85 protein-coding genes (2 of these 85 cut by a window edge) are annotated in these 115343 nt (G+C 72.9%); 49 read left to right on the top strand and 36 right to left on the bottom strand.

Annotated elements, in window-relative coordinates; genetic code table 11:
* Positions 1 to 764, top strand: partial view of an acyl-CoA synthetase gene (locus CLV43_RS26120; RefSeq protein ID WP_106190001.1) — the 3' portion only. The gene continues 745 nt to the left of window position 1, outside the view; only the last 764 of its 1509 coding nucleotides appear in the window; its start codon lies off the left edge, out of view; it ends in the stop codon at positions 762 to 764.
* 190 nt (positions 765 to 954) lie between these two features.
* Here the strand turns inward: CLV43_RS26120 and CLV43_RS26125 are convergent, their stop codons facing one another.
* The 7 genes from CLV43_RS26125 to CLV43_RS26160 all read right to left on the bottom strand — a co-directional run bounded on the left by CLV43_RS26125 (position 955) and on the right by CLV43_RS26160 (position 16548).
* Positions 955 to 1527 carry a hypothetical protein gene (locus tag CLV43_RS26125; protein ID WP_211304559.1) on the bottom strand — a complete coding sequence of 191 codons (573 nt, stop codon included), beginning with the start codon at positions 1525 to 1527 and terminating at the stop codon, positions 955 to 957.
* 838 nt (positions 1528 to 2365) lie between these two features.
* On the bottom strand, positions 2366 to 4108 hold the full coding sequence (locus CLV43_RS26135; protein ID WP_106190003.1) for a hypothetical protein: 1743 nt from the start codon (positions 4106 to 4108) through the stop codon (positions 2366 to 2368).
* Positions 4105 to 7590 carry a DUF5682 family protein gene (locus tag CLV43_RS26140; protein WP_106190004.1) on the bottom strand — a complete coding sequence of 1162 codons (3486 nt, stop codon included), beginning with the start codon at positions 7588 to 7590 and terminating at the stop codon, positions 4105 to 4107. Before CLV43_RS26140 ends, CLV43_RS26135 begins: the two co-directional genes overlap by 4 nt.
* A 287-nt stretch (positions 7591 to 7877) precedes the next feature.
* Positions 7878 to 9035, bottom strand: a complete 1158-nt coding sequence (locus tag CLV43_RS26145; RefSeq protein WP_106190006.1) for an ATP-binding protein — start codon at positions 9033 to 9035, stop codon at positions 7878 to 7880.
* Positions 9032 to 13879 carry a hypothetical protein gene (locus tag CLV43_RS26150; protein WP_106190008.1) on the bottom strand — a complete coding sequence of 1616 codons (4848 nt, stop codon included), beginning with the start codon at positions 13877 to 13879 and terminating at the stop codon, positions 9032 to 9034. The genes CLV43_RS26145 and CLV43_RS26150 overlap by 4 nt, the downstream gene beginning before the upstream one ends.
* Complete coding sequence (locus CLV43_RS26155; RefSeq protein ID WP_106190009.1) at positions 13876 to 14742, bottom strand: DUF4132 domain-containing protein; 867 nt, start codon at positions 14740 to 14742, stop codon at positions 13876 to 13878. Before CLV43_RS26155 ends, CLV43_RS26150 begins: the two co-directional genes overlap by 4 nt.
* 207 nt (positions 14743 to 14949) lie before the next feature.
* Positions 14950 to 16548 (bottom strand): peroxidase family protein, encoded by a 1599-nt coding sequence (locus CLV43_RS26160; RefSeq protein WP_245886996.1) that lies wholly within the window; start codon positions 16546 to 16548, stop codon positions 14950 to 14952.
* Positions 16549 to 16795: 247 nt separating this feature from the next.
* Between CLV43_RS26160 and CLV43_RS26165 the strand changes: the two genes are divergently transcribed.
* Positions 16796 to 17350 (top strand): TIGR03086 family metal-binding protein, encoded by a 555-nt coding sequence (locus CLV43_RS26165; protein ID WP_106190013.1) that lies wholly within the window; start codon positions 16796 to 16798, stop codon positions 17348 to 17350.
* Between the two features lie 82 nt (positions 17351 to 17432).
* On the opposite strand, the gene CLV43_RS26170 is transcribed toward CLV43_RS26165, so the two are convergent.
* The 3 genes from CLV43_RS26170 to CLV43_RS26180 all read right to left on the bottom strand — a co-directional run bounded on the left by CLV43_RS26170 (position 17433) and on the right by CLV43_RS26180 (position 21222).
* Entirely contained in the window at positions 17433 to 19025 is a 1593-nt protein-coding gene (locus CLV43_RS26170) for a beta-1,3-glucanase family protein (protein ID WP_106190015.1), read from the bottom strand.
* 239 nt (positions 19026 to 19264) lie between these two features.
* Positions 19265 to 20356, bottom strand: a complete 1092-nt coding sequence (locus CLV43_RS26175) for a DNA glycosylase AlkZ-like family protein (protein ID WP_106190016.1) — start codon at positions 20354 to 20356, stop codon at positions 19265 to 19267.
* Positions 20353 to 21222 (bottom strand): helix-turn-helix transcriptional regulator, encoded by an 870-nt coding sequence (locus CLV43_RS26180; RefSeq protein WP_106190018.1) that lies wholly within the window; start codon positions 21220 to 21222, stop codon positions 20353 to 20355. The genes CLV43_RS26175 and CLV43_RS26180 overlap by 4 nt, the downstream gene beginning before the upstream one ends.
* A gap of 100 nt (positions 21223 to 21322) precedes the next feature.
* Here CLV43_RS26180 and CLV43_RS48580 point away from each other — a divergent pair, with 100 nt between their 5' ends.
* Entirely contained in the window at positions 21323 to 22321 is a 999-nt protein-coding gene (locus CLV43_RS48580) for an aldo/keto reductase (protein ID WP_211304560.1), read from the top strand.
* Positions 22318 to 23268 carry an SDR family NAD(P)-dependent oxidoreductase gene (locus tag CLV43_RS48585; protein WP_245887000.1) on the top strand — a complete coding sequence of 317 codons (951 nt, stop codon included), beginning with the start codon at positions 22318 to 22320 and terminating at the stop codon, positions 23266 to 23268. The genes CLV43_RS48580 and CLV43_RS48585 overlap by 4 nt, the downstream gene beginning before the upstream one ends.
* On the opposite strand, the gene CLV43_RS26190 is transcribed toward CLV43_RS48585, so the two are convergent.
* Complete coding sequence (locus CLV43_RS26190; protein WP_106190020.1) at positions 23243 to 24661, bottom strand: FAD-dependent monooxygenase; 1419 nt, start codon at positions 24659 to 24661, stop codon at positions 23243 to 23245. The genes CLV43_RS48585 and CLV43_RS26190 overlap by 26 nt on opposite strands.
* Positions 24662 to 24707: 46 nt before the next feature.
* Here CLV43_RS26190 and CLV43_RS26195 point away from each other — a divergent pair, with 46 nt between their 5' ends.
* A complete protein-coding gene (locus tag CLV43_RS26195; RefSeq protein ID WP_106190021.1) occupies positions 24708 to 25322 on the top strand; it encodes a TetR/AcrR family transcriptional regulator in 615 nt (204 codons plus the stop codon).
* 98 nt (positions 25323 to 25420) lie between these two features.
* Positions 25421 to 26482 (top strand): RNA ligase (ATP), encoded by a 1062-nt coding sequence (locus CLV43_RS26200; protein WP_106190023.1) that lies wholly within the window; start codon positions 25421 to 25423, stop codon positions 26480 to 26482.
* A 55-nt stretch (positions 26483 to 26537) separates the two neighbouring features.
* Here the strand turns inward: CLV43_RS26200 and CLV43_RS26205 are convergent, their stop codons facing one another.
* Together CLV43_RS26205 and CLV43_RS26210 are read right to left on the bottom strand one after the other, a co-directional pair.
* Entirely contained in the window at positions 26538 to 27776 is a 1239-nt protein-coding gene (locus CLV43_RS26205; protein ID WP_245887003.1) for an FAD-dependent oxidoreductase, read from the bottom strand.
* Positions 27773 to 28213, bottom strand: a complete 441-nt coding sequence (locus CLV43_RS26210; protein ID WP_245887006.1) for a nitroreductase family deazaflavin-dependent oxidoreductase — start codon at positions 28211 to 28213, stop codon at positions 27773 to 27775. The genes CLV43_RS26205 and CLV43_RS26210 overlap by 4 nt, the downstream gene beginning before the upstream one ends.
* Before the next feature lie 76 nt (positions 28214 to 28289).
* On the opposite strand from CLV43_RS26210, the gene CLV43_RS26215 reads away from it, so the two are divergent.
* Together CLV43_RS26215 and CLV43_RS26220 are read left to right on the top strand one after the other, a co-directional pair.
* The gene (locus CLV43_RS26215) at positions 28290 to 28748 is read left to right on the top strand and encodes a MarR family winged helix-turn-helix transcriptional regulator (protein ID WP_245887009.1); all 459 of its coding nucleotides are present in this window, start codon (positions 28290 to 28292) and stop codon (positions 28746 to 28748) included.
* Between the two features lie 206 nt (positions 28749 to 28954).
* A complete protein-coding gene (locus tag CLV43_RS26220) occupies positions 28955 to 29965 on the top strand; it encodes a YdcF family protein (RefSeq protein ID WP_106190024.1) in 1011 nt (336 codons plus the stop codon).
* Positions 29966 to 29974: 9 nt separating this feature from the next.
* Here CLV43_RS26220 and CLV43_RS26225 read toward each other — a convergent pair whose 3' ends face one another.
* Positions 29975 to 30883 carry a LysR family transcriptional regulator gene (locus tag CLV43_RS26225; RefSeq protein ID WP_106190580.1) on the bottom strand — a complete coding sequence of 303 codons (909 nt, stop codon included), beginning with the start codon at positions 30881 to 30883 and terminating at the stop codon, positions 29975 to 29977.
* A gap of 113 nt (positions 30884 to 30996) precedes the next feature.
* Here CLV43_RS26225 and CLV43_RS26230 point away from each other — a divergent pair, with 113 nt between their 5' ends.
* From CLV43_RS26230 to CLV43_RS26260, 7 genes are all read left to right on the top strand, one after another.
* Positions 30997 to 32028, top strand: a complete 1032-nt coding sequence (locus CLV43_RS26230; protein ID WP_106190026.1) for an EamA family transporter — start codon at positions 30997 to 30999, stop codon at positions 32026 to 32028.
* Between the two features lie 419 nt (positions 32029 to 32447).
* A complete protein-coding gene (locus CLV43_RS26235) occupies positions 32448 to 35780 on the top strand; it encodes a serine hydrolase (protein WP_106190027.1) in 3333 nt (1110 codons plus the stop codon).
* A gap of 3 nt (positions 35781 to 35783) precedes the next feature.
* Positions 35784 to 36959 carry a M20/M25/M40 family metallo-hydrolase gene (locus tag CLV43_RS26240; RefSeq protein WP_106190029.1) on the top strand — a complete coding sequence of 392 codons (1176 nt, stop codon included), beginning with the start codon at positions 35784 to 35786 and terminating at the stop codon, positions 36957 to 36959.
* A complete protein-coding gene (locus CLV43_RS26245; RefSeq protein ID WP_211304562.1) occupies positions 36956 to 37852 on the top strand; it encodes a GNAT family N-acetyltransferase in 897 nt (298 codons plus the stop codon). Before CLV43_RS26240 ends, CLV43_RS26245 begins: the two co-directional genes overlap by 4 nt.
* Positions 37849 to 38955 (top strand): o-succinylbenzoate synthase, encoded by a 1107-nt coding sequence (gene menC / locus CLV43_RS26250; protein WP_106190031.1) that lies wholly within the window; start codon positions 37849 to 37851, stop codon positions 38953 to 38955. Before CLV43_RS26245 ends, menC begins: the two co-directional genes overlap by 4 nt.
* A gap of 82 nt (positions 38956 to 39037) precedes the next feature.
* Positions 39038 to 40648 (top strand): PucR family transcriptional regulator, encoded by a 1611-nt coding sequence (locus CLV43_RS26255; RefSeq protein WP_106190033.1) that lies wholly within the window; start codon positions 39038 to 39040, stop codon positions 40646 to 40648.
* Between the two features lie 95 nt (positions 40649 to 40743).
* Positions 40744 to 41706 carry a Gfo/Idh/MocA family protein gene (locus CLV43_RS26260; protein ID WP_106190034.1) on the top strand — a complete coding sequence of 321 codons (963 nt, stop codon included), beginning with the start codon at positions 40744 to 40746 and terminating at the stop codon, positions 41704 to 41706.
* Here the strand turns inward: CLV43_RS26260 and CLV43_RS26265 are convergent.
* Complete coding sequence (locus CLV43_RS26265; RefSeq protein WP_245887011.1) at positions 41699 to 42550, bottom strand: cytochrome c biogenesis CcdA family protein; 852 nt, start codon at positions 42548 to 42550, stop codon at positions 41699 to 41701. The two genes, CLV43_RS26260 and CLV43_RS26265, sit on opposite strands and share 8 nt — an antisense overlap.
* A gap of 2 nt (positions 42551 to 42552) precedes the next feature.
* Entirely contained in the window at positions 42553 to 43071 is a 519-nt protein-coding gene (locus tag CLV43_RS26270; RefSeq protein ID WP_106190585.1) for a redoxin family protein, read from the bottom strand.
* A 400-nt stretch (positions 43072 to 43471) separates the two neighbouring features.
* Between CLV43_RS26270 and CLV43_RS26275 the strand changes: the two genes are divergently transcribed.
* The 5 genes from CLV43_RS26275 (at position 43472) to CLV43_RS26295 (ending at position 49080) form a co-directional block, all read left to right on the top strand.
* Positions 43472 to 44764, top strand: a complete 1293-nt coding sequence (locus CLV43_RS26275) for an extracellular solute-binding protein (RefSeq protein ID WP_106190036.1) — start codon at positions 43472 to 43474, stop codon at positions 44762 to 44764.
* A 92-nt stretch (positions 44765 to 44856) separates the two neighbouring features.
* Positions 44857 to 45768, top strand: coding sequence for a carbohydrate ABC transporter permease (locus CLV43_RS26280; RefSeq protein ID WP_245887052.1), 912 nt, complete (start codon positions 44857 to 44859; stop codon positions 45766 to 45768).
* Positions 45765 to 46649: a carbohydrate ABC transporter permease gene (locus CLV43_RS26285; RefSeq protein WP_106190039.1), complete on the top strand. Its 885-nt coding sequence runs from the start codon at positions 45765 to 45767 to the stop codon at positions 46647 to 46649. The genes CLV43_RS26280 and CLV43_RS26285 overlap by 4 nt, the downstream gene beginning before the upstream one ends.
* Positions 46650 to 46651: 2 nt before the next feature.
* On the top strand, positions 46652 to 48061 hold the full coding sequence (locus tag CLV43_RS26290) for a GH1 family beta-glucosidase (protein WP_245887013.1): 1410 nt from the start codon (positions 46652 to 46654) through the stop codon (positions 48059 to 48061).
* On the top strand, positions 48058 to 49080 hold the full coding sequence (locus CLV43_RS26295) for a LacI family DNA-binding transcriptional regulator (protein WP_106190041.1): 1023 nt from the start codon (positions 48058 to 48060) through the stop codon (positions 49078 to 49080). The genes CLV43_RS26290 and CLV43_RS26295 overlap by 4 nt, the downstream gene beginning before the upstream one ends.
* A 48-nt stretch (positions 49081 to 49128) precedes the next feature.
* On the opposite strand, the gene CLV43_RS26300 is transcribed toward CLV43_RS26295, so the two are convergent.
* Positions 49129 to 50094, bottom strand: a complete 966-nt coding sequence (locus CLV43_RS26300; RefSeq protein ID WP_146174901.1) for a hypothetical protein — start codon at positions 50092 to 50094, stop codon at positions 49129 to 49131.
* 123 nt (positions 50095 to 50217) lie between these two features.
* Positions 50218 to 51546 (bottom strand): glycoside hydrolase family 6 protein, encoded by a 1329-nt coding sequence (locus CLV43_RS26305; protein ID WP_245887014.1) that lies wholly within the window; start codon positions 51544 to 51546, stop codon positions 50218 to 50220.
* A 550-nt stretch (positions 51547 to 52096) separates the two neighbouring features.
* Between CLV43_RS26305 and CLV43_RS26310 the strand changes: the two genes are divergently transcribed.
* The 8 genes from CLV43_RS26310 (at position 52097) to CLV43_RS26345 (ending at position 66674) form a co-directional block, all read left to right on the top strand.
* Entirely contained in the window at positions 52097 to 54970 is a 2874-nt protein-coding gene (locus CLV43_RS26310) for a glycoside hydrolase family 48 protein (RefSeq protein ID WP_245887053.1), read from the top strand.
* Between the two features lie 194 nt (positions 54971 to 55164).
* Complete coding sequence (locus CLV43_RS26315; protein ID WP_106190046.1) at positions 55165 to 55578, top strand: hypothetical protein; 414 nt, start codon at positions 55165 to 55167, stop codon at positions 55576 to 55578.
* 105 nt (positions 55579 to 55683) lie between these two features.
* Positions 55684 to 58359 carry a cellulose binding domain-containing protein gene (locus tag CLV43_RS26320; protein WP_106190048.1) on the top strand — a complete coding sequence of 892 codons (2676 nt, stop codon included), beginning with the start codon at positions 55684 to 55686 and terminating at the stop codon, positions 58357 to 58359.
* 354 nt (positions 58360 to 58713) lie between these two features.
* Entirely contained in the window at positions 58714 to 61386 is a 2673-nt protein-coding gene (locus tag CLV43_RS26325) for a glycoside hydrolase family 9 protein (RefSeq protein WP_245887015.1), read from the top strand.
* Between the two features lie 79 nt (positions 61387 to 61465).
* Positions 61466 to 63103 (top strand): cellulase family glycosylhydrolase, encoded by a 1638-nt coding sequence (locus tag CLV43_RS26330; protein ID WP_106190051.1) that lies wholly within the window; start codon positions 61466 to 61468, stop codon positions 63101 to 63103.
* A gap of 25 nt (positions 63104 to 63128) precedes the next feature.
* Positions 63129 to 64418 carry a lytic polysaccharide monooxygenase gene (locus CLV43_RS26335; protein WP_106190053.1) on the top strand — a complete coding sequence of 430 codons (1290 nt, stop codon included), beginning with the start codon at positions 63129 to 63131 and terminating at the stop codon, positions 64416 to 64418.
* Positions 64403 to 64912 carry a hypothetical protein gene (locus tag CLV43_RS26340; RefSeq protein ID WP_106190055.1) on the top strand — a complete coding sequence of 170 codons (510 nt, stop codon included), beginning with the start codon at positions 64403 to 64405 and terminating at the stop codon, positions 64910 to 64912. Before CLV43_RS26335 ends, CLV43_RS26340 begins: the two co-directional genes overlap by 16 nt.
* Positions 64913 to 65039: 127 nt before the next feature.
* Positions 65040 to 66674 carry a glucuronyl esterase domain-containing protein gene (locus CLV43_RS26345; RefSeq protein ID WP_245887016.1) on the top strand — a complete coding sequence of 545 codons (1635 nt, stop codon included), beginning with the start codon at positions 65040 to 65042 and terminating at the stop codon, positions 66672 to 66674.
* A gap of 74 nt (positions 66675 to 66748) precedes the next feature.
* Here CLV43_RS26345 and CLV43_RS26350 read toward each other — a convergent pair whose 3' ends face one another.
* The gene (locus tag CLV43_RS26350; protein WP_106190056.1) at positions 66749 to 68026 is read right to left on the bottom strand and encodes an ROK family transcriptional regulator; all 1278 of its coding nucleotides are present in this window, start codon (positions 68024 to 68026) and stop codon (positions 66749 to 66751) included.
* Positions 68027 to 68232: 206 nt separating this feature from the next.
* On the opposite strand from CLV43_RS26350, the gene CLV43_RS26355 reads away from it, so the two are divergent.
* The 4 genes from CLV43_RS26355 to CLV43_RS26370 all read left to right on the top strand — a co-directional run bounded on the left by CLV43_RS26355 (position 68233) and on the right by CLV43_RS26370 (position 73735).
* A complete protein-coding gene (locus CLV43_RS26355) occupies positions 68233 to 69909 on the top strand; it encodes an ABC transporter substrate-binding protein (RefSeq protein WP_106190058.1) in 1677 nt (558 codons plus the stop codon).
* A gap of 154 nt (positions 69910 to 70063) precedes the next feature.
* The gene (locus CLV43_RS26360) at positions 70064 to 71053 is read left to right on the top strand and encodes an ABC transporter permease (RefSeq protein WP_106190060.1); all 990 of its coding nucleotides are present in this window, start codon (positions 70064 to 70066) and stop codon (positions 71051 to 71053) included.
* 16 nt (positions 71054 to 71069) lie between these two features.
* Entirely contained in the window at positions 71070 to 72869 is a 1800-nt protein-coding gene (locus CLV43_RS26365; protein ID WP_245887017.1) for a dipeptide/oligopeptide/nickel ABC transporter permease/ATP-binding protein, read from the top strand.
* Positions 72866 to 73735, top strand: a complete 870-nt coding sequence (locus CLV43_RS26370) for an ABC transporter ATP-binding protein (RefSeq protein ID WP_106190061.1) — start codon at positions 72866 to 72868, stop codon at positions 73733 to 73735. The genes CLV43_RS26365 and CLV43_RS26370 overlap by 4 nt, the downstream gene beginning before the upstream one ends.
* A 58-nt stretch (positions 73736 to 73793) precedes the next feature.
* Here CLV43_RS26370 and CLV43_RS26375 read toward each other — a convergent pair whose 3' ends face one another.
* From CLV43_RS26375 to CLV43_RS26385, 3 genes are all read right to left on the bottom strand, one after another.
* Positions 73794 to 74870 carry a DUF2855 family protein gene (locus CLV43_RS26375; RefSeq protein WP_106190063.1) on the bottom strand — a complete coding sequence of 359 codons (1077 nt, stop codon included), beginning with the start codon at positions 74868 to 74870 and terminating at the stop codon, positions 73794 to 73796.
* A gap of 32 nt (positions 74871 to 74902) precedes the next feature.
* On the bottom strand, positions 74903 to 75517 hold the full coding sequence (locus CLV43_RS26380; RefSeq protein ID WP_106190594.1) for a TetR/AcrR family transcriptional regulator: 615 nt from the start codon (positions 75515 to 75517) through the stop codon (positions 74903 to 74905).
* Between the two features lie 165 nt (positions 75518 to 75682).
* On the bottom strand, positions 75683 to 77824 hold the full coding sequence (locus CLV43_RS26385) for an alpha-galactosidase (RefSeq protein ID WP_245887018.1): 2142 nt from the start codon (positions 77822 to 77824) through the stop codon (positions 75683 to 75685).
* 106 nt (positions 77825 to 77930) lie between these two features.
* Here CLV43_RS26385 and CLV43_RS26390 point away from each other — a divergent pair, with 106 nt between their 5' ends.
* The 4 genes from CLV43_RS26390 to CLV43_RS26405 all read left to right on the top strand — a co-directional run bounded on the left by CLV43_RS26390 (position 77931) and on the right by CLV43_RS26405 (position 83330).
* Positions 77931 to 80381, top strand: a complete 2451-nt coding sequence (locus tag CLV43_RS26390; RefSeq protein WP_106190064.1) for a glycoside hydrolase family 2 protein — start codon at positions 77931 to 77933, stop codon at positions 80379 to 80381.
* Complete coding sequence (locus tag CLV43_RS26395) at positions 80382 to 81263, top strand: LacI family DNA-binding transcriptional regulator (RefSeq protein ID WP_106190066.1); 882 nt, start codon at positions 80382 to 80384, stop codon at positions 81261 to 81263. It begins immediately after the preceding gene.
* Positions 81260 to 82249 carry an L-glyceraldehyde 3-phosphate reductase gene (mgrA, locus tag CLV43_RS26400; protein ID WP_146174902.1) on the top strand — a complete coding sequence of 330 codons (990 nt, stop codon included), beginning with the start codon at positions 81260 to 81262 and terminating at the stop codon, positions 82247 to 82249. The genes CLV43_RS26395 and mgrA overlap by 4 nt, the downstream gene beginning before the upstream one ends.
* Positions 82250 to 82349: 100 nt before the next feature.
* Positions 82350 to 83330: an ROK family protein gene (locus tag CLV43_RS26405; RefSeq protein WP_106190067.1), complete on the top strand. Its 981-nt coding sequence runs from the start codon at positions 82350 to 82352 to the stop codon at positions 83328 to 83330.
* Here the strand turns inward: CLV43_RS26405 and CLV43_RS26410 are convergent.
* Positions 83257 to 84237 carry an acetylxylan esterase gene (locus CLV43_RS26410; RefSeq protein ID WP_170156019.1) on the bottom strand — a complete coding sequence of 327 codons (981 nt, stop codon included), beginning with the start codon at positions 84235 to 84237 and terminating at the stop codon, positions 83257 to 83259. The genes CLV43_RS26405 and CLV43_RS26410 overlap by 74 nt on opposite strands.
* Positions 84238 to 84328: 91 nt before the next feature.
* Here CLV43_RS26410 and CLV43_RS26415 point away from each other — a divergent pair, with 91 nt between their 5' ends.
* On the top strand, positions 84329 to 85375 hold the full coding sequence (locus CLV43_RS26415) for a LacI family DNA-binding transcriptional regulator (RefSeq protein ID WP_245887019.1): 1047 nt from the start codon (positions 84329 to 84331) through the stop codon (positions 85373 to 85375).
* 120 nt (positions 85376 to 85495) lie between these two features.
* Positions 85496 to 86602: a ricin-type beta-trefoil lectin domain protein gene (locus CLV43_RS26420; RefSeq protein WP_106190071.1), complete on the top strand. Its 1107-nt coding sequence runs from the start codon at positions 85496 to 85498 to the stop codon at positions 86600 to 86602.
* A gap of 223 nt (positions 86603 to 86825) precedes the next feature.
* On the opposite strand, the gene CLV43_RS26425 is transcribed toward CLV43_RS26420, so the two are convergent.
* The 5 genes from CLV43_RS26425 to CLV43_RS26445 all read right to left on the bottom strand — a co-directional run bounded on the left by CLV43_RS26425 (position 86826) and on the right by CLV43_RS26445 (position 92264).
* Positions 86826 to 87335 carry a response regulator transcription factor gene (locus CLV43_RS26425; protein ID WP_245887020.1) on the bottom strand — a complete coding sequence of 170 codons (510 nt, stop codon included), beginning with the start codon at positions 87333 to 87335 and terminating at the stop codon, positions 86826 to 86828.
* A gap of 45 nt (positions 87336 to 87380) precedes the next feature.
* Entirely contained in the window at positions 87381 to 88031 is a 651-nt protein-coding gene (locus tag CLV43_RS26430; RefSeq protein ID WP_106190074.1) for a class F sortase, read from the bottom strand.
* A complete protein-coding gene (locus CLV43_RS26435; RefSeq protein WP_106190075.1) occupies positions 88028 to 88861 on the bottom strand; it encodes a DUF4397 domain-containing protein in 834 nt (277 codons plus the stop codon). The genes CLV43_RS26430 and CLV43_RS26435 overlap by 4 nt, the downstream gene beginning before the upstream one ends.
* Positions 88862 to 88888: 27 nt before the next feature.
* Positions 88889 to 91825 carry a glycosyltransferase gene (locus tag CLV43_RS26440; RefSeq protein WP_106190077.1) on the bottom strand — a complete coding sequence of 979 codons (2937 nt, stop codon included), beginning with the start codon at positions 91823 to 91825 and terminating at the stop codon, positions 88889 to 88891.
* Positions 91826 to 92090: 265 nt separating this feature from the next.
* Positions 92091 to 92264 carry a CsbD family protein gene (locus CLV43_RS26445; RefSeq protein ID WP_106190079.1) on the bottom strand — a complete coding sequence of 58 codons (174 nt, stop codon included), beginning with the start codon at positions 92262 to 92264 and terminating at the stop codon, positions 92091 to 92093.
* 115 nt (positions 92265 to 92379) lie between these two features.
* Here CLV43_RS26445 and CLV43_RS26450 point away from each other — a divergent pair, with 115 nt between their 5' ends.
* Entirely contained in the window at positions 92380 to 93834 is a 1455-nt protein-coding gene (locus tag CLV43_RS26450) for an FAD-dependent oxidoreductase (protein WP_245887021.1), read from the top strand.
* A 199-nt stretch (positions 93835 to 94033) separates the two neighbouring features.
* Complete coding sequence (locus tag CLV43_RS26455; protein ID WP_146174904.1) at positions 94034 to 94756, top strand: hypothetical protein; 723 nt, start codon at positions 94034 to 94036, stop codon at positions 94754 to 94756.
* Positions 94757 to 94780: 24 nt separating this feature from the next.
* Here CLV43_RS26455 and CLV43_RS26460 read toward each other — a convergent pair whose 3' ends face one another.
* Positions 94781 to 95908 (bottom strand): S1 family peptidase, encoded by a 1128-nt coding sequence (locus CLV43_RS26460; RefSeq protein ID WP_106190084.1) that lies wholly within the window; start codon positions 95906 to 95908, stop codon positions 94781 to 94783.
* Between the two features lie 524 nt (positions 95909 to 96432).
* Here CLV43_RS26460 and CLV43_RS26465 point away from each other — a divergent pair.
* The 3 genes from CLV43_RS26465 to CLV43_RS26475 are packed head-to-tail and all read left to right on the top strand — an operon-like array spanning position 96433 to position 98723.
* Positions 96433 to 96885: an SRPBCC family protein gene (locus CLV43_RS26465; protein WP_106190085.1), complete on the top strand. Its 453-nt coding sequence runs from the start codon at positions 96433 to 96435 to the stop codon at positions 96883 to 96885.
* Between the two features lie 36 nt (positions 96886 to 96921).
* A complete protein-coding gene (locus tag CLV43_RS26470) occupies positions 96922 to 97761 on the top strand; it encodes an MEDS domain-containing protein (RefSeq protein WP_106190087.1) in 840 nt (279 codons plus the stop codon).
* On the top strand, positions 97758 to 98723 hold the full coding sequence (locus tag CLV43_RS26475; RefSeq protein WP_106190089.1) for a sensor histidine kinase: 966 nt from the start codon (positions 97758 to 97760) through the stop codon (positions 98721 to 98723). The genes CLV43_RS26470 and CLV43_RS26475 overlap by 4 nt, the downstream gene beginning before the upstream one ends.
* A gap of 1 nt (position 98724) precedes the next feature.
* Here the strand turns inward: CLV43_RS26475 and CLV43_RS26480 are convergent, their stop codons facing one another.
* Positions 98725 to 99465 carry an SDR family NAD(P)-dependent oxidoreductase gene (locus CLV43_RS26480; protein WP_106190090.1) on the bottom strand — a complete coding sequence of 247 codons (741 nt, stop codon included), beginning with the start codon at positions 99463 to 99465 and terminating at the stop codon, positions 98725 to 98727.
* A gap of 93 nt (positions 99466 to 99558) precedes the next feature.
* Here CLV43_RS26480 and CLV43_RS26485 point away from each other — a divergent pair, with 93 nt between their 5' ends.
* Positions 99559 to 100161 (top strand): TetR/AcrR family transcriptional regulator, encoded by a 603-nt coding sequence (locus tag CLV43_RS26485; protein WP_106190092.1) that lies wholly within the window; start codon positions 99559 to 99561, stop codon positions 100159 to 100161.
* 19 nt (positions 100162 to 100180) lie between these two features.
* On the opposite strand, the gene CLV43_RS26490 is transcribed toward CLV43_RS26485, so the two are convergent.
* A complete protein-coding gene (locus CLV43_RS26490) occupies positions 100181 to 100687 on the bottom strand; it encodes a pyridoxamine 5'-phosphate oxidase family protein (protein ID WP_106190094.1) in 507 nt (168 codons plus the stop codon).
* Between the two features lie 201 nt (positions 100688 to 100888).
* On the opposite strand from CLV43_RS26490, the gene CLV43_RS26495 reads away from it, so the two are divergent.
* The 5 genes from CLV43_RS26495 (at position 100889) to CLV43_RS26515 (ending at position 110803) form a co-directional block, all read left to right on the top strand.
* Positions 100889 to 102232 carry a serine hydrolase domain-containing protein gene (locus CLV43_RS26495; protein ID WP_106190095.1) on the top strand — a complete coding sequence of 448 codons (1344 nt, stop codon included), beginning with the start codon at positions 100889 to 100891 and terminating at the stop codon, positions 102230 to 102232.
* A gap of 297 nt (positions 102233 to 102529) precedes the next feature.
* A complete protein-coding gene (locus CLV43_RS26500; RefSeq protein WP_211304564.1) occupies positions 102530 to 103585 on the top strand; it encodes a dipeptidase in 1056 nt (351 codons plus the stop codon).
* Between the two features lie 48 nt (positions 103586 to 103633).
* Positions 103634 to 104218: a hypothetical protein gene (locus CLV43_RS26505; RefSeq protein WP_106190097.1), complete on the top strand. Its 585-nt coding sequence runs from the start codon at positions 103634 to 103636 to the stop codon at positions 104216 to 104218.
* A 44-nt stretch (positions 104219 to 104262) separates the two neighbouring features.
* Positions 104263 to 104910 carry a TetR/AcrR family transcriptional regulator gene (locus CLV43_RS26510; RefSeq protein ID WP_106190098.1) on the top strand — a complete coding sequence of 216 codons (648 nt, stop codon included), beginning with the start codon at positions 104263 to 104265 and terminating at the stop codon, positions 104908 to 104910.
* Positions 104911 to 105322: 412 nt separating this feature from the next.
* Positions 105323 to 110803, top strand: a complete 5481-nt coding sequence (locus CLV43_RS26515) for an ATP-binding protein (RefSeq protein WP_106190100.1) — start codon at positions 105323 to 105325, stop codon at positions 110801 to 110803.
* A 54-nt stretch (positions 110804 to 110857) separates the two neighbouring features.
* On the opposite strand, the gene CLV43_RS26520 is transcribed toward CLV43_RS26515, so the two are convergent.
* From CLV43_RS26520 to CLV43_RS26540, 5 genes are all read right to left on the bottom strand, one after another.
* Positions 110858 to 112177: a DUF6297 family protein gene (locus CLV43_RS26520; protein WP_106190102.1), complete on the bottom strand. Its 1320-nt coding sequence runs from the start codon at positions 112175 to 112177 to the stop codon at positions 110858 to 110860.
* The gene (locus CLV43_RS26525; protein ID WP_211304565.1) at positions 112174 to 112806 is read right to left on the bottom strand and encodes an ABC transporter ATP-binding protein; all 633 of its coding nucleotides are present in this window, start codon (positions 112804 to 112806) and stop codon (positions 112174 to 112176) included. The genes CLV43_RS26520 and CLV43_RS26525 overlap by 4 nt, the downstream gene beginning before the upstream one ends.
* Before the next feature lie 237 nt (positions 112807 to 113043).
* Positions 113044 to 113751, bottom strand: coding sequence for a dihydrofolate reductase family protein (locus CLV43_RS26530; protein WP_106190103.1), 708 nt, complete (start codon positions 113749 to 113751; stop codon positions 113044 to 113046).
* 74 nt (positions 113752 to 113825) lie between these two features.
* Positions 113826 to 115043, bottom strand: a complete 1218-nt coding sequence (locus CLV43_RS26535) for an RNA polymerase sigma factor (protein ID WP_106190105.1) — start codon at positions 115041 to 115043, stop codon at positions 113826 to 113828.
* Positions 115040 to 115343: the 3' portion of a YciI family protein gene (locus CLV43_RS26540; RefSeq protein WP_170156020.1), read on the bottom strand. It continues 68 nt past the right edge of the window; only the last 304 of its 372 coding nucleotides appear in the window; its start codon lies off the right edge, out of view; its stop codon occupies positions 115040 to 115042. The genes CLV43_RS26535 and CLV43_RS26540 overlap by 4 nt, the downstream gene beginning before the upstream one ends.

Below are 115343 nucleotides of genomic sequence, written 5' to 3' on the forward strand. Positions count from 1 at the left end.
TGCTGGCCCACGAACGACTGTCCACAACGGACCTGACGTCGCTGCGCTGCTTCTGGTACGGCGCCGCCCCCATGTCCCCGGCCAGGCTCGAACAGGCCCTCACCGCCATCGGCCCCGTCATGGCCCAGCTCTTCGGCCAGTCCGAAGCCCCCATGATGGTCTCCATGCTCGCCCCGGCCGACCACTTCCTCCCCGACGGCACCATCGCCCACACCCGCCTCGCCTCGGCGGGCCGCCCCGGCCCCCTCGTCACCGTCGCGATCATGGACGACGAGGGCACCCTGCTCCCCACCGGCTCCCGCGGCGAGATCGTCGTCCGCGGCTCCCTGGTCATGCGCGGCTACTACAAGAACGCGGCGGCCACCGAGGAAGCCTCCAGGTTCGGCTGGCACCACACCGGCGACATCGGCTACCTCGACGACGACGGCTACCTCTACGTGGTCGACCGCGCCAAGGACATGATCATCACCGGCGGCTTCAACGTCTACTCCGCCGAGGTGGAACAGGCCCTCATGGCCCACCCCTCCGTACGCGACTGCGGCGTGGTCGGCCTCCCCGACGAGAAGTGGGGCGAACGCGTAGTAGCGGTGGTCCAACCCCACCCCGACACCACCGCCGACCCCGAAGAGCTCGCGGCCTTCGTCAAACAACGCATCGGCAGCGTCAAGACCCCCAAGCAAATCCACATCTGGCCCGACCTCCCCCGCTCGACCGTGGGGAAGGTCCTCAAAACCGCCATCAAATCGACACTCCGGTCCGGCTGATCCCCCTCACCGGACCCCACCACCGCGTCGCCGACCGGTCCACCCCCACCCGGACCGGTCGGCGACCGGGCCCCACGCGAACACCGGCGGTTTCGTGCGGGCACGACACGGGCTGCTGCCGCGCTGCCGGACGACCTCGATCTGCTCGACCCCACCACCCGCGGGGCTCGGGGCCGCTGACTCCGGCCTCTCAGGTGCCCGAGGTGAAGAACCGGCGCAGGTGCTCGGCGATGACCGCGGGGTTGCCGCCTTGGGTCTGAGGGCCGCCGTGGTTGACGCCGGGGACGTCGACGCGAGTCGCCCGCGGCAGCACGTCCTCCAAGGCGTCCAGGGTTCCGGTGAACAGCTCCGGGGCGCCCACGCCGCACAGCAGCAGGACCTCGGCGGTCACGTTCCGGTAGTCGGCGATGGTGCCCTCACTGGCTTCCACCACGGCCAACTCCTGTTCCCACGCCACGATCAAGTCGCTTAGCGGGACGTCGTCACCCTTGGCCAGGTGGGCATCGGCCCACAGCAACGCCCGGTTGACGGCCGGCCGCGTCATGATCCTCCCCATCAGGCGGTACGGCGCTGAAACGGCTCGTGCCCGCGGGTCCGAGCCCTGCGCGTCCCTGGCGAGGCTTGCCATGGCTCCGCCGACGTCCCCGTCGGCGAGCAGGCGTCGCCCCCGGCTGATCACCGCTGTGAACTCCTCCAGGCCCGGTTGGCCGACGAACAGGACCGGCTCGAACACGGCGACCTTGCTGATCGCGGGTGTCGACATGGCGCCGTGCAGCGCGAACAACCCGCCGTCGGCGACCCCGAAGACGTACCGCGCGCCGGTGGCCGTGACGATCGCGTCGAGCCGCGGCCACGTCGGTCGGGGAGGTGAACGGTGAACTGGTCGGCCAACGCGGCGCCCAGTTCCATGTAGTGCTGCGAGGACAGGGCGCTGCCATCGTTTCGACCTGCTCGCGGCTGAGCGCGGTGACGCTGCCGTCGGGGAGTCCGAGGATGCGGTCGACGGCCAGGGCGTGAAGCCTGAACCTCGTGGCGAGAACGTCGATCGCGTGCTCTCGGGCCGACTCGTCGGCGGCGTCGACCAGCTGCAACAGGGTCACCTTGATGCGCGCGGCCAGAGCGTGGACCATGTCGGCGACGCCCTCGGGGTCGAACGTGTCGAACGCCCCCTGCGCCACACCCTCGGAGATCAACCGCGTGAGCACCGGCCGAAGCAGGCCCTCTTCGAGTGTGACGATTCGTTCGTACAGGTGGGCGTTCTCAGGCCTCAACAGCGATACCGCGGCGGCCAGCCGCTCGGGCGTTCCTGTCGCCATCTTGACGTCGAAACCGGCTTGCAGCAGTGCGTTCAACCGATCCAGCGCGTCACCCCGGCATCGGGTCGCGGCGGCTTCCACGGCGGCGAACTGGTCGCGCGCACTGCGGTCGGCCAGAGCGGCTATCAGCGCGTCCTTCGACGGGAACCAATCGTCGGGGCGTCAACGGGATGGCGTCCACGGTCAAGACCGGGATGTCCTGACGTGACCTGCCGGAACGGCACGTGCCGTGGAGGACGGCCTGTGCCGGTTCCGGCGGTGGTCGTGCGACGACACCCCACCGCGTCAGGAGTGCTGAGCCCCCACAGCCTCCAACCACCCCCGCCTCGACACCCCCCTCCTGAACTCCCGCACGTGCACCCCCGCCCTCAACCACGCCACCGGGAACGCATCCCCCGCATCCCTGACCACCCTCCCGAACACATCCCTCTCCCGATCCCTCGACGTCCCCGCCAAATCCGCCAGTAGACCCGCCGTCGTCACCAACCCCATCCGCCCCAGAGCCGTCACGTCCCGAGAAGCCGACGACACCGCCGCCACAGCCCTCCCGCCCAACGCCACCCGGTGCACCACGTTCTCCAGCGGCCTCAACGGCTCCGGTACCCCATCGTCCCCTTCGGACCGAGGCGGCAACTCCCGAAGTCCGTCACTCACGTGCGACCGCTGAACCTGGTCCAACGCCAGGTCCACGTGGTGACGCAGCTCGGACGGCAACGCCAACTCGGCGCTGGACACCGCCAGGGCCGACACGACCCCCGGCCGGTCCGGTACCAACCGCCCGACCACCCGAAGACCAAGCCCGGCGGCTCCGGCCAACACCCTCAGGTTCTCCCGAACCCGCTGGTCCCCGACAAGATCCACGTGCGCCTCACCCAGGGACAGCCGCAACGCCGCACCGGCCGCCCCGACCACCGTTCCCTCCAGGAACAGCAGATCCTCCCCGGCAGGCCGATGCCCCACGGGCCGCGTGTCCGCGTGGAACGCCCGCGCCACCTGCTCGGCCAACGGCTGCTCCCACAAGCCCGCCAACGGCGCCGCGTCCCACCCCGCGCCGGAGGCGGCGACCGCCCGCACGGCCTTCCCCGCCCCGAGCCGCCGATCCGGTGATCCGGTCCCGCCCGACAACAACATGCCCGCCCGCCCCAGCTCCCGCTGGGTCAGCCCGGACTCGCCGATGGCCACCGCACCTCCCGCGGCCGCCGTCACCCGCTCGGCTCCACCGGGCATGATCGCCGGCACCGTCCACAACAGACCGGTCTCGTCCACGAGGTGCGTCACCACCCCGCTGTACCCGGACGACGCCACCACGACCTCGGTGCACAACCCGTACAACCGCAACGCCCCGACGGGGGAGTACTCCCGCCGAGCCGTCCCGCGCAGCTCGGCCGAGACCGTGCCGCCACGCAGGTCGTGGCACAGCAGCATCAGGTCGACCAGCTCACCCGTCAGAACCTCGCGGTCGAACGAGGAGTCCCCGGCCCGCGCCGCCGCCAACGCCGCGGCGATCCTCAGCCCACCAGCGGAAGCGCGGTGCAACCCCGCCACCCTGGCCACGTGCACCGCCCGCAGCAGTTCGGCCCGCACCACCGCCCCGCTACCGGCGGCCCCGGACCGGAGCACCGTCGCACACGCCTCCCACAACGCCCCCGCCGCTGCCCGCTCGTCCTCGCGCGCCTCGGCGACCTCGACCGGCTCCTCCGCGACCGCCTCCACGACCTCGGAAGCGGCCGCGGCGGGGGCGACCACGTCGGCGACCTCGGCCGCCGCGACAGCCACCCCGCGGTGCAGGCACCTGGGCGCCAGCAGGCAACTGCACACCAGGTCCTCGGCGGCGGCGAGCACCCCGCCGCTCAACGTCCACGTCAGCGACGTGTCGGCGTCGAGCTCCGCCCGAGCCGTGTCGCCGTCGACGACGACGTCCCACGTCCCCGCCCGGTCCAACGACGCGTCGACCCGCTTGCGCAGCCGCGGCGGGAGGTCGTCGAGCACGTCGGCCAGGACCGCGGGCGCCACCGGTGGCGGGGTCATCCGCGCACCTTCTCCCCGACCCAGCGCGCGAGCGCTTGCGGGCTGAGCGCGGCCACCGGCATCCCGGCCGCCACCAGCGCTCCCGCCACCGACGTGGAGTACCGCGCGACCCCGCTGTCGTCGAGGCTCGCGCACCCCAGCACCGTCACGCCGGACGTCACGAGCTCCCGGACCTGCCCGACGAGGGCGCCCACCGGGCCGCCCTCCTCGAAGTCGCTCACCAACACCACCATCGTCCTCTCCGGCACGGTCACCATCGAGCGGGCGTGCCGCAGCGCGCCCGCGATGTGCGTGCCGCCTCCGACCCGCACCTCCAGCAGCAGCGACAGCGGGTCCGCCACCCGGTCGGTCAAGTCGACGACCTCGGTGGAGAACGCCAGGAAGTGCGTCGACAGCGACGGCACCCCGGCGAACACCGCGGCGGTGAGCGCGGACCACACCGTGGACGCCTCCATCGAGCCCGACACGTCCACCACGAGCACCAGCCGCCAGTCCATGGACTTGCGGCCGCGGGTGCGGAACACCGGCCGCTCCGGCACCACCAGCACCCGGCCGTTCGCGTCCCGGCGCGCGGTCGCGAGGTTCGCCCGCAACGTGCGGGGCAGGTCGAGCTTCCCGCCGGGCCGACGGGTGGGCACCGGCAGCTGCATCCCGGTCAGCGCGGGCCGGACCCGCGTGGCCAGCTGCGCCGTCAGCTCGCGCACCAGCCGGGCGACCAGCGGTCGCAGCCGGGCCAGCGACGACTCCGACAGACCGCCCGCCAACGACAGGACGTTGCGCAGCAGCTCCACCGACGGCCGCACCGAGCCGGGGTCGATCTCGAGCGCGGCCTCCAGGCGCCCGCCCTCGGCGGCGGCCGCCAGGACCTCTTCGCGGACGTGGTCGCCGAACAGCTCCCGCAGCTCGTCCGACCACTCGCGCACGTCGGGGAACGGGGAGGACCGGTCGGCGCCGAGGTCGCCGCGCTCGGCGCCCTCGCCGCGGTCGCGCCCGTACAGCTCGTCCAGCGCGGCGGCGTACCGACCGGCCCCCGCGGGGCGTTCACCCCGTGCTCCGAGCACCAGCCGCCAGCGGATCGCGGCGGGAAGCTCGTTCCCCACCACGGGTTTCGCGTCCGCGGTGGACTCGGGTTCGGCGGTCGGAGCAGGTGCCTCGTAGGCGGGGCGGTCCAGGCCGTGGGCGCGCAGCGCTTCCGCGGCCGCGTGCTCCGCGTCCAGCCAGACCGCGAGCAGCTCGGGGTCGGGCAGGTGGGCGCCGTCGACCCGGTCGCCCGTGCGCTGCTCGACCACCGCGAGCACCCGTGCCCGCGCCGCCGGGCCGACGGAGGTGAACGCGCCGCGCAGCGCGGGAAGGCGGTCGAGGAAAGCCCGGTCGGCCAGCTCCTCCACCCGGTCCAGCAGCGGCGACAGCGCCTCCGGCGTCTCCAGCAGCGGGGCCGCGGCGGCCAGCACGCCGGTGAGGCCGCGGCGCAGCACGTCCCGTCGTTCGGGGGTGGTGGCGCTGTCGAGCCAGGACGCGACCCGTTCGCCCAGCGCGGCGGGCGGGGTGAGGCCGAGCAGGACCTGGGCGGCACCCGCCGCACCGGCGATCAACGGCGCGGCGGTGTCGCCCAGCCGCCGCAGGGTCGCGGTCAGCCGCAGCCCGGTGCCGTGCTTGTCGTGGCGCTGCCCCAGTTCCACCAGCGCGTGCGCGTCGGCCGGGTCCTCCGACCCGGCCAGGCCGTCGAGCTGGGCCACGGCCGCGGTGTCCAGGTCCGGTGCCAGCCGCGGGTGCGCGTCCAGGACGTCACCGGGGGTGCCGGGCAGGTGTCCGGCCTTCAGCCGGTCGAGCAGGTCGAGGCAGGCCAGCAGCTCCGGCAGCGTCGCGGCCGAGGGCAGGACGGTCGCGGCGTCCGACAGCACGTCGCCCACGAGGTCCGGCAGGCCGCACGCGGCGGCGTCGGTCAGGTCGGCCAGCACGTCGCCGGGGGTCTGACCGCCCTTCAGCTCGCGGTCGGCGCGGCGGGCGCGCAGGCGGCCCGAGGCGGCCAGCGGCAGGGTCGAGCCCCACAGCCCGGCGACCGGCAGGGTGGCCGCGGTCGACGGGGTCCACGTCGCGGTCCAGCGGGTGGTGAGCGCGTCCCCACCGCCGACGCCGGTCGTGGCGGTCGGCTCGGCGTAGGTGACGCCCAGGACGGACAGCCTGCGCAGCGCGACCTCGCGGCGCGCGTCCAGCGCGGAGCGCAACGGGTCCAGCCGCAGCACCGCCGGTTCACGGGTGCCGGGACCGGGCAGGCGGAGCTCCGCCAGCTGCGCCTCCACCGCGGGCGCCAGCCCGGAGCGGGGTGTGCCGGGTGCCAGCAGCCCGGTGCGGTGGCCGACCAGCACATCACCCGCGGCACGGGCCACGACCCGGCCCCGTCCCAGCGGTTCGGCGTGGGTCAGCACGGTCTGCACCGCCTCGACGACCTCGCTGCGGCCGGGCGCGGGCAGCCCGCGCAGCCGGGCCAGGTCGACCGCCAGCCGCAACGCCTCCCGCGCCTCACCGGGACCGGCCGGATGCCCCAGTTCCCGCACCCGCACGCAGATCCGCACGATCACCGACGCGGCGGCGGCCTCCACGGCGACCGGGTCGCCCGCCGCCTCCAGCACCGCCTGCTGCCACTCCGGGTCGCGGATGCCCGCCGGGTAGCCGGACCGCTCGTCCAGCAGCGAGAACCCGTACGGCACCAACGAGGTCACCGCCTCCGGCCCGCTCGGCTCCGCCTCCACCGCGTCCCCTTCGGGGCCGCGCAGCAGGGCGGCGGCGTGGAACGAGCCGACCACCGCCGCGCAGCGCCGACCACCCACGAGCGACACCGCCCGCCGCATCCACGCCTCACGCCGCAGGTCGAACCCGTCGACCCCGGTGCCGTCCGCCCCCGCGGCGTCGCTGCGCATCGCCCAGCCCACCATCAACGCCGCCCGCCGCACCGCCTCGGCGCTCTGACCGGGTGCCGCCGCCTCCACCAGCCGATCCCACAGGTCGTCCCCGTCCCGCCCCGTGGTGGCCCGGCGCAACGCGTCGGTCAACGGCGACGGCCCCCGCTCCGACCCCGTGTGCCCTTCGCCGCGCAGTGCCAGCGGCAGGTCGCACGGCCGCACCTCCACCCCGTTGCGGTGCGCCCACCGGACCGCCGCCAGCTCGGGCGAGAAGTCCGCGAACGGGTAGAACGCCAGACTCCCGCCGTCGCGCGCCGCCCCGGACAACGCCACCGGCGCCGTCAGCCCCGGATCGGCCAGGTGCGGCAACCACCGACCGAGCTCCTCGGGCAGCTCGACCAGCAACACCTCGGGCTCGGCGGCCGCCAGCAGGTCGGGCATCGCCGCGGCCAGCGCGGGGGAGTGGTGCCGCACCCCGATCAGGTGCGGCACGTCGTGCGCCGCCAAGCGCTCCAGCACGGCGGACTGGTCGGTGTGCAAGGGGTCTTCCTGCGCGGCGTCGGTGGGTGAGGTGGTCGTCATGCGCCCACCTCGCTCGTGCTCGGGGTTCCGCATCGCCGGCGAACAAGGTTCGTGGAAACCACGAGTGTCGTGTGGACACCCGGCGTTCGCGGCGGTGTCCGGTCGTGGTGGCCAGGAACCGCGGACGCGTTGGTGGGCAAGGAAGTCGCGCGTCCACCTCGCCGGTGGGCGGGTGGTGCGGGGGTGGTGGTTCGGGGGATCACGTGGGGGCCTCGGGCTCGGTGGTGCGTGGACGGCGGGTGGGGTGCGGGGGTGCCGTGGTCGTCGGGCCGCGGCACCCCCGCGCCTCAGTCGTCCAGGACGTCGCGGAGCTCCCACATGCGGCGCCAGGTGCGGGAGCCGGATTCGGCTCGGCGGCGGACGGCGCCGTCCCAGTAGCCGAGCAGCCTGGCCGCGTCGCCGGGGTCGTCCTTGCGGACGACGCCGAGCAGGTGGCCGGGCAGCAGGGAGAGCGGGTCGCGGTCGCCGGGGAAGTAGGTGCCCGCCAACCCGAGCGACGTGGCGACCGACACCGCCTCGGCGGTGCTCATGACCGTGGACGGGCGTTCGACGGCCCAGCCCTCCTCGGACACGCCGTTGCGCAGGTCGCGGAACGCGGTGACCAGCGCCTCCAGCACGACGTCGTCGACGGCGAACGGCGCCTTCACCCGGTCGAGCGCCGCACTGGCCTGCCTGCGGACCAGGGCGATCTCCGAGGCGAGGTCGCCGATCGGGCCGACGGACTCGAAGTTGAACCGGCGCTTGAGGGCCGCCGACATCTCCGACACACCCCGGTCGCGCAGGTTCGCCGTGGCGATCACGGTGAAACCGGGCGCGGCGTGCACGGTGGCGCCGTCGGTGCCCGACAGCTCGGGCACGGCGATCCGCCGGTCCGACAGGATCGACACCAGCGCGTCCTGCACCTCCGGCAGGCAGCGGGTGACCTCCTCGACCCGCACCACACCGCCGGTGCGCATCGCGGTGAACACCGGCGAGGGCACCAGCGCCCGCGGGCTCGGCCCCTCGGCGAGCAGCAGCGCGTAGTTCCAGCCGTAGCGCAGCTGGTCCTCCGTCGTGCCCGCGGTGCCCTGCACCACCAGCTGGCTGCTGCCCGACACGGCGGCGGCCAGCAGCTCCGACAGCATCGACTTCGCGGTACCCGGCTCGCCGACGAGCAGCAGGCCGCGCTCCCCGGCCAGGGTGATCACCGACCGCTCCACCAGCGCCCGCTCGCCGACGAACTTCGGACTGATCACCAGCCGGGACGGCACGCCGTCGGCCGCCACGCCCTTGGGCAGCGCCAGCGCGTCACCGCCGCTGCCGGTCACGTACGTGACGACGGCGCGCGGGGTGAGCCGCCAGCCCGGCGGCCGGGGGCCGTCGTCGTAGGCCGCCAGGAACGCCAGTTCCTCGCGGTGGGCGTCCTCGGCGGGGTCGACCTGCCTCGGGGCGGTGCTCGCGGTCACCTGCGTCCTCCGGTCTTGAGCTCTTCGTAGGCGGGGGTGTCGCCGTCCACCACGCGCTGCCAGGCGCGGGCGAACAGGGAGGCGACCGGCTCGTGGGGCGCGATGACACCCCACGCGCGGTCGGTGAAGCCGAACATCGGGGCCTTCCACGACTCCAGCGGCAGGTGCGGCGAGCCGAGGGCCAGCCATCCGCCGGGCAGGAAGAGCGACCGCCCCGCCCTGGCGCGCTTGGCCGTCAGCACCAGGTCCGTCGCGGCCAGCGCGGCCCGCGCCTTCTTGAGCCGCGCGGGCTTCCACCCGGTCCACCGCGCCACGTTCGCGTCGGTCGGGTCGGGCAGCGCCAGCAGCTGCAGGTACAGCGCGGCGGCGTCCTCGTCGAGCCCGAGCTTCCCCGCGGCCTCCGCCACCAGGTGCGGGACCGACACCGTCGGGTCCTGGTAGTAGGTCGCCGGGTCGACGCCCTCGGGCGCGGTCACGGCGCACGCGGCGGCCAGCCCCTCGTCGGCCAGGACGTCCAGGTTGCGCAGCAGGCGCTGGGTGTAGGTGCTCTCGGTGACCGCTACCAGCAGGTCGCGGTCCTGCGGGGTGAGCAGGCCGGGCGCCACGAACAGCTTGCAGTGGTAGTCGTTGACGCCGACCACGGTCAGCCACGGGCGGTGCCGCACGACCGAGCCCGGTGCGGGCGGCTCGATGCCGAGCAGCTTGCTGGTGTCCTCCAGCGAGACCCACGAGCCGACCTCGACGACGAAACCGGGGTGCGCGACCCGTTGCCGGGCCAGCGCCAGCGCCTCCGGCAGCCGCGCCCGCAGCGGTGAGCCCACGGTGAGCCGCTGCGCCAGCCACGGCAGCACCTGGGCCACGACGTCCACGGTGTGGCTGGTGAACCCGTTGCCGTTCTTGGACTTCAGCGAGCCCTCCTCCAGCCGGGCGTCGCAGTCGACGGTGAGCCACGACGTGCTGTCCGGGTTGACGACACCGGTCACGTACTCGCCGGTGTGCGACAGCGTCAGCCTCTTCGCCGCGTCCACCAGCACGTCGTCCGGCACCGGCGAGCGGTGCCCGTGCTCGGCGGTCCACACGGCGGCGACGGCCTCGACGTCCGGACCGGTGGTCCACAGCTCGACCGGGTCGGCGGGCACGGCCGCGGCGAGCAGGCGGCGGCGGTAGCCGTCGTCCAGCCGCTTGAGCCGCTCCTTGCCCGCCTTGGCGCTGCCCGCGGACAGGCCGAGCAGGTGCCGTTCGGCGGTGCTGAGGTAGTTCGCGTCCCAGCGGTCGACGCCGGGCATGCCCGCCAGCAGCACCGTCGCCTCGCCGCTGCCCAGGCCGGTGCGCTCGACCAGCGCGGGCACCGCCTCCGGGCGCCACGGCGCGGGACCGCGCTCGGCGAGCACGTCGAGGAACCGGGTGATCCGCTCGCGCCCGAACGGCAGGCTCACGTCCTCCGACGTCTCCAGCACCCAGCCGCGCGGGGTGTCGAAGCTGCCGGGGGTGCGGGTGAACTGGACCCCGTCGTAGCGGTGGCCGCTGTTGTGCCGCCAGTTCTCCTCGAACACGGCGATGAACCCGCCGGCGACCGGGACGACGCGGTCCTTCGGGTCGGCCGCGCCCTTGGGGAGCACGAACCCGACCGTGCGCCAGTGCCCGTCGCCCTCGGCCATGCCGCTGTCGGCCAGGTGGCGCAGCAGCATCACCAGCGCCTCGCGGTGCTCGTCGGAGGTCAGCGGTGACGCGGCCCGGTGCGCGAGCGCGCCGAGAGCGGGCAGGAACTCGAACCAGTCCGAGCAGGTCGTCTCCGGCAGCGCCCGGCCCTCGGCCTTGGGCAGTGCCGCGGTCTGGGCCAACGCGGTGACGAGCTCGGGCAGGGTGGTCGGGGTGGAGCCGTGGTCGCTGCTGGACCGGTAGCCGCCGAACCAGCCGAGCGCGGTGTTGAGCTGCCCCTCGGTCACCGCGGGCCCGGAGGGCACGAGCGAGGCGAGGTCGACGGCCCGAGCCGCCGCGGCGATCGGGGCGTAGCCGCGGAAGGTCCGCAGCTGCTTGGCCGCGCGGCGGACCACGTCGAGCACACCGGCGAGCAGGCCGGGGTGGGTCAGGCCGGGCAGGGCGTTCGCGACGGTGCGGGCGAGGTCGTCGCGGTCGCCGCGGACCAACGAGGTGAGCCGGTCGCGCAGGGACGGCTTCGACTCCTTGCCGTCCTCCTCCAGCTCCGCCAGCGCCGCGGCGAGCATCTTCTCCACGGCGGAGGTGCTCACCGCGCGCAGGGCGGCCGACCCGGCCTCGTCGCGCGGCCTGAGCAGGTGCCACCAGTCCAGCGGCACCACGAGCGGCGTGCCGGCGGCGTAGGACGAGTGGGCCTCCCTGGTGGACACGCTGCCCATGAGCGTGCCCTCCTGGTCGAGCAGCGCCAGCGTCTGGTACTCGCTGGCCAGGACGAGCTCGCCGCCGCCGGGCAGCCGGAGCACGCCCACGGGCTGGCGACGGCCGCGGCGCAGCCGCACGCGACGGCCGTCGACGCCCTCGCCGAGCCAGGACCCGTCGGCCTCGGTGCGCACTCGCCAGCCGTGCAGGCCGTCGGCGACACCGAGCGGACTGCTCCGGGTGGACTGGTCCGCGGGACGCAGGTCGCAGTCGGTCAGCGCCAGGGTGGTGCCGTCCGCGGCGAAGTCCTCGAGGAACCTCGGCAGGCTGGCGCGGCCGATCTCGCCGGTGGCCGGGTCGACCTCGAACCAGCGCCACTTCTGGTCGTGGTGCACGACCGTCCACACGGTCGTGCCGTCGCCGACCGCCTTGAGGCGCCCCGGCACCTGGGTGTCGCCGCGGTGCACGGCCCGACGGCCCGCGAACCGGGCCCCGTCGGGCAGCGCGATGGACGGGGTCGGCGTGTCGTTGCCGTAGGACGGGCTGGAGGTGGAGCGCGCGAAGATCTGGTCGGGCGCGTCGCTCCAGTAGCCCAGCTCGGCGTCGTCGCTGTGCCAGCGGACCAGCAGCACCCCGTCGTACCAGTGCGCGGTCGGGCGGAACGCCCAGCGGTGGCGGGCGTCGGCGGGGATCCGGGAGACGTGCTCGGCGAGGATCCCGTCCGGGCCGACGACGACGAACGTCTCGCCGCGGCGCAGCACGAGCGCGGGCCAGCCCTCGCCGCAGATCACCACGCCCTCGTCCTTGGGCGCGCCGACCGCGGCCAGCCTGGTCAGCGCCTCCTCCAGCGCGGGCCAGCCGAGCTCGTCGACCAGGCCGGTGCGCAGCGTCCTGCGCAACGCGGTGGCGACGTCGGTCGAGGCCAGCGACTCGGCGGCCTCGGGCACGTCCGCGAACGCCTCGGGCACCCGCAGCACGGCCAGCGCGGTGATGTGCCGGTCGAGGTCCGGCAGGCCGGTGGCCGCGACCCTGCCCGCGCGGGTGGTGAGCCAGCCGCGCACCGCGGCGCGCAGACCGGGCACGGCCATCGCGCCGGACAGCACGTCGATGCTCGCCAGGTCGTTGCGGGCGGTGGACCGGGCGTGCACGACGAAGCCCTCGCCCAGGGCGAAGGAGAACTGCCCGGACGCGCCGAGCGCTGCCAGGTCGCGGCGGCCGGGGTTCTCGTCGGACAGCCACCCGGACACGTCGAGCTGCATGTCGTTCCGCTCGACCGGGGCCAGCGGCACGCCGCGGGTGGCGAACAGGTCCAGCAGGTCCAGCTCGCCCTGGCGCCAGCCGCGCAGCACGCGGACCGGGACGCCGTCGGCGACCAGCCGGTCCGCCATCGCGTCGACCAGCTCCAGCAGCGCCTGCGAACGACCGGTCGTGCGCCAGCCGCTGGAGCGCACGGTGATGACCGAGGACAGCCACTCGGCGGGGGAGACGGCCACCTCGCCTGCGGGCTCGACGAGCGCCCTCGTGGCGCCGCAGCCCGTCAGGATGTCCAGCCACGTGTCGAGCGCGGCCGCCGCCGCGGGCACGAACGCCAGCAGCTGGCCGCGCACCTCGGCGTCCGCGGTCGCCACGGCCACCAGCGAGTCGCGGTAGGACTTCCAGAAGCCGATGCCCGCGCGGCTGATCGCGGAGCTGTCCAGCACCGCGCGCAGCAGGCGCTCGTCCTCGGCGCGCAGGTCGCGCTTCGCGGCCTTCGCCAGCCGCCGCAGGTCCTCCGGCATCCCGGTGTAGGGCGGCAGGCCGCCGCGGGTCCGCTCGACGCACAGGGTGAGGAACAGCTCGTAGGCGCCGTCGGGCTCGTGCTTGCGGGCCAGGCCCTTCGCGTGCGCCGACAGGGCCTTGGCCGTCAGCGCCCCGGCGAAGGCGAACTCCAAGAACACCTCGCGGGTGCGCTCGGGGTCGACGGCGAGGTCGTGCACCTCCTCCGCCTCGCGCGCCTTGCCGAACATGCTGGCGGCGTAGGTGGGGTTGCCGTGCTCCAGGAAGATCCGGCCCGCCTGCTCGTAGAACGTGGGCAGGAAGTGCGGCGCGGACCGGCCGAGCATGGCGCCCAGCGAGGTGAAGCCGTCCTTGGCGGCACCCGCGCGCGACCGGGCGGTGCGGGCCAGCCGCTCGACGTCCTTGACCAGGTTGAGCGCGTGGTGGGCGTTGGCCGGGTCGTTCACCAGGGCCCAGGCGGGGAAGCCGAGCGCGCTGCGCCGCCCGGTGCCGACCCCGGTCGTCCGCCCTGGGGCCTCGAACCCGAGGAACTCGCAGGTCAGGTCCTCGGCGCGGCCGAGGACGGCGGGCACCAGCCGGACCACGACGCGGTCGTCGAGGCCGGGGTGGGTGTAGTGGCGGGCGGTGATCGTGTCGCGGTCCTCGCCCACGGCGTCCGTGCCGGGCAGGACCGCCCCGACGGCGATCATGGCCTCGGTCGTGCTCTTGCTCATGGGGCTACCACCGCTTCCTCGACGACGCGACCGGCGTGGACCGCCGCGGCCATGCGCATTCCCTCGGACCACGCGACCGGTCCGACGTCGGACAGCGCCAGCGGGGTTCCGTTCTCCAGCACCCAGCGCAGGTCGCCGGTCCAGGTCTCGCCCTCGGGGTAGTCCGAGCCGATCCAGTAGCGGGCCTCCACGACCCGGCCGTCCTCGAACGCCGAGTACACCGCGTCACCGCCGCGCACCGGGTAGCCGAGCGTGCGGCACCGGCCGAGCGCGTGGTTCAGCTGCTCGAACTTGCCCCCGGAGTAGTCGGGGACGGTGGTGCGCCCGGCCGGGAACTCCTCGGGGCGCGCGAAGGTCTGCCGGAACAGCTGCTGCGCCTTCTGCTCGACGCCCAGCTCCGCGCCGAACTCGCGCAGCTCCTCCAGGTCCTCCAGCAGCACCGGGTGCGGGATCGACACGACCTCCGGCCGCAGCCGCCGGGTGTCGCCGTCGAGGGTGACCACGCCGAGGCCCTTCTCCGGGTCGGCGTCGCGCAGGAACCCGGTCTCCGGACCGCTCCCGTCCTGCGCCGTCACGACCAGGTCGCGCAGCACGGCGGCCCAGGCGGCGTCCGCCCACACCTCGGCGAGCAGCGCGGTGGGCACGGGCAGCGAGCGCACCATCCACCCGTCGACCGCGGCCAGGCACTCCGCCTCGTGGCGCGCGAGCCACTCGGAGAGCTGGCGCAGCTGCACCACCTGGGGATCGTCCTTGATGGACGCGGGCGTCGAGGAGAGCAGCTTTCCCTTGCCGTTGCGGCACTGGACGCGACCGTTCTCCCCGAGCCGCACCTGGTACCCGGACGAGGCGTCGAGCCAGCCCACGGTTCCTCCTGCGATTAGGTCTTCACGATGTCGGGCGAGACGTTAGCGACGGGCACCGACAAAAACGGATCGGTCGACGTCATCGCAACCTCGGCGTGATCGTGGCGGAGGTCCGAAGCGGACGGTCGGGGCGGCGGGGAACGGGTGCCGGTACGCGGCGCGGCCCCGACCCGGAGGGGGTCGGGGCCGCGCGGTCGTGCCCGGCTGTCAGTCGCCCAGCGGGTTGAGGAGGTCGGCCTTGCCCTCGAAGGCGAACAGCAGCAGGTCGGTCATCCGGAACGTCTCCGGGTCCGGCCCGAGCGAGGGCCGCCACGCCGGCGAGCGGACGATGGACGTGCGGCTGCCCTCGACGGCCCGGTGGAACACCTCGGCGGTGATCCGGCCGCCGACCGGGCCCAGCAGGCCGCCGTTGAGCTCGGCCTCCCGCAGGACGTAGAACCACAGCGGCGTCGCGGCGACCACCGAGTCCCGCTGCTCGTCGGTCAACGAGCCCAGGTCGGCCCCGCCCGAGCCGAGCAGGACCTGCTCCTCGGTCAGCGGCTCGACGCAGAACAGCTCCGCCATCTGCTGCCCGCTGGCCAGCCGGACCATGCTCGCCCTCGTCAGGTTGCGGAAGGCCAGGTTCCGCTCGATCTCGTCGAACGTCGTGCCCCGCCCGCCGAAGGTGCCCGCGGGCAGCTGGGTCAGCGGGTCGACCAGCAGCGAGTCGATCCGCTTGGTGACGTTGCCGCCACCGGCCGCGACGGGCGGCGCGAGGTCCGGCCGGTCCGCCTCGGCGAAGTCGTAGAGCCTGCGGAAGTCCGCGACCCAGTTCGTCGGGAGCGTGTCGACCGTCCCCGAGTCCGGGTCGTCCAGGACGGGGACCGCGGACCCCGGCTGGAAGTTGCCGCTGACGCCGGTGAAGGTGAACAGCGCCAGCAGCGGGGCGATGCGACCGGGACCGGTGCTGTTGAACACCCGGTTCCACTGGTACTCGTCGCGGATCATGCTGTGCCCGAGGCGGTAGGCGGCCACCGAGAACTCGATCGGCATCGTCGGCCGGTTCGCGTGGTCGCGGGCCTCGAAGAACCGGCGGCCGTTGGTGAACACGTCCTCCACGATCGCCGGGTCCACCACCCTGGGCAGGAAGTCCGTCCGCAGCATCCACTGGTAGTGCCTGGTGACGTGCTGGCGGGCGGCGGCGAACAGCCGCCGCCCGGAGAGCCCCTTGAGCGCGAGCTCCTCGACCACCCGGTTGTGGAACCGGATGAACGCCAGGTGCGTCTGCGCGACGGCGAGGTTCTCGTCGTTGCGCGGGTCCGGGATCAGTGGCAGCCGCCGGTCCGCGGCCGTGCCCCCGGTGCCGCCCCGGCGCGGCAGGTCGAACCCGTCCAGCTCGACGTTGACCCGCTCGTCCGGGAACGTCGTCGCCGAGGTCTTGCCCACCTTCAGCGAGACCCCGTCCTCGGCGTAGAACACCCGGTCCTGCGGGTCGTCCGGACCCCGTCCGTAGACGGAGTCCAGGTCGAGCGCCGGGGACCGGCCCTGCAGCAGCTCACCGAGATTCACGTCGTCGCCGAGCTGCGCCTCGGTCCGGTCCATGGTCAGGTCGTGGTCGACGAACTGGCCGAGGTAGGTGAACCCGGCCGGGACGGCCGAGTCGGCTTGCGGCACCTTGGCGGTGAGAGCGGTGGCCAGGGCGGTCCTGACCTCCTGGTCGGTCCTGGTGCCCTTCGGGCCGAGGCGGGAGAAGCGGAACCGCCGCAGCTCCTCCACCGTCAAGGGCTGTCGGGTGGTCGGTTCCCCGTCGGCGTCCAGCTCGAGCACGCCCTCACCGACCACGAAGAAGCTATCACGCGCGTGTTTTCCCACGTAGACCCCCCGGTCCTGGGTCCGGCGACTGCGCCGGTCGCGGCGGCGCACCCCCTGTGCGCCGCCCGCACTGGTCCAGAGGGGGCGGGACGGCCGTGGATACGCCGGAGCCGGGGTCTTCGGGAGGTCGGGCGGCGGATCCCGCGCGGGTGGGTCATCATGTCGCACGACCGGCACCACGGGCAGCGGGAGGACGGACGACATGGTCAGCGCGGCAGAGGAGCACCGGCGGATCGCGGGCGCGTTCACCGAGCGGGTCCGCGGCGTCGCGCCGGGTGACTGGGAGAACAAGGCGCCGTGCGAGGGGTGGGTCGCGCGCGACGTGGTCCGGCACCTGGTCGAGTGGTTCCCCGCGTTCCTGAAGTCCGGCGCGGGCGTCGACCTGCCGAAGGGGCCGTCGGTCGACGAGGACCCGGTGGCCGCGTGGACGACGCACAGCGACGGCGTGCAGGCGCTGCTGGACGACCCGGCCACGGCGGACAGGCTGCTGAGCAACCCCAACACCGGCGAGCTCCCGCTCGACCGGGCGGTCGCGATGTTCTACACCAGCGACGTCTTCATGCACACGTGGGACCTGGCGCGCGCCACCGGCCAGGACGAGCGGCTCGACCAGGCCAAGTGCGCGGAGCTGCTGGAGGGCATGGTCCCGATGGACGAGGTGCTGCGCGGCAGCGGGCACTACGGGCCCAAGGTCGAGGTGCCCGCCGACGCCGACCCGCAGACGCGGATGCTCGCGTTCATCGGCCGCACCCCCTGAGACGGGCTTCGGGGCGGGGTCCGAAGACCCCGCCCCGAAGGACTTCCCGCGTGCGTCCCGACCGCGGCGTCAGGTCACCGCGCTAGGCGCGGTGCCACTTCTGGTTCGCCGTGCCGCCGCACTCCCACGTCTGGAGCACGGCGTCGTTGTTCGGGTTCCAGTCCGCGATGTCGACGCACTTGTTGGCCTGCGGGTTCACCAGGTCGCCCGCGCCGCTGAGCACCCACTGCTGGGCGGGGTTGCCGCTGCACGTGGCGATCTGGACCGCCGCGCCGTTCGCGGTCGAGCCCCACGCCACGTCCATGCACTTGTTGTTCTCCGTGCGCAGCGTGCCGTCGACGAACTGCCACTTCTGGTTCGTGCCGCCCGTGCAGTTCCACACGATGAGGCGCTGGCCGTCGTTGAAGTTCCAGTTCGGCACGTCGATGCACTTGCCGTGCCAGTCGCTCACGATGCTGTTGCCGGTGGGCGGCGGGTTGCCGCCGCCACCCGCGCCGAACGGCGTGAGCGTGATGCCCGCGGACCGCGGGTCGCCGTCGTGCACCAGGGACTCCTGGGCCTGCACGTCGTCGAACGCGAACCCGTAGGCCTTACCGTCCACCATGTTCTGGTGGATGATCCGCGAGTAGTGGTCGGTCAGCGAACCCTGGTAGAAGTCCGAGGGACCACCACCGGGCTGCGTGTCGATCCGGCCGAGGGTGGAGCGGTGCAGCGCCGCGCACAGGGTGCGGGCGATGGGGCCGACCACCTGGTCGTTCGGAGCGGCCAGGTTGCCGTCGCAGCCCCACACGTTCGCCGTGGAGGGCTTCTGGAACGACGCCACCTGCTGGCCCGACGTGTTGGTGAAGTTCATCGTGCTGCCGGACGTGCGACCGAAGTACTTGATGTTGGGCTGGTCGCCGAACGGGACCACGGTGAGCGTCTTGCTCGCGTAGGCGCCCCACGCCTGGTCGATGTAGGGCTGGAGGTAGTTCGCGTCCATCAGGCCCGCGCCCGCCGCCTTGCCGGGGGCGAGGACCCTCAGGACGGTGCCGTCGGACCGGGTCACCACGGAGTTGCCCCAGCCCGAGGCCTGGCGGACGGCGTTGATCACGTTCTCGCGGCCGTTGTTCACCAGGTTGCCGGTGCGCGTGGTGGCACCGCTCGCACCGGTCACGCTGACCTCGTGCGGGACGGCGAACTGGTCCACCTGGGAGCTGTTGAGCCAGAGCCCCGCGTCGTTGTAGGTGAACTCGCTCCAGTCGAACAGGATGTTCTTGTTCTGGTCACCCGCCCACGGCGCGGGCTGGACGAGACCGTCGGGCGTGAGGAAGAGCTTCAGCTTGTCGCCGAAGGTCATGTAGATCCGGCCCGAGATGAAGCGCGGCACCCGCACGGTGACGCTGCCGCCACCGCCGGGTCCCGCGATGGAGACGTCCGGTGCCGGTGACGGCGGGTTGGTGCCGCCCGACCACGGGGTGAAGCCGCCGCCCTGGTTGACGTACCCGAGCCGTCCGTTGCGGATGTCGGTGCCCAGGACGTACAGGTACACCGCCTCCGCGCGGCCGCTGTTGTTCGTGACGGTGATCGGCAGCAGGTCGGGACCGGTGGCCGCCGCCGGTCTGGTGACGGTGGCGACGGACGTCGCCACCAGGAGCGCGGTGAGCGCGCTCAACCACTTCGTTCTGGTGCGCAAGGAGTGCTCCTCGGTTCCGCAGGCAGGGTCTCGTCGTCCCGTGGAGCGGAGGGACTCCACGGGGGACGCGGAAAGGGCGTGCGCAGCGACCGACGGACGCCGCGGCCCGTCGGTGGGAGCGCTTCCATAGAGTGATGGCGGGTTCTTGCCGTGTCAAGTGGACGTTGTCCCGCGGGTACCCCTAGTGCGAAAGGGAATCCGGGCGCCGTTCGGGCCTTCCGGGAGGGCTGTTCGGGCCGTCAGGCGGGAAGCACGAGGTCGAGTTCCAGCCAGCGGGCCAAGTCCTCGATCTCCGCGCGCACCGCCGCGGTGGTGGCGCGGTCGAACGGCACGTCCTCGTGGACCGCGTCGACCCGCAGCACCCCGCCCTTGCGGTCGGCCGTGGCGTCGAGCTTGCCCACCAGCGCGTCGCCGTGCAGTACCGGCAGCGCGAAGTACCCCCACCGGCGCTTGGCGGCGGGCTTGTACATCTCCAGCTGGTAGTCGAACCCGAACAGCTCCACGGCGCGCTTGCGGTCGTGCACCAGCCGGTCGAACGGCGACAGCAGCGCTGCCCGACCGGAGAACGGTTGGCCCAGCAGGGCCGGGTCGACCCGCCAGGTGCCCCTCACGCCCTCCACCACCGCCTGCTCGCCCGCCTCGGCGACGTCCGCGGGCTCGACGGGGAGCGCGGTGGTCCTCGCGCGGGCGATGCCCAGCGCCCGCAGCCGCCGCTCGTCGCGGACCCGCTTCGCCTCGTCGCGGGGGAGTGCCGGATCGGCGGGGTAGACGCGGTCGGCCAGGTCCCACAGCCGGTCGCCGCCCCTGCGCCCGGCGACCGCGACCTCGCCGCACAGCACCAGGTACTCCAGCATCTGCGTGATGTTGCGGTTGTTGGTCCACCCCGTCGACCGCCACGGCACCGCGCAGGTGTCCGGGAGGTCGCGCGAGGGCAGCGGCCCCGACGAGCGGAGCCGGTCGAGGACGTCGCGGCGGCAGGCGTCGTTGGCCCGCAGCCACTCACGGCCCCGCGTGCCCGGTTCGGCACCCTCCCAGTGCGCCATGTCCGCCCGGTACAGCACCAGGTCCTCCGCGGGCCGGATCATCGCCCGCAGCTCCACCAGCCGCCGGTCCGCGAGCGCTGTGGCCAGGTCGGTCGTGGCGTACGCCGAGCCGAGGCGGCTCCAGGACACGAGGTGGGCGTTCGGCGCGACCGCGGCGATCGGGTCGACCTGGAGCAGGGTCAGCCCGCGCACCACGTCGAGCAGCCCGGTGGGCCGCCGGGCGTCCAGGAGCTGGGCGCGCACTGCGACGCGGCGGGCGTCGAGGCGGGAGAGGTGGTGGACGGTCACGACCCGAGGTTATGGGACGGGTCCTCGCCGCCGACCACCTCCCGCCCCCAGCTCGCCAGCATCGGCAGCAGCCTGGCCGTGGGCGAGTCGGGTTCGGCGGTGTAGACGACGAGCACCTGGTCGGGATCCTGCGGCGAGGCCACGACCTCGATGTCGAAGCACAGGTCGCCGCCGACGGGGTGCCGGATCCGCTTGGCGGCCGAGGTGTACTCCAGGACCCGGTGGTCGTCCCACCAGCGGGACACGTCGGGGTCGGCGGCGCGCAGCTCGTCGATCAGCTCGGTCAGCCTGCCGTCCTGCGGCCTGCGGGCGGCCTCCCGGCGCAGCGTGGCGACGGTGGCCGCGGCGAACACCTCCCAGTTGACGATCCGCTCGCGCGCCACCGGGTCCAGGAACAGGAAGCGGACCAGCGACGCCCCCGGCCGCAGGTCGTGGAGCACCGTCGTGAGCAACGAGTTGGTGGCCAGCACCTCGCCGCGCTGCCCGAGCAGCATGACCGGCAGGTGGTCCATCGCGACCATCAGCCGCAGCAGTCCTGGATCGGCGCGCTGCACCGGGACCACCTTCGTCGCGCGCCGCCGCGCGGTGGGCTCGGCCAGGTCGACCAGGTGGGCGTGCTCGACCTCGGTCAGCCGCAGCGCCCTGGCCAGCCCGTCGAGCACGGCGGTCGACACGTTCGGCTGACGTCCCTGCTCCAGGCGGCTGTAGTAGTCGGGGCTCAGCCCGGCGAGCAGAGCGAGCTCCTCGCGCCGCAGCCCCGGCACCCGCCGCGGTCCGGGGAACGGGGCGATGCCCGCCTGCGCGGGCGTGAGGCTGTCCCGCCGCGAGCGCAGGAAGGCACCCAGCGCGGCTCTGTCCTGTGGCACGCCTCCACCGTACGAGGTGCCCGTCGACGCTGCCTGGTCATGCCGTGCCCAGGTTCATCCCGGCCAGGCGGGACGCGTCGTCCGGGCGCAGGGTGGTCCCATGAAGACACGAACTCTGGGTGCGCAGGGCCTGACCGTCTCGGCCCTCGGCCTGGGCACGATGGGCATGACCATGGCCTACGGGCCCGGTGGCGACCCCGCCGACAGCATCGCCACCATCCGCCGGGCGCACGAGCTGGGCGTCACGTTCATCGACACCGCCGAGCTGTACGGCATGGGCACCGGCAGCAACGAGAAGATCGTCGGCGAGGCCGTGGAGGGCTTCCGCGACGAGGTCGTGCTGGCCACGAAGTTCGGCTTCGACCTGACCCGCCCGGAAGCGGTCGGCATCGCCCTGGACAGCAGGCCCGAGCACATCCGCGAGGTGGCCGAGAACAGCCTGCGCCACCTGCGGACCGACCACATCGACGTGCTCTACCAGCACCGGGTCGACCCGGCCGTGCCGATCGAGGACGTGGCCGGAGCCGTCGGCGAGCTGGTCGAGGCGGGCAAGGTGCGCTACTTCGGGCTCTCGGAGGCGGGGCCGGAGACGATCCGCCGGGCGCACGCGGTGTTCCCGGTGTCGGTGCTGCAGACCGAGTACTCGGTGTTCGAACGCGAGGTCGAGGACGAGGTGCTGCCCGTGGTCCGCGAGCTCGGCATCGGGTTCGTGCCGTACTCGCCGCTGGGTCGCGGCTTCCTCACGTCGGCGGTCAAGCCGGGCGCGGAGTACCCCGAGGACGACATGCGCCGCACCGACGCCCGCTGGCAGGGCGACAACTACACGGCCAACGTCGCCGCGATCGCCCGGCTCACCGAGCTGGCGCGGGAGAAGGGCGCGACCGTGACGCAGCTGGCGCTGGCGTGGCTGCTGGCCCAGGACGAGCACGTCGTGCCCATCCCCGGCACCCGCAGCACGACCAGGCTCGCCGAGAACGCCGCCGCGGCCGACCTCGTGCTGACCGCCGCCGACCTGGCACGGGTGCGCGAGATCCTGCCGCACGGCGCCTACGGCGACCGCTACCCGGCGGTGCTGCGCGACGCGTGGGCCAGCGCGTGACCACGACCGCCTTCGGCGCCACCAGCACGGCCTCCGAGGTCGTCGAGGGCGTCGACCTGGCCGGGCGCGCGGTCGTCGTGACCGGCGCCGCGTCCGGGATCGGCGTCGAGACGGCTCGCGCGCTCGCGCTTACCGGCGCGGACGTGACGCTGGCGGTGCGCGACGTGGCCGCGGGCGGGCGGGTCGCCGCGGACATCACCGCCACCACCGGCAACCGGGGCGTCCGGGCGGCCGCGCTCGACCTGGCGGACATCGCCTCGGTCGAGGCGTTCACCCGTGCCTGGCGGGGACCGCTGCACGTGCTGGTGAACAACGCGGGAGTGATGTTCACCCCGGAGTCGTACACGGCTGCGGGGTGGGAGCTCCAGTTCGCCACCAACCACATGGGCCACTTCGCCCTCGCGCTCGGCCTGCACCCCGCGCTGGCCGCCGACGGGTCGGCGCGGGTCGTCTCGGTCAGCTCCAGCGGGCACGCGAGCTCGCCGGTGGTGTTCGACGACCTGTTCTTCGACCGCCGCCCCTACGACCCCGGTCTGGCCTACGGGCAGTCGAAGACGGCGAACGTCCTGTTCTCCGTGGAGGCGACCCGCCGGTGGGCGGCCGACGGGATCACCTCCAACGCCCTCATGCCCGGCGGGATCTGGACGAACCTCCAGCGCCACTGGGACCCGGCGGTGCTGGCGGCCACCAAGGCCCGCGTGGCCGAGGCGGGGATGGTGCCGAAGACAGCGGAGCAGGGCGCGGCCACCTCGGTGCTGCTGGCCACCTCGCCCGCGCTGGCGGGTGTCGGCGGGCGGTACTTCGAGGACTGCCACGAGGCCGAGGTGGTGGCCGAGGTGGTCGACGGCGTGCACGGGGTCCTGGAGCACGCGCTGGACCCGGTGGCCGCGACCAGGCTCTGGGAGGTGTCGCTGGAGCTGCTCAGAACGTCGTCCCCAGGGCGGTGAGCCCGGCGAGGACGTCGGCCTCGGTGTCCGCCTCGTCGGCGGCCCACCACACGTGCCCGTCGGGGCGCACGACCACCGCGCCCGGTCCGCCCGCCGTCTCGAAGCCGAGCCGCGCGGCGAGGTCGGCGGCCTCCTCCAGGTCGGTCAGCAGCACGGGGCGGCCGCGGTGCAGGTGCTCGGCCGCAGCCGGGAAGCGCTTGCCCACCAACGGGTGCGTGCCGGGGTAGGCGACGTCGAGGCCGGACAGCTTGTCGGCGAGCGCCCGGTTCAGCTGGGGCACCGAGCCGACGAGGTCGTTCACCAGCTTGCGGAGCTCGCGCTGCTCGGGCGTGGCGGCGCCGATCAGGGCGGTCTGCGCGAGCGTGTGCTCGGCGAGCTCGAGCCCGACGGGGTGGCGCTCGTCGTGGTAGCTGTCCAGCAGGCCGGGCGCTGCGCGGCCCTGCACCTGCGCGGCGAGCTTCCAGCCCAGGTTCATGGCGTCCTGCACGCCGACGTTCAGCCCGACGCCGCCCGCGGGGAAGTGCATGTGGGCGGCGTCGCCCGCCAGCAGCACCCGGCCCTTCCGGTAGGTGGCGGCGATCCGGGTGGTGTTGCCGAACCGGCTCAGCCAGCCGGGGTCGCGCATGCCGAAGTCGCTGCCCGCGACCCTGGTCGTCGTGGCGCGCAGGTCCTCGAAGGTGAACCCGTCGTCGCGGCCCTGCCGCACCGAGTCGAGACCGGCGATCCGGAACCGGCCGCCGCCCAGCGGCACCGTGATCAGCGCGCCGTCGGTGTTGTGGGCGCTGATCACCGGCGGCACCGGCGGGTCGTCCAGCACGACCTCGCCGACGTAGCCGAACGTCGTCGCGTCCGAGCCGGGGAAGTCGACGCCCGCCGCCTTGCGCACGGTGCTGCCCGCCCCGTCGGCCCCCACGACGTACCGCGCGGTGAGCGCGTACGGGCCGTCGGGGCCGTCCAGCTCGACGGTCACCGCCGAGTCGTCCTGGGTCAGCCCCGTCACGCCGTGGCCGCGCAGGATCCGCACGCCGAGGTCCAGCGCGCGCCGCTCGAAGAGCTGCTCGGTGCGCAGCTGCGGGATCGACAGCAGGAACGGGTAGGGGGTGTCGAGCTCGCGCAGGTCCAGCCGGTTGTCCAGCATCCCGAAGTGCCAGGTGGGCACCCGGCCGCCCTCGGCGAGGAACTCCTTCTCCACGCCGCGCATCGCCAGCACCTCGACCGTGCGCGGGTGCACGCCCATGGCCTTGGAGTGCGGGCTGCGCTCGACCGCGCGTTCCACGACCAGCGTCGGCACGCCCGCCAGCGCCAGCTCCGCGGCCACCCACAGGCCCACCGGACCGGCGCCCACGACCAGGACCTGCTCCGTCTCATTTGATTGGGTGCTCTCTAGATTCATATTAACGACCGTACTCCGAATTTGGACGGGCCGTACCATCGGGTCCATGGCAACGCGCGGTTACCGGTCGTCGGTGCGGGCCCGGCACGCCGAGGACACGCGGCGCTCGATCGTCGAGGCGGCCGCGGAGCTCTTCGCCGAGCAGGGGTACGCGCGGACCAGCGTGGCCGCGGTCGCCGCCGCGGCGGGCGTCGCGCTGAACACCGTCTACACCAGCGTCGGCGGCAAGTCCGCGCTGATCATGGCGATGAGCGAGGACGGCGGCGAGGACACCACGGCCGTGGAGACCGTGCGGCGGATCGTCGAGTCCGACGACCCGCGGGAGATCCTGCGCATCACCGCCCGCGGCACCGGCGAGGTGCGCCGCGCGCGCTGGACGCAGGTCGGGATCCTGCTCGACAACCGCACCTCCGACCCGGACGTCGCCGCCGCGGCCGACCTCGCCACCGGGATCGTGCGCGACCGGCTCGACCGGGTGGCCGCCAGGCTCGTCGAGATCGGCGGGCTCGCACCCGGCCTGACCGAGCGGCGGGTCGGCGACGTCCTGTGGTTCTACTTCGGCTTCGAGGCCTGGCGCACCGCGCGCGGCTTCGGCTGGGACTGGGACGAGGCCGCCGAGTGGCTCGCCGCGCAGGCCGCCGCGGCGCTGCTCCCGTCCTGATCGGACGGTCCGGGTCCGCGTATTTCGGTCGTTCCGGGGTGGTCGACCGTGGTTCCATCTTCCCGGCATACCGGTGATCGAGTGATGGGGGCGGACCAGTGGAGCGGATCAGCGCGACCACCACCAGCCGGAGGCTGGCCACGGTGGAGACCATCCGCGAGATCGCGGGCATCCCCGGCGCCGACGCGATCGTGCGCGCACGGGTCCGCGGGTGGGACGTCGTCGTGCGCAAGGACGAGTTCCGGGTGGGCGACGCCTGCGTGTACTTCGAGGTCGACTCGATGCTCGACGTCGAGGACCCGAGGTTCGCGTTCCTGGCGCCGCGCGGCGTGCGGACCGATGTGGACGGTCGGCGCGGCCACGTGCTGCGGACGGCGAAGCTGCGCGGCCAGTACTCGCAAGGACTCGCGGTGCTGCTGTCGGCGTTCCCGGAGCTGGCGGGGGCCGAGCCGGGTGAGGACGTGACCGCCGCTCTGGGCGTGGTGAAGTGGGACCCGCCGCTGCCGGCCGAGCTGTCCGGCCAGGTGCGCGGTCCCCGGCCCGGCTGGATCCCGGCCACCGACGAGGAGCGGATCCAGAACGTGGCCGCGGTCCTGGAGTGCCCGGCGCGCTGGGTCGCCACGGAGAAGCTGGACGGCACGAGCGTGACCGTCTACGTGGACCCGGAGTCCGGTGTGGACGGTGTCTGCTCGCGCAACTACGACCTGCTTCCCGCCGACGGCAACACGTTGTGGCGACTGGCGCGCGAGGGGGACCTGCACGGGCTGCTGCGCGGCTCGTTCCCCGGCAGGCGGGCCGCGGTGCAGGGCGAGGCGTACGGGGCCGGGATCCAGGGGAACCCGTTGAAGCTGCGGGACCAGCGCTTCTCCGCGTTCACGCTGAGGGTCGAGGGCGCCGAGGTCCCGCGCGGCGAGTGGCCCGAGTGGGCGCTCGCGCTGTCCGTGCCGGTGCGGGAGGAGTTCTCCTTCCCCGCCACGGTGGACCAGGCGCTGGGCGACGTGGACGGGATGAGGTCGGCCGTCTCTCCGGACCGGCTGGCCGAAGGGCTGGTGTGGCGGGCGGGCGACCGCGCGGAGGTGGAGCTGGCCGACGGCCAGGTGGTGCGGGCGTCGTTCAAGGCCATCTCGAACCGGTTCCTGCTCAAGCACCAGGACTCGTAGGACCACTGGGCACGGGGCTGGTGCCACAGCCCCGTGCCCAGTGCACCCGGACGGCTTACCCCGCGGTGACCTGGTCGGCGGTGAACAGCGGCAGGTCGAGCCGCGGTGGCCTGGGGCCGTAGGCGTTGGCCTTGGCGGCGCGGGCCCGGACACCGGGCAAGGCGGTGATCCAGCGCAGGAAACCCGGTGGTGTCAACGGTTTTCCGCGCTCGCGGCTGCGGGCGATGCGGCGTTCGATCCTGGTCTGCTGGGCCTGCACCACGTCGATCGCGGGCTCGCGTTCGGCCTGGATCGCGGCGAGCACGGCCGGGTCGACGGTGCCGTGGTCGCGCAGCGCGGGCACGAGCCGGTTGGCGGTGGCGACGGCGTCCTGGATGGCCATCAGGATCCCGTTGCCGCCGACAGGGGAGATCACGTGCGCCGCGTCGCCGATGAGCAGCAGCCCCGGCCGGTGCCAGCGGTCGACGCGGGCGATGTCCACCGACAGCAGGGTCGTCTGGGAGAACTCGCGCAGCTCGTGGACGCGGTCGGCCAGCCACGGCACGCGCCGCGCGACGAAGTCGCGGATCGGGGCGACCCCGGCGTCGCGCGCGGCCGGGTAGCCGCCCTTCGGGAGGGTGCAGCCGACCTGCCAGTCGTCCGTCCCGCCGAGCAGGCCCACGTACTGGTCGCGGCCGAAGTACAGGTCCACGTCGGCCTCGGGCGGGTCGGCGGGGTGGCGGGGCAGGCGGAACCAGAGCAGGTCGCTGGAGGCGCCGAGGCTGTGCGCGGGCAGCCCGGAGAGCTTGCGCGTCTTGGAGAACCGGCCGTCGGCGCCCACGACGAGCCGGGCGGACAGCGTCTGCTCGCCCTGCTTGTCCCGGTAGCGCACGCCGGTGACGACACCGTCCTCCTCGACCAGGCCGGTGACCTTCGCGCCGAGCCGGAGCGTGAACGCGGGCAGGCGGGCGGCCTCGGTGGCGAGGAAGTCCAGGAACCTGGCCTGCGGCATCAGCGCGACGTAGTTGAACCTGGTGCGCAGCTTGCCGTAGTCGGCCGTGGTGATGGACGTGGTCGGGGTGTGGAACCGGAAGTACCGCGCGGGGTGGTGGGGCAGCCGCAGCAGCGCGTCGGCCAGGCCGAGGTCGTCGAGCAGCTCCAGCGTGTACGGGTGCAGCGAGTCGCCGCGGAAGTCGCGGTCGAAGTCCTGGTGCGACTCCAGCAGGGTGACCGGGACGCCCGCGCGGGCCAGCAGCAGCGCCAGCACCACGCCGCCGGGGCCGCCGCCGACCACGACCACGTCGGGCTCGCTCACGACCGGTCCTCCAGCCGGAACACCGCGATCGAGCCCAGGTGCGCGGCGATCTCCTCGACCGGCGCGTCCGGGGCGACCGGGAACGCGCGCAGCGCCCACGGCACGGTCACCGCGTTCAGGTAGGTCGACACGACGCTCGCCGCCTCCTCGCCCGCCGCGGGCACGGCGGTGCATGGCCTGCTCTCCCCGCCCGCGAGCACGGTGCACTCCGGGGCCGCGGCCAGGTTGCGCACCCAGTCGCGGCCCGTGTCGGGGGAGACCAGGTAGTGCCGGTCGTGCAGCCGGGTCACGCCGATCGGGGTGTCGCGGGGCTCGCCGCTGCGGCGGCCGCGGGTGCGCACGACCCGCAGCGCGTACCCGGCCTCGGGCACCGGGTCGGCGGGCGAGCCGAGGATCCGGGCCGCCATCTGGGTGTTCATCGTCCGGGGGTCGGTCACGCCGTGCTCCTCGTCGTCGAGTGGTCGCTAGAGAGTCTAGCTAGTTTGTCGAGCGACCGCTCTCTAGACTGCGGGGGTGGACGAGCGTGATCCCGACATCGCGATGGACATCAGCCGGTCGCTCCGGGACCTCCTGCAGGCCGGACGGGGTGTGCAGGCCACCCTCGCCCGGAGGCTGGGCGTCGGCGTCACCGACGTCCAGGCGGTGAGCCACCTCGTCGAGAGCACCGAACCGCTGGGCACGGTGGAGCTGGGCAACCGGCTGGGGATCAGGTCGGCGTCGGCGACCGTGCTGGCCGACCGCCTGGAGGCCGCCGGGCACCTGAGCAGGCACAGCCACCCCGACGACCGCCGCCGCGTCGTCCTGCGGCCCACGGACTCCGCGCGCGCCGAGGTGCGGGCCGCGCTGGCGCCGCTGCTGGTGTCGCTGGCCGACGTCGTCGCCGGCCTCGACGACGAGCAGGCGGTGGTGGTGCGGGACTTCCTGCGCGACGCCACCCGTGCCATCGGGGACTTCACCGACCCGACCGGGTGATCACCGCCGTGCGGTCCGGCCCGCGCGCGACTAGCGTCTGCCCATGATCACCGGCACTCCCGGTCCGGCGGCGCAAACCGGGACCGGTGGCACGTGCCCCGACCGGATGACCGACCATGACGGACGGTGCGGGCGACGTCGTCCGACCATGGGAGGCCGATCGTGAACCGTCCTGATGAGATCGACCCGGTGGGGGGAGTGCACGGATGACCGCGGTGAGCGTCTTCGCCTACGCCGTCGCGCTGGTGTGGTCGCTGTTCTTCCTGGTCAGCTTCCTGCGCGACCGGCGGCTGCTGCGCAACGGCGTGTACCTGGTGCTGGCACTGGTGTTCTTCGCCTTCGGGCTGCTGACCACCCTGGCCTCGCTGTCCACCGCGGCCGCGAACGTCGTGCTCGTCGTGGTGGTCGTGCTGATCCCGCTGCTGATCATCGGGCTGGCGGTCTTCCTGGTGGGCAACGGCGTGACGATGGTCCGCAAGGAGGGCTTCCGGCCGGTCAACCTGCTGTCGATGCTCGCCGGGCTCGGCATCATCGGCTACGTGGTGTTCACCCTGGTCGCCGCCCGCATCGACTGGGCGCCGCTGGGGGTGTTCAGCGGCGCGGTGACCGGGGTCCTGTTCTACCTGTCATTCCTGTTCGCCTGCTTCCTGCTGTACTCGTTCGTCTACGGCAGGATCCGCCCCAAGCGCGACGTCGACTTCGTCGTGGTGCTGGGCGCGGGCCTCAACGGCGCCAAGGTGCCGCCGCTGCTGGCGAGCAGGCTCGACCGCGGCCGCAGGGCGTTCGACGCGGCGGTGGCCAAGGGCAGCAGCCCGGCGCTGGTGACCTCGGGCGGTCAGGGGCCGGGGGAGGAGGTGCCCGAGTCGCACGCGATGGCCGACTACCTGGTGGCGGGCGGCGTCGACCGCGACCGCGTGCTGCTGGAGGACAAGTCGACCACCACGCTGGAGAACCTGAGCCTGAGCGGCGCGATCATGTCCGAGGTGCGCCCCGACTACCGGTGCCTGGTCGTCACCAACAACTTCCACGTGCTGCGCGCGGCTCTGCTGGCCCGCAAGGCGCGGGTCAACGGGCAGGTCATCGGCGCCCCGACGGCCTGGTACTTCTGGCCGAGCGCCACGATCCGCGAGTTCGTCGCGATCCTGGTGGAGCACTGGCTGCTCAACGGGATCGTCTGCCTGCTCATCGTCGTGTCGGCGGTGCTGCCCTCGATCTGAGCCCCGCGCTCAGGAGCCCGCGCGGGCCAGCCGCAGTCCGTGGTGGAGGCCGTCGCGGAACGCGCGCGGGGCCGGGTGCAGCGCGGCCCCGTGGCGGACACCGGTGAACAGCCGCCTGCGCGGCCGCCCCGGCAGGTGGTGCAGGCCCACGGTGCGCGGCCGGTCCGTCCACACCAGATCGGGCAGCAGCGTCGCCGCGTGGCCGGTCTCCACGAGGTGGACCTGGAGCAGCAGGTCCGAGCTCTCGAAGCGCACGTCCGGGGCGAACCCCGCGTCGTGGCACAGGGTCCTGGCCCAGCGGCCGGTCGGGCTGTCGGGCGGGTCCAGCACCCACGGGGTGTCCGCCAGGTCCGCGAGCGACGCGTGGGCGCGGCTGTGCGGGCCGGTGGCGGGCAACGCGATCCGCATCTCGTCGAACGCCAGGTCCTCGGTGTCCACACCGGACATCGGCGGGTGCGGCTGACCGGGGTACTCCTCGCCGAGGACCAGGTCGAAGTCGTGCGACAGCAGGCCCGCGAACGCCCCGCCCGCGTCCTGCTGGGTGATCTCCACCCGCAGGCCGGGATGGCGTTCGGCCAGCAGCGACAGCGCCGCCGGGGCCAGCGCCAGCAGCACGGACTGGAACGAGGCGACCCGCAGCGTGCCGGTGACCTCGGTCAGCGACGCCGCCAGCTCGGCCTCCGCGACCTCCAGGTGGCCGAGGATCGCGTCGGTGTGGGTGACCAGGATCCGGGCCTGCTCGGTGAGCCGCACACCGCGTCCGACGTGCTCCAGCAGCCGCACACCCGTCTCGTTCTCCAGCTGCGCGAGCTGCTGCGAGATCGCCGACGGGCTGTAGGACAGCGCGCGGGCCACCGCGGCCAGCGTGCCGCGGCGTTCGAGCTCGCGCAGCAGGCGCAGGCGGTGGACGTCGAGCATCACGGCCCCTCCGGTCAGTTCCGCTTACCAGTATCGCGCAGAAACGTTCGCTGGACGAACTGATCGGGATGACCGAGCGTGGACGGCGTGACCCACTCCCCGCGCACGACGACATGACCACCCCCGTCCGCACGCCCACGGCCGTCCTGATGGTGCTGGGCTCCAGCGTCTCGCTGCAGTTCGGCACCGTGCTGGCCGCGCACCTGTTCCCCGTCACCGGCGCCCTGGGCGCCACGGTCCTGCGCCTCGCCCTGGCCGCCGCCGTGCTGCTGGCGGTCTCCCGGCCCGGTGTGCGCCGGTGGACCCGTGCGCAGTGGCGCGCGGTGGTGCCGCTCGGGCTGAGCCTGGCGGGCATGAACGGGTTCTTCTACGCCGCCATCGACCGGATCCCGCTCGGCACGACCGTCACGATCGAGTTCCTCGGCCCGCTGGCGCTGGCCGCGGTGCTGTCGCGGCGGCCGCGCGACTTCGGCTGGATCCTGCTGGCCGCGACCGGGGTGGCCGCGCTGGGCTGGTCCGGCGACGGCGGCCCGACGGGCGCGCTCGACCCGTTGGGCGTCGTGTTCGCCCTGTGCGCCGCGGTGTTCTGGGCGCTGTACGTCCTGGCCGGCGCCCGCACCGCCGCGGTCGTGCCGGGTCACGGCGGGCTCGCGGTGGCCATGGCGGTGGCCGCGGTCGTCGTGCTGCCCGGCGGTGTCGTCGGAGCCGGTGAGGTGCTGGCGCAGCCGCACCTGCTGGTGTCCGCGCTGGGGCTGGCGCTGCTGGCGTCGGTGGTGCCGCACTCGCTACAGCTGTCGGCCCTGCGCGTGCTGCCGCGGCCCGTCTTCGGCGTCCTGCTCAGCCTGGAGCCCGCCGTCGCGACCCTGACCGGCCGGCTGCTGCTCGGGCAGGACGCCGGGCCGGTCACCGCCGCCGCGGTGACCGTCGTCGTGCTGGCCAGCGCCGGCTCGACCCTGTCGGCGGCCCGGCAGCAGGAGCGCACCGCCCGCGAGCACGAACAGGCCCAGCGCGACGACGTTGAGCACGCGGTCGACGCCGTCGTACACGTGGAGGTGCTCCAGGTGGTAGGCCAGGTGCAGCACGCTGAACACCAGCCAGGCCACGCCGGCGAGGCGGACCGCGAACGCGTTGGCGGGCCGCGATGACACCGCGGCGCTCAGGGCGGCCAGCCCCAGGTACATGGCGCCGACGTCCTTCACCAGGTGCTGGTTGTAGGGGCCGAGCGGCGGCAGCCAGTGGTGGCCGAAGCCGGGGAACGTCGTGTACCAGGAGACGGGAGCGCAGTAGGCCCAGCCGCCCACGAGAAGACCGGTGACGGCCAGGGCGAGCAGCAGCGTGCGACGTGCGGTCGTGGACATGACCACTGGACGACGTGGCACCGGGGAACGTGACGGGCGGGCCGGGTTGTGCCGTCCGACAGGGCCCACCGGTGCGATTCGTGCGAGTGGACGAACACCCGCGGCCCGCGGCCCGACAGCATCGGAGGCGGACCCGCGGTGACCCCGCGGCGGCGGGGTGCGCCCGGCCGCCGCGGACCCCGTTCCGCACACCCGAGGAGGATCCGGTGACCCGACGCCAGCGCATCGACGACCTGACCGCGTTCGCCGTGCCGGAGCAGCCCGCGCTGTCGCCGGACGGCACGCGGATCGTCTACGTGCTCCGCACCGTCGACGCCGAGGCCGACCGGAACGTCCGGGCGCTGTGGACCGCGGGCACCCGCGACGGCGCGCCGCGGCAGCTCACCCGCGGGCGGTCGGACTCGGCGCCGGCGTGGTCGCCGGACGGCACCCGGATCGCGTTCCTGCGCTCCCAGGACGGTCCCGCGCAGGTGTGGCTGCTCCCGGCCGACGGCGGGGAGCCCGAGCAGGTCACGTCGCTGCCGCTGGGCGCCGGCGCGCCGGTGTGGAGCCCGGACGGGACGCGGATCGCCTTCGGCGCCGCCGTGGACCTGCACGCCGCCGACGGCGAGGACGACCGGGCGCGCACCCGACGGGCCGGTGCGCCGATCGTGGTCGACCGCCTCGACTACCAGGCCGACGGCGCCGGGCTGCTGCGCACGATGCGCCGGCACCTGCACGTCCTCGACCTCGCGACCGGCAAGACCGAGCGGGTCACCGAGGGCGACTGGCACGCGGGCGACCCGGCGTGGTCGCCGGACTCGACCAGGCTCGCCTTCAGCGCGGCCACCGGGCCCGACGCCGACCTGGCGTTCCGGTCGCCGGTCCACGTCCTCGACCTCGCCGACCGCACGGTCGAGCCGGTCGGCCTGCACGAGGGGTTCGGCGGCCCGGTCACCTGGACCGCCGACGGGTCCGCGCTGCTCGTGGTCGGCACCGCGGGCGCGCCGACCGGCCACGCGGGGCTGCTGCGCGTGCCGCTGGACGGCGGTGACGTGGTGGACCTGGCGAAGCCGCTGGACCGCAACGTGATGCCCGGCGGTCCCGGCTACCCCGGCGCGCTGCCGCGGCTGGTCGATGACGGCCGGACCGCGCTGTTCTGCGTCCGCGACCGCGGCTGCACGCACCTGTACTCGGTCCCCGTCGACGGCGGCGACCCCGTCGCGGTGCTGGCCGGCGCGGGTCGGGTGGTGGCCGGTCTGTCCACCGCGGACGGCACGGCGGCGGTCGTGCTCGCCACCCCCGAGTCCTTCGGCGAGATCGTGACCGTGGACCTGGCCACGGGCGAGGAGACCGTGCGGACCGAGCACGGCAAGCTGTCCGAGGTGGACCTGTTCCCGCGCGTCGAGCGGGAGTTCACGATCTCCGACGGCACCGTCGTGCACGGCTGGCTGGTCGGCGGCTCGACGGAGCCCGGCCCGCTGCTGGTGGACGTCCACGGCGGTCCGCACAACGCGTGGAACGGCGCGGCCGACGAGGCCCACCTCTACCACCAGGAGCTGGCCGCGCTCGGCTGGACCGTGCTGCTGCTCAACCCGCGCGGCAGCGACGGCTACGGCGAGCGGTTCCACACCGCCGCGCTCGGCGCCTGGGGCGAGGCCGACGCCAAGGACTTCCTGGAGCCGGTCGACCAGCTCGTCGCCGAGGGCGTCGCCGACCCGCGACGGCTGGCCGTGGCCGGGTACAGCTACGGCGGCTTCATGACCTGCTACCTCACCAGCCGCGACACCCGGTTCGCCGCCGCGGTGGCGGGCGGTGTGGTCAGCGACCTCACCAGCATGGCGGGCACGTCCGACAGCGGGCACTTCCTCGCCGAGCTGGAGCTGCGCGCCCTGTCGTGGGACGACGGCGAGCGCTACGAGGCGCTGTCGCCGATGGCGCGGGTCGACCAGGTGCGCACGCCCACGCTGGTCCTGCAGGGCGCCGCCGACGTGCGCTGCCCGATCGGCCAGGCCCAGCAGTGGCACGCGGCGCTGCGCGAGCAGGGCGTGCCGACCCAGCTGGTGCTCTACCCCGAGGGCAGCCACCTGTTCATCCTCGAGGGCCCGCCGTCGCACCGGATCGACTTCAACCGGCGGATCGCGGACTGGGTGCGGCGGTACGCGGGCGACGTGGTCGGGCCGCGCCGCCCCCGGATCGACACCGCGCACTGGCAGCGCAGGCTGTCCGCGCTGGCCGCGCGCCACGACGTCCCCGGCGCGGCGCTGGGGATCCTGCGGCTGCGGCCGGGCGGCGACGACGAGCTGGTGGAGGTCGCGCACGGCCTGCTGAACACGGTGACCGGGGTCGAGGCGACCACCGACTCGGTGTTCCAGATCGGGTCCATCTCGAAGGTGTGGACGGCGACGGTCGCCCTGCAGCTCGTGGACGAGGGCCTGCTCGACCTGGACGCGCCGATCGCCGACGTGCTGCCCGAGCTGCGGCTCGCCGAGCAGGACGTCACCAAGAGCGTGACCATGCGGCACCTGCTGACCCACACCAGCGGTATCGACGGCGACGTCTTCACCGACACCGGGCGCGGCGACGACTGCCTGGAGAAGTACGTGGCGCTGCTGGCCGACGTGGCGCAGAACCACCCGATCGGCGCCACCTGGTCCTACTGCAACTCCGGTTTCTCGCTGGCCGGCCGGGTGATCGAGAGGATCACCGGCAAGACCTGGGACCAGGCCGTGCGCGACCGGCTGTTCACCCCGCTCGGCCTGAGCCGCACCGTGACGCTGCCCGAGGAGGCCCTGCTGCTCCGCGCCGCGGTCGGCCACGTCGGGGACGGCGACGACCGCACGACGGCACCGCAGTGGGGCCTGCCCCGCTCGCTCGGACCGGCCGGGCTGATCACCTCCTCGGTCGCCGACGTCCTCGGGTTCGCCCGGATGCACCTCACCGGCGGTCTCGCGCCCGACGGCACCAGGGTGCTCGGCGAGGCGAGCACCGCGGCGATGGCCGAGCACCAGGCCGACGTGCCGGAGAAGTTCACCCTCGGCGACTCGTGGGGGCTGGGCTGGATCCGGTTCGACTGGGACGGCCGCAGGCTCATCGGCCACGACGGCTCCACGATCGGCCAGAACGCGTTCCTGCGGGTGCTGCCCGAGGAGGGGCTCGCGGTCGTGCTGCTCACCAACGGCGGCCACACCCGCGACCTGTTCGTGGACCTGTACCGGGAGGTCTTCGCCGAGCTCGCCGGACTCGCCGTGCCGCCCCCGCTGGAGCCGCCCGCCGAGCCGGTGTCCGTGGACGCCGACCGGTACCTGGGCACCTACGAGCGGGCCGGGTCGCGCCTGGAGGTGCTGGACGGGCCGGTGCTGCGCACGACCGTCACCGGGCCGCTGGCCGCCCTCGTCCCGGACGTGACGCAGGAGTACCCGATGGTCGCGGTCGCGGAGGACCTGTTCGTCGTGCGGGACCCCCGGATGCGAACGTGGACCCCGGTCTGGTTCTACGCGCTGCCGACGGGCGAGCGGTACCTGCACTTCGGCGTGCGCGCTACCCCGAAGGTGGGCTGACACATGGATCACGCGCTCGTCTCCCGGATGCGGGAGCTGCTGCCGGAGATGCTCGCCGACATCGAGGAGCTGGTGGTCTGCGAGTCGCCGTCGGCCGACCTCGCCGCGGTCGCCGCCAGCGCCGACGTAGTCTCGCGGGTGGGGGAGAAGCGGCTGGGGGTGGCGCCGGAGCGGATCGTCGTGGCGGGCCGCACCCACCTGCGCTGGGCGTTCGGCGACGGGCCGTCCACCGTGCTGGTGCTCGGGCACCACGACACGGTGTGGCCGCTCGGGTCGCTGGCCACCCACCCGTTCACCGTGGTCGACGGGGTCATGCGCGGGCCGGGCTGCTTCGACATGAAGGCCGGGGTGGTGATGGCGATGCACGCCATCGCCGCGCTGCCCGACCGGTCCGGGGTGACGCTGCTGGTCACCGGGGACGAGGAGATCGGCTCGCCCACCTCGCGGGACCTCATCGAGGAGGAGGCGAGGGGCCGCGCCGCCGCGCTGGTGCTGGAGGCCTCCGCCGACGGCGGCGCGCTCAAGACCGAGCGCAAGGGCGTGTCGCTCTACCAGGTCAAGGTCAAGGGTCGGGCCGCCCACGCGGGCCTGGAGCCGGAACGCGGCGTGAACGCCACCGTGGAGCTCGCGCACCAGGTGCTGGCCGCCAACGGGCTGGCCGACCCCGCGCTGGGCACGACGGTCACGCCCACGGTGATGTCCTCGGGCACCACCGGCAACACCGTGCCGGCCGCGGGGGAGTTCTCCGTGGACGTGCGCGCCGCACTGGTCGACGAGCAGCTGCGGGTCGACGCCGCGCTGCACGCGTTGGCGCCGGTCCTGCCCGAGGCGGAGCTGGAGGTGGTCGGCGTGCCCAACCGGCCGCCCCTGATGGCGTCGGCGTCCTCGGCGCTGTTCGACCACGCCGCCGAGGTCGCCGCCGGGCTCGGGCTGCCGCCGTTGACGAGGGTCGCGGTCGGGGGCGGGTCGGACGGCAACTTCACCGCGGGCGTCGGCACGCCCACGCTCGACGGGCTCGGCGCGGTCGGCGGCGGCGCCCACGCGGCGCACGAGCACGTGCTGGTGGCCGAGCTGCCGGGCCGGGCCGCGCTGGTGTCGGCGTTGGTGGCCCAGCTGCTCGACGGCGGGCGGTCGAACTCGACCAACTCGCCCGCCTCCGATGGTGCGGGCAGACCATGACGGGCGTCCGCGCGGTGGCGACGATGGTCGGTGTGAACGACCAGGAACGCGCCGAGGCCGCCGCGCGCGCCGCGGCCACCGCCGCCGGTGTCGAGGTGCGCGACGTGACCGACCTCGACGACCTCGACGCGGTGTACCGGCTCTACGACGGGATCTGGCGCCCCGACCCGACCAACCCGCCGGTGACGACCAAGCTGCTGCGCGCACTGTCCAAAGTGGGCAACCCGGTGACGGGCGCGTTCGACGGCCCGGTGCTCGTGGGCGCCTGCGTCGGCTTCTTCGGCGCGCCGGGGGACCGCGTGCTGCACAGCCACGTCGCCGGGGTGTCGTCGGCCGCGCTCGGCCGCCACGTCGGGTTCGCGCTCAAGCTGCACCAGCGGGCGTGGGCCATGGCGCGTGGCGTCCGGATGGTGGAGTGGACCTACGACCCGCTGGTCGCGCGGAACGCGCACTTCAACATCACCAAGCTCGGCGCCGTGCCGGTCGAGTACCTGGCGAACTTCTACGGCGGCATGGACGACGGCATCAACGGCGGTGACGACAGCGACCGGCTGCTCGTGCACTGGGACCTGGCGGCGGAGCCGGTCGGGCGGGCCGGTGCCGGTCCGCGACCGGCCGCCGACGCCGAGGCGGAACGGGCGCGCGGAGCGGTGGTCGCCCTCGGGCGCTCCCCGCTCGGGCTCCCCATCCCCGGTACGACCGACGGCACGACGCTGCTGGTGGCCGTGCCGCGCGACGTGGAGGCGCTGCGGTCGACCGATCCCGGTCTGGCGAAGGAGTGGCGCGGAGCCGTGCGCGCCGTGCTCGGCCCCGCGCTGGCGGGCGGGGCGCGGATCACCGGGTTCGACCGCACGGGCTGGTACGTCCTGACGAACGGGAAGGGCAACTCATGAAGCTGACCGGAGTGGAGCTGCGCCGGGTCCGGATGCCGCTGGTGGCGCCGTTCCGCACGTCGTTCGGCACCCAGAACGCGCGCGACATCCTGCTGCTGCGCGTGGTCACCGACGAGGCGGAGGGGTGGGGCGAGTGCGTCGCGATGTCCGACCCGCTCTACTCCTCGGAGTACGTCGACGCCGCCGCGGACGTGCTGACCCGGTTCCTCGTCCCGGCGCTCGCGGCGCACCCCCGGCTCGACGCGAACGCCGTGGCGCCCGTGCTGGAGCCGTTCCGGGGGCACCGGATGGCCAAGGCGGCGCTGGAGATGGCCGTCCTGGACGCCGAGCTGCGGGCCGAGGGGCGGCCGCTGTCACGCGAGCTGGGCGCCACCCGCGACCGGGTGCCCTGCGGGGTGTCGGTCGGGATCATGAACTCGGTCGGCGAGCTGCTCGACGCCGTCGGCGGGTACCTCGACGCCGGGTACGTGCGGATCAAGCTGAAGATCGAGCCGGGCTGGGACGTCGAGCCGGTGCGCGCGGTGCGCGAGCGGTTCGGCGACGACGTGCTGCTCCAGGTCGACGCGAACACGGCGTACTCGGTGTCCGACGCGCGGCACCTCGCCCGGCTCGACCCGTTCGGGCTGCTGCTGATCGAGCAGCCGCTGGAGGAGGAGGACCTGCTCGGGCACGCCCAGCTGGCCAAGCTCATCAGCACCCCGGTGTGCCTGGACGAGTCGATCACCTCCGCCCGCTCGGCCGCCGCCGCCATCGCGATGGGGGCCGCCGCGATCGTGAACATCAAGCCCGGCCGGGTCGGCGGGTACCTGGAGGCGCGGCGGATCCACGACGTGTGCGTGGCCCACGGCGTGCCGGTGTGGTGCGGCGGGATGATCGAGACCGGACTCGGGCGGGCCGCGAACGTGGCGCTGGCGGCGCTGCCCGGCTTCACCCTGCCGGGCGACACGTCGGCCTCGGACCGGTTCTACCGCACCGACATCACGACGCCGTTCGTGCTCGACGACGGCCACCTGCCGGTGCCGACCGGGCCCGGTCTCGGCGTGGAGCCGCTGACCGACGAGCTGGAGGCGGTGACCACCTCCACCGAGTGGCTGCCCCTCTGATCGTCCCCCGGTACGGGCGGGAGGCCGGTTTTCGTCCGCTCCGACGAACCGCTCGGCCACCGGTGGGCCTAGTTTCGGGGCCGTGACCCCGCGACCCCACGCCGGCCTCGGCCGAGTCCTCGACGACCTCGGCACGACGCTGCTGGAGCTCGTCCTCGGCCACCCCGACCGGTCGCGCGCCATCGGCGGCGTCGTGATCCACGACCCGCTGGACGACGCCGTGCCGCCGCCGAACGCGCTCGTGCTCGGCGTGGGGCTCGGGGACCCGGCGGCGATCGCCGACCTGCTGCGCTCGTTGGGCCCGCGGGCCGCCGTGGGGCTGGTGGTGCGCTCGCCCGTGCCCGTGTCCGAGGAGCTGGCCACCGCGGTCGAGCGGTCCGGCGTGGCGCTGCTCGGGCTGACCCGCGGCGCCTCGTGGGCGCAGCTGGCCGCGATGCTGCGGGCCCTGCTCGCCGAGGACGACATCGGCGGCGTGGGCCCGGAGACGTTGGGCGGCATGCCCTCCGGCGACCTGTTCGCGCTGTCCAACGCCGTCGCAGCGCTCCTGGACGCCCCCGTGACGATCGAGGACCGCGGGTCGCGCGTGCTCGCGTTCTCCGGGCGCCAGGACGAGGCGGACAAGTCCAGGGTGGAGACGATCCTGGGCCGCCAGGTTCCCGAGCGGTACTCGCGGGTGCTGGCCGAGCGCGGGGTGTTCACGGTGCTCTACCGCACCGACCAGCCGGTGTACATCGAACCGGTCACCCAGTCGTCGCTGCCGCGCGTCGCGGTGGCCGTGCGCGCGGGCGACGAGGTGCTCGGCTCGATCTGGGCGGCCGTGCGGCAGCCGCTGAGCGCCGAGCGCACGCGGGCGCTGGTCGACGCCGCCAGGCTGGTGGCGCTGCACATGCTCCGCATCCGCGCGGGGGCGGACGTGGAGCGCAGGCTGCGCACGGACCTGCTCAGCACCGCGCTGGAGGGCGGGCCCGGCGCCCGCGACGCCCTGGACCGGCTCGGGCTGGCGGGCCGTCCGGTGGTCGTGCTGGCGATGGCGACCGCCGATCCCGAGCGGCCGACGGCCACCGAGCCCGCGCTGGCCACCGAACGGCAGCGGCTCGGCGACGCGCTCACCATGCACCTGAGCGCGCTGCACCCGCGCTGCGCCACCGCGCTCATCGGCGACGTCACCTACGGCCTGGTGCCTTCGACCCCCGACGGCGAGCAGCGCGCCCTCACCATCGCCTCCGACTTCCTCGACCGCGTCGGCGACCGCACCCGTGCCGTGATCGCGGTCAGCCCCGTCGCGGCCGAGACGGCCGAGCTGCCCGCCGTCCGCGCCACCGCCGACCGGGCCCTGCGCGTCCTGCGCGCGGGCGGCACCCGCCGCACCGCGCGCCTGGCCGACGTCCACGTGGAAGCGCTCGTGCTGGAGCTGCGCGACCTCGCCGCCGCCCAGGGCGACCGGCCGACCGGCGCCATCGCGAAGCTCATCGACTACGACACCCGGCACGGCGCCCGGCTCATCGAGACGCTGCGCGCCTGGCTGGACGCCTTCGGCGACGTGATCGCCGCGTCGGCCGCGGTCCACGTCCACCCCAACACCTTCCGCTACCGGCTACGGCGGCTCGCGGAGATCGGCGAGCTCGACCTCACCGACCCGGAGGCCCGCTTCGCCGCCATGCTCCAGCTCCGCGTCCTGTCCTCCGCGCCCTAGGTCATCGTGGGGGATGAACCCCTGCCCGCGTTCGGCTCCCGGGGCGACACGGGTGCGGCGGTCGGGTCGTCGGACGCGGATGACAGGCTGGTCGCATGGGTGAGCACAAGCGGGTGAGGTTGGGCGTCGTCGGGCTCGGGGCCATGGGCGGCCGGGTGTTCGACATCGCCGTGGGGCATCCGGACTTCGGGGTCGTGCGCGCGGCGGACGTCCGGCGGGACGCGGTCGACCGGGTCGCCGCGGCGCACCCCTCCGTGGTGGTGAGCACCGACCCGGCCGACGTCGTCGACGCGGCGGACGTGGACGCGGTCTACATCGCGACCCCGCCGTCGTTCCACGCGGACCTGGCCGTCGCCGCGCTGTCCGCGGGCAAGGCGGTGTTCTGCGAGAAGCCGCTCGCGGTCAGCCTGTCGGACGGCCGCCGGATGAGCGACGCGGCGGCGTCGAGCGGTCTGGCCACCGCCGTCAACTTCGCGCTGTCGGACCGCGATGTCGTGCTGGAGCTGGAACGCAGGCTCCGCGCGGGCGAGGCGGGCACCGTCCTCGGCGTCGACGTGCGCCTCCAGTTCCCGAAGTGGCCGCGCGCGTTCCAGGCCGACGCGCTCTGGCTCGACGGCCGGGAACAGGGCGGCTTCGTCCGCGAGGTCTTCTCCCACTTCGCCTACCTCACCGACCGCCTCCTCGGCCCGCTGCGCGCCGTGGACGTCAGCGCCGACTTCCCGTCGTCCGGCAGCGAGACCACCGCTCGCGGCCTGCTGCGCGCGGGCGAGGTCCCCGTCCACTTCAGCGGCCTGTCCGGCGTGGCGGGCCCCGAGGTCTACGAGTGGACCCTGTGGGGCACCGAGCAGTCCTACCGGCTACGCCAGTGGACCCACCTGGAGATCTTCACCAACGACACCTGGACCCCTTACGACCCCGGCCTCGCCTCCGGCTCCGACGCCACCCGGCTCACCCTCTTCGCCCAGGCCGTCCGCACCGGCTCCGCCCCGAACCTGGCCGACTTCCCGGTGGCCTACCGGGTTCAGGAGGCCGTGGAGGCGTTCCACGCGGTCAGCTGACGTCGGCGGAGTGCTTCACCCTGCGCCGCCCCAGCACCACGGCCCCCACCACCAGGACCGCCAACGCCCCCGCCAACGGCAGCGGTCCCAGCGAGTCGACCCACGAGGCCAGGAGCTCCTGGACCCGTGCGGCCGCCTCCACCACCGGGTCGGCGGCCGGTCCGGTGCCGAGGAACAGTCGGAGCTCGTACACGCCGTAGTAGCCGACGTACGCCCCGACGACCACCAGCAGCGCCCCGCCCGCCCGGTTCACGTGCGGCAGGAGCCTGCGCGCGCCGGTGAGCACGCTGGTGCCCGCCAGTGCGACGGCGGTGGCGAGCACGCCGACCACGAGCGCCATTCCCGCGGCGTAGGCGAGGTAGGCGAGCACACCGTCCACAACGGACCCGTGGCGGAAGGTGGTGCTGGTGACGGCGAGGAACGGGCCGATGGTGCACGAAAGGGAGGCGGTGGCGTAGGCGAGGCCGTAGCCGAACATGGAGCGCAGCCGGGCGGTGGGGGCGCCGCGGCCGGACTTGGGGAGCAGCAGGGTGGGTTCGCGGCCGGTGAGCATGACGACGCCCAGTGCGAGCAGGCCGAGGCCGATGAGGACGGTGACGGCGGGCAGGTAGCGCTGGACGGAGGTGGCGAGCGGGGCGATGACGAGGCCGAAGGTGCCGAACACGGTGAGGAAGCCGAGCGCCATGGTGGCGGTGGCGGCGAGCGCCCTGGCGACCGCGCGCGGCCTGCCGTGCTGCTCGTCGCCGAGGACCACGAGGGTCAGGTAGGCGGGGAGCATGGCGAAGCCGCAGGGGTTGAGGGCGGCGATGAGGCCCGCCGCCAGTGCGAAGCCGAGGGTCTCCACGGTCAGGCGCCGGTGAGCTTGGCGACCCTGGCGAGGATGTCCTCCTCGGTCGGGCTGCCGATGATCACGTCGGCCTTGCCCGAGGCGTCGATGAACGCGAACGCGGGCTGCGCGCTCACGCCGAACCGCCGCCACACCGACGCGTCGAGGTCGGCGATGTGCTTGAAGCCGTTCATGTCGTACTTGGCCACGAAGTCCTTCATCGCGGGCAGTTGGTCCTGGGCGGCGACCCCGACCCAGGTCACGCCCTTGCTCTGCGCGGCGATCCTCGCCACGGTGGGGGCCTCGCGGTTGCACGACGGGCACCACGGCGCCCAGAACCACAGCACGGCGGGCTTGCCCGCGAGGCTCTCGCCGGAGAAGTCCTGGTCGTCGACGGTCCGCGCGGTGAACCGGAGCTGCTCGGAGGCGGTGGACACGGCCGCGGCGGGCACGGGAGGGGTGGGCTCGGCGGGTTTGCCGCACGCGGCCACCAGGGCGAGCGCGGCGAGCACGAGGCCGAGGGACCGGATGTGCTTCACGTCGACAACCTCCTGCGCGGTGGACGGGGGACCACTGCGCACTACGTGGTCGAGGACCGGCAGGTTCACCTGCAGCCTGACTTGCGGCGAAAGTCGGGTGGCAGATCGTTGCCACGGCCATTTTTGACCTGTAATACCTGGTCAACGTCCTGGGAGCGCTCTCGGAGCGGCTAACCGACCACCTCGGGGTTACGTGTAGCTGACCGTGGTGTACAGGACATAACCGCAGCTCAACGACATGTGACGTCCGGATGACCTTTGTTGGTAACAGGCTGGACACAAGTGCTTGACACCCAATAGTGGTGCCGACCACACTTCGCCACCTGGGAGCGCTCCCAGACTCGCACCGCCTCACTCCCGAGGCTGCCGAGCACCGCCGCCCTCAGCAGAGGAGTTCTTCGTGCCGTACCGCTCTAGCCGATGGGCCATCGCACTGGCCTGTACCGCCGCGCTCGCCGCGTCCGCCGCCTGCGGGTCGAGCGGTTCGTCCGGGGGCACCACCGCAGACGGCAAGATCGAGCTTACCGTCGCCACCTTCAACGAGTTCGGCTACGAGGACCTGCTCCCGGAGTACGAGAAGGCCCACCCGAACGTCAAGGTCGTCGCCCGCAAGACCGGCAAGGCGGACGACCACCACCAGAACCTGTTCACCAAGATCGCCGCGGGCTCGGGTCTGTCCGACATCGAGGCCGTCGAGGAGGGCTACCTCCCGCAGGTCCTGTCGAAGGCGGACAAGTTCAACAACCTCCTGGAGATCGGCCCGGCCGACGTCAAGCCGGACCGCTGGCTGGCGTGGAAGTCCGAGTCGGCCACCAAGAACGGCTCGTTCATCGGCTACGGCACGGACATCGGTCCGCTGGCCATGTGCTACCGCAAGGACCTCTTCGAGGCCGCCGGACTGCCTTCGGATCCTGCCGGTGTGAAGGCGATCTTCGCGACCTGGGACAGCTACTTCGCCGCGGGTGAGCAGTTCAAGGCCAAGACGGGCGACAAGGCGTGGTTCGACAGCGCCGCGCAGGTCTTCAACGCCATGGTCAACCAGGAGAAGGTCGGCTACTACGACGCCAGCGACAAGCTCGTCGTCGACACCAACCCCGACCTCAAGTCCGACTGGGACAAGGTGACCGCCGCGGTCGCCAAGGGCCAGTCCGCCAAGCTCGTCGCGTTCAGCAACGAGTGGAACACCGGCTTCAAGAACGCCGCCTTCGCCACGAAGACCTGCCCGTCCTGGATGCTCGGCGTCGTCGAGAAGCAGGCCGGTCCGGAGAACGCGGGCAAGTGGGCCGTCACCGACGCCTTCCCCGACGGCGGCGGCAACTGGGGCGGCTCGTTCCTGACCGTCCCCAAGCAGAGCAAGCACCCGAAGGAAGCCGCCGAGCTCGCCGCGTGGCTGACCGCCCCCGAGCAGCAGATCAAGGCGTTCACGGCCAAGGGCACGTTCCCGAGCCAGGTGCAGGCCCTCACCTCCCCGGCGCTGCTCGACCAGACCAGCGCGTACTTCGGTGACACCAAGGTCGGCGCGCTGTTCGCCGAGCAGGCCAAGAAGGTCCCGGCCGCCCAGCCCAAGGGCCCGGCCTCGGGCACCATCCAGGACAAGGTGTTCAACTCGGCGCTCCAGGCGGTCGAGCAGGGCACCAGCGTCGACGACGCCTGGAAGCAGGCGGTCGAGGGCGCCCAGAAGGCAGCCAAGTGACGGCTGACCTCACGGAGGTTCCGAGCGGGCGGGGCGTCGAGCCCCGCCCGCCCGTCCGCCGTGAGCCCCCCGAAGAACACCCGAAGCTCCCCCTGCGCGACCGGTTGACCCGGCTCGACGTCAAGTTCACGCCGTACCTGTTCATCGCGCCGTTCTTCGTCCTGTTCGCGGTGATCGGCCTGTTCCCCTTGCTCTACACCGGTTACGTCTCCCTGTTCGACTGGGAGCTCGGTGGCGACGAGCACCCGTTCGTCGGCCTCGGGAACTACACCGCGCTGCTGGCGGACGACCAGTTCTGGAACGCGCTGTTCAACACGGTCAGCATCTTCGTGCTGTCCAGCGTCCCGCAGATGATCACCGCGGTCCTGCTGGCCGCGTTGCTCAACACCGCGCTGCGCGCGCGGACCGCGTGGCGCATGGGCGTCCTGCTGCCGTACGTGGCCAGCCTGGTCGCGCTCGCCATCATCTTCAGCAACCTGTTCGGCAAGCAGTACGGCCTGATCAACACCTTCCTCGAGGGCGTGGGCCTGAGCCCGGTCGACTGGCAGGGCAACTGGTTCGCCAGCCACGTCGCCATCGCCACGATGGTGAACTGGCGCTGGACCGGCTACAACGCGCTGATCGTGCTGGCCGCCATGCAGGCCATCCCGCGCGAGGTGCACGAGGCCGCGCTGGTCGACGGGGCGGGCGCGGTCCGCCGGTTCGTCAGCATCACGCTGCCCCTGCTGCGCCCGACGATCATCTTCGTGGTCATCACGTCGACCATCGGCGGCCTGCAGATCTTCACCGAGCCCAAGCTGTTCGACCCCGCGGGCGGCAGCGGAGGCGGGTTCTCCCACCAGTACCAGACCGTCGTGCTCTACCTGTACCAGGCCGGTTTCCAGGACTTCGACCTCGGCTACGCCTCGGCCATGGCCTGGATCCTCTTCCTGGTCGTCCTCGTCATCGCCGCCGCGAACTTCTTCCTCACCCGGCGGATCGCGTCAACCGGGGAGTCCGAATGACCGCGCTCACGACCGCGCCTCCGGTGCGCAGGCCGGGCCGCAGCAAGCGGCTGAAGGCCTCGACCCTGTTGGAACGCCCCAACTTCGTGGTGTACGGGATCCTGATCGCGTTCATCCTCGGGTCGGCGTTCCCGTTCTACTGGTCGTTCCTGGTGGCCAGCTACGACGCCAACGTCTTCACCGGCGACGTGCCGCTGATCCCCGGCGGGAACTTCCTCGTCAACGCCAACAGGGTCGTCGACTCGATCCCGTTCTGGAAGGCGCTGGGCAACAGCGTCGTCGTGTCCGGCACGGTCACGCTGTCGGTGGTCCTGTTCTCCAGCCTGGCGGGGTTCGCCTTCGCCAAGCTCCGCTTCCGCGGCAGCAAGGGCCTGATGCTGTTCGTCATCGCGACCCTCGCGGTGCCGACCCAGCTCGGCGTCATCCCGCTGTTCATGGCGATGGCCGAGTTCGGCTGGTCCGGGACGCTCGGCGCGGTGATCGCGCCGAACCTGGTCACCGCCTTCGGCGTGTTCTGGATGCGGCAGTACATCGTCGACGCCGTCCCGAACGAGCTCATCGAGGCGGCGCGGATGGACGGGTGCAGCCTGCTGCGCACCTTCTGGCACGTGTGCCTGCCCGCGGTGCGACCCGCCGCGGCGATGCTCGGCGTGTTCACGTTCATGCAGTCCTGGAACGACTTCCTGTGGCCGCTGATCGTGCTCAACCCCGAGGACCCGACCATCCAGGTCGCGCTGGAGAAGCTCCAGTCCGGCTACTACGTCGACTACTCGCTGGTGCTCGCCGGAACCACGATGGCCACGGTCCCGGTGTTGTTGGTCTTCCTCGTACTCGGGCGGCAGATCGTCGCCGGGATCATGCAGGGCGCTGTGAAGGGGTAGTTGTGGACCAGATTTCCTTTCCCGAGGGGTTCCTGTGGGGCGCGGCCACGGCCGCTTTCCAAGTGGAGGGATCGACGACCGCGGACGGTCGCACCGACTCCATCTGGGACGCGTTCTGCCGGTTGCCCGGCGCGATCGTCGGCGGCCACACCGGCGAGCCCGCTGCCGACCACTACCGCCGCGTCGAGCAGGACGTGAAGCTGATGGTGGACCTGGGCCTGCAGGCCTACCGGTTCTCCATCGCCTGGCCGCGGGTCCGCCCGGACGGCGGCGAGGTCAACCAGGCGGGCCTGGACTTCTACGGCAGGCTCGTGGACACGTTGCTGGCCAACGGGATCAAGCCGTGGGTCACGCTGTACCACTGGGACCTCCCGCAGGCGCTGGAGGACAAGGGCGGCTGGGCCGAGCGCGACACCGCCTACCGGTTCGCCGACTACGCGACGACGGTCGTGGAGTCGCTCGGCGACCGGGTCACCTCCTGGACGACGCTGAACGAGCCGTGGTGCTCGTCGTTCCTGGGCTACGCGGCGGGTGTGCACGCGCCCGGACGCCGTGAGCCCAAGGCGGCCTTGGCCGCGGTGCACCACCTGCTGCTCGGCCACGGCCTGGCGACGTCCGCGATCCGGGCCGTCCAGCCGACCGCGGAGGTCGGCATCACGCTGAACCTCTACCCGGTGTTCGCCGCGGACCCGTCCAACCCGTCCGACGTGGACGCCGCGCGCAGGCTGGACGCCATGCAGAACCGGATCTTCCTCGACCCGGTGCTGCGCGGGTCCTACCCGGCCGACGTCGTCGAGGACTTCGAGGAGTACGACTTCCTCGGCAACGTCCGCGAAGGCGACCTGGAGATCATCTCCGCGCCGCTGGACATGCTCGGCGTGAACTACTACACCGAGTACAACGTCAGCAGCGTCGCCGACGGCGAGGGTCCTCCGCCCCGCAACGGCAGGCGGCAGAGCGGCTCGCCGTGGGTGGGGCTGGGCGACCTGTCCTTCCCCGGCCGCGACCTGCCCCGCACCGACATGGACTGGGAGGTCCAGCCGGTCGGGCTGACCAAGGTGCTGCGCAGGCTGCACGACGAGTACCCGCGGCTCCCGCTCTACATCACCGAGAACGGCGCCGCCTACCGCGACGAGTTCGACGGCGACGGAGGGGTGCACGACGCGGAGCGGCTCGGGTTCATCGACGGGCACCTGCGGGCCGCGCACGCCGCGATCAGCGAGGGCGTCGACCTGCGCGGCTACTTCTGCTGGTCGCTGCTGGACAACTTCGAGTGGGCCGAGGGGTACGCGAAGCGGTTCGGCATCGTGCACGTCGACTACGAGACCCAGGTCCGCACCCCGAAGGCCAGCGCCCACTGGTACGCGAAGGTGACCAGGGACAACGCGCTGGCCGCCACGGGTGGCCAGTGACGGATGTAGCGAGGAACCGGCGCCCCGGCCCGCGGCTGGAGGAGGTCGCCCGCGCGGCCGGGGTGTCCCGTTCCACGGTTTCCAGGGTCATCAACGAGGAGCCCTACGTCAGCGCCAAGGCACGGGACGCCGTGCACCAGGCGATCGGGGCCCTCGGGTACAGCCCGAACCAGGCGGCCAGGACCCTCGCGGGCAACAGGGCGAACTGCATCGCGCTGGTCGTGTCGGAGCAGGGCAGCCGCGTGCTGTCCGACCCGTTCTTCGCCGGGGTGCTGCGCGGGGTGCACGCCGAGCTCGCCGGGCGCCGCGTGCAGCTGGTGCTGATGATGACCCAGCAGGACGACGAGCAGGACCTCGTCGGCTACCTGGCCGGAGGGCACGTCGACGGCGTGCTCATGGTCAGCCTGCACGGCCAGGACCCGTTGCCGCTCAAGCTGTCCGAGGCCGGGGTGCCGATCGTCGTCGGCGGCAGGCCGCTGGTCGGCGACGGCATCCGGTACGTGGACTCGGACAACTTCAACGGCGCGCTGGAGGCCGCCCGCTACCTCGTGTCGACGGGGCGGCGGCGGATCGCCAGCATCGCCGGGCCGCGGGACATGGCGGTCGGGATGGACCGGCTCAACGGCTGGCGCCGCGGCATGGCCGAGGCGGGTCTGGCCACGGACCTGGTCGTGCACGCGGACTTCACGCCGGACGACGGCGCGGCCGCGATGGCGGACCTGCTCGCCCGCGAGCCGGACCTGGACGCGGTCTTCGTGGCCGCCGACATAATGGCACTCGGCGCGTTGCGGGTGCTGCACAACAAGGGCCGCCGCATCCCCGACGACGTCGCCGTCGTCGGGTTCGACGACCTGATGATCGCCTCGACCGCACTGCCGCCGCTCACCACGGTCCGGCAGGACGTCGAGCAGCTGGGCCGCACGATGACGTGGTGCCTGCTGGGCCAGCTCGCGGGGGAGGAGGGCCTCCCGCCCTCCCTGCTGCTGCCCACCTCGCTGGTGATCCGCTCCAGCGCCTGAGACCCCGCCCGCCGCGCGTACCCCGATCTCGCGCGGCGGGCGGTTCCACTACCTCGGCGGCACGGACACCGACGGGTTCACGCCGCCGCTGGAGAAGACGCACACCGCCTGCGCGGAGCGCGCGCACTCCCTGGACGCCTCGATCCTCAGGTACTCCAGGTAGTTCGGGTCGGCCAGCGCCTTGGACAGCTGCGCCTGGGCCTCGGACTGGTCGATGGCCACCTTCTTGGCGCTGCGGCCCTTGCGGATCTCCGGGTCGTTGTAGTCGGCGCTGATGATCAGCAGCTCGACCGGCGGGCAGGGCAGCAGCCGGGCGTCCTTCGCGTTCGGGTCGCCTGGGACCTCGCGGTCGAACGACGGGCCGCAGAAGAACTGCTTGCCGGTCTGCCGCTCCAGGTACTCCTGGAAGCGCTTGCCGACGTCGGCCTGCAGCAGGGTGAGCGTGCCGCTGTCGGTGTTGGCGACCTGGACGTTGTTGACGATCGCGTCGCCGAAGTACCGGCGGGCCTCGTCCTTGAACGCGGACTCCAGCGGCGGGTAGAACTTCTCCCGCAGCAGCTTGCGCCAGCCGTCCGGCTCCTCGCCGTCGTCGTCGAGCTGGCAGGCGTAGTGGGCGCACAGGTCCTCGAAGAACTTGCGCAGCGTCCCGCCCTCGTAGCCGGGGATGTCGTTGTCGCGGGTGTTCGTCTTGAACGCGACGCTGATCTCGAAGTCCACCAGCATGCCGTTGGTCTCCGCGTCACCGCCCGCCGGGACGCTGATCACGCCGTTGATGTCGGCCCGCTCGTCGCGGCGCACGATGAAGCTGCGCTGCGCCGTGGTGAGCCGGTAGACGTCGTCGTTGTAGGTCCACTCCACGTCGCCGGGCTTGACGACGCTGTCGAAGGCCTTCCCGTCGAAGCTGCCCGCGGTGTAGTGCAGCCCTATCGCGTCGGGCTCCACCTCCGTCGCCGAGCACGCGGCGGTGCCCAGCACCACCAGCGCCAGCACCGCGACCGCACGTCGTGTCGTCATGGAAATCTCCCCCAGGATCAGCAGGTTTCCAGTCTGACACCCGGTGTGCCCCAGGGGTTCCGGAATGTTCCGGACGCGCGGCGAAGTGGCGCCCCCGCGTCCGGGGGCGCCACTCCTGTTCGGTCAGCCGCAAACCGCGCCGTTGAGCTTCGCGCCGCCGAACGGCGGGGTGCCACCGGAGTAGGAGGCGTTGTAGCCGACCGTCACCGATCCGCCGCTGCCCACGGTCCCGTTCCAGGCCACGTTGGTGGCCTTGATGACGTCACCGGTGTCGGTCCAGTTGCCGTTCCACCCCTGGGTGAGGGTCACGCCGGGAGCGGAGAACTCCAGCGTCCACGAGCTGATCGCCGATCCGCGGTTCTCGATCACGACCTCGCCGGTGTAGCCGCCGTTCCAGGTGCTGGTGACCCGCTGGGTCACCCGGCAGCCCGACGTCGGCGGGACGGTCGTGGTCGTGGTGGTAGTAGTGGTGGTCGTCGTCGGCACCGGACCGGCCGCGATGGCGAGGTCGTAGGCCCGTTGCGGCACGAACTGCCCCGCCGGGCCGATGCAGCCGTCGGACTCGCCGGGCAGCTTGACCCACAGGAACGCGTCGATGCGCGAGTCGCCGGTGGCCGTGGTGCTCGGCGTGCCGATCGCGCGGCCCGCCGGGTCGCACCACTCGTTGCCCAGCGGCCCGTTGCCGTTGCGACTGGTGTCCACCACGGCGTGCAGCCGGGAGTCGCCGACCGCGTCGAGCACGGCCTTGGCGAAGCTCACCTCGTTGTCGCGGGCCCGGTAGTTCGACACGTTCGTCGAGATCCCGTCGGCGCTGTTGGAGATGTCCGCGCCGCGCAACCGGTTCGCCGCCTCGGAGGGCGTGAGCCACGCGGAGTGGCCGATGTCCAGGTACACCTTCGCCTGCGCGGAGCCCGCCTTCAGCTTCTTGCCCGCGTAGGCGATCGACGCCTTGGTCTCGTTCTGCTGGTCGGTGTTCTGGCAGCTGGTCATCTGCGGCAGCACGTCCGGCTCCAGCACGATCGACGCCGGCCTGCCCGCGAGACCCGCGGCGACCTGGTCGACCCACTGCCGGTAGGCGGAGTGCGAGGGGGCACCGCCGCCGCTCGCGCCGCCGCAGTCGCGGTTGGGCACGTTGTAGACCACCAGTATGGGGATCTTGCCCGCGGCGGCCGCCGCCCCGACGAAGGAGTCGACCTCCGCGCGGACGGTGGAGGTGTTGGTGGTGGTGTACCAGCGGGCCTGGGGGACGGCCGCGATGCGGTCGCGGATCACCGCGGCGCGCGAGTCGCCGGGGTTGGCCGCGACCCACTTGGCCGCGCCGGTGGCGGGGTCGACGTAGAAGGCGGAGTCCGCGGCCTGCGCGGTGGTCTGCCCGTACAACACCGCCGCGGCACCCGCCACGAGCGCGCATGAGAGCGCCCCCATGCGCAGGACGTGCTTCCTGTGGGCCATTGGTCTTCTCCCGGTGGATCGGGTTCCGGAGGGGACGTCGTTGTCCCCTCCGGAACCACGGATGGATGCGGCGGCGGGCGGGCCGGGTGGGGCAGAGGGCTGGGAGCGCTCCCAGGTAGGGCAGGACTTTAACCAGGGGGAAACGTGCGCGAAAAGAGTCCCGAAGGCCTGAATCGTCGAAGTAGCGCTGTTGTTCAGACACGCTCGGTGAGTTCTTTCCTTCATCACGTGGAAAATCTCAGTTGGTGGCGGTCCGCGACTCCGCCGGTGACTACGTCGAGCAATCGGTACGTCCCGCGTTAGGCCGTTGGGGGTCGTTGAGACGGGCGTCACGTTGATCCCGAAGTTGATGTTGCGGCTTTCCTGAATTGCGCCGATCGGGTGTCAAGGAAAGAGTCCGGTCGGCCCAGGAAATGGCCGGTCCATTGCGTTTTCCGCCTGTTTGACCCTAACTTGGGAGCGCTCCCAGAAATCTCCCGGAGGTTCCGCAATGACGCGCACTCCGTTTTCCCGATCGCTCGTGAGACGACCATTACCGGTCTTGACCGCCGTGGCGCTCGTCGCCGCGGCGGTGCTCCCAGTCACCACCGGGGTGGCGCAAGCGGCGGTCGCCTGCACGGTCAACTACCAGGTCACCAACGAGTGGAGTAACGGCTTCGGTGCCACCGCGACCATCCAGAACCAGGGTGACGCGGTCAACAACTGGGTACTGACCTGGAACTTCGCCAACGGTCAGACGATCAGCCAGGGCTGGAACGGCACGTTCAGCCAGTCCGGCACCAAGGTGACCGTCACCGCACCGGAGTGGTCGCGCACGCTGCCCGCGGGCGGCTCGGCACAGGTCGGCTTCAACGCCACCAAGAGCTCCACCAACAGCGCCCCGACGGACTTCGCGCTCAACGGCGTCCCCTGCACCGGGCCGAACAAGGCCCCGACGGTCACGCTGACCAGCCCGGCGACGGGCGCCACGTACACGGCGCCGGGGTCCGTCCCGCTCGCGGCCACGGCCGCGGACTCCGACGGCACGATCAGCAAGGTCGAGTTCTACCAGGGCGACAACCTGCTGGCCACGGACACGGCGGCACCGTTCGCGGGGACGTGGAGCGGGGTCCCGGTCGGCGAGTACTCGGTCAGCGCCCGCGCCTACGACAACAAGGGCGCGACGACCAGCTCGACACCGGCGACGATCAAGGTCCTCTCCGGTCCGGCGGTCGTCGCCTCGCCCAGCACGGTGAGCGTCAAGCAGGGGACTACCGGCACGTTCGGCGTCTCGCTCGCGATGCAGCCGTCGGCGTCGGTCACCGTCGCCGTCGCCCGGACCTCGGGCAGCACCGACCTCACGGCCTCGCCCGCGTCGCTGACGTTCACCACGTCGAACTGGGCGACCAAGCAGAACGTGACGGTGACCTCGGCGGACAACGGCGGTGACCTCGGCACCGCGACGTTCACCGCGAGCGCCAGTGGTCAGGCCTCGGCGTCGGTGGTGGTCAAGGAGATCTCGTCGTCCACATCGGACTTCAACCAGGCCTTCCTCGACCAGTACAACAAGATCAAGGACCCGGCGAGCGGCTACTTCCGCAAGTTCGGCGACCTGCTGGTGCCCTACCACTCGGTCGAGACCCTGATGGTGGAGGCGCCCGACCACGGTCACCAGACCACGTCGGAGGCGTTCAGCTACTACCTGTGGCTGGAGGCCAGCTACGGCCGGATCTCCGGTGACTGGGCCCCGTTCAAGGCGGCGTGGGCGTCGATGGAGAAGTTCATCATCCCGGCCACCGCGGACCAGCCGACCAACAGCAAGTACGACCCGTCCAAGCCCGCCACCTACGCCCCCGAGCACCCGGCGATGAACCAGTACCCGTCGGTGCTCGACACCAGCGTGAAGGTGGGCGCGGACCCGATCGCCAACGAGCTGAAGACGGCGTACGGCACGAGCGACATCTACGGCATGCACTGGTTGCTCGACGTCGACAACACCTACGGCTTCGGCCACTGCGGCGACGGCACCAACACCACCCCCGCCTACATCAACACCTACCAGCGCGGGTCGTCGGAGTCGGTGTGGGAGACCATCCCGCAGCCGTCCTGCGACACCTTCAAGCACGGCGGTCCCAACGGCTTCCTCGACCTGTTCACCAAGGACGCCTCCTACGCCAAGCAGTGGAAGTACACCAACGCGCCGGACGCCGACGCGCGTGCCGTGCAGGTGGCGCTGCTGGCGCAGAACTGGGCCACCGCGCAGGGCAAGGCGGGCGACATCGCCTCGGAGGTGAAGAAGGCGTCGAAGATGGGCGACTACCTCCGGTACGCCATGTTCGACAAGTACTTCAAGAAGATCGGCAACTGCGTCGGGGCCTCCGCGTGCGCGGCGGGCACCGGCAAGGACAGCGACCACTACCTGATGTCCTGGTACTACGCGTGGGGCGGTGCCACCGACACGTCCGCGGGCTGGGCGTGGCGGATCGGCGACGGCGCCTCGCACCAGGGCTACCAGAACCCGCTGGCCGCCTACGCGCTGGCCAACGTCTCGGCGCTGAAGCCCGCCTCGTCCACCGGGCAGGCGGACTGGGCCAAGAGCCTCGACCGCCAGCTGGAGATGCTGCAGTTCCTGCAGTCCGCCGACGGCGCCATCGCCGGTGGTGTCACGAACAGCTGGGAGGGCAACTACGGCACGCCGCCCTCCGGCACGCCGACGTTCTACGGCATGTTCTACGAGCCGCACCCGGTCTGGCACGACCCGCCGAGCAACCGGTGGTTCGGCTTCCAGGCGTGGGGGATCGAGCGCACGGCCTCGCTCTACCAGATGACCGGTGACGCGCGGGCCAAGAAGATCCTCGACAAGTGGGTCCCGTGGGCCATCGCCAACACCACCGTCGGCACGAACGGCAGCTTCCAGATCCCCTCGGACATCGAGTGGTCGGGCGCGCCGGACACGTGGAACCCGAGCAGTCCCGGTTCGAACTCGAACCTGCACGCCAGGGTGCTGAACTTCAGCACCGACGTGGGTGTGGCGGCGTCGTACGCCAAGACGCTGCTCAACTACGCGGCCAAGTCCGGCAACGCGCAGGCCAAGACGGTCGGCGAGGGACTGCTGACCGCGCTGCTCGCCCACCAGGACGACAAGGGCATCGCGGTGCCCGAGACCCGGACCGACTACAACCGGTTCGACGACAAGTACAACGCCTCCACCGGTGAGGGCCCCTACGTCCCCTCCGGCTGGACCGGGAAGATGCCGAACGGCGACACGATCGACCAGAACTCCACGTTCCTGTCGATCCGGTCGAAGTTCACCACCGACCCGGAGTGGCCCAAGGTCCAGGCCTACTTGGACGGCGGGGCGGCCCCGACGTTCACCTACCACAGGTTCTGGGCGCAGGCGGAGATCGCGACCGCGTTCTCGCTGCACACCGAGCTGTTCGGGTAGCACCGGACGGACGCCACCCCCCGAACCCGGCAGGCGGGGGGTGGCGGTCCGGGGCCCTTCCTCCGCCGCCACCGGAGGAACGCCCCGGCGCAAGGCCGTTCCCGCACCGGCCGGACCGCTCGACCCGCACCGCCCGACGCGGCGCGGAGTCCGCGGCTGCCGAGCCGTCGGCACCGCCTCACCGAGGAGCACTCGTGCCAGGTTCCCCGCTCACGGACGGCCGCCGCGCCGCAGCGATCCCGCTGCCGCCGACCGGTCCCGTCCCCCACGGCGTCGTGGCGACCGCCGTACCCGCCCGTCCGACGAACACCCGGTGGGACCACGAGCCCACCACCCCCGACCTCGGTGACCGGCCTCCTCCACCAGGGCTCCGCCCCGGTGTCGAGCAGCGGACGGCCACCGGCAGGACTCCGAGCGCCATCGGGACGACTCCGCCGCGGGGCACGGCCTCGTGCGTCGCCGGACGTGCGCCGAGGTCCGCGCGGGGCAGGCGGATCCAGGTCGAGACCGCTCGGCCGGAGGCGGCGCAGGACGTGCCGCCGTTCCCGAGCTCCTTCCCCGGTGACGGCGCGGCACCGCCGCGGCCGGACGCGCACCACCCCTCCTGAGCCCGCGCCGCGGTCCGCCTGCCTCCCCGGCGGACCGCGGCGCGTCCCACCGCGTCCGGCATCCCCTGCCAGCTCGTACTCCCCTGCACAGAAGGAGAATCCTCGATGAGGAGAGTTCTCGCCTGCCTGCTCGCGGCGGTGACGACCGCGGGACTCGTGGCCGTCGCGGCCGCGACCGGGTCGGCGCAACCGCCCGAGGCCCAGGCCGCCTACTCGTGGAGCAACGTCGAGATCGCGGGCGGCGGCTTCGTCCCCGGCATCGTGTTCAACCAGACCGAGAAGAACCTGGTGTACGCGCGCACCGACATCGGCGGCGCGTACCGGTGGAACCAGTCCACCAGCCGGTGGATCCCCCTGCTCGACCACGTCGGAGCCACCGACTGGGGCCTCAACGGCGTCGCGAGCCTGGCGACCGACCCGGTCGACCCGAACCGGGTGTACGTCGCCGCGGGCATGTACACCAACAGCTGGGACCCCAACAACGGCGCCGTCCTGAGGTCCGCCGACCGCGGGGCCACCTGGCAGAAGACCGCGCTGCCGTTCAAGGTCGGCGGCAACATGCCGGGCCGGGGCATGGGGGAGCGGCTGGCGATCGACCCCAACCGCAACAGCACCCTGTACTTCGGCGCGCCCAGCGGCAACGGCCTGTGGCGCAGCACGGACTCCGGCGTGACCTGGGCCAAGGTGACCGCGTTCCCCAACGCGGGCAACTACGCCCAGGACCCCGGTGATCCCAACGGGTACCTCAACGACAACCAGGGCGTCCTCTGGGTCACCTTCGACAAGCGCACCGGTTCGTCGGGGCAGGCGACCAGGACCATCTACGTCGGCGTGGCCGACAAGCAGAACAACGTCTACAAGAGCACCGACGCCGGCACGACGTGGACGCGGGTGGCGGGCCAGCCCACCGGGTTCCTGCCGCACAAGGGCGTCCTGGACGCCAACGGCCAGCTCTTCCTGGCCACCAGCGACACCGGCGGCCCCTACGACGGCGCCAAGGGCGACGTCTGGCGGCTCGACACGGCGACCGGGACGTGGACGCAGATCAGCCCCATCCCGTCGAGCAGCACCGACGACTACTTCGGCTACAGCGGCCTGACCGTCGACCGCCTGCACCCCGGCACGCTCATGGTCGCCACCCAGGTGTCCTGGTGGCCGGACGTGATCCTGTTCCGCAGCACGGACTCCGGGGCGACCTGGACGCGGATCTGGGACTGGGCGAACTACCCCGAGCGCAGCCTGCGCTACACCCAGGACATCTCGGCGGTCCCGTGGCTCTCGCTCGGCATGAACCCGCAGCCGCCGGAGACCACGCCGAAGCTGGGCTGGATGACCGAGTCGATGGAGATCGACCCGTTCGACTCCAACCGGATGATGTACGGCACCGGCGCGACCGTCTACGGCACCAGGAACCTCACGGCGTGGGACCAGGGCGGGAAGATCACCATCACGCCGATGGTCGCGGGCCTGGAGGAGACCGCGGTGCTCGACCTGATGAGCCCGCCCACCGGGGCGCCGCTGGTCAGCGCGCTCGGCGACATCGGCGGGTTCCGGCACGACCGGCTGGACGCGGTGCCCGCCAAGGTGTTCACCTCGCCCACGTTCACCTCGACGACCAGCGTGGACTACGCCGAGCTGACCCCGGCGTCGATGGTGCGGGTCGGCCAGTTCGACAAGTCGTCCCGTCCCAACGACAACCGGGTCGCGTTCTCCACCGACGGCGGGTCGAACTGGTTCCAGGGCGCCGAACCGCCGGGGGTGACCGGCGGCGGCACGGTGGCCGCGGCGGCCGACGCGAGCAGGTTCGTCTGGAGCCCGGCGGGCACCGGCGTGTACTACTCCGTGGGCTACGGCAACTCGTGGACGGCCTCGACCGGCATCCCGGCGGGCGCGGTCGTGGAGTCTGACCGGGTCAACCCGAGGAAGTTCTACGGCTACGCGGCCAACAAGTTCTACGTCAGCGTCGACGGCGGTGCCACGTTCACCGCGAAGACGGCGACCGGGCTGCCGGACACCGCCCACTTCAAGGCCGTCGCGGGCCGCGAGGGCGACGTGTGGCTGGCGGGTGGCTCGGGCCTGTGGCACTCCACGGACTCCGGCACGACCTTCACCAAGTCCACCAGCGTGACGGAGTCGACCAACATCGGGTTCGGCAAGGCGGCCGCGGGCAAGACCTACCCGGCGCTGTACTCGATCGCGCTGATCGGCGGTGTCCGCGGCGTGTTCCGCTCGGACGACTCGGGCGCGAGCTGGACGCGGATCAACGACGACAAGCACCAGTACGGCAACATCGGCGACGCCATCACCGGCGACCCGCGCGTGTACGGGCGGGTCTACCTGGGCACCAACGGGCGCGGCATCGTGCTGGGGGAGTCGACGGGCACGCAGCCCACGACCACCACCACTACGACCACCACGACCACCACGACCACAACAACAACGACGACCACCACGCCCCAGCCCGGTACCGGGTGCACGGTGCGGTACAGCGTCACCGGTGAGTGGGCGGGCGGGTTCCAGGGCAAGGTCGAGGTCGTCAACAACGGGACCACACCGGTCGACGGCTGGACGGTGAAGTGGTCCTACGCCGACGGCCAGGTCATCACGCAGCTGTGGAACGGGGTCGTCACCCAGAGCGGCGCGGCGGTCTCGGTGGCCAACGCGGCCTACAACAAGACGATCGGCGCGGGGGCCACCGCGGAGTTCGGCTTCTCGGCGTCCTGGACGGGCACGAACTCGAAACCGACCGCCTTCACCCTGAACGACAAAGCCTGCACATAGGACTGGGAGCGTTCCCAGGAAGGGGAGTCGCTAGAGCGTTGAGCGCAGTCCGCGCGGCCGATGGGAGCAGTCGGCCGCACGGACCGCCCAACGTCCGCAACACCAGCCGCTCGGCCCAGTGGGGTGGGGTCGCTTTCACGGTGCGTCAACGAAAGCGGCCCCGGCACCGCTCAATTGAGACGGGTGACCAGCATTGTCCGAAATGCCCCTCCGGCCGTCCCGCGATCCGGTCACGGCCGGTGTGCGTCCCGGTCCACGACGATGATCAAGCCCGCTTCCCCTGATGTTTCCCCCTCGTTACAGTCCGCAGTACTGGGAGCGTTCCCAGAACCTCTGCACCTTCCGGAGGCTTTCGTGCAACGGCGCACGTCGAGATCGGTTTCCTGGTTCCTGGCCGCGATCCTCGCGGTGTTCGCGCTGGTGGTGCCCTCGCACACCGCGCAGGCGGCACCGGCGTTCAACTACGGCGAGGCGCTGCAGAAGTCGGTCTGGTTCTACGACGCGCAGCGCTCGGGCAAGCTGCCCGCCGACAACCGCGTGTCCTGGCGGGGCGACTCCGCCCTGACCGACGGCGCCGACGTCGGCCTCGACCTGACCGGCGGCTTCTACGACGCGGGCGACCACGTGAAGTTCGGGCTGCCCTTCGCCTCCAGCATGTCGATGCTCGCCTGGGGCGCGGTGGAGAACCGGCAGGCCTACGCCGACTCCGGCCAGCTCGTCGCGCTGCGCGCGAACCTCAAGTGGGGCACCGACTGGATCATCAAGGCGCACCCGTCGCCCAACGTGGTCTACGGCCAGGTCGGCACCGGGTCCCCCGACCACGCCTGGTGGGGCTCCGCCGAGGTCATGACGATGGCGCGCCCCGCCTACAAGGTCGACGCGTCCTGCCCCGGCTCCGACCTCGCGGGCGAGTACGCCGCGGCGCTGGCGTCGTCGTCGATGGTGTTCGCCCCTACCGACCCGACCTACGCCGCCACGCTGCTCACCCACGCCAAGCAGCTCTACTCCTTCGCCGACACCTACCGGGGCAAGTACAGCGCCTGCATCACCGACGCGAGCTCGTACTACAACTCGTGGAGCGGCTACCAGGACGAGCTGGTGTGGGGCGCGATCTGGCTCTACCGCGCCACCGGCGACGCCGCCTACCTCACCAAGGCCAAGAACGAGTACCCGAAGCTCGGCACCGAGCCGCAGAGCACCGAGCGGTCCTACAAGTGGACGATCGCCTGGGACGACAAGTCCTACGGCGCCTACGTGCTCATGGCGCAGCTGACCGGTGAGCAGACCTACCTGACCGACGCCAACCGCTGGCTCGACTTCTGGACCACCGGCTACAACGGCAACCGCGTCCGGTACTCGCCGGGCGGCCAGGCCGTGCTCGACAGCTGGGGGTCGCTGCGGTACGCGGCCAACACCGCGTTCGTCGCGCTGGTGCACAGCGACTGGCTCAGGAGCAGGGACGCCGCCCGCGCCACCACCTACCACGACTTCGCCGTCCGGCAGGTGGACTACGCGCTCGGCGACAACCCGCGCGGCTCCAGCTACGTCGTCGGGTTCGGCACCAACCCGCCGCGCAACCCCCACCACCGCACCGCGCACGGGTCGTGGGCCGACAGCATCGCCGAACCGGCCACCAGCAGGCACGTGCTCTACGGCGCGCTGGTCGGCGGGCCGAGCACGAACAACGACGCCTACACCGACAGCCGCACCGACTACGTGGCCAACGAGGTCGCGCTGGACTACAACGCCGGGTTCACCGGCGCGCTGGCCCGGCTCTACCGCGAGTACGGCGGCACCCCGTCGGCGGGCTTCCCGGTCGCCGAGACCGCGGACGGCCCCGAGCTGACCACGCAGGCGGCGGTGAGCCAGAGCAACGTCGGCTTCACCGAGATCAAGTCCTACGTCCTGAACAGGTCCGCGTGGCCCGCCAGGGTGTTCAACGGCTCCCTGCGCTACTACTTCACCCTCGACGGCACGACCACCGCGGACCAGATCACCGTCACCACCAACTACAACCAGTGCGGTGCCGCGAGCAAACCGCTGCGGCACAGCGGGAACGTGTACTACGTCGACATCCCGTGCACCGGCGTCTCCCCGGCGGGCCAGTCGGCCTACCGCAAGGAGGTGCAGTTCCGGCTCACCAGCAGCGGCACCTGGGACCCGACCAACGACTGGTCCTACCAGGGCCTGCCGGTCGGCAACGTCACCCCGACCCAGACGAGCAGGCTGGTGCTCGTCCAGGACGGGAAGGTGGTGTGGGGCACGCCGCCCGACGGCACCAGCACTCCCGACACCGCCGCACCCACCGTCCCGAGTGGACTGACCGCCTCCGCGATCGGCGGCACCGGATTCACGCTGCGCTGGACCGCCTCCACCGACGACGTCGGCGTCGCGGGCTACGACGTGCTGAAGGCCGACGGCACCACGGCGGGCACGGCGACGGGGACCACCTACAACGTGACCGGTCTGACCCCGTCGACCACGTACCGGTTCTCGGTGCGGGCCCGCGACGCCGCGGGCAACGCCTCGGCGGCGAGCACGCCGATCTCCGTGACCACCACGTCGGGCGGGGGTGGCGGCGGCACGCTGGCGGTGCAGCAGCGCGGTGACGGCGCCGCGCGGGACAGCCAGATCCGAGCTGTGCTCCAGGTCGCCAACCGCGGCACGACGGCGCTGCCGCTGACCGGGGTGACCCTGCGCTACTGGTTCACCGGCGACGCGACTTCCCCGTCCTACCAGGTTTTCTGCGACTGGGCGGTGATCGGCTGCGCCCAGGTCAAGGCCGAGGTGGTCCGGCTCGCCACACCCAGGACCGGCGCGGACGCCTACCTCCAGGTCACCTTCACCGGCGGGTCCGTCGCGGCGGGCGCCACCAGCGGCGACCTCCAGCTCCGCTTCGCCAAGGCGGACTGGTCGGCGTTCGACCAGTCCGACGACCACAGCTACCGGGTCTCCGCCTCCTGGGCGGACCACGACCGGGTGACCGCCTACAGCGGCGGCGCACTCGTCTGGGGCGTCGAGCCCTAGCCGCAGATTCCGGTGTGGGGTGCCTGCGCGCTCAGGCACCCCTCGCCGGTTCCACCTCCCCCTGAGAGGTACCCCGCAGATGAGAAGACTGACGGCACTGGCGGGCACGCTGCTCGCCACCCTGCTCCTGATGGCCACCGTGCTGACCCCGACCGCCCCCGCGGGCACCGTGCACCTGGCCGCGGCCGGGTTCAAGGTCACCGGTGGACGGCTGTACGACGCGACCGGCGCCGAGTTCGTGATGCGCGGGGTCAACCACGCGCACACCTGGTACACCTCGCGGACCACGAAGGCGCTGTCGGACGTGAAGGCGTTGGGCGCCAACACGGTCCGGGTCGTGCTCAGCTCGGGCGACCAGTGGACGCGCAACGACGCGACCGACGTGGCCAACGTGATCTCCCAGTGCAAGGCCAACAAGCTCATCTGCGTGCTGGAGGTGCACGACACCACCGGGTACGGCGAGCAGAGCGCCGCCGTCACGCTCGCGAAGGCCGTCGACTACTGGATCAGCGTGCAGAGCGCGATGACCGGCCAGGAGGCCTACACCATCCTCAACATCGGCAACGAGCCGTGGGGCAACACGAACACCTCGGCGTGGACCGCGGACACCAAGACCGCGATCGGCAGGCTGCGGGCGGCCGGGTTCACCCACACGCTGATGGTGGACGCCCCGAACTGGGGCCAGGACTGGTCTTTCACCATGCGCGACAACGCGGCCTCGGTGTTCGCGAGCGACACCCTGCGCAACACGGTGTTCTCCATCCACATGTACGGCGTGTTCGACACCGCCGCGGAGATCACCGACTACCTCGGCCGGTTCGTCAGCGCGGGCCTGCCGATCCTGGTGGGGGAGTTCGGCAACACCCACTCCGACGGCGACGTCGACGAGGACACGATCCTCTCCTACACCCAGGCGCAGAGGCTGGGCTACCTCGGCTGGTCGTGGAGCGGCAACGGCGGCGGCGTCGAGTACCTCGACATGGCCGTCGGGTTCGACCCCGCGCAGCTGAGCACCTGGGGGCAGCGGATCTTCAACGGCGCCGACGGGATCAAGGCGACCTCGCGCGAGGCGGCGGTCTACGGCGGTGGCGGCGGCGGTGACACGACCGCGCCCACTGCACCGGGCACGCCCACCGTCACGGGCGTCACGTCCAGCGGGGCGGCCCTGTCCTGGGCCGCCTCCACCGACGCCGTCGGCGTCACGGGCTACGACGTCGTGCGGGTCAGCGGCGGCACCGAGACCGCGCTCACGTCCGGCTCCACGACGTCCGCCACCCTCACCGGCCTGACGGCGAGCACCGCCTACACGGTCGCGGTCTACGCCCGCGACGCGGCGGGCAACCGGTCCACCCGGTCGGGCACCGCGACGTTCACCACGTCGGCGGGCAGCGGCACCGGCACCTGCGCGGTCGCCTACAAGATCGCCAGCCAGTGGCAGGGCGGCTTCGGCGCCGACGTGACGATCCGCAACACCGGGACGACCGCGGTCAACGGCTGGACCCTGCGCTGGAGTTTCGCCAACGGCCAGACCGTCACCCAGATGTGGGGCGCGACGCCCACCCAGTCCGGTGCCCAGGTCAGCGCCGTGAACGCCCCCTACACCGCCACCATCCCGGCGGGCGGGTCGGTCGGCATCGGCTTCAACGGCTCCTGGACCGGCACCAACGCGGTCCCCACCGCCTTCACCCTCAACGGCGCCTCGTGCGCCGGTTCGTGACCGTCCAACCCGAAAGGAGAAGTCGTTGCGGTTCAAGCGAATAGTCGCGTTGGGCGCGGCCGTGGTCGGCGTCGCCGCCTTCACGACCGTCGTCGTGCCGAGCGGTACCGCCCTCGCCCACGGCTCGATGACCTTCCCGCAGAGCAGGACCTACAGCTGCTACCTGGACGGCCAGGCGGGCAGCGGGGGAGGGGACCTCAACCCCACCAACCCCGCGTGCGTGCAGGCGGTCTCGATCGGTGGCAAGCAACCGCTGTGGGACTGGTTCGGCAACCTGATCAGCCAGGCGGCGGGCAAGCACCGGGAGATCATCCCGGACGGCCACCTGTGCGGTCCGACGATCAAGTACGACGCGTACAACCTCGCGCGCGGCGACTGGCCGTCCACCACGCTCCAGGCGAACTCGACGATCACCATGAAGTACAACGCCTGGGCCCCGCACCCCGGTACGTGGGACCAGTACGTCACCAAGGACGGCTTCGACGTCAACCAGCCGCTCAAGTGGTCGGACCTGGAGTCCACGCCGTTCAACTCGGTGACCAACCCGGCGCTGGCCAACGGCGAGTACAGCTGGAGCGCGCGCCTGCCCAACAAGTCCGGCAGGCACGTCATCTACTCCATCTGGCAGCGCTCGGACAGCCCGGAGGCGTTCTACAGCTGCTCGGACGTCGTGTTCTCCGGCGGTGGCAGCGGTGGTGACACCCAGGCGCCTACCGCGCCCGGCACCCCGACCGCGACGGCCACGTCCAACTCCGTCGCGCTGAGCTGGTCGGCGTCCACCGACAACGTCGGCGTCGCCGGGTACGACGTGTACCGCGAGGCCGGTGCGACCGACGTGCTGGTCGCCTCGCCCACGACCGCCTCGGCGACCGTGACGGGGCTGACCGGTTCGACGGCGTACACGTTCTACGTCAAGGCGAGGGACGCGGCGGGCAACAGCTCGTCCGCCTCCTCGCCGGTCACCGTGACCACGAGCCCCGGCTCCACGCCGGGTGGCGCGTGCACGGTCGCCTACACCACGCCCAGCGTGTGGTCGGGCGGGTTCACCGGCAACATCGTCGTGAAGAACACCAGCACCAGCCCGGTCAGCCCGTGGTCGCTGGTGTGGGACGTGCCGTCCGGGCAGTCGATCACGTCCGCGTGGTCGGCCGACGTGGTGGTGGCCAGCGGCAAGGCCACCGCGAAGGGCGTCAGCTGGAACACGTCCATCCCGGCGGGCGGCTCGGTGACCTTCGGGTTCAACGGCTCGTCCTCCGGCACACCCGCGATACCGAGCACGTTCGCCCTCAACGGAGCGACGTGCGGCTCGGCCTGATCCTCGCGATCACCGCCTTGGTGGTGGGGGCGTCCGCCTGCGGTGCGGCCGACCCCACCACCGGGTCGGCCGCGGACGTCGGCGCCTGGGTGCGCGCCAAGACCGGCGAGTGCGAGGCCCCGAGGGCGGCGACGATCGAGGAGTTCGCGGACTTCGTCGGTCCACTGCGGGCGAAGCTCTACGCGCCCTACGTGTCCGAGTGGGCGACCTGCGAGGTCGTCCCCTACAAGAAGCTCGGCCTGGTCGTGTTCCGGCGGGACGGCCTCGCCGCGTTCCAGGAGGGCTGGAAGGCCTCCGTGGCCGCGGGGGAGGTGCACGGCGACCCCGACTTCGCCTTCGGCGAGGGGTTCGCGCTCAGCGCCACGACCGGGCTGGAACGACTCGGGCTGAGGTACCTGCGCTGCACGCCGGTGGACGGCACCGAGCTGTCCCCGGAACCGGCCGAGGCCCCCGGCTGCGTCTACACGGCGATGCCCAGGGGGCACGACCACTAGGAGTACTGCTCCACCCCACCACGGGACCGGTGGGCTCGCGCGTGGCGGCACGCGGGCCCACCACCCGCGGTGGCCCCGTTGGCAACGGCGCCACCGGGGAGGCACGCCTACCCTGAAGGAGACCCTGGTGAGCATCAGTTCGGGCCGCCCCGCAGCGCGGTCCACCGTCGTCATGCTGGCAGTGGCGGCACTCGCGTTCGCGGGCGCCGTGACCGTCGTGGCGAACACCGGCGCCACCCCCGCTTCCGCCGCCGAACTCCCGGCGGCCGCGCTCGTGGAGGACGAGGGTGCCGATTGTCCGGTGACGTTGCCCGGTTCGACGCCGTCGAACGCGAAGTTGCCGGATCCGTTCACGAGGATCAACGGCACGAGGATCACGGCGAAGTCGGATTGGCGCTGTCGGCGCACCGAGATCCGCAAGCTCGCGGAGAAGACCGTCTACGGCGAGAAGCCCGGCAAGCCGACCACCGTCACCGGCACCGTGTCCAGCAGCAACCTCACGGTCAACGTGTCGCACAACGGCAGGTCCTCCAGCTTCTCGGCCAAGGTCGAACTGCCCGGCGGAACCGGTCCGTTCCCGGTCGTGGTGGTGTTGGGCGGTTTCGGCGCGGACACCGCGACGATCAAGGCCGCGGGAGCGGCGGTGATCAACTACGACCCGTACGCCGTCGGCAAGGAGGGCACGCCCCGCAACAACAAGCAGGGCGCGTTCTACAGCATCTACGGCGCCACCAGCACGACCGGTCTGCTGGCGGCGTGGTCGTGGGGTGTGAGCCGGATGATCGACGTGATCGAAACGTCCGGCGGCACCATCCTCAAGGCCGATGCCGTCGGTGTCACCGGGTGCTCCCGCTTCGGCAAGGGCGCGTTCGCGATCGGGGCGTTCGACCAGCGGATCGCGTTGACGATGCCGATCGAGTCGGGCAGCGCGGGCGCGCCGATCTTCCGCGGCATCCCCGGTGAGGGCGCGCAGAGCCTGAGCAGCGCCTACGGCGAGCAGCCGTGGCTGGGCGACGCGTTCGGCTCGTACACGGGCAACCCCAACGGGTTGCCGGTGGACACCCACGAGATCGTGGCCATGGTGGCGCCGCGAGGGCTGTTCATCATGGACAACCCGCACATCGCCAACCTCGGCCCGAAGTCCGCCAGCGTCGCCGCGCTGGGCGGTGCCGAGGTCTACAAGGCGTTGGGCGCCGGGGCCAACATCACCTACTGGTCCGACGTCACCGACGGCAACCACTGCGCGAACCGGGCGGAGTGGAAGACGCCGTTGCAGCAGAACATCCAGAAGTTCCTGCTCAAGACCGGGAACGCGGCGGGGCAGATCAGGATCTCCGGCAAGGCCGCGGGCAACCTGGCGCAGTGGCGGGACTGGACCACTCCGACTCTGTCCGACGGTCCCGGTGACCCCACCACCACAACGACGACCACTACGACCACCACCACGACGACCACGCCTCCGCCCGCCGGTGGTGGCTGCTCGGCGTCGGTGTCGCTGAACCAGTGGGCGGACGGGTTCGTCGCCACGGTGAAGGTCACCGCGGGCGCGTCGGCGGTGACCGGTTGGACCGTCGACATGACCTTGCCTTCGGGCGCGACGGTCAGCAACGCGTGGAACGTCAACCGCAGCGGCAACACCGGTGCGGTGCGGTTCACCAACGTCGCGTTCAACGGGTCGATCGCCGCGGGGCAGTCGACCGAGTTCGGTTACCAGGCGACGGGAACCGGTGCGGGAATGACACCCACCTGCTCGGCCGGGTAGTCCGGCGAGGGGCGCGGGGTGCGGTGGGGAGGCGGCGGACTTCCACACCGCACCCCGTGCGCGCGTCCAGGGGGTCAGGCGCTGGGCTGGGTGAGGAAGGCGGGCTCGGCCGCCGACAGGTTCTCCGGCAGCCGCATGCCCTCGTGCAGCGGGACGAGCTCGGACTGCAGGACCATGGCCGCGCCGCCGATCGCGGGGGCGGTGGCGGCCGACCGGGACAGCCGGACGTCGACCTGGTGGGCCGCGCGGGCGAAGAAGCCGCGGTCGAGCTCGTCGCGCACGATCGGCAGGTAGACCGACCCCGCGACGGCGAAGCTCGGGCCGGTGAGGACGAGGACGTCGAGGTCCATGGTGTTGGCCAGGTTCCTGGCCGCCACGGCGATGTAGCGCGCCGAGCGCTCCAGGATCGCGAGCGCCTGCGGCTCGCCGCGGCGGGCCGCGCGGCTCACGGCGGCGAAGTCGGCGGCCACCGACGGGCGGGCGCGCTTGGTGCCGGTGAGGCCCACCATCCGCGCCAGCGCCTGGTCCGCGCGGGCCGCCGCGACGACGGCGGCCGGACCCGCGAGCGCCTCCACGCAGCCGCGGGCGCCGCACCAGCACTCCGGGCCGAGCGCGTCGACGCAGGTGTGCCCGACCTCGCCCGCGTTGCCGCTCGTGCCCCGGTAGGTGATGCCGCCGATGACGAGACCGGCCCCTATCCCGGTGCCCATGTAGAGCGCGGCGGACGTGGACGTGCCGCCGACACCGCCGGACCAGTGCTCGCCGAGCGCGGCGGCGGTGGCGTCGTTGTCCAGCAGCACGGGCAGGCCGGTCTCCTCCGCGAGCGCCCGGTCGAGCGGGTAGTCCTCCCACTTGCGCATCGACGGCGGCGTCAGCGCCATGCCCGAGGCGCGCAGCGGGCCGGGGGTGACCAGGCCGACGCCCAGCACCCGGTCCGGCTCCACACCCACCCGGTCGACCAGCGCGCGGACCTCGGCGGCCATCCGGGTGACGACCCGCGCGGGTTCCTCGGTGCCCGCGCCCTGCCGGGTGATGCGGGCGACGACCGCGCCGCCGAGGTTGGTGAGCACGTAGGTGATGCCCGCGTGGTCGAGGTGCACGCCGATCGCGTACCGCGAGGCGTGGTTGAGCTGGAGCAGCACCCGCCGCTTGCCGCCGGTGGACTCGGCGCGGCCGGTCTCCAGCACCAGGCCCTCGTCGATGAGCCTGCGGACGACGGTGGAGATCGTGGCGCCGGTGAACCCGGTGGCGTTGATGAGGCCGACCCGGCTGATCGTGCCCGCCGCGCGGATCACGTCGAGCACCGCGGCCTTGCTGCTCGCGTGCAGCGTCGTCCGGGCCTGTCCGCTCACTGGTCCTCCGCGTTGTGGCCTGCACTTACTTCGTTCACCGGCCGAAGGGTAGCAACCGCAGGCCCTCGCACGGCTGTGCTGGCGATGTCACCGGGGTGTCCGAGAGGTATTGACTTCGTTTCTTCAGTGACTTAACAATCTCCAGACGCGGCGACGCCCCTCCGTCTCGGCACGTCGCCGCGCCCCAGCCAGGAGAGGAATCAACGATGTTCCTGAAGGCACAGCGTCGGCGCGTCGCGGGCTTGGCCGTCATGGCCCTGGTCGCGGCCGGGTGCGGGTCGTCCACGGGCGGCGGATCGGCGGACGCGGAGACGCTCGTCGTCTACACCGGCCAGTCGGGCGACTACCAGGTCAACTTCAACCCGTTCTCGCCGACGCTCATCGACGGCCCCGGCACGATCTTCGAACCGCTGTTCTTCTTCAACAACCTGCGCGGCGACGCGGCCCCGAAGCCGCGGCTGGGCAAGTCGTTCTCCTGGAACGCCGACGGCACGGAGCTGTCGGTCGAGGTCCGCGGCGACGCGAAGTGGACCGACGGCCAGGCGTTCACCGCGAAGGACGTCGCGTTCACCCTGGACATGATCACCAAGAACAAGACCATGAACACCACCGGGTTCAAGGGCAAGGCGACCGCCGTCGACGACACCCACGTGTCGATCAGGTTCGACGAGCCCGCCTACATGGAGGGCCCGCAGGTCCTCGGCAAGATCTACATCGTCCCCGAGCACCTGTGGAAGGACATCGCGACCCCCGCGACCGACCCGGTGAAGAACCCCGTCGGCACGGGCCCGTTCCTGCTCGACGAGTTCAAGGCGCAGGCGTTCACGCTCAAGTCGAACCCCGGCTACTACGGCGGCGAGCCGGCCGTGAAGAAGGTCCGCTACCTGTCGCTGTCGGGCAACCAGGCGGGTGCCGACGCGCTCAAGGCGGGCCAGGTCGACTGGCAGACCGGGCCCGTCCCGGACATCAAGGACGTCGAGAAGAACTACCCCGGCTACAAGGCCACCATCACGCCGATGAACCAGACCGCCCTGTTCACCTGCTCCAACGCCCAGCTGGGCTGCACGGGCGCGCAGACCGACCCGGCGGTGCGCAAGGCCGTCTACTACGGCATCAACCGCACCCAGGTGAACGCGCTCGCGTTCGAGAACACCTCCAGCGAGGTCTCGCCCGGCTTCGCGATGGTCGAGCGCGACAAGAGCCTGCTCTCGGCCAAGCTCAAGGAGAAGACCGCCCCGATGAGCCCCGACGTCGCCAAGGCCACGAGCCTGCTGGAGGGCGCCGGCTACACCAAGGGCGGCGACGGCGTCTTCGCCAAGGACGGCAAGCCGCTCGAGCTGACGGTCAAGGTCGTCGCGGGCTGGACCGACTACATCACCGCCGTCGACACCATCGGCCAGCAGCTCCAGCAGGTCGGCATCAAGCTCACCCCGCAGCAGCTGTCCTGGAACGAGTGGTCCGACGCGCGCGGCCGCGGCCAGTACGAGCTGCTGATCGACTCCGTCCAGCAGGGCCCGGCGCCCGACCCGTACTACACCTACAGCTACTTCTTCGCCGGGGCGAACACCGCTCCCGCGGGCGAGGTGGCCAACCCGAACTTCGGCCGCATCAAGGACCAGGCCGTCGACGACGCGCTGGCCGCCCTCAAGCGCATCGACCCCAAGGACACCGCGGCCCGGCAGCCGCACTTCGACGTGATCCAGAGCCGCGTCGAGGAGGTCATGCCGTACATCCCGGTGCTCACCGGCGGCACGACCAGCGAGTACAACGCCAAGAAGTTCACCGGCTGGCCCACCGCCGAGGACCTCTACGCGTTCCCGGCGGTCTGGTCCCGCCCGGAGAACTCCGAGGTCTACCTGCACCTCAAGCCCGCGGGCAAGTAGCGATGACGCCGCGAACGCGCGAACTCCCGTTGCCGCGCAACGGATCCCCCTCGCCCAGCCGCCCGGCCGCACACGTCACCGCCGGCGGGCGGGAGACCGCTCGGCGCGCGGGTGGGCGCCGAGCCGCTCCGGGCATCGCCACGCGGGAGGCGCGATGAGGTACTACCTGCGCAAGCTCGCGTTCTACCTGGTCGCCCTGTGGGCGGCGCTGACGCTGAACTTCGTCATCCCCAGGCTGATGCCGGGCAACCCGGTGGACATCCTGCTCGCCAAGCTCCAGCTGCGCGGCGGCTCGGTCGACCCGGCGGCGCGGCGGTCGTTCGAGCTGCTGCTCGGCGGTGGCGGTGACGAGTCGGTGGTCAGCCAGTACCTCTCCTACCTGGGCAACGTGTTCCGGGGTGACCTCGGCGTCTCGGTGAGCGCGTTCCCGGCGCCGGTGTCGCAGGTCATCGCGGACTCGCTGCCGTGGACGGTGGTGCTGGTGGGGATCGCGACGCTGCTGTCGTTCCTGGTCGGCATCGCGCTCGGCGCGCTGGTCGGCTGGAAGCGCGGCACGTGGCTGGACGCGCTGGTGCCCGCCACCACGGTCCTCTCCGCGGTGCCCTACTTCTGGCTGGCGCTGATCCTGGTGGCGGTGTTCGCCTCGGCGCTGGGCTGGTTCCCGCTGCTCGGCGGGTACGACGTGGTGCTCTCGCCCGGCTGGGACGCGGAGTTCCTGTCGTCCGCGATCTACCACGGGACGCTGCCCGCGCTGACGATCGTGGTGTCCTCGATCGGCGGCTGGCTGCTGGGGATGCGCAACATGATGGTGTCGGCCGCCTCCGAGGACTACGTGCTCACCGCGCAGGCCAAGGGGCTGCGGGACAGCCGGATCATGATCCGGTACGCCACCCGCAACGCCGTCCTGCCGTCGGTGGCCGGGGTCGCGATCTCGCTCGGGTTCGTGGTGTCCGGCTCGATCATCACCGAGCAGGTCTTCTCCTACCCCGGCATCGGCTCGAAGCTGCTGCAGGCGGTGCAGAACAACGACTACGCGCTGATGCAGGGGATCTTCCTGGTGATCACGGTCGCGGTGCTCGGCGCGAACCTCGTGGTGGACCTGCTCTACGCCCTGATCGACCCCCGAACCCGCGTGACCGGCTGAGAAGGAGGCACCGAACGTGACGAACCCCAGTCCGGTCACCGCGCCGTCGCGAACGAAGGACGGCCGGCGGGCGATGCTGCCGCGCTGGTCGCCCAAGCTAGGCGTCGGCCTCGGCCTGATCGGCGCGATCGCGCTGTTCGGCGTCGTCGGCCCGCTCGTGGTCGGCGACCCGAACGCCGTGCGCGACATCGGTCTCACCGCGCCGGGAGGCGAGCACTGGCTGGGCACCACCCAGACCGGCCAGGACGTCGTCGCCCAGATCGCCTTCGCCACCAGGGGGTCGTTGCGGATCGGCCTGCTGGTCGGGCTGATGGCGACCGTCCTGTCCGCCGTCTTCGGCATCGTCGGCAGCTACGCGGGCGGCATCGTCGACGAGCTGTTCTCGTTGTTCTCCAACGTGATGCTGGTGATCCCAGGCCTGCCGCTGGTGATCGTCATCGCCGGGTTCGTGCCCGCCGCGCAACGCGGGTCGTGGACGATCGCGGTGGTGCTGGCCATCACCGGCTGGGCGGCGTCCGCGCGGGTGCTCAGGGCGCAGACGCTGTCGCTGCGCAACCGCGACTACGTGGCCGCGGCGAAGGTGGCGGGGGAGAAGACCTGGCGGGTGATCACCGTCGAGATCCTGCCGAACCTGCTGCCGCTGCTGGCCTCCCAGTTCGTCTTCGCGGTGGTCCTGGCGATCCTCAGCGAGGCGGGCCTGTCGTTCCTCGGGCTCGGCGCGTCGAACTCCTCGACCCTGGGCACGATGCTCTACTACGCGCAGAACGGGTTCGCGCTGCAACGCGAGGCGTGGTGGTGGTTCGTGCCGCCGGGCCTGGTGATCGCGCTGTTCGGCTGCGGGCTGTCGCTGGTGAACTTCAGCATCGACGAGATCATCAACCCGAAGCTGCGGGACGTACCGAGGCGGCCGGGCAAGGTCGCCGAGGCGCTCCGGGTGACGCCCGCCGAACGCGGCGAGGACGACGCCGTGCTCACCGTCGAGGACCTTTCCGTGGTGTACCAGGGGGACAAGCCCGTGCACGCGGTCAAGGGCGTGTCGCTCACGTTGCGGCGCGGCGAGATCCTCGGGCTGGCCGGGGAGTCGGGGTGCGGCAAGACGACCCTGGCCTACGCGGTCAACCGGCTGCACAAGCCGCCCGCCGAGGTGACGTCCGGCGCGGTCACCTTCCACGACCGCGACGGCACCGACACCGACGTGCTCGGGCTGGGACCCGAGGAGCTGCGGGAGTTCCGCTGGACGAAGCTGTCCATGGTGTTCCAGGGCGCGATGAACGCGCTGAGCCCGGTCACGTCGGTCGCGGCCCAGCTGGACGACGTGCTGACCACGCACCGGCCGGGGATGTCGCGCGCCGACCGGCGGGCGCGCTGCGTCGAGGTGTTCGAGCTGGTCGGGGTCGACCCGGCCCGGCTGGGGTCGTTCCCGCACGAGCTGTCCGGCGGGATGCGCCAGCGCGTGATGATCGCGATGGCGCTGCTGCTCGACCCGCAGGTCATGATCATGGACGAGCCGACGACCGCGCTGGACGTGGTGGTGCAGCGCGGGATCCTGCTGGAGATCCTCAAGTTCCGCGACGAGCTCGGCTTCGCCGTCCTGTTCATCACGCACGACCTCCCGCTGCTGCTGGAGATCAGCGACCGGATCGCCGTGATGCGCGACGGCGAGGTGGTCGAGTTGGGCACCGCGCAGGACCTGCACCTCGACCCGCGGCACCCGTACACCCGCGAGCTGCTCGACTCCTTCCCCAGCCTCACCGGCGACCGGGGCGGGTTCATCCGGGGCACCGAGCCCGCGCTGCACGACGGAGGTGTGCGATGACCACGTTGGTCGCACGGGACCTGGTCAAGGACTTCGGCGTCCGCGACGGCCTGCGCCGCAGGTCGCTGCGGGCGGTGGACCGGGTGTCGTTCACCCTCGAACCCGGCCGCACGGTCGCGCTCGTCGGCGAGTCCGGTTCCGGCAAGTCGACCATCGCGAAGATGATCGCCCGCCTGGAGAAGCCCAGCGGCGGCAGCATCGCGGTCACCGGACCGGACGGCGTCGAGGTGCCGGACAAGGACTACCGGCACCGGGTGCAGATGGTGTTCCAGGACCCGTTCGCCTCGCTCAACCCGTTCCACACCGTCGAGCACCACCTCGCCCGACCGCTGCGGCTGCACGGCCGGGCGCGCGGCGCGGAGGAGACCGCGCGGCTGGTGTCGGAGCTGCTGGAACGGGTCACCCTCCCCGCCTCCTTCGCGTCCCGGCGGCCGCACGAGCTGTCCGGCGGGCAGCGGCAGCGGGTCGCCATCGCCCGCGCGCTGGCACCGGGCGCGGAGATCGTCGTGGCGGACGAGCCGGTGTCGATGCTCGACGTGTCGATCCGGCTGGGCATCCTGAAGCTGTTGGCCCGCCTGCAGAAGGAGGAGGACCTCGCCGTCCTCTACATCACCCACGACCTGGCGACCGCCCGGCACTTCTCCGACGAGATCCTGGTGCTCTACCGGGGCAGGGTGGTGGAACGCGGTCCCTCGGACCGGGTGATCCTCGACCCCCGGCACCCGTACACGAAGCTGCTGGCGGCCGCCTCGCCGAACCCCGACGCGCGGGACCGGGTGTTCGAGGTCGGCCGCGCCGCGGTGGAGGCCGCGGGTGCCACCGCGGCCTACGACCACCACACCGGGCGCTGGGAGGAGGCGGCCTGACGGCCGGGCCCCGTTCCCCGGAACCGGATCCGCGCCAACGGATTCGGGTAACCAGGTCCTACTCGGCGACGTCGACGACCGGGGCCGTGAGCGGGGCGACGTCGCCGCGCACGACCCGGTCCCACACCGCCGCCGTGCTCTCGACGCCCGTCGAGACCGGCACCCCGTAGTGCGTCGAGGCCCAGTCCACAACGGACCTCCGGGCGTTGTCCTCCAGCTCGGTCACCGCCTGGTCGCCGAGCTCGGCGACGAGTCGGACCCGGCGGTCGCCGGTGTTGAAGCGCTCGACCGGCGGCCCCACGGGCGTCGCCGGGGGCTGCTCCGAGGCGGGGCGCGCGGCCCGGTGGCTGCCGCCCACGGCGATGCTGCGCAGCAGCGACCGGCCCAGGCGCGCGTGCACCGCCGCCGTCACCGACGGCTGCCCCGCCACGTCGAGGTAGAGGACGTCGGGGGAGGGGGCGAGGGTGTCGACGTCGTCGTAGGCGACCACCTCGCGGTACACGCCGGCCTTGCCCGCGGCCGACGCGTGCGGGGCCGAGGTGACGCCGACGACGTCGATGCCGCGCCGGGACAGCAGCAGCGAGGTGGTGAGGGCGGTCTTGCTGGTCGCGCTGGACACGACCACGCGGCCGATCCCGGTGCCCGCCACCAGGTCGTCGAGCAGCGCCGCCGCGATGCCGGGCAGCATCGCCACCGCGACCGCCGACCGGTCGTCGTCCGGCGCGACGGGGGAGAGGTCGCGGTAGATCGGCAGCATCCCCGCGCGTTCGGGCGCGACGGCCCGCAGCCGGTCGCCGTGCCGCTCGGCCCGGACGGTGAAGTGCGTGGCCATCGGCAGGTAGCCCGACCAGCGCGTGCCCGCGGCGGCCAGGGCCGGGTCGCCGTCGACCACCACGGCGTGTCCCCACGCGGGGACCCGGCCCCAGCCGGGGGAGGAGGCGGGGAAGGGGGCCCAGTGCCCGAGCAGGTCCCCGAGCAGGGCGTAGGTGAGGTTGTTGGCGGCCACGCCGAACCGCTCCACCGCGAGCAGGACCTCGCCGTCGGCCGGTGGGGGAACGGCCTCGTCGACCACCCGCACCTGGTGCATCGGGTCGTCGCGGCGGACTTCGAACGCACGTGCGCTGTCGGACGTCATGCTCCAGTCTTACTTGTTGGTCGACAAGCAAGTCAAGTGCGGGCCAACGACCGCCGCCAGCCCCCGGCGATCCCGGCGGCCAGCCGGGCCATGTCCGGCTCCGGGCCCGCGGCGAGGACCTGCAGGCCAAGACCGCGCAGCTGGGACACCACCGCCACCGCCACGTCCGCCGGGTGCGCGTCCGGCCGCACGACCCCGCCCGCGATCCCCGCCTCCACGTCGGCGACGAGGTCGGCGCGGAAGGACGCGTCGCGCTCCTGGAAGACCCGCGCCAGCTCCGGGACCACCGCCGACTCCGCCCACAGCAGCAGGTAGGCGCGGCCGGTCACGTCGAGGTCGGCCAGCGCCCGGACGTAGCCGTCGACCAGGCGGACCAGGCGGTCGAGACCGGGCGGCAGACCGCCCAGACCCGGCACGAACCCCGACTGGACGCCGCGGGTCAGCGCTTCGAGGAGGGCCTGCTTCGACCCGAAGTGGTGCGAGGCGATGCCGCGGCTGTACCCGGCCCGCAGCCCGACCCCGGCCAGCGTCGTCGACCGCGGGCCCGACTCGACCACGAGCTCCGCCGCCGCCACGAGCAGCGCCCGCTCGGTGTCGGCTCGACGCTCCCGCTGACTACGACCGGACGGCACCGCGGACCCAGGCATCGTCGCACCGTAGCGCCGCCGCCCGCCGCCCGCGGCCGGGTGCCGCCGGAGCACTCCGGCGACACCCGTGCGGGTCAGGGCTTGCTTCCCGGATCCGAGTCCGCGCTAGCCGGGCCTGGGACGGCCCCTAGGAACCACCTCGGGACGGGATCCGGGAAGCACGCCCTACGTCCTGGTCGCCCGGACCAGGACCAGCCGTTCCGGGAACAGCACCGGCGCCTGCACGCCCGCCGCGGCGAGCGCGCGGCCGGACGTCGTGACGCCCTCGGGGTTCCACCACCCCAGCGGCACGCCCCAGCGGGCCGCGTTGCCGTCCGGCACGTCACCCGGAGCCTGCGGGCGCACGTGGTAGACGGCGTCCGGGTCCAGGCCGGGCAGCCGCACGGGACCGGTGGGGTAGAAGGCGGACGTGGCCACGCAGACGATCGCGAACAGCGCGTCGGAGCCGTCCTGGGCGACCACGCCGTGCACCTGGTAGGCGGGGTCGGGGTGGTCGCCGTTCACCGCCTTGCCGGTGTGCAGCAGGCCGCGCACCTCCTTGTACAGCGCCACCCACTCGGTCAGCCGGGCGCGGTCCTCCGCGGAGGCCGCGGTCAGGTCCCACTCGATGCCGAAGTGCCCGAACAGGGCCGTGCCCGCCCGGAAGTCGATCGGGTGGCGGCGGTGCGTGGTGTGCGAGACGCCCGACCCGACGTGCGTGCCCATCAGCTCCAACGGGATCAGCGCGTTCGTCCAGCGCTGGATCCCCTGCCGCTCCAGCGCGTCGATGCAGTCCGACGCCCAGACCCGGTCGGTGCGCTGCAGGACGCCGAGGTCGACCCGGCCGCCGCCCGACGAGCACGACTCGATCTCCACGCCGGGGTGCTTGGCGCGCAGCTCGTCGAGCAGCCGGTAGAGCGCCAGCGTCTGGCCGTGCACGCCCGCGCGGCCGGTCGGCCGGTGGCCCGCCTCGACCAGGTCCCGGTTGTGGTCCCACTTGAGGTAGGAGATCGGGTAGGTCGACAGCAGGTCGTCGATCCGTTCGAAGATGTAGGCGAACGCCTCGGGCCTTGCCAGGTCGAGCACCTGCTGCGCCCGCGAGGCGCCGGGCAGCCGGTCGCCGGTGGCCATGATCCAGTCCGGGTGCGCCCTGGCCAGGTCGGAGTCCTCGTTGATCATCTCCGGCTCGACCCACAGCCCGAACCGCAGGCCCAGCCCGATGACGTGGTCGGTCAGCGGGGTCAGCCCGTCCGGCCACACCTCGTCGGACACGTACCAGTCGCCCAGGCCCCGGCGGTCGTCGCGGCGCGAGCCGAACCAGCCGTCGTCGAGCACGAACCGCTCGGCGCCGACCGCCGCCGCGGCGTCGGCCAGCTCCTTCAGCCTGCCCAGGTCGTGGTCGAAGTAGACCGCCTCCCAGGTGTTCACCACGACCGGTCGCGGCGAGGACGGGTGCCCCGGCCGCGCCCGCAGGTCGACGTGGAAGCGCTCGGACACCTGGTCGAGGCCGATGCCGTACGAGCCGTACATCCACGGCGACGCGTAGCTCTCGCCCGCGGCCAGCACCACCTCGCCGGACAGCAGCAGCTCGCCCGACCCCAGCAGCGACACGGAGTGGAAGGTCCGCTCGGCGAAGGTCCGGTGGTTGCCCGACCAGGCCGTGTGCACCGCCCAGATCTCGCCGGACCGGTTGCCGAACGACGGCGTGCCCGCGGCCATCAGGTACGCGGAGTCGTAGCCGGTGCGCCCGGTGCGGTTCTCGCGCGTCCGCACGCCGTGCGTGAACGCCGTCCGCTGCGGGCTGCGTTCCCGCAGGTGGCGGCCGGTGAAGTCGAGCAGCTCCACGGCGACCGGCGGTACCGGAAGGGTGAGGTTCACCGCGTCCACCGCGAACGGCGAGTCGGCGGTGTTGGTCAGCACCGCCCGCTGCCGGACCAGCCCGGAGGCGGTCAGCTCGACGGTGAGCTCCAGCGCGAGCCCGGCGACCGCGTCCTCGGCGCGCGCGGTGACCACGCCGCCGTCCTGGTCCACCTCCACCAGCCGGAAGGCCGTGGAGAAGTCCGCGCCGGAGCGGTTGCCGACCAGTCCGGGCGTGCCGAGCCAGCCCGCGGACTGCTCGGGCAGCACGGCCACCGGCACCTGGCCGTCGATCGAGTTGCCGATGGGCTGCGGCGACAGCGCGCCGCGCAGCGCCGCGACGTCGGTGTCCGCGCCGAGGTCGGCCCCCCAGTGCAGCACCCTGGGCAGGGTCCCGCCGGAGAGGTCGAGCACGAGGCTCACGCCCGCCGCGCGCAGGTGCGCGTGGTCGGGCATCGGGGTGAGGGGCATGGTGGGCTACATCCCTGGGGGTCGAGGGGGCCTGATCATTGACTTACTTTAGTTGCCGACGTAAGAATCGTGCTGTTGTCGAGTCACTTCGTGGAGCGGGGATACGATGATCCACCAGACCTTGCACGACGGCTGGCAGCTGACGGCTGTGTCGGGGGACGTTCCCGCCACCGTGGCGGGCCGGAGCGTGCGGGCGGAGGTGCCCGGCAGCACCCACCTCGACCTGCTGGCCGCCGGGTTGATCGCCGATCCCTACCTCGACCGGGTCGAGACGGACCTCACCTGGATGCACCGCGCGGACTGGCGCTACGCGCTCGCGTTCGAGGCGGACGCGCCCGGCGCCGACGAGCGGGTCGAGCTGGTCTTCGACGGCCTCGACACGGTGGCCACGATCGAGCTGAACGGCGAGCTGCTCGGCTCCACGAGGAACATGCACCGCGGCTACCGCTTCGACGTGCGCGGGTCGCTGCGCGGGGGCGCGAACGAGCTGGTGGTCTCCTTCCGCTCCGCCCTGGCCCACGCCGAGGAGGTCGAGGCGGAGCTGGGCCGGCGCGACCACGCCTACCCGCACCCGTTCAACATGATCCGCAAGATGGCCTGCTCGTTCGGCTGGGACTGGGGCCCCGACCTGCAGACCGCGGGCATCTGGAAGCCCGTCCGGCTGGAGCGCTGGCACTCCGCCCGGCTCGCCTCCACACGCCCGCTGGTGACCGTGGACCCCGACGGCACCGGCCGGGTGGAGGTCCACGTGGACGTCGAGCGCGCGGGCACCGCCGGGCTGGAGCTGCTGGCCGCTGTGGGCGGCCAGGAGACCCGCGTCCCGGTGGACGGCGACACCGGCGTGGCCACCGTGCTCGTACCGGAGGCGGACCTGTGGTGGCCGGTCGGGTACGGCGCGCAGCCCCGCTACGACCTGTCCGTGGCACTGCTGGCCGACGGAGAGGCCGTGGACGCCTCCGAGCACCGGATCGGCTTCCGCACGATCACCGTGGACACCACCCCGGACGAGATCGGCACCCCGTTCACGTTCGTGGTCAACGGGAGGCCGGTGTTCGTCAAGGGCGCCAACTGGATCCCCGACGACCACTTCCTCACCCGGATCACCCGCGACCGGCTGGCCCGCCGGGTCGACCAGGCCGTGGACGCGAACCTGAACCTGCTGCGGATCTGGGGCGGCGGGATCTACGAGACCGACGACTTCTACGACGTGTGCGACGAGCGCGGTGTGCTGGTGTGGCAGGACTTCCCGTTCGCCTGCGGCTCCTACGCCGAGGAGGAGCCGCTGCGGGGCGAGGTCGAGGCGGAGGCGCGCGAGAACGTGGCCCGCCTGGTCGCCCGGCCGTCGCTGGCGCTGTGGAACGGCAACAACGAGAACCTGTGGGGCTTCGCCGACTGGGGCTGGGCTGAGCAGCTCGCGGGCCGCACCTGGGGCCTGGGGTACTACACGGAGCTGCTGCCGTCGATCGTCGCCGAGCTCGACCCGACCCGGCACTACTCGCCGGGCAGCCCGTACAGCCCCGGCGACGTCCACCCCAACGACCCCGACCACGGCACCCGGCACGAGTGGGAGGTGTGGAACCGGGTCGACTACACCCACTACCTCGACCACGTGCCGCGCTTCTGCTCGGAGTTCGGCTTCCAGGGCCCGCCCACGTGGTCCACGCTCACCGACTGGGTGCACGACGAGCCGCTCACGCCGACCTCGCCGAGCTTCCTCAACCACCAGAAGGCCGACGACGGCAACGGCAAGCTCGACCGCGGCCTGGCCGCGCACCTGCCGGTGCCCGAGGACTTCGCCGACTGGCACTGGGCGACCCAGCTCAACCAGGCGCGCGCGGTCTCGTTCGGCGTCGAGCACTTCCGGTCGTGGTGGCCGCGCACCGCGGGCGCGGTCGTGTGGCAGCTCAACGACTGCTGGCCCGCCACCTCGTGGGCCGCCGTGGACGGCGACGAGCGCCGCAAGCCGCTCTGGTACGCGCTCAGGCACGCCTTCGCGCCGCGGCTGCTGACCGTCCAACCGCGCGACGGGCGCCTGGTCGTGGTCGTGGTGAACGACCACGACGACGACTGGTCGGGTGAGCTGGTCCTGGAACGGCGGAGCTTCACGGGCGCCGTACTGGCGGCGTCTAGGATCGATTTCGCGGTGCGCGGCCGGTCCACGGCCCTGCTCGAACCGGCGGCCCCGCTGGTCACCGCCGCGGACCCGGAGGCGGAGGTGCTGGTGGCGACCACGGGTGACGTGCGCGCGGTGCACCTGTTCGCCGAGGACCGCGACCTGTCCTACGACCCCGCCCCGCTCAGCGCGCGGGTGGAGACCGTGCCGGGCGGCTACCGGGTCGACGTCCGCGCCGCGTCGTTCGCGCGGGACGTCGCGGTGCTGGCCGACCGGGTCGCCCCGGACGCCGTCGTCGAGGAGATGCTGGTGCCGATGCTCGCGGGCGAGTCGCGCTCGTTCCTGGTCCGCACGGACGCGGTGCTCGACGACCCGTCCGCGCTCGCCGGACCGCTGGTCCTGCGCTGCGCCAACGCGCTCGGCGCGCCCGTGGTCAGGTCCTGAGTGGCGGGCGCGGACTCCGCGGGCGCCGACTCCGCGGGAGCTGTCGGACTGGTGCTCGCGCGCCCGGCCAGGCTGCTGGGCGCCGAGCCGTTCTTCATGGAGTTCATCGCGGGCATCGAGGAACGGCTCAGCGAGCGCGGGCTGTCCGTGCTGCTGCACGTGGTGGCCACGCACGACGCCGAGACCGCCGCCTACCGCCGGTGGGCGGCGAGCCGGATGGTCGACGCGGTGCTGCTGGTCAACCGGACCGCGGAGGACCCGAGGCTCGCGGTGCTGCGCGAGGTCGGCCTGCCCGCGGTCGTCATCGGCGAGCCGTCGGCCGACCTGCCGGTGCCCTCCGTGCGCACCGACAACGCCGGGCCCGTCGAGGAGGCGCTGGCGCACCTGCTGGAGCTCGGCCACCGGCGGATCGCTCGGATCACCGGCCCGCGGACCCTGCTGCACACGCGGGCCCGCACGGACGCGCTCGTCCGCGGCTGCCAGGCCGTCGGGATCGAGCCGGTGGTGCTGGAGGGCGACTACTCCGAGGAGTCCGGCGCCAAGCTCACCACCGCGCTGCTGGCCGGCGAGGACCGGCCGACGGCGATCCTCTACGACAACGACGTCATGGCCGTGGCGGGCCTGAACGCGGCCAAGGAGCTCGGCGTCGCCGTGCCCGCCGAGCTCAGCCTGGTCGCCTGGGACGACTCGACCCTGTGCAGGCTCGCCTCGCCCGCGCTGACCACGATGAGCGTGGACGTGCACCAGTTCGGGATCCTGGTCGCCGACTCGGTGCTGGAGCTGATCGACGGCCTGCCCGTCGCCGACCGCTGGTCGCCGACCGCGACGCTCGTCCACCGGGGGAGCAGTGCTCCCGCGCCGAACCACCGAGGAGAACCGTGACCCACGTCGCCGCGGACACGCGCTACGACGACATGCCCTACCGCCGGGTCGGCCGCAGCGGGCTCAAGCTGCCCGCGGTGTCCTTGGGGCTCTGGCACAACTTCGGCGACGGCGACCGGACCGGCGACGTGCAGCGCGCCGTGCTGCGCCGGGCGTTCGACCTCGGCGTGACGCACTTCGACCTGGCGAACAACTACGGCCCGCCGCCCGGCTCGGCGGAGGAGAACTTCGGCAGGCACTTCCGCCGCGACCTGCGCCCGTACCGCGACGAGCTGGTGATCTCGACCAAGGCGGGCTACCACATGTGGGCTGGCCCGTACGGCGAGTGGGGCTCGCGCAAGTCCCTGCTGTCCTCTTTGGACCAGTCGCTGACCCGGATGGGCCTGGACTACGTCGACGTCTTCTACTCCCACCGCCCGGACCCGGACACCCCGGTCGAGGAGACGATGGGCGCGCTGGACACCGCGGTGCGCCAGGGCAAAGCGCTCTACGCGGGCATCTCCAACTACTCGCCGGAGCAGACCGTCGCGGCCGCGCGGGCGCTCGCCGACCTCGGCACCCCGCTGCTGATCCACCAGCCGTCGTACTCGATGGTGAACCGGTGGGTCGAGGACGGCCTGCTCGACACCCTGGACTCGCTGGGCGTCGGGTCGATCGTGTTCTCGCCGCTGGCGCAGGGCCTGCTCACCGACCGGTACCTCAAGGGCGTCCCCGCGGACTCCCGTGCGGCCTCGGCCAGCCCGTTCCTCAGCTCGGAGCGCCTGACCGAGGACGCGCTGGCGAAGGTGGCCGCGCTGGACGACATCGCGAAGCGCCGTGGCCAGACGCTGGCCCAGATGGCCATCGCCTGGGTGCTGCGCGGTGGCCGGGTCACCTCGGCGCTGGTCGGCGCCAGCAGCGTGGCGCAGCTGGAGGACACCGTCGCGGCGACCCGGAACCTGGAGTTCCACGCCGACGAGCTGGCCGAGATCGAGAACGTGCTCTGACGACGGGGGACACCCGTCGGCATTCGGGTCGGTGGTGGTGACCGGGGTCGACCCGCCCGGTCGACCACCCCCGTCCTCCCCCCATGGTGAGGTGAGCTGCATGCCGCGGAACCCCGATCTCGCGCTCGCCGTGGACGTGGGCGGCACGAAACTCGCGACGGCGCTGGTGGAGGTCGACGGGACGGTGACCCACCGCCGGTCCGCGGCCACCCCGCCCGGTGACGCCGACGCGGTGTGGCTGGCGCTGGCCGACCAGGTGCGCGAGCTGGTCGCGGTCGCGGGCGGCGCGCTCACCGGGGTCGGCATCGCCAGCGCCGCCCCGATGGACGTGCGCACCGGCACGGTCAGCCCGGTCAACATCCCCGGCTGGCGCGGTTTCCCGCTCGTCGAACGGGTCGCCGCGCTGGTGCCCGGACTGCCGGTGCGGCTGGCCGGGGACGCGGTCTGCATGGCGCTGGCCGAGTACCACCACGGCGCGGGCCGGGGGAGCGACGCGCTGCTGGGCATGGTCGTGTCCACCGGCATCGGCGGCGGGTTCGTGTTCGACGGCCGCCCCCACCTCGGCGCCGCGGGCAACGCCGGGCACGTCGGCCACTTCGTGCTCGACCCGGACGGGCCGCTGTGCCCGTGCGGCGCGCGCGGCTGCGCGGAGGCCATCGCCAGCGGGCCGTCGATCGTGCGCTGGGCGCTGGAGCGGGGCTGGTCGCCCGACGGTGACGCCGACGGCCTGTCGCTGGCCGCCTCGGCCCACGCGGGCGACCCGGTCGCGCTGGCCGCGTTCCACCGGTCCGGCGAGGCCGTCGCACGGGTGATCACCGTCGCCGCGGCGCTGTGCGAGGTCGACCGGGTCGTCGTCGGGGGCGGAGTCGCGCAGGCGTGGGGACTGCTCGGCCCGGCCATCGCCGACTCGCTCGGCGGATGGCCGGGCCTGGACTTCATGCGGCGGGTCGACGTGCTGCCCGCCCTGCTCGGCGTGGACTCCGGTCTGGTCGGCGCCGCCGCCCTGGTCAGGTCGCCAGGGTCGCCCGCAGGTGGCGCAGCTGCCGTTCCACGTGAGTCCGCGGCACCGAGTGCGCGGTGAACGGGAACACCGCGATGTCCTTCGCCGCCTTGATCTCGTTGTAGGCCGCGTACACGGTGGACGGCGGGCACACGTCGTCCATCAGCCCGGTGCTGAGCAGGCACTCCGCGGTGATCCGGCGGGCCAGCAGGGCGCCGTCCACGTACCGCAGCGTGTCCAGCGCGGTGTCCACGAGGTCGATGTTCTGGGCGAGGAAGTCGGCGATCTCGCTGTAGGGCGCCTTGCCGGTGAGCGTGACCGCCCGCTGGAAGTCGCACAGGAACGGCACGTCCGCGTGGCACACCTTGACCAGGTCGCCGCTGAGCGCCGCCGCCGCGAGCGAGAGCCCGCCGCCCTGGCTCACGCCGCTGACCGCGATCCGGTCGCGGTCCACGCCGTCCAGCTCCGCGGCCACCTCGACCGCGCGGGCCGCGTCGACCATCAGCCGCGTGTAGTAGTAGGTCTCCGGCGACTGGATGCCCCTGGTCATCATGCCGGGGAACGCCGGGCCCGCCAGCGCCGCGCCGGGGTCGCCGGTCGCGCCGATCGACCACTTCCCGCCCTGGCCGCGGGTGTCCATCACGAACTGCGCGAACCCCGAGGCGGGCAGCAGGGCGTGCTCGGCGGGCAGGCCGCGGCCGCCGCCGTAGCCGATGAACGTGACCACCGTCGGCAACGGGGTGTCACCGCTGCCCGGCGGCCGGAGGTACCAGGCGCGGATCGGGTCGCCGTCCGCGCCGGAGAACTCCACGTCCAGCACGGGCAGCGGCCCGTAGGCCTCGGGCTCGTGCGGTGTGAGCGTCGTCGGTTTCGCCGCCGCCCGAGCCTGGTCGAGCCGGGCCGCCCACCACCCGTCGAGGTCGGCGGGCTCCTCGGTCGACGTCCGGTACTCGCGCAGCTTCTCGGCGGGCAGATCGAACCACGGCAAGGTGTACCCCCTGGTGCTTAACCGATTGACCGCTTGGGACCCTACCCGCGCGCGCCTGCGTGTGGACCGGACGTCCGCGACTAGACTCCCCGTGATCAACAGCGAGGGGGAGCGGGTGCGGGACAAGCGTCCGACCATCTCGGACATCGCCAAGGCGGCCGGGGTGTCCACCGGCGCGGTGTCGTACGCGCTCAACGGCAGGCCGGGGGTGTCCGACGCGACGCGCAAGCGGGTCGTCGAGATCGCCGACCGGCTCGGCTGGGTGCCCAGCAGCGCCGCTCGTTCGCTGTCGGACGGCCGGGCCAACGCCATCGGACTGGTGGTCGACCGGCCCGCCCGCGAGCTCGGTGTCGAGCCCTTCTTCGTGCAGCTCATCGCCGGGATCCAGGACGCGCTCGCCGACGGCCCGACCGCGCTGCTGCTCCAGGTCACCGACGACGCCACCGCCGAGCTGGAGGCCTACCGCCGCTGGTGGGCCGGGCGGCGGGTGGACGGGGTGCTGCTGGCCGACCTCCGCGACGACGACCGGCGCGTCGAGCTCGTGCGCGAGCTCGGCCTGCCGACCGTGGTGCTGGCCGAACCCGTGCTGCCGGACCTGCCCTGCGTGTGGACCGACGACGAGTCCGCCGTGTCCGAGGTCGTCGAGTACCTCGCCGCGCTGGGGCACCGCCGCATCGTGCGGGTGGCGGGGCCGACGACGTTCGTGCACACCCAGATCCGGTCGAACGCCTTCACCGCCGCGGCCGGGCGGCTCGGGCTGCACGAGGCCAGGGTGGTGCACGCCGACTACTCCGACGAAGTCGCCGCGCGGGTCACCCGGCGCGTGCTGACCAGCGGTGAGCCGCCGACGGCGATGGTGTTCGACAACGACGTGATGGCCGTGTCCGCGCTGGCCGTCGCGCACGAGCTCGGCATCCCGGTGCCCGACCGGCTGTCCCTGGTGGCGTGGGACGACTCCGCGCTCTGCCGCCTCGTCCGTCCCGCGCTGACCGCCGTGCGCCGCCCGATCGCCGAGCGCGGCGCCACCGCCGTGCGGCTGCTGCTCGACGTGATCGGCGGCGGCGAGGCCGCCCACGTGAAGACCTCGGACCCGGAACTGGTGCCGCGGTCGAGCACCGGTCCCGCGCCGCGGCCCTGACCCCCTTGCCGGGCGTGCTGTTAACCGGTTAACTCAAGACGGACGAACCAACCTGCCGGAATTCGCTCGACGAGGAAGCGCACCCGCCTTCCCCGTGCTCCAAGCGATGGAGGGTTGTTCATGAAGTCCTTCTTGGCCTCCCTGCTGGCCGTTCTCCTGCTCTGCGCGGTCCCCGCGCCCGCGTCGTCGTCGACGGCCCAGCCCGCCGCGGCGGGCCCGTCGGCCGCGGCACCGACCAGGATCATGGCCCTCGGTGACTCGATCACCGGCTCACCGGGGTGCTGGCGGGCGCTGCTGTGGCAGCACCTGCAGGCCTCCGGCCTCACCAACACCGACTTCGTCGGCACGCTGCCCGCGCAGGGCTGCGGCTTCACCTACGACGGCGAGAACGAGGGCCACGGCGGCTTCCTCGCCACCCGGATCGCCGACGAGAACCAGCTGCCCGGCTGGCTCTCGTCCACCAGGCCCGACATCGTCCTGGTGCACCTGGGCACCAACGACGTGTGGAACAACATCCCCGCGTCCACCATCCTGACCGCGTTCACCAAGCTGGTCGGCCAGATGCGCGCGAGCAACCCGGACACGAAGGTGCTGGTCGCCCGGATCATCCCGATGAACCCGTCCGGCTGCGCCGAGTGCGGTCAGCGCGTCGTCACCCTGAACGACGCCATCCCCGGCTGGGCCTCCGCCAACTCCACGACCAGGTCCCCCATCACCGTCGTCGACCAGTGGACCGGGTTCAGCACCGCGACCGACACCTACGACGGCGTCCACCCCAACGACACCTCGGGCATCCAGAAGATCGAAAGCCGCTGGTACCCGCCGCTGGCCGCCCTCCTCACCGGCACCACCCCGCCACCCACCGGCACCGCCCTGGTCGGCACCCAGTCCGGCCGCTGCCTCGACCTCGCCGCGGCCGGCACGACCCAGCTCCACGACTGCACCGGCGCCACGTCCCAGCAGTGGACCTCCACCACGGCCCGTGAGCTGCGCACGTCGGCGGGCAGGTGCCTCGACGCCACCGGCACCTCGGCGGGCGCCGACCTCCGGGTCGCCACCTGCACCGGTCAGCCGAACCAGCAGTGGACGCTCGGATCCGACGGCACCCTCAAGAGCGCCCAGTCCTCCCTGTGCCTCGACGCCATCGGGCAGGGAACGGCCAACGGCACCCGCGTCGCCCTGTGGACCTGCAACGGCCAGACCAACCAGAAGTGGACCCGGCGGTAGCGGTCGACGGTCCCGACGGTGGTGGCGGTCGCCGCGACGGCCGCCACCACCGCTTCACCGCGGTGCGACGCGCTGGTCGCCCTGGTGCGGGCGTACCTCGGGTTCGCCCGGTCCCGGCCCGCCCACGTCCGGCCGGTGTTCCGGCCGGAGCTGTCCGAGCCGCCGAAGGGACCCGCCGGGCACGACGCCCGCGACACCGGGTTCCGGCTCATCGGCGACGTCGTCAGGTCCTGCGCGTCCGCGCGCCGTCGCGCGGTGCGGCGGACAGCAGGGACGTCCGGGTCGTCAGGGCGACCGCCTGCAGACGGGAGTGCACGCCGAGCTTCGCGAGCAGCGACTGCACGTGGGTGCGGACGGTCGTGGTGGAGACGGTCATGCGGTCGGCCATGGCGCTGGTGGTGAGGCCCTGCACGAGCAGGTCCAGGCACTGCCATTCGCGACGGGTCAGGTGGGCCGCGAGCTGGATGGCCTCGGCCGCCTCGTCGGTGGTCCCGCGGGTGGTGATCCGCGACAGCTCCCGGTCCAGCGCGCGGAGCCGTTCGGCGGTCGAAGGCGGCAGCGCCGGGTCGGATCCCAGGCTGCCCACCAGGTCCGACACGCTCGTCAGCGCGTCGTCCAGCGCGTGCACGATCTCCGCGTTGCGCCGGTCCTCGTCCCGCCTACCCGCGGTGCGTCTCCGATCGCGTGAACGGTCCACCGACACCCCCAGCGTCACCAGCGCGCGGCATTCCACGCCGCGTCGCCTCACCTGGTATTCGAAGCGGACCCCCTGCGCGTTTCACCTCGGGACCGCTTCGACGATGACGTTGTCCAAGTAGCTGTGCGCGGCCGTGTCGAGCTTCCCGCCGCAGGTCACGAGCCGGAGGACTGGTGTCGGCAGCGGGGCGTACACCAGGTCGGTGGGGAACGCGGTCTTCGCGACCCGGATGCTGGACTCCACGACGAACGCGACGGTGCTGCCGTCCTCGCGGTCCACCGAGATCTCGTCGCCGGGCTTGAGGTCGGCGAGCCGGAAGAACACGGCGGGGCCGTCGTGGGAGTCGATGTGCCCGGCCAGCAGGGCGGGGCCGACCGCGCCGGGTGCCGGGCCGCCGGTGAACCAGCCGGTGTCCTCCGGGGTGCCGGGTGGCACGAGGGCGCCGGTCTCGTCGACGCCGACGTCCACGATCGGGCTGTCGACGCCGATCACGGGGATCCGCAGCCGCACCGGGGCCGCCGCGGTCGCCGCGTCCTGCTCGGCCGGGCCGGTGGCCCAGCTCGGGTCGAGCCTGGTCGCGGCCACGGGCACCGCCGACCCGGCCACGACGTCGTCGACGGCGAGCCGGGACAGGGCGATCGCGGACGCGGCGACGACCACCGCGCCCGCCGCACCGGCGGTGCGGCGCAGGTCGTGGCGCGGTGGTCGGCGCAAGCGGTGGCGACCGGTCATCCGGTCCGGCGGCGGCGCACCGCCAGCACGAGCGCTCCACCCGCCGCGGCGGCGACGGCCAGCATGACCAGCGGCAGCGGTGAGCCGTCCGGTGCCGTGGCCCCGTCACCGGCCTCGATGGCGCCCATCGGCACGACCTCGGCGCCCTTGGCGTCCTGCCGGGCCACGGCGGAGAGCACGCCGTCGCGTTCGAGCACCAGCACGCTGTAGACCGAGCCCGCCTCCAGCTTGACCGGCAGCTCGGTGTTCCTGCCCTGCTGCGGGGCGAGCTTCAGCACGGTGTCGCCGGCGGGCACGAGCTCGTAGTTGCCGGACTGCCCGAAGATCGCGTGCTCCACCTTCGTCGGGTCGGTCAGCCTGCTCACGGCCAGGTCGCCCGCGAGCGGGGCGGCGTTGACCACGCGCATCCGCGCCTGGCCCGCGGGCGGCAGGCCGATGTCGTCGTCGAGCACCTTGAGTGACAGGTCGGCGAACTTGCCCAGGCCCGCGACCGTGTAGGCCTTCCCGTCGGCGCCGTCGATCGTCGCCGAGATGACGGGCTTGCTGGCCGGGTCGGCGCCCGCGGGCCGCATCGCGACGGTGTAGGTGCCGGTCTCGATGCGCTGGTAGTCCGACAGCGCGCCGTAGCCGACGCCCTTGATCGTCACCGACCAGTCGGGTCTGGAGAACGCGGTGACCGTGACGTCCACCGACGGCGTGTCCGGGGACAGGTGCGCGAGCCGCAGGTAGCAGTTCCCGGCGGCCTGTGCGGGAACGGGGAGCGCGAGCAGGGCGAACAGCGCGCCGACAACCGCCGCCGAGACCCGGCGCGTCGATCGGATCGATCCCATGGCCTTACCAACCCTTCGGAGAGCTGATCACTTCGGTGTCCGGTCCCGCAACGGCGGCAGCCGCCAGCCGATCGCCACCCCGTCCGGGACCACCCGCACCTCGTCGGGGGCGAACGGCGGCTGCTGCGCCTTCAGCCAGTCGACCACCGCGGCCGTGGACCCGTCGTCCGCAGTGGACAGGACGAGGGTGCGGTCCGGCAGGCTGGAGCCCTTCTCGTGCGGCGGTTTCCCCGTGGAGGCCACGGTCACCTCCTGCGCGCGGCACAGCTCGGCGAGCACGGCCATCGCCCGCAGGTCGACCCGCCCGGCGCGCAACGCCGTCCGCACGTCCTCGGTGGTGTGCAGCCGGACGTTCCCGGCGAGCTGCTCACCCGCGGCGGCCCGTTCGTTGGACGACAGGTAGCCGACGTCGTCGCGGGGGAGCACGACGACGATGCTGTCGGGATCCGTTGGGGCGGAACCGAAGCGGACCAGGTCCACACCGGACACCGCGGTCGGTCCGACGGCGGCGACGAGGTCGTCCGGTCGCGCGGTCCCGGATCCGGCGGGCCGCACCGCGTCGGCCGGGAGCCCGGCCCTGGCGCGGTCGCGCTGCAGGTCCGACCACAGGCCCGCGGGCGCGGCCAGCCCGGTGTCGCCGTCGAGGTTCTTCGCCATCCACTCGGCCAGTCCGACGTGGTCGACGGCCCGCGCGGTCCGGGGCGCCAGCACGACGCCCGCCGCCGAGCCGACGACCGCGAGCACGGCCGCCATCCCGCCCACAACCCACCTGACCCGTGCGGGCGCGGCCGCCGGGAACCGTCCGACGGACTCGTCGACCACCAGCGCCACGAGGGTCGCCGCGGTCAGCACGAGCACCGGCAGCACCGCGTCGGCACCGGGCGCGGCCACGACGACCAGCAGGGCACCGGTCCCGGAGGCGACCGCGACCGGGCGCAGCCAGGCGGTCGACAGCCCGGCGAGCACCGCCGCACCGACCACGGCCAGCAGCAGCACGCGCTGGTCGTCACCCAGCACCACCTGCGAGGACGGCGGCGCCAGCAGTCCGGCCTCGCGGCAGACCAGCCAACCGGCCGCGGTCACCGCGAGCGCGCCCAGCGCCGTCCACACCCTGGTGAACGGCTTCCGGGCGGCCGACGCGAACCACACGGCCGTCCCGACGCCGATGGGCACCACGAGTACCGGCGCGGTGGCCAGCGCGACCAGCAGGGCGACCGCGCCGGCGGGCACCCACCGCCCGTCGTGGCGGTGCACCGTGGCGAGCCCGGCCGCCGCCGCCAGCGCGGTCCACGCCGCCGCGGTCCCGCCCGGACCCACCGGGGTCAGCACCGCGACGACCGGGCCCGCCGCCGCGAGCATGAGCACCGCCACCGCCATCACCAGAGGTCGGATCCGCAGCAGCGCGGCCATCGCGCCGAGGGCGAGCAGCACGACGACGACCGCCGCCACGGACAGCTCGCGGGCGCTGACCAGGGTGCTGACCTGCCTGCCGAACGCGCCGGTCAGCGTCGCGTAGGCGTCGAGCTGGAGGCCGAAGACCCGCAGCGAGCCGTCGACCGGGGGAGCGCCGAGCCCGACCACCTTGGCGAACGTCGCGTCGACCAGACCGGGCTCGACGGAGGTCGCGGGCAGGGTCGCGGTGGTCAGCGCGACCCGGACCGCGAGGACCCCGGCCGAGCCCGCGAGGATGAACCAGGCCAGCACGGAGGCGGCCCGCGGCGTGCGAGCGGGTCGGTCGACCGGAGCCGACCGACCCACCCGTTCCTCCCGGTCGTCGTCGACCGGGTGGTCCTCGGGCTCCGCGCCGACCCGGAGCCACTCCGCCGCCGACGGGTGGCCGAAGGCCCCGCGCAGCACCGTCGCCGCGTCGAGCACCCGCAGCACCGGGAACAGCAGCCCCGGCAGCAGGTAGCCGGGCTTGCGCCGGGCGAGCGCCACGACCAGCGTGAGCAGGTAGTCGGGCACGGACAGGGCCGCCGCGACAGCGAACGGCGACACCGGGACCAGGCCCGGCACGGCCGCCACCACGATCGCCACCGGCGCCAGCAGCAGTGCGAACGCCGTGAGCGCCAGCTCGACCGCCTGGGCGGCCAGACCGGGGTCGCGGCGCAGGTCGTGACCGCGCAGGCCCTGCCAGAACCCGTTGGCCCACAAGAAGAGCTGGCGGCGGTGCTCGCGCAGCCGCGTCGGACCCGCGGGCGCGGCGCGGGCGGCCGGGCTGAACGCCACCGCGCCGAACTTCTCCCGGTAGATCCGCAGCGTGGTGTCGAAGTCGTCGACGGCCAGCCCGGAGGAGTGGATGTCGATCTCCCACAGCGCGCTGGTCCGGTAGACCCGGCCGACGCTGGGCAGCACGCGGGCCACGTTCATCGGCGTCCCGCCGCGCCGGAACCGCCGGAGCCCTTCGACCAGGGCGTGGTCGCGGGCCCGGTAGGCGGACAGCAGCCGGGCGGCGAACCCGCGCGGCGGGGTGCGAAGGTCGGGGTCCAGCCGTCCGTCGACCGCCACCACGGTCTCGTCGGCGAACAGCGGCAGCACGGAGTCGAGGTAGTCGGGGTGCAGGACGGTGTCGGCGTCGAGCAGGACCACGAACTCGAACCGGTCGACCAGCCGGAACGCCTGGATGCCCGCGTCGAACGCCCCGGACCGGCCGAGCCTGCCCACCGTCTCGGCCACCTGCGCGCCGGTCGCGCGGGCGACCTCGGCGGTGCGGTCGGCGGAGTCGTCGGAGACGAGGTGGACGTTGGCGGGCGGCACCAGCCTCGCGGCGGCCTCCAGCGCGGGGCCGACCAGGTGCTCCTGGTCGTGCGCGGCGATGAGGACGGCGACGTCCCTGGCGTCGGAGCGGAACGGGGTGTCGGGTGCTGCGGGCGCGCGTCCCGGCCCGCGCACGAGGGCCGCGGCGCCGGACAGGGCGAGCGACACGCCGAGCACGAGCAACGCGAGCAGCAGCACAGCGATCACGGGCGGCGCTCCCGCTCGCGGTCGTCGACGTCAGGTGGGCGCAGGCGTTCCACCGGGCAACTGTGCAGGAGGTGCGTCCGGATGTACTCATGCAGATGCACGAGAAAGGCTCACGGGAGCGACCGGATGGTCTACTCCGGGTAGCACTTCGACCGAGGCGTTCTCACGGATGGCGTAACGGGCCACTCGGACGTGGAAGATCCCGGACGTGGAGAAGACCCGTGCTCACTGTTGAACACGGGTCCTCGTGGTGGGAGTGCGGCAGTCAGCTCTTGAAGACGTCCTTGACCTTCTCGGCCGCCTGCTTGAGGTTGCCCTTGGCCTGGTCGCCGTGACCCTCGGCCTCCAGCTCCTGGTCGTCGGTCGCGCGACCGACGGTCTCCTTCGCCTTGCCCTTGAGTTCGTCCGCCTTGGCATCGATCTTGTCGTCAGTACCCATGGCCGGTGGATGCCCTGGTCCCCACGACCCCAAACCGGGAGTGCCCAGCGGGTTTTCGGGTACCCGGCCGGACGTGGACACCACAGCGGCACGGGAATCCCTTTGGCTCGAAGCGATGCCGGCGACGGCACGCCCGTCCTTGCGCGGCGCGCGGGCGTTCGACGTGGCGGTGGTCGGCGGCGGGATCGCCGGGCTCACGACCGCGCTCCTGCTCAAGCGGCAAGGACTGGCGGTGGCCGTGGTGGAGGCCGACCGGGTGGGCGGCGGGGCCTCGGGCAACAACACCGCCAAGGTCACCGCGCTCCAGTCCACTGTGTACTCGAAGATCGTCGCCAGGCACGACACCGCTGTCGCCCGCACCTACGCCCAGGCGAGCGCCGCGGGCGTCGAGCTGGTCGCCGACCTCGTCCGGGAGCTGGGCATCGACTGCGGTTTCCGGCGCGCGCCCGCGTTCACCTACGCCTACCGGGCGGACGAGGTGGACGCCGTCGAGGACGAGCTGGCGGCCACCCGCGCGGCGGGCCTGCCGGTCACCGCGGACGCGGGCCTGGACGTCCCGTTCACCGTCCACGCCGCCGTGCGGCTCGACGACCAGGTCGCGCTGCACCCGCTGCGCTACGTCCTCGGCCTGGCCGACGCGGTCGACGGCGACGGGTCGGCGGTGTTCGAGCACAGCCGCGTGGAACGCCTGCACGACGGCGACCCGTGCCGCGTGCACACCGCCGACGGCGTGGTGTCCGCGAACCGGGTCGTGGTCGCCACGCACTACCCGGTGTTCGACCGCGGCCTGTACTTCGCCCGCTTGGAGGCGACCCGCTCCTACGGCATCGCCGTGACCCTCGCCTCCGGCGAGCCGCCGACCGGGCTCGCGATCAGCGCGGGCTCGCCGTCGTGGTCGCTCAGCTCCTACGACGGCAAGCTGGTCGTCTGCGGCCGGGCGCACCCGGCGGGCGACCGCCCCGACCACCCGTACGAGGAGCTCGAGGCGTTCGCGCGCGAGCACTGGGACGTGGAGCGCGTCGCGAACCGCTGGTCGGCGCAGGACCCCAGCGCCTACGACCAGCTGCCCATGATCGGCGCCTACCTGCCCGGCTCGGACCGGCTCCAGGTGGCGACCGGGTTCATGAAGTGGGGACTGGCCACCGGCACGTTCGCCGCCCGGATCCTGGCCGACGCGGTCGCGGGGGAGGAGAACCCGTGGGCCTCGACGTTCAGCCCGCACCGGCTGTCGCTCAAGTCGCTGCCCGACCTGCTGAAGATGAACGCCTCCACCGGCCTCGACCTGGTCGGCGAGCGGATCAGGCCCGCCGACGCCTCATCGAGCGAGCACCTGCCCGCCGGGCAGGCCCACGTCGTGCGCGACGGGCTGGGCAAGATGGGCGTCTACCGCGACCACGACGGCGGGCTGCACGGCGTGTCGATGCGCTGCACCCACCTCGGCTGCCTGGTGGCGTTCAACGACGCCGAGGCCAGCTGGGACTGCCCGTGCCACGGGTCCCGCTTCGACGTCGACGGCAACGTCCTGGAGGGCCCGGCGACCAAACCGCTGCCGCGCCGCGCACCCAAGTAGCGTCCACGGTGGACTCAGAGCCTGGGCGTTCCCTCCACCGGTGAGCCGACGCGGGTCGTCCGCGGCGGATCGGGACGGGCTGCGGACTCGTGGAAGGCCGAGGCCGCGTCGCGGGCAGGACCACCGGATCCCGTCGCCGCGGGCGTGTGCCACAGTGATCCCCGGCTGTCGGCGAGGGGGCGATGTGGCGGGACCTGCCGTGGTGAGACTGGCGCCGTTGCCGCCGCCGTTCGCCGGGCCCTGCCCGCAGATCCGACGCGCCTGGCGCTACCTCGACGCGACCCACAAGAGCGTCAACGGGCTGCTGGACAGCTTCAACCAGGTCAGGGTCGCGGCGGGCACGGCTCGGGGCAGCAACCACGGCAGGCTGCGACGCGACGAGGTCGACCTGCTGCGCGCCGCACTGGTGTTCACCTCCAGCGGGCTGGACGCGTGCTGCCAGCAGCTCGTGCGCGACGCGCTGCCGACCCTGATCGACCGCGGCGGCACGGCCGAGCTCAAGTTCGTCGCCTACCTCAAGGACCAGCTGCACGAGCCGAAGCCGCCGGAGGGCCTGCTCGACGCGGTCACCGCGATGCACCCGCGCGAGCAGCTCGTCAAGCGGTACATCGAGGCCAAGACCAGGGCCAGCTTCCAGGGCAGCCGCGACCTCAAGGACCGGGTGCGCGACCTGCTCGGCATCTCCAACAAGGCGCTGCCGACCAGTCGGTTCACCGCGTTGAACGGGTTCTTCGTGGCGCGCAACGACATCGTGCACCAGCTGGACTACGTGAACCCGCGGTCCACGAGCATGAAGCGCCACCCGCGGACCGCCGCGGACGTGACCAGGGAGTGCAACGCGGTGCTGGCGCTGGTGGCGGACACCATCCTCGCCTGCGCGGGCCTGCTGAGGGGCCGACCGGGGACCGCCCCGCGGGAGTGACCCGCGGGGCGACCCCGTCGTCGGTTACGCGGTGAGCAGGCTCAGGCCGTAGACCCTGAGGATCTCGTTCACCGGCTGGAACCACGTGCGCCCACCGGCGCTGCAGTTGCCGTAGCCGCCGGAGGTGACGCCCTGGGCCTGGTCACCGGTGATGAACGAGCCACCGGAGTCGCCGCCCTCGGCGCACACGCTGGTGCCGACCATCTCGTAGACCGCGCCCTGCGCGTAGTTGACGGTCTCGTTGCGGCCCTGGATCACGCCGCAGTGCCAGTGCGTGGTCGACCCGGAGCGGCACACCGAGGTGCCGACCGGGGCCTCCCAGGAGCCGCGGACGAGGGCGTCGCTGACGGTGCCCCAGCCCAGCACGACGGGCACGTTCCACCAGCCGCCGCCGGTGCGGACGAACGCGTAGTCGTTGCCGGGGAAGGACGAGCCCGCGAAGTTGCCCTGGTAGGAGCGGTCCCAGCCGTACGCGACGCCGTCACCGGCGGCGCAGTGGCCCGCCGTGACGTAGCCGCCCGCGACCGAGAAGCCGATCGAGCAGCGGTACGGACCCACGTAGTACGGGTCGCCGCCGACCGTGCCCGCCGCGAACGTCTGCGGGGCCTTGACGTCCTTGGTGTTCACCGTGACGGGACCGGCCGCGCGGGCCTTGTCCAGGAACGCGCTGACGTCGGCGCCCTCCTGGACGTCGACCACGACGCTGTTCGTGCGCGGGTCGACGCGCCAGGCGCTCACGCCGGACGGGACGGACCCGGCCTTGGACAGGGCGTCGAGCTGCCGGCGGGTCGAGTCGAGCTTGGCCATCGTGTGGGTGGCCGCGGTCGTCTCGGCACCGGTCGAGCGCACCGCCGAGGCCTTCGACGAGTCGGTCAGCGCGACGACGAGCTTGCCCTTGTCGGCGTCGTACCAGGTGCCGGCGAACGCCTCGCCCGCGGCTTCCTCGGCCTTGGGGGCGGCCTTCGTCGCGACCGACTCGTGAGCGAGCCTGGTCCGGGCCTGCTGGTCGGTCAGACCGAGGTCCTGCTTCATGGCGGCGACCATGTCCGGTGCGACCGAGGGGGCGGCGAGGGTGGTGGGCGTGAGGCCCACCGACGCTCCCACGGCGAGCAGCGCGGTGAGACCCAGTCGGGTCAACGCACGTTGGCGCATGGATGTTCTCCGTTCGTCTGTGCACAGGGAATCGCGGTGACGAGGGCTTGGGGGCTCGGCACCGCGGAGTCGGGCGCAGCTCCGCCGCAGGAGGGTGGAGCTCAGTGCGGTCGACCGTCGTTCGGGCGCGACGGCCTCCCACCACGGGTTAGGGATGAGAGCGCTTCCATACAACGAGCGTCCCGCTCCCCGGCAACCCGGCATACCCGACCCGGCCACTGTCCCAACGGCGGGCCCCGCGGTCAATCCGTCGGCGCACATAACCTTCCGGTATGTCTCGCGGCTGTCCACTTCCGCCCTCGCCACCGCGGAGCGGACTGCCGGTCGGACGAGTGGAACCGGGCCGATCGGGGTAACCGGGGCCTGGTCGGCCACGACGTCGTGCCCGGCCGGTGGACCTTCCAGGCCGTGGGTGGCACCCGGCACGTGGCCGAAGCCGAGATGGAGGAGCGCGACACCACCCCCGGCCCGCCGGGGCAGCGGCTCGACCCGACCGTCCAGAACCGAGAACCAGAGGAGCGCAAGTGGTCAACGTGGAACGGACCTTCACCGTGGCGAGGCCCGTGGAGGTCGTCGTCGACTACCTCAAGGACTTCGGCAACGCCGAGCAGTGGGACCCCGGCACGGTGAGCTGCACCCGCGTCGACACCGGACCGATCGGGGTCGGGTCGCAGTGGCACAACGTGTCGGAGTTCAAGGGCAAGGAGACCAGGCTGTCCTACCGCCTGGAGCGGCTGGAGGACCGGCGGTTGACGTTCGTGGGCGACAACAAGACCGCGACCTCGACCGACGACATCACCCTGCTCCCGGTCGAGGGCGGCACGCAGGTGACCTACCACGCGCACATCGTGTTCCACGGTCTGGCCAAGGTCGCCGACCCGTTCCTGAAGTCCGAGTTCGAGATGCTCGGCGACGCGACCGCGAAGACCATGACGGAGGCCATCGCGGCCCTGCCGACCTCGACCGGTCCCGCCTGACGCACCCCGGACGTGCCTCGCGGGTAAAATGGCGGCATGCGAAGAGCGGGGGTGGTCGACAGCGCTCGTGGGTTGGGTCCCCACGACCACGTGTGCTGGTCCTACGACGACCCCGCCGAGTTCGTCGCCCGCAGCGTCGAGTTCCTCGCCGAAGGGCTGGAGCTCGGCCAGCGCGTCTGCTACGTGGGGGCCGGGTCGGTCGAAGGCCTGATCGGTGACCTGGCCGGACTGCCCGGTGGGGGCGAGGCGCTGCGGGACGGGTCGCTCCAGGTCATGAGCCTGGACGAGCGGTACCGGACGACCGAGGCGGTGGTCCCCGCGCAGCAGGTCCGCGCGTACGCCGAGGCGACGGAGGCCGCGCTGGCCGACGGGTTCGGTGGGCTGCGGGTCGCCGCCGACGTCACGGCGCTCGTGCGGTCCGCCGCGCAGCTCGACGCGTTCTGCGCCTACGAACCCCTGGTCAACCGGTACACCGCCACGCGGCCCTACAGCGCGCTGTGCGGGTACGACCGGCGCGAGCTGGGCGCGGACGTGATCGCCGAGCTCGCCTGCCTGCACCCGGTGGCGAGCGCGGGTGCCAGCCCGTTCTGGCTCTACGCCGAGTCGGACGACTCGATGGTGCTGGGCGGCGAGCTCGACTTCCGCGGACGCGAGCTGCTGCCCGCCGCGCTCGGGCGGACCCGACCGCGGCCGGGCGGCGACCTCGTGGTGGACGTGGCCGACCTGACGTTCACCGACCACCACGGGCTGTTCACCTTGTCCGACTTCGCCCGGCGCGACGGCGGGTCGTTGACGCTGCGCGGGCTGCGGTCCGGGCCCGCCAGGCTGCTGGGGCTGCTGGGCATCGCGGACGTGAGGGTGGAGGCCCGCCGATGAGGACGGGGCCCGCGCACGGGCACGTGGGGTACTTCCACGAGACGGCCTTCTACGGCTCCGACGAGGAGTTCGTGTCGTTCGCGGGGCCGTTCGTGCGCGACGGGCTGGAAGCCGGGGAACCGACGGTCGTGTCGTGCGCGGACGCCAACGAGAAGCTGGTCCGCGAAGCCGTCGGGGACGTCTCCGGGGTCACGTTCCTGCCCGCCGCCGACCAGTACTCCAGGCCCACCAACGCCATCAAGAGGTTCCGCGACGAGTTCACCTCGCTCGCGCGGACCGGTGCCCCGCAGATCAGGGTGATCGGCGACGTCCCGCACCCCGGCACGGGCGCCCCCTGGGACTGGTGGGCGCGCTACGAGGCCGCGGTCAACCACGCCTTCGACGAGTTCCAGCTCTGGGGCCTGTGCCCCTACGACACGCGCACGACGCCCGCCGAGGTGCTCGCCGACGTCGAGCGCACCCACCCGGTGATCGCCTCCGCCGACGGGGCGCACGTGCGCAACGCGCGGTTCGAACGGCCGGAGGAGTTCTTCGTGCGGCGCGGCCGGGCGCGGCCCGACGTCCTGGAGTCGAGGTCGCCGTCGCTGCTGCTGGTGGATCCCACGCCCGCCGCGGTGCGCCGCGCGGTCCGCGACGCCGCCGCGGCCACGTCGGTGGCGGAGGCCGAGGTGGACGACCTGGTGTTCGCGGCCAGCGAGGCCGTCACCAACGGGCTCACCCACGGTCGCGGACCCGTCCGGTTCCGGTTGTGGTCGGACGACCAGCACCTGGTGCTGACGGTCACCGACCAGGGCGACGGGCCCGCGGACCCGCTGGTGGGGCTGGTGCCCACGACGAAGACCGCCACGGCCGGGCTGGGGCTGTGGCTGACCTACCACACGTGCAGCTACGTGACGCTCGACCGGCACGACGAGGGGTTCACCGTGCGGGTCGTGGGCGGCACCCCGCGGCTGGTGGACTGACTCACGCGTTCACCCCGCCGTCGACCGTGACGGCGGTGCCGGTGATGTGGCGTCCGCCGGGACCGGCCAGGAAGGCGACCACCTCGGCGACGTCGGCGGGATCGCCGAAGCGGCCCAGCGGGGTGCGGGCGACGGAGGCGGCCGCGCGCGGGCCGTCGGCCGGGTTGGCGTCGGTGTCGGTCGGACCGGGTTGGACGAGGACCGCGGTGATGCCGCGGGGGCCCAGGTCGTGGGCCAGGCCCTTGGTCATGCCGGACAGCGCGGACTTGCTGGTGGCGTAGAGGGTCCCGCCGGGGCGGGGGACGCGGTCGGCGGCGTTGCTGCCGATGGTGATGATCCGGCCGCCGTCGGGCAGGTGCTCCAGCGCCGCCCGGATCGCGATCAGCACGGCGCGCACGTTGACGGCGAGCGTGCGGTCGACGTCCTCGACGGTCAGCTCGTCGAGCTGACCGAAGGCGACGATGCCCGCGTTGTTGACCAGCACGTCCAGGCCGCCCAAAGTCTCGACGGCCGTGGTGACGGCTGCGGTGACGGCGGCGGGGTCCTCGTTGTCCGCCCGGATCGCGACGGCCCGGCGGCCGAGCTCCTCGATCCGCCCGACGACGTCGGCGGCCTGCCGTTCGGAGGAGACGTAGGTAAGGGCCACGTCGGCGCCGTCCTGTGCGAGCCGCAGGGCGATGGCCGCGCCGATGCCGCGGCTGGCGCCCGTCACGAGCGCGGTCCTGCCGTCGAGTGGGAGCACGACACCTCAATTCTGTAGTGGTTGGCACAGAATCGTGGTGGGTACAGTCGCGTGTCAACGACTTCTGTGTCGATCGGCAGAGAAAGGTGGGCCATGTCACCGCGAGGGCGTCCGCGCGCGTTCGACCGCGATGCCGCGCTGGAGCGGGCGATGCGGCTGTTCTGGGAACGCGGGTACGAAGGCGCGTCGATGGCGGAGCTGACGGCCGTGATGGAGATCGGCTCACCGAGCCTGTACGCGGCGTTCGGGAGCAAGGAGGCGCTGTTCCGCGAGGCGGTCGAGCTCTACCGGGGCACGGCCGGGAGCCTCACCGGGCGGGCGCTGGCCTCCGGCGGGACGGCACGGGAGGCGGTGGAGAGGGCGTTGCGGGACAACGCGGCGTCCTACGCCGAGCACGGGCACCCCAAGGGGTGCCTGGTGGTGCTGGCGGCGTTCAACTGCTCGAACCAGGCGGTCCGCGACCACCTCGCCGACGCCCGGCGACAGGGGCGCGACCAGATCCGGCAGCGGTTGCTGCGGGGAGTGGCGGAAGGCGACGTGCCCGCCGGGGTCGACGTGGACGGGCTGGCGACGTTCTACACGGCCGTGCTGAGCAGCCTGTCGCTGGAGGCGCGCGACGGGGCCACGGCGCGGGAGCTGGGGGCCGTGGTCGACGGGGCGATGGCCGCCTGGCCTGAGCGCACCCCCGCGCCGTGACGCGGGGGTGCGGCCGTGCCTACAGCTCGACCGCGCCGTGGTCGCCGCCGTCGTAGCGCTCGCCGCTGATCTTCGACTTCGCGAAGCTCAACACCGACGCGATCCGCCCACCGGGGGTGTCCCAGTACTCGGCGGACCGCGCGGTCACCTTGACCAGCACCACGTTGGGGTCCTGCGGCCCCTGCGGCAGCCACGCCTCGACCCACCCGTTCCACAGCTCGCGGGTCTTCGCGGGGTCGTCGACCAGCTCCGCGGTGCCGTAGATCGAGATCCAGGTGTCCTTCGACGTCAACGTCACCCCGACCTCGGGCACCGCCGCGATGTGCGCGACCTTCCGCGAGTCCCGCTCGGCGAAGAACCACAGGTCGCCGTCGAACTCCACTTCCTGCTGCGCCATCGGCCGACTGATCAACCTGCCGGTCTCGTCCACGGTCGTCAACATGCCCACCCGGATGTCCGAAGCCAGCCCGGCCAGCTTCCGCACCTCCTCGGCATGCGCCTCGCCACCGGTCGTTGCCTTCGTCATGCACTCTCCTCTTGTCGCGAACTCGAACACCCCAGGGGTTCCCCGTCTTGGGCGTTCGCACGCATCGGAGGGCACGTCGGCGTGAAATCCCTCCTCACGACCAGCCCGCACTTGTCGGGGTAGGCCTGTGCTTTTGGCCGACCCGATCTTCCCCATCGCCGGCACCCTGGAGGTGATGATCTCTACGGGGGGAGAGTGCGGATGAGGTTCGACGTCGCGCGGTGGCAGGGGCGGTTGGACGAGGAGGCGCGGCGGCGGCGGGTGCCGGGGGCGTCGTTGGCGGTGCTGGTCGACGGGCAGGTGCACGAGGTGGCGACGGGGGTGTTGCACCGGGGGACGGGGGTGGCCGTGACGGCCGACTCGGTGTTCCAGGTGGGGTCGATCAGCAAGGTGTACACGGCGACGCTGGTGATGCAGCTGGTGGAGGCGGGTGAGCTGGAGCTGGACGCGACCGTGCTCTCGGTGCTGCCGGAGTTCGCGGTGGCGGACGCGGAGGCGACGAAGTCGGTGACGGTGCGGCAGCTGCTGACGCACACGAGCGGGATCGACGGGGACTTCTTCCACGACACCGGGCGCGGGGACGACTGCGTGGCGCGGTACGTGGAGGCGTGCGCGGGGCTGGGGCAGAACCACCCGCCGGGGGCGACGTTGTCCTACTGCAACAGCGGGTTCAAGATCCTGGGGCGGATCGTGGAGGTGCTGACCGGGCGGGTGTGGGACGAGGTGCTGCGGGAGCGGATCGTGGAGCCGCTCGGGCTCACCCGCACGATGACGCTGCCCGAGGAGGTGCTGCGGTTCCGGGCGGCGATGGGGCACGTGGGAGAGCCCGGCGAGGACCCCCAGCCCGCGCCGGTGTGGAGCCTGCCGCGGTCGATCGGGCCCGCGGGCGGGATCTGCGCGACGGCGGCGGACGTGGTGCGGTTCGCGAAGGCGCACCTCGACGGCGGGGCCGGGATCCTGGGGGCCGGGGTGGTCGAGGCGATGCGGCGGCCGGAGGTCGAGGTGCCGAACCGGTGGCGGGCGGCGACGCACTGGGGGCTCGGCTGGGAGCTGTTCGACTGGCCCGGCGGCCCGGTGTTCGGGCACGGCGGCGCGACCATCGGGCAGTACGCGCACCTGTACGCGGTGCCGCACCGAGGGGTCGCGGTCGCGCTGCTGACCAACGGGGGCGCGGTGGGCGGGCTGTTCGAGACGGTGCTCGGCGAGCTGCTCGACGAGCTCGCGGACGTGCGGATGGCGCACTTCGAGCCACCCGCGGTGCCGCCGGTGGTGGACTACTCCGGGTACCTGGGCACCTACCGCAGCGCCGGGATGGACTTCGAGGTGACCGACCGGGACGGGCGGCCGCACATGCGGTACCGGTGGCTCGGGGAGACGGCGGACCTGCTGCCGCCGCACGAGCTGGACCTCGTGCCGGTGACGGACACCCTCTTCGCCGGCCGCCTGCACGAAGAGGAGCAGTGGCTGCCGCTGGTGTTCTACACGCCGGCGGGCGCCGGTCCGTACCTGCACTTCGCCATGAGGGCGGTGCCGAAGGTCGGCTGAACGCCGTCCGGCACCCCTGACCACCTGTCGGCCCGCACCCGACCAGGTGATCGTGGCGACGGTCGACGCGCGGCGGAGGCATCATCGTGGACCCACCCGCGGTCGACGGCCGCGGGTGACGGGAGCGTGAACGACTCCAGGTCGCGCCGCGTGCGGCGCCCGGTGGACGGCACACCGCGAGCCCCCACCCGCCGGGGGAGATCAACACGGGCGATGTCCGCCATTCGTGTCATGCCGGGTCTTGCCACACCCGCGAGGATCAGGCGGTACACCCTCCCGGCGGGACAGGGGAAGCCGATGGACCCGATGGCCCTGCACCTCGACGCGGTCGTGGCGGACGCCCACAACGACCTCCTGATGCTGGTGGCGCGCCGCCCCCGCGCCGTCTGGGTCGACTACTTCCGCGAGCACTGGTACCCGCAGCTGCGCGAGGGCGGGGTGGACCTGCAGGTGCTGCCGGTGTTCGTCGACGAGGAGTTCCGCCCGGAGGGCGCCTGGCGGGCGACGCTGCGGATGGTCGAGGCCGCCCACCGGATCGCCGAGGGCAACGCCGACGTCGTCGCGCTGTGCCGGACGGGCCCGGAGATCGACCGCGCGCTCGCGTCCGGACGGCTGGCGCTCGTGCTCGCGCTGGAGGGCTGCCCGCAGGTCGACGACGACCTGGAGCTGCTGAACACGTTGGCGCGCCTGGGGATCCGGGCGGTGTCGTTCACCCACTTCGGACGCTCCATGCTCGCCGACGGGTCGGCGGAGAACGCCGCGGGCAGCAGGCTCACCCGCGCGGGCGTCGAGGCGGTCGGGCTGCTGGAGTCGCTGGACGTGCTGGTCGACGTCTCGCACCTGGGCCGCGGCGGGGTCGGGCACGTGCTGGAGCTGGCCACCCGCCCGGTGGTCGCGACGCACTCGTCGGCCGACGCGCTGCGCCACCACCACCGCAACCTCACCGACGACCAGCTGCGCGGCATCGCGGCCACCGGCGGCGTGGTGTGCGTGAACTTCTTCGCCGGGTTCCTCACCGAGGAGAAGCCGACCGTCGACCACCTGGCCGACCACATCGCCCACGTCGCGGAGGTCGCGGGGGAGGACCACGTCGGGCTGGGCAGCGACTTCGTGGCGGAGGTCGTCGACGAGAAGGTCCCGGCCTGCGACCGGCCGCTGACCGTCGAGGGGGTCGACGCGGAGGTGCTGATCCCCGGCCTCGAAGGGCCCGCCGGGATGCCGATGATCACCGAGGCGCTGGTGCGCCGGGGCTTCACCGAACCGGTGGTGCGCAAGGTGCTCGGCGGCAACCTGCTCCGCGTGCTCGGCGGAGGTCCCCGGCAGTCGCAGGGGTACCACTCCGGGGTGGAGTAGGGGATTTGCCCCGACCCGGCGGCATCCGCCGCGTGCCAGGGTTTTCCCATGAAGTCCGCCGGTCTCCTCGCCCTGCCAGTGTGTTTCGCCGCCTACGGGGTCATCCGGTGGGTGGGCCGGATGGACGGCCGCTACGGGCCCGGACCCGACTGGCAGGCCGCGCACCTGGTGAACCTGGTGGGGCTGCTGCTGTTCGTCCCCGCACTGGTCGCGCTGCGGCGGTCCCTGCCGCGCACGCGGGGCGTCGACGCGGCGGTCGTCGTGACGCTCGTCGGGGTCGCGGCCACCGTGGTCCAGTTCGCCGTCGACGTCGTCGCGGGGCTGCTCGCCGCCGACAAGGCGGGCATGAACGAGATCTCCGGCCGGTTCGGCGACCTCCCCGGCGCGCACCTGGTCTTCCACGTCGTGGGCCCGCCGCTGCTGCACGTGGGCCTGCTGGCGTTGACCCTGGTCCTGCGGCTGCCCTGGTGGAGCCCGGCGCTGGTCCTGGTCGGCTCCGGCCTCGCGATCGTCTCGCTGGACCTGATCCCGCTCGCCGGCGCCTGCCTGCTCGTCGCGATGCTCCCGCTCGCCCGGATGACGCGCGGGGAGGTCCGCACGCCCCGGCACGCCCGGCGCGTCGCGGTCGACTGAGGAAGTACACCCGCTGTCGTTTTCCGCGTCGCTATGCTCGGCCGATGACCGGCAACGGCGCTGACCCCGCTCGGCCCGGCCTGCGCGAGCGCAAGAAGCTGATGACCAGGCAGGCGATCCTCGACGTGGCCGCGGGGATGTTCGCCGAGCGCGGCTACGACAACGTGACGGTGGCGGAGATCGCCGACGCGGTGAACGTGTCCGCGAAGACCGTCTTCGTCTACTTCCCGACCAAGGACGACCTCGTCTTCCACGGCGAGGACGAGGTGCGCGACCGGATGGTGGCGACGATCCGGGACCGCCCGTCCGGGCAGACCCCGCTGGACGCGATGGGCCGGTGGATCCGCGAGGAGCTGTCGGGCCCCAAAGCGGTCGACGGGCTCGAACGGCTGCGCGCCACGGTCGGCGACAGCGTCGTGCTGAGGTCGCGGATGCGGCTGATGTGGGAGCGCTTCGAGGACGCGGTGGCCGACCTGCTGGCCGAGGAGACCGGGGCCGACCGGCACGCGCCCGAGCCGAGGGTGGTCGCCGCGCAGCTGGTGCTGGTCTACCGGCTGCTCGCCTCCGAGGAGGTGCTGGGCCACCTGCGGTCGCGGCCGAGGGCCAGGCGGCGCGCGGCCTTCGCCGAGTGGCTCGACGTCTCACTGCGGTTGGCGGGAGCCGGCATCGGCGACTACGCCCGGCGCCCCTAGGACCGGCGTCGCCGTCGGCCGCGCGGTGGGCCGTTGACCGGGGCGTTCGGGAACCCGCAGGCACGCGGGCGGGTGGGTCGCACCCGTGTCCGTGTGTCGCCCGTGTGAACGGTCCTTTGTCGCAGTCCGACAAACCGGTCGATACCCCAGGCCCGTCCGGGGAGGTCGGCCACACACCGGGTTCACACGCCGTCCCGGCACGGGGTCCAGATCACACCGGGCGGGCTCTAGGGGGGTGCCGAAGGGGCTCGCTAGGGGTTGTCGGGGCCCTGTCTTTTGGCAGATCCTTACAACGCAGGGCACCTGACACGCGTTGCGATCGCCATACCTGTACTAGTAGGCAGCCGAGAGGGTGTACTCCCGTTGCGACGGCGACGGCCGTCCAGTTCGTTGTCTCCGAAAGGCCCGTTCAGTGTTCAGTCGTGTTGCCATCGTCAACCGTGGGGAAGCCGCCATGCGGCTCATCCACGCCGTTCGGGACCTATCCGCGGAGTTGGGGACACGGATCGAGACCGTCGCCCTGTACACCGACTCCGATCGGACGGCCACCTTCGTTCGGGAGGCCGACCTCGCCTACGACCTGGGCCTGGCGGCCGATCGCCCCTACCTCGACTACGCCGTGCTCAAGCGCGCGCTGGTCGACACCGGCGCCGACGCGGCCTGGGTGGGCTGGGGCTTCGTCGCCGAGCACCCCGAGTTCGCGGAGCTGTGCGCCGAGATCGGCGTGACCTTCGTCGGGCCCAGCGCCGAGGCCATGCGCAAGCTCGGTGACAAGATCGGCTCGAAGCTGATCGCCGAGCAGGTGGGCGTGCCGGTGGCGCCGTGGAGCGGCGGCCCGGTCGACACGCTCGACGACGCCCTCAAGGCGGCGCAGGACATCGGCTACCCGCTGATGCTCAAGGCGACCGCCGGAGGTGGTGGCCGCGGCATCCGCATGGTCGCCTCCGAGGAGGAGCTGACCCAGGCCTACGACCTCACCCGCCAGGAGGCCGCCCGCGCCTTCGGCAGCGGCGTCGTGTTCCTGGAGCGCCTGGTCACGGGCGCGCGCCACGTCGAGGTGCAGGTGATCGCCGACGGGCAGGGCACCGCCTGGGCGCTGGGCGTGCGCGACTGCTCCGTGCAGCGGCGCAACCAGAAGATCATCGAGGAGTCCGCCTCCCCGGTGCTGGCGCCCTCGCAGGTCGCCGACCTGAAGGCCTCGGCCGAACGCCTCGTGCTCGCCGTGGGCTACCAGGGCGCGGGCACCGTCGAGTTCCTCTACCACCCCGGCGAGAAGCTGTTCGCGTTCCTGGAGGTCAACACCCGCCTTCAGGTCGAGCACCCGATCACCGAGATCACCACCGGGGTCGACCTGGTCAAGGCCCAGCTGCACGTCGCGTCCGGCGGCAAGCTCGAGGGCGACGCGCCCGCCGAGTGGGGCCACGCCGTGGAGGCCCGGCTCAACGCCGAGGACCCCGACCGCGACTTCGCGCCGTCGCCCGGCAGGATCGTCCGGCTGTCGCTGCCCAGCGGCCCCGGCGTCCGGGTCGACACCGGGTTCAGCGAGGGCGACACCATCCCCGGCGACTTCGACTCGATGATCGCCAAGATCATCGCCCACGGCCGCGACCGCACCGAGGCGCTGGCCCGGCTGCGCCGCGCCATGACCGAGACGACCGTCATCATCGCGGGCGGCGTGACGAACAAGGGCTTCGTCCGCGACCTGCTCGACGAGCCCGCGGTGGTCGACGGCTCCGCCGACACCGGCTGGATCGACCGGGTCCGCGCCCAGGGCGGCCTCGTCACGCACAAGAACTCCGCCGTCGCGCTGATCGCCGCGGCCATCGAGGCCTACGAGGACGAGGAGGTCGTGTCCCGGCAGCGCCTGCTGACCACCGCGCACGGCGGCCGTCCCCAGGCCCAGCACGAGACCGGCCGCGCGCTGGAGCTGAAGCTGCGCGAGGTCGGCTACCGCGTCCAGGTGTCCCGCGTCGGCCGCACCCGGTTCCGGGTCGGCGTGTCCGCGGGCGGCCCCGAGCACGCCGCCGATGTGGACGTCGAGCGCTTCGACAAGCACTCCGGCCAGCTCATCGTCAACGGCGTCCGCTTCCGGGTGGTGACCGGCACGCACGGTCCCGTCCACCAGGTCGAGGTCGACGGCGTCACGCACCGGATCAGCCGCGACGAGGGCGGCGTCGTCCGCTCGCCCGTCCCCGCGCTGGTGGTGGCCACGCCGTTGCAGGTCGGCGACGAGGTCGAGGCCGGCGCGCCGCTGCTGGTCGTGGAGAGCATGAAGATGGAGACGGTGCTGCGCGCGCCGTTCCGCGGCAGGCTCCGCGAGATCGCCGTGCAGGTCGGTAGCCAGGTCGAGGCGGGCGCGCGCCTGCTGCGCCTGGAGCCCGTGGGCGACGGTGACGAGGCCGCGAGCCCCGCGGCCGCCGCGCCCGCCGCCGCGCTGGAGCTGCCCGCCGAGGCGTCCGACGTCCCGGCGCGGACGCGCGCCGCCAACGGCCTGCAAGGCCTGCGGAGCATGCTGCTCGGCTACGACGTCGACCCCGCCGACGCCGGTCGCCTGCTCACCGAGTACCTCAAGGCCCGCGCCGAGCTGGCGTCGGCGGGCGAGCGCCCGCTGGTGGGCGAGAGCGGCCTCGTGCAGCTGTTCGCCGACCTGTGCGAGCTCAGCCGCAACCGGCCCGTCGGCGAGGAGTCGAAGCCCGACTCCTCGGTGCACAGCCCCCGCGAGTACTTCCACACCTACCTGCAGAGCCTCGACGCGGACCGCGCGGGCCTGTCCGACGGCTTCCGCCAGCGGCTCACGCAGGTGCTCGCGCACTACGGCGTGGACGGCCTCGAGCGCACGCCCGAGCTGGAGGACGCGGTCTTCCGCATCTTCCTCGCCCAGCAGCGCTCGTCCTCCGACGTCGGCGTGATCACCACCCTGCTGCGCCAGTGGCTGACCGAGGGCCCGCCCCCCGAGTCGGACCGGGTCACCGTCGGCCTCGCGCTGGAGCACCTGGTCGCCGCGACCCAGGTCCGCTTCCCCGCGGTGTCCGACCTGTCCCGCGGCGTGGTGTTCGGCTGGTTCGCCCAGCCGCTGCTGCGCCGCACCCGCGCCAAGGTCTACACCGCGGTGCGCAAGCACCTGCGCCACCTCGACGTGCACCCGGACGCCGCCGACCGCGCCGAGCGCATCTCGGCGATGGTCGCCAGCGCCGAACCGCTCGTCCGGCTGGTCGGCCAGCGCATCGGCCGCGACGGCGCGGACCCCGTGCCGCTGCTGGAGGTGCTGACCCGCCGCTACTACGGCAACCGGGCCCTGAGCGACATCCGGGTCGCCACGGTGGGCGGCTGCACGTTCGTCGTCGCCGACCACCGGTCCGCCGCGGGCACGGGCAAGGTCGTCACCACGGCCGTCGACTTCCCGGCGCTGCCGGAGGCCGTGCGCGCGCTCGGCGAGTTCGCGGGCGACGGCGAGCTGGTCGCCGACCTGTACCTGAACTGGGCCGACGGCCCCGCCGACATCGACGCCATGGCCGCGAAGCTGGGCGAGGTGCTCGCCGCGCAGCACCCGTCGGACCGGATCGGCCGGATCACCACGACCGTCGCGGGCAACAGCGGCGCCGTGATGCACCACCACTTCACCTTCCAGCCCTCGCCGGACGGCTTCACCGAGGAGCGCCTGCTGCGCGGTCTGCACCCGCGCATCGCCGAGCGCATGCAGCTGGAACGGCTGCGCGCGTTCGACCTCACCCGGCTGCCCTCGCCCGACGAGGAGGTCTACCTCTTCCGGGCGCAGGCCAAGCAGAACGCCTCCGACGAACGCCTCGTCGCGCTCGGCCAGGTCCGCGACCTGACCCCGCTGCGCGACGACGAGGGCAGGCTCGTCGCCCTGCCCGCGGCCGAGGACATCCTGGCCACCTGCCTCGACGCGATCCGCCGCGCGAAGAAGCCCGGCGCGAAGCGGTCGCCCACCAACCGCATCGTCATCTACGTGTGGCCGCCGGTCGACCTGAGCCCGGACGAGCTCAACGTGGTCGCCAAGCGCGTCATGCCGACGACCGCGGGCGCCGACCTCGAGGAGGTGCTGTTCCTCGGCAGGCGCCGCGACCCGGCGACCGGTGAGCTCGTCGACATCGCCGTCCGGATCGGCTACGACGTCGGCGCGGACGTCCGGCTGTCGGTGGTGCTGCCGCCGACCGAGCCGGTCGAGCCCCTGGACGACTACCGCCAGGAGGTGCTGCGGGCGCACAGCCGCGGCACGGTCTACCCGTACGAGCTGACCGGCATGCTCGCGGGCCCGTTCGGCACGTTCGTCGAGCACGACCTGGACGCGAACGGCAAGCTCGTCCCGACCGACCGCGCCCGCGGCGGCAACACCGCGGCGCTCGTCGCCGGTGTCGTCACCACGCCGACCTCGCGCCACCCGGAGGGCATGGCCCGCGTCGTGCTGCTGGGCGACCCGACGAAGGCGCTCGGCGCGCTGTCCGAGCCGGAGTGCCGCCGCGTCATCGCCGCGCTGGACCTGGCCGAGGAGATGCGGGTCCCGCTGGAGTGGTTCGCCCTGTCGGCCGGTGCTCGGATCTCGATGGACTCCGGCACCGAGAACATGGACTGGGTGGCGGCCGCGCTCAAGCGGATCGTGAACTTCACCCAGGACGGCGGCGAGATCAACATCGTCGTCGCGGGCATCAACGTCGGCGCCCAGCCGTACTGGAACGCCGAAGCCACGATGCTCATGCACACCAAGGGCATCCTGGTCATGACGCCGGACTCGGCGATGGTGCTGACCGGCAAGCAGTCGCTGGACTTCTCCGGCGGCGTCTCGGCCGAGGACAACCACGGCATCGGCGGCTACGACCGGATCATGGGGCCGAACGGCCAGGCGCAGTACTGGGCACCGGACCTGCGCTCGGCGCGCGAGGTGCTGATGTCGCACTACGACCACAGCTACGTCGCGCCCGGCGAGTCCGGCCCGCGCACCACGCCGACGACCGACCCGCTGGACCGCGACGTGTCCTCGTTCCCGCACGCCGTGGCGGACAGCGAGTTCACCACCGTGGGCCAGATCTTCTCCGCGCAGCACAACCCCGACCGCAAGAAGCCGTTCGACATCCGCACCGTGATGCGCGCGCTGTCCGACCAGGACCACCCGGTCCTGGAGCGCTGGGCGGGCATGGCGGACGCCGAGACCGCGGCCGTGCAGGACGTCCACCTCGGTGGCCGCCCGGTGTGCCTGGTGGGCATCGAGTCCCGCTCGGTGCCGCGCCGCGGCTTCCCGCCCACCGACGGCCCGGACACCTACACCGCGGGCACGCTGTTCCCCCGTTCGTCGAAGAAGGCGGCGCGGGCGATCAACGCGGCCAGCGGCAACCGGCCCGTGGTCGTGCTGGCGAACCTCTCCGGGTTCGACGGCTCGCCGGAGTCGATGCGCAAGCTCCAGCTGGAGTACGGCGCCGAGATCGGCCGCGCGGTGGTGAACTTCCAGGGCCCCATCGTGTTCTGCGTGATCTCGCGCTACCACGGTGGCGCGTTCGTGGTGTTCTCCAAGGCGCTCAACCCGAACATGACCGTGCTGGCCGTCGAGGGCTCGTTCGCCTCGGTGATCGGCGGCGCCCCCGCGGCGGCCGTGGTCTTCGCCCGCGACGTCGACAAGCGCACCGGCAACGACCCCCGCGTCCGCGAGGTCGAGGCCAAGCTGGCCGGGTCCACCGGCGGCGAGCGCGCCGCGCTCACCACCGAGCTGGCCGAGGTCCGCTCGTCGGTGCGGTCGGAGAAGCTCAGCGAGGTCGCCACCGAGTTCGACCGCGTGCACAGCGTCCAGCGCGCCGTGGACGTCGGCTCGGTCGACGCGATCATCAGCTGCGCCGAGCTGCGGCCGCGGATCATCGAGGCCATCGAGAAGGGCCTGGAGTAGTCACATGACCAGCGGAAGGGGTCGGGGGACTCGTTCCCCGGCCCCTTCCGCGCGTCAGGTGGACAGCTGGACGACGGCCGCGAGCAGCACGAGGCCGGGGCCGCGCAGCATCCGGGTGATGATCCCGATCGGCAGCGCGCCCATGGGCGTGTCCAGCAGGGGACTGGAGTACTCCATCGGCGGCTTGGTCGCGCCCCGGTACACCGCGGCGACCGACCCGAGCACCGACAGCACCGCGTGCGCGGGTGTGAGGACCGGCGCGGTCGCCACCGTCCACAGCAGGGCCGCCGTGGTCGGCAGCGCGAGGTGCGGCAGCGTGGACGCGGTGTCGGAGCCGCCGAGGGCCCGGCGCAGCGCGGGGGACCGGCCGACGACCCGCAGGCCGCGGGCGAACCGGTCGGCGACCAGGTAGGCGCACACCACGTGGACCGCCGCGGTCACGGTCGGCGCGGCGACCCGGTCGACCAGGTAGGGGACCGGGAGCAGGGCGCAGAAGACCAGCAGCCCCAGCGGCCGGCGGCGGTGCCGGGTCAGGTCGGCGCGCAGCAGCGACCGGAGGCGGCCGCCGCGGAAGCGGACCGATCGCACCGCGCCCGTCGCACGGGCCTGCCGGGTGACCACCGTGGCGGTCAGCAGCGTCGGGTCGAGCCAGGTGGTCGCGGTGGCCGTGGCGGAGGCGATCTCCGCGCCGGCGGCCAGCGAGCCGCGGGTCAGCGCGGTCAGGGTCCGGTGCGCGTGCCAGGAGGCCACCGCGGCACCGACCGCCGCCGTGACCGCGACGGGGGTGGTGGCGGCCAGGCGCGGCCACGGCAGGTCGGGGACCACGGCCAGCACGGCCAGCAGCAGCACCTGCGTGGTGATCACCGCCGTGGTGACGTGCCTCGCTACCGCGGCGCCGCGTCGGTCGGCCTGCGCGTCCACGAGGGCGGCGCACACCAGCACGCCGAGCGGAGCGCCCACCAGCCCCACCGGCGGGGCCACCGCGATCCCGAGCGCCGCGCCCACCACCGCGCCGACGCCCAGCAGGGCGAAGAACCGGGGCGCCAGCAGCGACCGCCGGTCGACCGGTGAGCTGAGCAGCCACGACTGCGCCGCCCCGGACACCAGCACCGGCCCGAACACCACGGCCATCCGGCACAGCAGCGCCGCGACCAGCAGCGCCGTCGCCACCGTCACCCAGTGGAACACGTCCGGCGACCGCGCGGGCGCCGCCGTCACCACCGCCCCGAGCCCGGTCCGCGCCGCCGACACCACCAGCCCACCCACGATGACCACGTACAACGCCTGGCCGTACAGGTCCGACAGCCGCGCCCGCCACGACCTCGGGTCCGCCCGGTACCAGCGCAGCAACCGCCGCAGCTCGGCCCCGTTCACGCGCCCACGTCGACCCGGTCGTCCGCCACGGCCTCCAGCAGCGCCGCGTCGTGCGTCGCCAGCAGCACCGCCACCCCGGCCGCCTTCTCCGCCAGCAGCCGCTCCGCCAACCACTCCCGCCCCGCCACGTCCAACCGCTGCTCCGGCTCGTCCAGCACCAGCAGTCGTCGCGGCCGCACGAAGCACGACGCCAACGCCAGCCGCCTGCGCTGCCCGCTCGACAACGTCGCGGGCAGTTGATCTGCCACCGCCTCCAGCCCCAGGTCGTCCAGCACCTCCGCCACGACCTCGTCCGGCTCGTCGGTCCCGTGCGCGTGGGCGTAGAGCCCCAGGTGCTCCGCCACCGACAGGTCGGGGAAGAAGTCGAAGTCGTCCAACACCGCCGCCACCGCCGCCCGCACCACCGCCGACGACTCCCTCAACACCACCCCGTCGAACAGCACCGCCCCCGAGTCCGCCTCCGCCGACCCCACCACGCAGTGCAACAACGTCGACTTCCCCGCCCCGTTCGGCCCCACCACCGCCGTGGCCCGACCGGGACGCACCTTGAACGACACCTCCCGCAACACGGTGAGCCCACCGAACGCCTTGGTCAGGCGCCGGACGTCCAGCAGAGCTTGCGTTGCCACGATGATCGTTCCCGAGGTCGGTGGTCGATGACCGGCAACGCTAGCCGAGACCCCGCGACCGCCCGGCGACCCGGTCGGCCCACTCCCAGGGGGCCGGGCGAGTACCGCTCGGACATCCGTCCGAAGTGGATGCCCAGTCCGCTGTGCGGCAGGCACCGCAACGCCTTCTCATCACGAAGTCCGGGGTCCTGCCCGAGTACCCGGAGGAGACGACCCCTCCGGGTACTCGCGCAGGCCTCAGGCGGTGAACACCTCGACGGGACCGCCGCCGCTGCCGCGGTCGTCGAGGAGCAGTGGTGCGCGGCCGTTGACGGAGTAGCGGACGTGCGTGACGCGAGGTGTGTGGACGACCCTGGTGGGGGTGAGCTCGATCGCCTGCTTGTCCGGCAGGCGCAGGTCGTCGTCGAGAAGGCGCAGGCCGCGGCCGAGCACGACCGGGGCGATGTGCAGCTCCAGCTCGTCGAGCAGGCCGGCCTCCAGCACCTGGCGGACGAGGCTGCCGCCGCCGGCGATGGCGACGTTCTTCCCACCGGCGACCGCGCGGGCCTGGTCGACGGCGCTCTGCACGCCGTCGGTGACGAAGGTGAAGCTCGTGCCTCCCTGCCGTTCCAGCACCGCCCGAGGCCGGTGCGTCACGACGAAGACCGGGGCGCGGAACGGCGGTTCGTCGCCCCACGGGACCTCGCCGCCCTCGGCCATCCGCCTGCCCATGACGTAGGCGCCCGCCGAGGCGAAGGACTCCGCGATGATCTCGGAGTCGACGTCGGACTCGCCGCCCGCGAAGCCCTGCCGCTCGCGCCAGGCCGCCGCGTCGGTCGCCCAGCGGGTGACGCGGAAGAACGCCGCGGCCTCCGCCGACTCCATCCAGGAGCCGTCACCCTCGTGCCGGGGTCCCGCGTAGTAGCCGTCCAGCGACACGGACATCTGCGCCGTCACCTTGGTCATCGTGCTGCTCCTCGCTCCGCGGCGACGCCCGGTGGGCGCCGCTCACAGGGGGATCGGAGCCGCGGCGGCGGTTTCTACATCGGCGACGACGAACTCAGCCGGGCGGCGCGGGACAGCAGGAACCGCTGCTCGGGGACGCTGCCCGCCAACCGTGCCGCCTCCTGGAAGCGCTCCGCGGCGCTCGCGTGGTCACCTGCCTGTTCGAGCAGGTGGGCGTGCACGGCCAGGAGGCGGTGGTGGTCGGCCAGGACACCGGTGCGCAGCTCGTCGAGCGCGGCCAGACCCGCCTGCGGACCGTGGACCTCGCCGACCGCGACGGCCCGGTTGAGCGCGGCGACGGGGCTGGGGGCCAGCCGGTCGAGGAGGTCGTAGAGGGCGAGGATCTGCGGCCAGTCCGTCGTCTCCACGGAGGCTGCCTCGTCGTGCACGGCGGCGATGGCCGCCTGGACCTGGTACGGGCCGATGGACAAGGTGGCCAGGCTGTGCGTGAGCAGGCCGCTGGCCTCGGCGATCGCGGCGCTGTCCCAGCGCGACCGGTCCTGCTCGGCCAGCGGCACCAGGACGCCGTCGGGCCCGGTGCGGGCGGCGGCGCGGGCCTCGGTGAGCAGCATCAGGGCGAGCAGACCGGTGGTCTCACCGGAGTCCGGCAGGCGGCGGTGCAGGTCGCGGGTCAGCCGCAGGGCCTGCGCGGTGAGGTCGACCCGGTGCAACGCGGACCCGCCGCTGGCGCTGTAGCCCTCGTTGAACACGAGGTACAGCACGTGCAGGACCACCTCCAGCCGTGGCCCGAGATCCCGCGGCAGCCCGAACCGCGCGCCCGCCTCGCGCAGCCGCGACTTGGCGCGCGAGATCCGCTGCCCCATGGTCTTCTCCGGCACCAGGAAGGCCGCGGCGATCTCCGGGGTGGTGAGCCCGCCGACCGCGCGCAGCGTGAGCGCCATCTGCGACGGCGCGGTCAGGGCGGGGTGGCAGCACAGGAAGAGCAGTTCCAGCAGGTCGTCACGGTCGACCGGTTCGGCGTCGGCCTCCCGCCGCGAGGCGTCGAAGTCCGCCAGCTCACGCCGTTCGCGCGCGGTGTCGGCCCGGACCTGGTCGACGTAGCGCCGCGCGGCCACCGTGGTGAGCCAGCCCCGCGGGTGCTCCGGGACCCCGTCGCGCGACCACGCGTCCACCGCGGCGATCAGCGCCTCCTGGACGGCGTCCTCGCACCGCGCGAAGTCGCCGTGGCGGCGCACGAGCGCGCCGAGCACCTTCGGCGCGAGCACCCGCAGGAGGTCCTCGACCCCGGTCACAGGTCGCCGGCACCGCCCTCCATCAGCGGCCACAGCTCCAGGCCGCCGCCGATCCCGTGGTGGTGCACGACACCGGGGTAGGAGGTCGCGATCTCCAGCGCCCGCTCCTCGCCGTCGACGTCCAGGATGTACATCGACCCGACGTACTCCTTCGCCTCCAGGTACGGCCCGTCCGTCACGACCGGCGCGTCCGGTCCCATCCGCACCGACCGCGCCCTCGGCACCAGGCCCTTGGCGAGCACGAGCTCACCCGACTCGCTCAGCTCCTGGTTGAAGGTGTCGACCCGGCCGATCAGTTCG

Origin of the sequence: Umezawaea tangerina (assembly GCF_003002815.1) — a bacterium.
Taxonomy (GTDB): Bacteria; Actinomycetota; Actinomycetes; order Mycobacteriales; family Pseudonocardiaceae; genus Umezawaea; species Umezawaea tangerina.

What these genes read in the sequence shown, in the direction of transcription:
- CLV43_RS26300 (WP_146174901.1), bottom strand. Translation starts at nt 50,094, where the DNA reads ATGACGACACGACGTGCGGTCGCGGTGCTGGCGCTGGTGGTGCTGGGC.
- CLV43_RS26510 (WP_106190098.1), top strand. Translation starts at nt 104,263, where the DNA reads ATGACCGGCAACGGCGCTGACCCCGCTCGGCCCGGCCTGCGCGAGCGC.
- CLV43_RS26450 (WP_245887021.1), top strand. Translation starts at nt 92,380, where the DNA reads ATGCCGGCGACGGCACGCCCGTCCTTGCGCGGCGCGCGGGCGTTCGAC.
- CLV43_RS26240 (WP_106190029.1), top strand. Translation starts at nt 35,784, where the DNA reads ATGGATCACGCGCTCGTCTCCCGGATGCGGGAGCTGCTGCCGGAGATG.
- CLV43_RS26445 (WP_106190079.1), bottom strand. Translation starts at nt 92,264, where the DNA reads ATGGGTACTGACGACAAGATCGATGCCAAGGCGGACGAACTCAAGGGC.
- CLV43_RS26495 (WP_106190095.1), top strand. Translation starts at nt 100,889, where the DNA reads ATGAGGTTCGACGTCGCGCGGTGGCAGGGGCGGTTGGACGAGGAGGCG.
- CLV43_RS26500 (WP_211304564.1), top strand. Translation starts at nt 102,530, where the DNA reads ATGGACCCGATGGCCCTGCACCTCGACGCGGTCGTGGCGGACGCCCAC.
- CLV43_RS26245 (WP_211304562.1), top strand. Translation starts at nt 36,956, where the DNA reads ATGACGGGCGTCCGCGCGGTGGCGACGATGGTCGGTGTGAACGACCAG.
- CLV43_RS26150 (WP_106190008.1), bottom strand. Translation starts at nt 13,879, where the DNA reads ATGAGCAAGAGCACGACCGAGGCCATGATCGCCGTCGGGGCGGTCCTG.
- CLV43_RS26435 (WP_106190075.1), bottom strand. Translation starts at nt 88,861, where the DNA reads ATGGGATCGATCCGATCGACGCGCCGGGTCTCGGCGGCGGTTGTCGGC.
- CLV43_RS26140 (WP_106190004.1), bottom strand. Translation starts at nt 7,590, where the DNA reads ATGACGACCACCTCACCCACCGACGCCGCGCAGGAAGACCCCTTGCAC.
- CLV43_RS26135 (WP_106190003.1), bottom strand. Translation starts at nt 4,108, where the DNA reads ATGACCCCGCCACCGGTGGCGCCCGCGGTCCTGGCCGACGTGCTCGAC.
- CLV43_RS26405 (WP_106190067.1), top strand. Translation starts at nt 82,350, where the DNA reads ATGCCGCGGAACCCCGATCTCGCGCTCGCCGTGGACGTGGGCGGCACG.
- CLV43_RS48580 (WP_211304560.1), top strand. Translation starts at nt 21,323, where the DNA reads ATGAAGACACGAACTCTGGGTGCGCAGGGCCTGACCGTCTCGGCCCTC.
- CLV43_RS26420 (WP_106190071.1), top strand. Translation starts at nt 85,496, where the DNA reads ATGAAGTCCTTCTTGGCCTCCCTGCTGGCCGTTCTCCTGCTCTGCGCG.
- CLV43_RS26530 (WP_106190103.1), bottom strand. Translation starts at nt 113,751, where the DNA reads ATGACCAAGGTGACGGCGCAGATGTCCGTGTCGCTGGACGGCTACTAC.
- menC (WP_106190031.1), top strand. Translation starts at nt 37,849, where the DNA reads ATGAAGCTGACCGGAGTGGAGCTGCGCCGGGTCCGGATGCCGCTGGTG.
- CLV43_RS26125 (WP_211304559.1), bottom strand. Translation starts at nt 1,527, where the DNA reads ATGTCGACACCCGCGATCAGCAAGGTCGCCGTGTTCGAGCCGGTCCTG.
- CLV43_RS26360 (WP_106190060.1), top strand. Translation starts at nt 70,064, where the DNA reads ATGAGGTACTACCTGCGCAAGCTCGCGTTCTACCTGGTCGCCCTGTGG.
- CLV43_RS26190 (WP_106190020.1), bottom strand. Translation starts at nt 24,661, where the DNA reads ATGAATCTAGAGAGCACCCAATCAAATGAGACGGAGCAGGTCCTGGTC.
- CLV43_RS26470 (WP_106190087.1), top strand. Translation starts at nt 96,922, where the DNA reads ATGCGAAGAGCGGGGGTGGTCGACAGCGCTCGTGGGTTGGGTCCCCAC.
- CLV43_RS26370 (WP_106190061.1), top strand. Translation starts at nt 72,866, where the DNA reads ATGACCACGTTGGTCGCACGGGACCTGGTCAAGGACTTCGGCGTCCGC.
- CLV43_RS26490 (WP_106190094.1), bottom strand. Translation starts at nt 100,687, where the DNA reads ATGACGAAGGCAACGACCGGTGGCGAGGCGCATGCCGAGGAGGTGCGG.
- CLV43_RS26485 (WP_106190092.1), top strand. Translation starts at nt 99,559, where the DNA reads ATGTCACCGCGAGGGCGTCCGCGCGCGTTCGACCGCGATGCCGCGCTG.
- CLV43_RS26320 (WP_106190048.1), top strand. Translation starts at nt 55,684, where the DNA reads ATGAGGAGAGTTCTCGCCTGCCTGCTCGCGGCGGTGACGACCGCGGGA.
- CLV43_RS26375 (WP_106190063.1), bottom strand. Translation starts at nt 74,870, where the DNA reads ATGACGTCCGACAGCGCACGTGCGTTCGAAGTCCGCCGCGACGACCCG.
- CLV43_RS26330 (WP_106190051.1), top strand. Translation starts at nt 61,466, where the DNA reads ATGAGAAGACTGACGGCACTGGCGGGCACGCTGCTCGCCACCCTGCTC.
- CLV43_RS26195 (WP_106190021.1), top strand. Translation starts at nt 24,708, where the DNA reads ATGGCAACGCGCGGTTACCGGTCGTCGGTGCGGGCCCGGCACGCCGAG.
- CLV43_RS26385 (WP_245887018.1), bottom strand. Translation starts at nt 77,824, where the DNA reads ATGCCCCTCACCCCGATGCCCGACCACGCGCACCTGCGCGCGGCGGGC.
- CLV43_RS26390 (WP_106190064.1), top strand. Translation starts at nt 77,931, where the DNA reads ATGATCCACCAGACCTTGCACGACGGCTGGCAGCTGACGGCTGTGTCG.
- CLV43_RS26220 (WP_106190024.1), top strand. Translation starts at nt 28,955, where the DNA reads ATGACCGCGGTGAGCGTCTTCGCCTACGCCGTCGCGCTGGTGTGGTCG.
- CLV43_RS26285 (WP_106190039.1), top strand. Translation starts at nt 45,765, where the DNA reads ATGACCGCGCTCACGACCGCGCCTCCGGTGCGCAGGCCGGGCCGCAGC.
- CLV43_RS26305 (WP_245887014.1), bottom strand. Translation starts at nt 51,546, where the DNA reads ATGGCCCACAGGAAGCACGTCCTGCGCATGGGGGCGCTCTCATGCGCG.
- CLV43_RS26165 (WP_106190013.1), top strand. Translation starts at nt 16,796, where the DNA reads ATGGTCAGCGCGGCAGAGGAGCACCGGCGGATCGCGGGCGCGTTCACC.
- CLV43_RS26430 (WP_106190074.1), bottom strand. Translation starts at nt 88,031, where the DNA reads ATGACCGGTCGCCACCGCTTGCGCCGACCACCGCGCCACGACCTGCGC.
- CLV43_RS26230 (WP_106190026.1), top strand. Translation starts at nt 30,997, where the DNA reads ATGACCACCCCCGTCCGCACGCCCACGGCCGTCCTGATGGTGCTGGGC.
- CLV43_RS26460 (WP_106190084.1), bottom strand. Translation starts at nt 95,908, where the DNA reads ATGCGCCAACGTGCGTTGACCCGACTGGGTCTCACCGCGCTGCTCGCC.
- CLV43_RS26260 (WP_106190034.1), top strand. Translation starts at nt 40,744, where the DNA reads ATGGGTGAGCACAAGCGGGTGAGGTTGGGCGTCGTCGGGCTCGGGGCC.
- CLV43_RS26505 (WP_106190097.1), top strand. Translation starts at nt 103,634, where the DNA reads ATGAAGTCCGCCGGTCTCCTCGCCCTGCCAGTGTGTTTCGCCGCCTAC.
- CLV43_RS26225 (WP_106190580.1), bottom strand. Translation starts at nt 30,883, where the DNA reads ATGCTCGACGTCCACCGCCTGCGCCTGCTGCGCGAGCTCGAACGCCGC.
- CLV43_RS26380 (WP_106190594.1), bottom strand. Translation starts at nt 75,517, where the DNA reads ATGCCTGGGTCCGCGGTGCCGTCCGGTCGTAGTCAGCGGGAGCGTCGA.
- CLV43_RS26355 (WP_106190058.1), top strand. Translation starts at nt 68,233, where the DNA reads ATGTTCCTGAAGGCACAGCGTCGGCGCGTCGCGGGCTTGGCCGTCATG.
- CLV43_RS26475 (WP_106190089.1), top strand. Translation starts at nt 97,758, where the DNA reads ATGAGGACGGGGCCCGCGCACGGGCACGTGGGGTACTTCCACGAGACG.